Source organism: Pseudomonas sp. UME65 (assembly GCF_014170225.1).
In the GTDB taxonomy this organism is placed as follows: Bacteria; Pseudomonadota; Gammaproteobacteria; order Pseudomonadales; family Pseudomonadaceae; genus Aquipseudomonas; species Aquipseudomonas protegens.
Window position 1 is genome coordinate 1 of record NZ_LZZQ01000004.1, and the last position, 111,428, is coordinate 111,428.

General features: G+C 62.7%; 108 protein-coding genes, 6 tRNA genes and 3 pseudogenes (1 of these 117 running past the window's edge). 91 read left to right on the forward strand and 26 right to left on the reverse strand.

Going from position 1 to position 111,428, the window contains the following annotated elements; genetic code table 11:
- Positions 1-139: 139 nt before the first annotated feature.
- The gene (gltA, locus tag A9971_RS01015) at positions 140-1,429 is read right to left on the reverse strand and encodes a citrate synthase (RefSeq protein WP_011060047.1); all 1,290 of its coding nucleotides are present in this window, start codon (positions 1,427-1,429) and stop codon (positions 140-142) included.
- A 350-nt stretch (positions 1,430-1,779) separates the two neighbouring features.
- Between gltA and sdhC the strand changes: the two genes are divergently transcribed.
- From sdhC to A9971_RS01075, 12 genes are all read left to right on the forward strand, one after another.
- Positions 1,780-2,166: a succinate dehydrogenase, cytochrome b556 subunit gene (gene sdhC / locus A9971_RS01020; RefSeq protein ID WP_015634665.1), complete on the forward strand. Its 387-nt coding sequence runs from the start codon at positions 1,780-1,782 to the stop codon at positions 2,164-2,166.
- The gene (sdhD, locus tag A9971_RS01025; protein ID WP_011060049.1) at positions 2,160-2,528 is read left to right on the forward strand and encodes a succinate dehydrogenase, hydrophobic membrane anchor protein; all 369 of its coding nucleotides are present in this window, start codon (positions 2,160-2,162) and stop codon (positions 2,526-2,528) included. Before sdhC ends, sdhD begins: the two co-directional genes overlap by 7 nt.
- 3 nt (positions 2,529-2,531) lie before the next feature.
- Positions 2,532-4,304, forward strand: a complete 1,773-nt coding sequence (sdhA, locus tag A9971_RS01030) for a succinate dehydrogenase flavoprotein subunit (protein WP_011060050.1) — start codon at positions 2,532-2,534, stop codon at positions 4,302-4,304.
- A 12-nt stretch (positions 4,305-4,316) separates the two neighbouring features.
- Positions 4,317-5,021, forward strand: coding sequence for a succinate dehydrogenase iron-sulfur subunit (locus A9971_RS01035; protein WP_011060051.1), 705 nt, complete (start codon positions 4,317-4,319; stop codon positions 5,019-5,021).
- 263 nt (positions 5,022-5,284) lie between these two features.
- Positions 5,285-8,116, forward strand: coding sequence for a 2-oxoglutarate dehydrogenase E1 component (locus A9971_RS01040; RefSeq protein ID WP_011060052.1), 2,832 nt, complete (start codon positions 5,285-5,287; stop codon positions 8,114-8,116).
- 42 nt (positions 8,117-8,158) lie between these two features.
- Positions 8,159-9,388 (forward strand): 2-oxoglutarate dehydrogenase complex dihydrolipoyllysine-residue succinyltransferase, encoded by a 1,230-nt coding sequence (gene odhB, locus A9971_RS01045; protein ID WP_015634666.1) that lies wholly within the window; start codon positions 8,159-8,161, stop codon positions 9,386-9,388.
- 100 nt (positions 9,389-9,488) lie between these two features.
- Complete coding sequence (lpdA, locus tag A9971_RS01050) at positions 9,489-10,925, forward strand: dihydrolipoyl dehydrogenase (protein WP_011060054.1); 1,437 nt, start codon at positions 9,489-9,491, stop codon at positions 10,923-10,925.
- A gap of 230 nt (positions 10,926-11,155) precedes the next feature.
- Positions 11,156-12,322: an ADP-forming succinate--CoA ligase subunit beta gene (gene sucC, locus A9971_RS01055; protein ID WP_009047768.1), complete on the forward strand. Its 1,167-nt coding sequence runs from the start codon at positions 11,156-11,158 to the stop codon at positions 12,320-12,322.
- The gene (sucD, locus tag A9971_RS01060) at positions 12,322-13,203 is read left to right on the forward strand and encodes a succinate--CoA ligase subunit alpha (protein WP_003223019.1); all 882 of its coding nucleotides are present in this window, start codon (positions 12,322-12,324) and stop codon (positions 13,201-13,203) included. The genes sucC and sucD overlap by 1 nt, the downstream gene beginning before the upstream one ends.
- 328 nt (positions 13,204-13,531) lie before the next feature.
- Positions 13,532-14,845: a branched-chain amino acid transport system II carrier protein gene (brnQ, locus tag A9971_RS01065; protein ID WP_011060055.1), complete on the forward strand. Its 1,314-nt coding sequence runs from the start codon at positions 13,532-13,534 to the stop codon at positions 14,843-14,845.
- A gap of 176 nt (positions 14,846-15,021) precedes the next feature.
- Positions 15,022-15,759, forward strand: a complete 738-nt coding sequence (locus A9971_RS01070; protein ID WP_011060056.1) for a DUF599 domain-containing protein — start codon at positions 15,022-15,024, stop codon at positions 15,757-15,759.
- A gap of 43 nt (positions 15,760-15,802) precedes the next feature.
- Positions 15,803-16,276 carry a hypothetical protein gene (locus tag A9971_RS01075; protein ID WP_015634668.1) on the forward strand — a complete coding sequence of 158 codons (474 nt, stop codon included), beginning with the start codon at positions 15,803-15,805 and terminating at the stop codon, positions 16,274-16,276.
- Between the two features lie 117 nt (positions 16,277-16,393).
- Here A9971_RS01075 and A9971_RS01080 read toward each other — a convergent pair whose 3' ends face one another.
- Positions 16,394-16,645: a hypothetical protein gene (locus A9971_RS01080; RefSeq protein WP_011060058.1), complete on the reverse strand. Its 252-nt coding sequence runs from the start codon at positions 16,643-16,645 to the stop codon at positions 16,394-16,396.
- Positions 16,646-16,803: 158 nt separating this feature from the next.
- Here A9971_RS01080 and A9971_RS01085 point away from each other — a divergent pair, with 158 nt between their 5' ends.
- The 4 genes from A9971_RS01085 (at position 16,804) to A9971_RS01100 (ending at position 20,524) form a co-directional block, all read left to right on the forward strand.
- Positions 16,804-17,280, forward strand: coding sequence for a PaaI family thioesterase (locus A9971_RS01085; protein WP_183000731.1), 477 nt, complete (start codon positions 16,804-16,806; stop codon positions 17,278-17,280).
- The gene (locus A9971_RS01090; RefSeq protein WP_015634670.1) at positions 17,277-17,729 is read left to right on the forward strand and encodes a PaaI family thioesterase; all 453 of its coding nucleotides are present in this window, start codon (positions 17,277-17,279) and stop codon (positions 17,727-17,729) included. The genes A9971_RS01085 and A9971_RS01090 overlap by 4 nt, the downstream gene beginning before the upstream one ends.
- Positions 17,730-17,819: 90 nt before the next feature.
- Entirely contained in the window at positions 17,820-19,724 is a 1,905-nt protein-coding gene (gene htpG / locus A9971_RS01095; RefSeq protein ID WP_011060059.1) for a molecular chaperone HtpG, read from the forward strand.
- A 71-nt stretch (positions 19,725-19,795) separates the two neighbouring features.
- The gene (locus A9971_RS01100) at positions 19,796-20,524 is read left to right on the forward strand and encodes a dienelactone hydrolase family protein (protein WP_015634672.1); all 729 of its coding nucleotides are present in this window, start codon (positions 19,796-19,798) and stop codon (positions 20,522-20,524) included.
- Between the two features lie 103 nt (positions 20,525-20,627).
- Here A9971_RS01100 and A9971_RS01105 read toward each other — a convergent pair whose 3' ends face one another.
- Positions 20,628-21,500: a pirin family protein gene (locus A9971_RS01105; protein ID WP_183000732.1), complete on the reverse strand. Its 873-nt coding sequence runs from the start codon at positions 21,498-21,500 to the stop codon at positions 20,628-20,630.
- A 62-nt stretch (positions 21,501-21,562) separates the two neighbouring features.
- Positions 21,563-21,979 (reverse strand): OsmC family protein, encoded by a 417-nt coding sequence (locus A9971_RS01110; RefSeq protein ID WP_011060062.1) that lies wholly within the window; start codon positions 21,977-21,979, stop codon positions 21,563-21,565.
- Positions 21,980-22,170: 191 nt separating this feature from the next.
- On the opposite strand from A9971_RS01110, the gene A9971_RS01115 reads away from it, so the two are divergent.
- From A9971_RS01115 to A9971_RS33070, 4 genes and pseudogenes are all read left to right on the forward strand, one after another.
- A complete protein-coding gene (locus A9971_RS01115) occupies positions 22,171-23,145 on the forward strand; it encodes an amidohydrolase family protein (protein ID WP_370059477.1) in 975 nt (324 codons plus the stop codon).
- A 72-nt stretch (positions 23,146-23,217) separates the two neighbouring features.
- A complete protein-coding gene (locus A9971_RS01120) occupies positions 23,218-23,682 on the forward strand; it encodes a DUF3859 domain-containing protein (protein ID WP_183000733.1) in 465 nt (154 codons plus the stop codon).
- A 139-nt stretch (positions 23,683-23,821) separates the two neighbouring features.
- Positions 23,822-24,592 (forward strand): annotated as a pseudogene (locus A9971_RS33065) (MCP four helix bundle domain-containing protein); the annotation flags it as partial.
- Positions 24,584-25,447, forward strand: coding sequence for a methyl-accepting chemotaxis protein (locus A9971_RS33070; protein ID WP_404940410.1), 864 nt, complete (start codon positions 24,584-24,586; stop codon positions 25,445-25,447). The pseudogene A9971_RS33065 and the gene A9971_RS33070, both read left to right, overlap by 9 nt.
- Before the next feature lie 67 nt (positions 25,448-25,514).
- Here A9971_RS33070 and fabB read toward each other — a convergent pair whose 3' ends face one another.
- The 5 genes from fabB to A9971_RS01150 all read right to left on the reverse strand — a co-directional run bounded on the left by fabB (position 25,515) and on the right by A9971_RS01150 (position 32,463).
- A complete protein-coding gene (fabB, locus tag A9971_RS01130; RefSeq protein WP_011060066.1) occupies positions 25,515-26,735 on the reverse strand; it encodes a beta-ketoacyl-ACP synthase I in 1,221 nt (406 codons plus the stop codon).
- A gap of 11 nt (positions 26,736-26,746) precedes the next feature.
- Positions 26,747-27,262 (reverse strand): 3-hydroxyacyl-[acyl-carrier-protein] dehydratase FabA, encoded by a 516-nt coding sequence (gene fabA / locus A9971_RS01135; RefSeq protein ID WP_011060067.1) that lies wholly within the window; start codon positions 27,260-27,262, stop codon positions 26,747-26,749.
- A 248-nt stretch (positions 27,263-27,510) separates the two neighbouring features.
- Entirely contained in the window at positions 27,511-29,412 is a 1,902-nt protein-coding gene (locus A9971_RS01140; RefSeq protein ID WP_015634677.1) for an ATP-binding protein, read from the reverse strand.
- A complete protein-coding gene (locus A9971_RS01145; protein ID WP_183000734.1) occupies positions 29,409-30,338 on the reverse strand; it encodes an ABC transporter substrate-binding protein in 930 nt (309 codons plus the stop codon). Before A9971_RS01145 ends, A9971_RS01140 begins: the two co-directional genes overlap by 4 nt.
- A 1-nt stretch (position 30,339) precedes the next feature.
- Positions 30,340-32,463 (reverse strand): TonB-dependent receptor domain-containing protein, encoded by a 2,124-nt coding sequence (locus tag A9971_RS01150; RefSeq protein WP_183000735.1) that lies wholly within the window; start codon positions 32,461-32,463, stop codon positions 30,340-30,342.
- Between the two features lie 195 nt (positions 32,464-32,658).
- On the opposite strand from A9971_RS01150, the gene A9971_RS01155 reads away from it, so the two are divergent.
- The 10 genes from A9971_RS01155 (at position 32,659) to A9971_RS01200 (ending at position 41,214) form a co-directional block, all read left to right on the forward strand.
- Complete coding sequence (locus A9971_RS01155) at positions 32,659-33,684, forward strand: NAD(P)H-dependent glycerol-3-phosphate dehydrogenase (RefSeq protein ID WP_011060071.1); 1,026 nt, start codon at positions 32,659-32,661, stop codon at positions 33,682-33,684.
- 18 nt (positions 33,685-33,702) lie between these two features.
- Positions 33,703-34,050, forward strand: coding sequence for a DUF4389 domain-containing protein (locus A9971_RS01160; RefSeq protein ID WP_077933603.1), 348 nt, complete (start codon positions 33,703-33,705; stop codon positions 34,048-34,050).
- A complete protein-coding gene (gene sixA / locus A9971_RS01165) occupies positions 34,047-34,496 on the forward strand; it encodes a phosphohistidine phosphatase SixA (protein WP_077933604.1) in 450 nt (149 codons plus the stop codon). The genes A9971_RS01160 and sixA overlap by 4 nt, the downstream gene beginning before the upstream one ends.
- Before the next feature lie 171 nt (positions 34,497-34,667).
- A complete protein-coding gene (locus tag A9971_RS01170; protein WP_183000736.1) occupies positions 34,668-36,335 on the forward strand; it encodes an AMP-binding protein in 1,668 nt (555 codons plus the stop codon).
- A 31-nt stretch (positions 36,336-36,366) separates the two neighbouring features.
- Complete coding sequence (locus tag A9971_RS01175) at positions 36,367-36,810, forward strand: hotdog fold thioesterase (RefSeq protein ID WP_183000737.1); 444 nt, start codon at positions 36,367-36,369, stop codon at positions 36,808-36,810.
- A gap of 114 nt (positions 36,811-36,924) precedes the next feature.
- Entirely contained in the window at positions 36,925-37,719 is a 795-nt protein-coding gene (locus A9971_RS01180; protein ID WP_183000738.1) for an alpha/beta fold hydrolase, read from the forward strand.
- Positions 37,716-38,570 carry an alpha/beta hydrolase gene (locus tag A9971_RS01185; protein ID WP_011060077.1) on the forward strand — a complete coding sequence of 285 codons (855 nt, stop codon included), beginning with the start codon at positions 37,716-37,718 and terminating at the stop codon, positions 38,568-38,570. Before A9971_RS01180 ends, A9971_RS01185 begins: the two co-directional genes overlap by 4 nt.
- A 50-nt stretch (positions 38,571-38,620) precedes the next feature.
- Positions 38,621-39,280: a glutathione S-transferase family protein gene (locus A9971_RS01190; RefSeq protein ID WP_011060078.1), complete on the forward strand. Its 660-nt coding sequence runs from the start codon at positions 38,621-38,623 to the stop codon at positions 39,278-39,280.
- A gap of 8 nt (positions 39,281-39,288) precedes the next feature.
- On the forward strand, positions 39,289-40,092 hold the full coding sequence (locus A9971_RS01195; protein WP_041116760.1) for a DUF4892 domain-containing protein: 804 nt from the start codon (positions 39,289-39,291) through the stop codon (positions 40,090-40,092).
- Between the two features lie 69 nt (positions 40,093-40,161).
- On the forward strand, positions 40,162-41,214 hold the full coding sequence (locus A9971_RS01200) for an AI-2E family transporter (RefSeq protein WP_183000739.1): 1,053 nt from the start codon (positions 40,162-40,164) through the stop codon (positions 41,212-41,214).
- A 39-nt stretch (positions 41,215-41,253) separates the two neighbouring features.
- Here A9971_RS01200 and xopAW read toward each other — a convergent pair whose 3' ends face one another.
- The 3 genes and pseudogenes from xopAW to A9971_RS01215 form a co-directional block, all read right to left on the reverse strand.
- Positions 41,254-41,880: an EF-hand domain-containing protein gene (gene xopAW, locus A9971_RS01205; protein ID WP_041116762.1), complete on the reverse strand. Its 627-nt coding sequence runs from the start codon at positions 41,878-41,880 to the stop codon at positions 41,254-41,256.
- 115 nt (positions 41,881-41,995) lie between these two features.
- Positions 41,996-43,025 (reverse strand): annotated as a pseudogene (locus A9971_RS01210) (sensor histidine kinase).
- Positions 43,025-43,789 carry a response regulator gene (locus A9971_RS01215; protein ID WP_011060083.1) on the reverse strand — a complete coding sequence of 255 codons (765 nt, stop codon included), beginning with the start codon at positions 43,787-43,789 and terminating at the stop codon, positions 43,025-43,027. The pseudogene A9971_RS01210 and the gene A9971_RS01215 overlap by 1 nt, the downstream one beginning before the upstream one ends.
- Positions 43,790-44,106: 317 nt before the next feature.
- Between A9971_RS01215 and pyrF the strand changes: the two genes are divergently transcribed.
- Entirely contained in the window at positions 44,107-44,808 is a 702-nt protein-coding gene (pyrF, locus tag A9971_RS01220; protein WP_011060084.1) for an orotidine-5'-phosphate decarboxylase, read from the forward strand.
- Positions 44,809-44,913: 105 nt separating this feature from the next.
- Here pyrF and A9971_RS01225 read toward each other — a convergent pair whose 3' ends face one another.
- Entirely contained in the window at positions 44,914-45,918 is a 1,005-nt protein-coding gene (locus A9971_RS01225) for an NADP-dependent oxidoreductase (protein WP_019095878.1), read from the reverse strand.
- Between the two features lie 237 nt (positions 45,919-46,155).
- Here A9971_RS01225 and A9971_RS01230 point away from each other — a divergent pair, with 237 nt between their 5' ends.
- From A9971_RS01230 to A9971_RS33080, 3 genes and pseudogenes are all read left to right on the forward strand, one after another.
- Complete coding sequence (locus A9971_RS01230) at positions 46,156-46,917, forward strand: SDR family oxidoreductase (RefSeq protein WP_011060086.1); 762 nt, start codon at positions 46,156-46,158, stop codon at positions 46,915-46,917.
- A 1,060-nt stretch (positions 46,918-47,977) separates the two neighbouring features.
- A pseudogene (locus A9971_RS33075) lies at positions 47,978-48,202 on the forward strand (HAMP domain-containing protein); the annotation flags it as partial.
- Complete coding sequence (locus A9971_RS33080) at positions 48,200-49,063, forward strand: methyl-accepting chemotaxis protein (RefSeq protein ID WP_370059478.1); 864 nt, start codon at positions 48,200-48,202, stop codon at positions 49,061-49,063. The pseudogene A9971_RS33075 and the gene A9971_RS33080, both read left to right, overlap by 3 nt.
- Before the next feature lie 63 nt (positions 49,064-49,126).
- On the opposite strand, the gene A9971_RS01240 is transcribed toward A9971_RS33080, so the two are convergent.
- Positions 49,127-49,885, reverse strand: coding sequence for a hypothetical protein (locus A9971_RS01240; protein WP_015634689.1), 759 nt, complete (start codon positions 49,883-49,885; stop codon positions 49,127-49,129).
- Between the two features lie 379 nt (positions 49,886-50,264).
- Here A9971_RS01240 and A9971_RS01245 point away from each other — a divergent pair.
- The 6 genes from A9971_RS01245 (at position 50,265) to A9971_RS01270 (ending at position 50,937) form a co-directional block, all read left to right on the forward strand.
- Positions 50,265-50,340 (forward strand) — tRNA-Glu (locus A9971_RS01245).
- Between the two features lie 2 nt (positions 50,341-50,342).
- Positions 50,343-50,418 (forward strand) — tRNA-Gly (locus tag A9971_RS01250).
- A gap of 105 nt (positions 50,419-50,523) precedes the next feature.
- Positions 50,524-50,599: transfer RNA gene (locus A9971_RS01255), tRNA-Glu, on the forward strand.
- Between the two features lie 3 nt (positions 50,600-50,602).
- Positions 50,603-50,678: transfer RNA gene (locus tag A9971_RS01260), tRNA-Gly, on the forward strand.
- A 104-nt stretch (positions 50,679-50,782) separates the two neighbouring features.
- Positions 50,783-50,858, forward strand: a tRNA-Glu gene (locus A9971_RS01265).
- 3 nt (positions 50,859-50,861) lie between these two features.
- Positions 50,862-50,937 (forward strand) — tRNA-Gly (locus A9971_RS01270).
- A gap of 121 nt (positions 50,938-51,058) precedes the next feature.
- On the opposite strand, the gene A9971_RS01275 is transcribed toward A9971_RS01270, so the two are convergent.
- Positions 51,059-51,691 (reverse strand): LysE family translocator, encoded by a 633-nt coding sequence (locus tag A9971_RS01275; RefSeq protein ID WP_015634690.1) that lies wholly within the window; start codon positions 51,689-51,691, stop codon positions 51,059-51,061.
- Positions 51,692-51,732: 41 nt separating this feature from the next.
- Entirely contained in the window at positions 51,733-52,359 is a 627-nt protein-coding gene (locus A9971_RS01280) for a hypothetical protein (RefSeq protein ID WP_015634691.1), read from the reverse strand.
- An 89-nt stretch (positions 52,360-52,448) separates the two neighbouring features.
- Here A9971_RS01280 and A9971_RS01285 point away from each other — a divergent pair, with 89 nt between their 5' ends.
- Positions 52,449-53,402, forward strand: coding sequence for a LysR family transcriptional regulator (locus A9971_RS01285; protein WP_011060091.1), 954 nt, complete (start codon positions 52,449-52,451; stop codon positions 53,400-53,402).
- Positions 53,403-53,508: 106 nt separating this feature from the next.
- Here A9971_RS01285 and A9971_RS01290 read toward each other — a convergent pair whose 3' ends face one another.
- Positions 53,509-53,916 (reverse strand): PA2817 family protein, encoded by a 408-nt coding sequence (locus tag A9971_RS01290; protein WP_011060092.1) that lies wholly within the window; start codon positions 53,914-53,916, stop codon positions 53,509-53,511.
- A gap of 86 nt (positions 53,917-54,002) precedes the next feature.
- On the reverse strand, positions 54,003-56,450 hold the full coding sequence (locus A9971_RS01295) for an acyl-CoA dehydrogenase (RefSeq protein WP_183000740.1): 2,448 nt from the start codon (positions 56,448-56,450) through the stop codon (positions 54,003-54,005).
- A 214-nt stretch (positions 56,451-56,664) separates the two neighbouring features.
- On the opposite strand from A9971_RS01295, the gene A9971_RS01300 reads away from it, so the two are divergent.
- From A9971_RS01300 to A9971_RS01315, 4 genes are all read left to right on the forward strand, one after another.
- Positions 56,665-57,324: a transglutaminase family protein gene (locus tag A9971_RS01300; protein WP_011060094.1), complete on the forward strand. Its 660-nt coding sequence runs from the start codon at positions 56,665-56,667 to the stop codon at positions 57,322-57,324.
- Positions 57,325-57,366: 42 nt separating this feature from the next.
- Positions 57,367-57,990 (forward strand): glutathione S-transferase family protein, encoded by a 624-nt coding sequence (locus A9971_RS01305; RefSeq protein ID WP_011060095.1) that lies wholly within the window; start codon positions 57,367-57,369, stop codon positions 57,988-57,990.
- A 132-nt stretch (positions 57,991-58,122) separates the two neighbouring features.
- The gene (locus A9971_RS01310; RefSeq protein WP_011060096.1) at positions 58,123-59,055 is read left to right on the forward strand and encodes an ABC transporter ATP-binding protein; all 933 of its coding nucleotides are present in this window, start codon (positions 58,123-58,125) and stop codon (positions 59,053-59,055) included.
- On the forward strand, positions 59,052-59,831 hold the full coding sequence (locus A9971_RS01315; protein ID WP_011060097.1) for an ABC transporter permease: 780 nt from the start codon (positions 59,052-59,054) through the stop codon (positions 59,829-59,831). Before A9971_RS01310 ends, A9971_RS01315 begins: the two co-directional genes overlap by 4 nt.
- 53 nt (positions 59,832-59,884) lie before the next feature.
- On the opposite strand, the gene A9971_RS01320 is transcribed toward A9971_RS01315, so the two are convergent.
- Positions 59,885-60,400: a DUF2062 domain-containing protein gene (locus tag A9971_RS01320; protein WP_015634695.1), complete on the reverse strand. Its 516-nt coding sequence runs from the start codon at positions 60,398-60,400 to the stop codon at positions 59,885-59,887.
- 139 nt (positions 60,401-60,539) lie between these two features.
- On the opposite strand from A9971_RS01320, the gene A9971_RS01325 reads away from it, so the two are divergent.
- From A9971_RS01325 to A9971_RS01380, 12 genes are all read left to right on the forward strand, one after another.
- Entirely contained in the window at positions 60,540-62,771 is a 2,232-nt protein-coding gene (locus tag A9971_RS01325; protein ID WP_183000741.1) for a DNA internalization-related competence protein ComEC/Rec2, read from the forward strand.
- A gap of 102 nt (positions 62,772-62,873) precedes the next feature.
- Positions 62,874-63,509, forward strand: a complete 636-nt coding sequence (locus A9971_RS01330; RefSeq protein WP_011060100.1) for a MotA/TolQ/ExbB proton channel family protein — start codon at positions 62,874-62,876, stop codon at positions 63,507-63,509.
- The gene (locus A9971_RS01335) at positions 63,506-63,934 is read left to right on the forward strand and encodes a biopolymer transporter ExbD (protein ID WP_011060101.1); all 429 of its coding nucleotides are present in this window, start codon (positions 63,506-63,508) and stop codon (positions 63,932-63,934) included. The genes A9971_RS01330 and A9971_RS01335 overlap by 4 nt, the downstream gene beginning before the upstream one ends.
- Entirely contained in the window at positions 63,934-64,944 is a 1,011-nt protein-coding gene (gene lpxK / locus A9971_RS01340; protein ID WP_015634697.1) for a tetraacyldisaccharide 4'-kinase, read from the forward strand. The genes A9971_RS01335 and lpxK overlap by 1 nt, the downstream gene beginning before the upstream one ends.
- A gap of 24 nt (positions 64,945-64,968) precedes the next feature.
- Entirely contained in the window at positions 64,969-65,154 is a 186-nt protein-coding gene (locus A9971_RS01345) for a Trm112 family protein (protein WP_011060103.1), read from the forward strand.
- Entirely contained in the window at positions 65,151-65,915 is a 765-nt protein-coding gene (gene kdsB / locus A9971_RS01350) for a 3-deoxy-manno-octulosonate cytidylyltransferase (RefSeq protein ID WP_011060104.1), read from the forward strand. Before A9971_RS01345 ends, kdsB begins: the two co-directional genes overlap by 4 nt.
- A complete protein-coding gene (locus A9971_RS01355) occupies positions 65,915-66,379 on the forward strand; it encodes a low molecular weight protein-tyrosine-phosphatase (RefSeq protein WP_183000742.1) in 465 nt (154 codons plus the stop codon). The genes kdsB and A9971_RS01355 overlap by 1 nt, the downstream gene beginning before the upstream one ends.
- Positions 66,376-67,395, forward strand: a complete 1,020-nt coding sequence (murB, locus tag A9971_RS01360; RefSeq protein WP_011060106.1) for a UDP-N-acetylmuramate dehydrogenase — start codon at positions 66,376-66,378, stop codon at positions 67,393-67,395. Before A9971_RS01355 ends, murB begins: the two co-directional genes overlap by 4 nt.
- Positions 67,396-67,637: 242 nt before the next feature.
- Positions 67,638-68,108: a (2Fe-2S)-binding protein gene (locus A9971_RS01365; RefSeq protein ID WP_011060107.1), complete on the forward strand. Its 471-nt coding sequence runs from the start codon at positions 67,638-67,640 to the stop codon at positions 68,106-68,108.
- The gene (locus A9971_RS01370) at positions 68,105-70,420 is read left to right on the forward strand and encodes a xanthine dehydrogenase family protein molybdopterin-binding subunit (RefSeq protein ID WP_183000743.1); all 2,316 of its coding nucleotides are present in this window, start codon (positions 68,105-68,107) and stop codon (positions 70,418-70,420) included. Before A9971_RS01365 ends, A9971_RS01370 begins: the two co-directional genes overlap by 4 nt.
- A complete protein-coding gene (locus A9971_RS01375; RefSeq protein ID WP_019092974.1) occupies positions 70,420-71,415 on the forward strand; it encodes an XdhC family protein in 996 nt (331 codons plus the stop codon). Before A9971_RS01370 ends, A9971_RS01375 begins: the two co-directional genes overlap by 1 nt.
- On the forward strand, positions 71,412-72,023 hold the full coding sequence (locus A9971_RS01380; protein ID WP_125062682.1) for an NTP transferase domain-containing protein: 612 nt from the start codon (positions 71,412-71,414) through the stop codon (positions 72,021-72,023). The genes A9971_RS01375 and A9971_RS01380 overlap by 4 nt, the downstream gene beginning before the upstream one ends.
- 50 nt (positions 72,024-72,073) lie before the next feature.
- Here the strand turns inward: A9971_RS01380 and rne are convergent, their stop codons facing one another.
- Entirely contained in the window at positions 72,074-75,292 is a 3,219-nt protein-coding gene (rne, locus tag A9971_RS01385) for a ribonuclease E (protein ID WP_183000744.1), read from the reverse strand.
- Between the two features lie 714 nt (positions 75,293-76,006).
- Between rne and rluC the strand changes: the two genes are divergently transcribed.
- From rluC to sppA, 3 genes are read left to right on the forward strand one after another with little or no spacing between them, the layout of a single operon-like run.
- Positions 76,007-76,963: a 23S rRNA pseudouridine(955/2504/2580) synthase RluC gene (gene rluC / locus A9971_RS01390; protein ID WP_011060111.1), complete on the forward strand. Its 957-nt coding sequence runs from the start codon at positions 76,007-76,009 to the stop codon at positions 76,961-76,963.
- On the forward strand, positions 76,953-77,615 hold the full coding sequence (locus A9971_RS01395) for an HAD-IA family hydrolase (protein WP_047284721.1): 663 nt from the start codon (positions 76,953-76,955) through the stop codon (positions 77,613-77,615). Before rluC ends, A9971_RS01395 begins: the two co-directional genes overlap by 11 nt.
- A 21-nt stretch (positions 77,616-77,636) precedes the next feature.
- On the forward strand, positions 77,637-78,626 hold the full coding sequence (gene sppA, locus A9971_RS01400; RefSeq protein WP_011060113.1) for a signal peptide peptidase SppA: 990 nt from the start codon (positions 77,637-77,639) through the stop codon (positions 78,624-78,626).
- 53 nt (positions 78,627-78,679) lie between these two features.
- Here the strand turns inward: sppA and A9971_RS01405 are convergent, their stop codons facing one another.
- Positions 78,680-79,258 carry a nucleoside triphosphate pyrophosphatase gene (locus tag A9971_RS01405; protein WP_015634706.1) on the reverse strand — a complete coding sequence of 193 codons (579 nt, stop codon included), beginning with the start codon at positions 79,256-79,258 and terminating at the stop codon, positions 78,680-78,682.
- Between the two features lie 105 nt (positions 79,259-79,363).
- Here A9971_RS01405 and A9971_RS01410 point away from each other — a divergent pair, with 105 nt between their 5' ends.
- The 20 genes from A9971_RS01410 (at position 79,364) to A9971_RS01505 (ending at position 97,371) form a co-directional block, all read left to right on the forward strand.
- A complete protein-coding gene (locus A9971_RS01410; RefSeq protein WP_011060115.1) occupies positions 79,364-79,891 on the forward strand; it encodes a YceD family protein in 528 nt (175 codons plus the stop codon).
- A 13-nt stretch (positions 79,892-79,904) separates the two neighbouring features.
- The gene (gene rpmF, locus A9971_RS01415; protein ID WP_003179396.1) at positions 79,905-80,087 is read left to right on the forward strand and encodes a 50S ribosomal protein L32; all 183 of its coding nucleotides are present in this window, start codon (positions 79,905-79,907) and stop codon (positions 80,085-80,087) included.
- A gap of 3 nt (positions 80,088-80,090) precedes the next feature.
- A complete protein-coding gene (gene plsX, locus A9971_RS01420; protein ID WP_072451636.1) occupies positions 80,091-81,101 on the forward strand; it encodes a phosphate acyltransferase PlsX in 1,011 nt (336 codons plus the stop codon).
- A gap of 126 nt (positions 81,102-81,227) precedes the next feature.
- Entirely contained in the window at positions 81,228-82,166 is a 939-nt protein-coding gene (gene fabD / locus A9971_RS01425) for an ACP S-malonyltransferase (RefSeq protein WP_011060117.1), read from the forward strand.
- 16 nt (positions 82,167-82,182) lie between these two features.
- Positions 82,183-82,923, forward strand: coding sequence for a 3-oxoacyl-ACP reductase FabG (gene fabG / locus A9971_RS01430; protein WP_011060118.1), 741 nt, complete (start codon positions 82,183-82,185; stop codon positions 82,921-82,923).
- 196 nt (positions 82,924-83,119) lie between these two features.
- Positions 83,120-83,356 carry an acyl carrier protein gene (gene acpP, locus A9971_RS01435; RefSeq protein WP_003175607.1) on the forward strand — a complete coding sequence of 79 codons (237 nt, stop codon included), beginning with the start codon at positions 83,120-83,122 and terminating at the stop codon, positions 83,354-83,356.
- A 110-nt stretch (positions 83,357-83,466) separates the two neighbouring features.
- Entirely contained in the window at positions 83,467-84,711 is a 1,245-nt protein-coding gene (fabF, locus tag A9971_RS01440; protein WP_011060119.1) for a beta-ketoacyl-ACP synthase II, read from the forward strand.
- Entirely contained in the window at positions 84,711-85,526 is an 816-nt protein-coding gene (gene pabC / locus A9971_RS01445) for an aminodeoxychorismate lyase (RefSeq protein ID WP_019092971.1), read from the forward strand. The genes fabF and pabC overlap by 1 nt, the downstream gene beginning before the upstream one ends.
- 3 nt (positions 85,527-85,529) lie before the next feature.
- A complete protein-coding gene (gene mltG, locus A9971_RS01450) occupies positions 85,530-86,723 on the forward strand; it encodes an endolytic transglycosylase MltG (RefSeq protein ID WP_183000745.1) in 1,194 nt (397 codons plus the stop codon).
- Between the two features lie 19 nt (positions 86,724-86,742).
- Positions 86,743-87,375, forward strand: coding sequence for a dTMP kinase (gene tmk, locus A9971_RS01455; RefSeq protein WP_011060122.1), 633 nt, complete (start codon positions 86,743-86,745; stop codon positions 87,373-87,375).
- Entirely contained in the window at positions 87,368-88,354 is a 987-nt protein-coding gene (locus tag A9971_RS01460; RefSeq protein ID WP_183000746.1) for a DNA polymerase III subunit delta', read from the forward strand. The genes tmk and A9971_RS01460 overlap by 8 nt, the downstream gene beginning before the upstream one ends.
- Before the next feature lie 84 nt (positions 88,355-88,438).
- A complete protein-coding gene (locus A9971_RS01465; RefSeq protein WP_183000747.1) occupies positions 88,439-89,224 on the forward strand; it encodes a TatD family hydrolase in 786 nt (261 codons plus the stop codon).
- 811 nt (positions 89,225-90,035) lie between these two features.
- Positions 90,036-90,674, forward strand: a complete 639-nt coding sequence (locus A9971_RS01470) for a TetR/AcrR family transcriptional regulator (protein ID WP_011060125.1) — start codon at positions 90,036-90,038, stop codon at positions 90,672-90,674.
- 139 nt (positions 90,675-90,813) lie between these two features.
- Entirely contained in the window at positions 90,814-91,782 is a 969-nt protein-coding gene (locus A9971_RS01475; RefSeq protein ID WP_011060126.1) for a GTP 3',8-cyclase MoaA, read from the forward strand.
- 100 nt (positions 91,783-91,882) lie between these two features.
- Positions 91,883-92,485, forward strand: coding sequence for a DUF4823 domain-containing protein (locus A9971_RS01480; protein ID WP_011060127.1), 603 nt, complete (start codon positions 91,883-91,885; stop codon positions 92,483-92,485).
- A 22-nt stretch (positions 92,486-92,507) separates the two neighbouring features.
- Positions 92,508-93,071 carry a DUF1285 domain-containing protein gene (locus A9971_RS01485; RefSeq protein ID WP_123473759.1) on the forward strand — a complete coding sequence of 188 codons (564 nt, stop codon included), beginning with the start codon at positions 92,508-92,510 and terminating at the stop codon, positions 93,069-93,071.
- A gap of 70 nt (positions 93,072-93,141) precedes the next feature.
- Entirely contained in the window at positions 93,142-93,855 is a 714-nt protein-coding gene (locus A9971_RS01490; RefSeq protein ID WP_011060129.1) for a GntR family transcriptional regulator, read from the forward strand.
- Positions 93,852-94,850, forward strand: coding sequence for an ADP-ribosylglycohydrolase family protein (locus tag A9971_RS01495; protein ID WP_183000748.1), 999 nt, complete (start codon positions 93,852-93,854; stop codon positions 94,848-94,850). Before A9971_RS01490 ends, A9971_RS01495 begins: the two co-directional genes overlap by 4 nt.
- A gap of 141 nt (positions 94,851-94,991) precedes the next feature.
- Positions 94,992-96,458 (forward strand): cytosine permease, encoded by a 1,467-nt coding sequence (locus A9971_RS01500; RefSeq protein WP_019094644.1) that lies wholly within the window; start codon positions 94,992-94,994, stop codon positions 96,456-96,458.
- Positions 96,451-97,371 carry a PfkB family carbohydrate kinase gene (locus A9971_RS01505; protein WP_015634716.1) on the forward strand — a complete coding sequence of 307 codons (921 nt, stop codon included), beginning with the start codon at positions 96,451-96,453 and terminating at the stop codon, positions 97,369-97,371. Before A9971_RS01500 ends, A9971_RS01505 begins: the two co-directional genes overlap by 8 nt.
- Before the next feature lie 26 nt (positions 97,372-97,397).
- On the opposite strand, the gene A9971_RS01510 is transcribed toward A9971_RS01505, so the two are convergent.
- The 3 genes from A9971_RS01510 to A9971_RS01520 form a co-directional block, all read right to left on the reverse strand.
- Positions 97,398-97,778, reverse strand: coding sequence for a Rho termination factor N-terminal domain-containing protein (locus A9971_RS01510; RefSeq protein ID WP_015634717.1), 381 nt, complete (start codon positions 97,776-97,778; stop codon positions 97,398-97,400).
- 53 nt (positions 97,779-97,831) lie between these two features.
- Positions 97,832-98,158 carry a hypothetical protein gene (locus tag A9971_RS01515; RefSeq protein ID WP_011060134.1) on the reverse strand — a complete coding sequence of 109 codons (327 nt, stop codon included), beginning with the start codon at positions 98,156-98,158 and terminating at the stop codon, positions 97,832-97,834.
- A gap of 84 nt (positions 98,159-98,242) precedes the next feature.
- Positions 98,243-99,460, reverse strand: a complete 1,218-nt coding sequence (locus A9971_RS01520) for an MFS transporter (protein ID WP_015634718.1) — start codon at positions 99,458-99,460, stop codon at positions 98,243-98,245.
- Positions 99,461-99,671: 211 nt separating this feature from the next.
- Here A9971_RS01520 and A9971_RS01525 point away from each other — a divergent pair, with 211 nt between their 5' ends.
- On the forward strand, positions 99,672-100,151 hold the full coding sequence (locus A9971_RS01525; RefSeq protein WP_053157030.1) for a GNAT family N-acetyltransferase: 480 nt from the start codon (positions 99,672-99,674) through the stop codon (positions 100,149-100,151).
- A 92-nt stretch (positions 100,152-100,243) separates the two neighbouring features.
- Here A9971_RS01525 and A9971_RS01530 read toward each other — a convergent pair whose 3' ends face one another.
- Positions 100,244-101,296 carry an NAD(P)-dependent alcohol dehydrogenase gene (locus A9971_RS01530; RefSeq protein WP_053157034.1) on the reverse strand — a complete coding sequence of 351 codons (1,053 nt, stop codon included), beginning with the start codon at positions 101,294-101,296 and terminating at the stop codon, positions 100,244-100,246.
- Positions 101,297-101,476: 180 nt separating this feature from the next.
- On the opposite strand from A9971_RS01530, the gene A9971_RS01535 reads away from it, so the two are divergent.
- Complete coding sequence (locus tag A9971_RS01535) at positions 101,477-102,367, forward strand: AraC family transcriptional regulator (RefSeq protein ID WP_011060138.1); 891 nt, start codon at positions 101,477-101,479, stop codon at positions 102,365-102,367.
- Between the two features lie 170 nt (positions 102,368-102,537).
- Here the strand turns inward: A9971_RS01535 and A9971_RS01540 are convergent, their stop codons facing one another.
- Positions 102,538-104,202 (reverse strand): electron transfer flavoprotein-ubiquinone oxidoreductase, encoded by a 1,665-nt coding sequence (locus A9971_RS01540; RefSeq protein WP_011060139.1) that lies wholly within the window; start codon positions 104,200-104,202, stop codon positions 102,538-102,540.
- 549 nt (positions 104,203-104,751) lie between these two features.
- On the opposite strand from A9971_RS01540, the gene A9971_RS01545 reads away from it, so the two are divergent.
- The 9 genes from A9971_RS01545 to A9971_RS01585 all read left to right on the forward strand — a co-directional run.
- On the forward strand, positions 104,752-105,501 hold the full coding sequence (locus A9971_RS01545) for an electron transfer flavoprotein subunit beta/FixA family protein (RefSeq protein ID WP_015634720.1): 750 nt from the start codon (positions 104,752-104,754) through the stop codon (positions 105,499-105,501).
- Positions 105,502-105,503: 2 nt separating this feature from the next.
- Positions 105,504-106,433 carry an electron transfer flavoprotein subunit alpha/FixB family protein gene (locus A9971_RS01550; RefSeq protein ID WP_011060141.1) on the forward strand — a complete coding sequence of 310 codons (930 nt, stop codon included), beginning with the start codon at positions 105,504-105,506 and terminating at the stop codon, positions 106,431-106,433.
- An 81-nt stretch (positions 106,434-106,514) separates the two neighbouring features.
- Positions 106,515-107,339: an ABC transporter substrate-binding protein gene (locus A9971_RS01555; protein WP_011060142.1), complete on the forward strand. Its 825-nt coding sequence runs from the start codon at positions 106,515-106,517 to the stop codon at positions 107,337-107,339.
- Between the two features lie 9 nt (positions 107,340-107,348).
- Positions 107,349-107,705 carry a DUF4398 domain-containing protein gene (locus A9971_RS01560; RefSeq protein ID WP_011060143.1) on the forward strand — a complete coding sequence of 119 codons (357 nt, stop codon included), beginning with the start codon at positions 107,349-107,351 and terminating at the stop codon, positions 107,703-107,705.
- Positions 107,702-108,514 (forward strand): OmpA family protein, encoded by an 813-nt coding sequence (locus A9971_RS01565; RefSeq protein WP_011060144.1) that lies wholly within the window; start codon positions 107,702-107,704, stop codon positions 108,512-108,514. The genes A9971_RS01560 and A9971_RS01565 overlap by 4 nt, the downstream gene beginning before the upstream one ends.
- A gap of 205 nt (positions 108,515-108,719) precedes the next feature.
- Positions 108,720-110,159 carry a PLP-dependent aminotransferase family protein gene (locus tag A9971_RS01570; protein WP_011060145.1) on the forward strand — a complete coding sequence of 480 codons (1,440 nt, stop codon included), beginning with the start codon at positions 108,720-108,722 and terminating at the stop codon, positions 110,157-110,159.
- 77 nt (positions 110,160-110,236) lie between these two features.
- Entirely contained in the window at positions 110,237-110,737 is a 501-nt protein-coding gene (locus tag A9971_RS01575; RefSeq protein WP_183000929.1) for a translation initiation factor 2, read from the forward strand.
- 170 nt (positions 110,738-110,907) lie between these two features.
- Positions 110,908-111,162 (forward strand): YkgJ family cysteine cluster protein, encoded by a 255-nt coding sequence (locus tag A9971_RS01580; RefSeq protein WP_011060147.1) that lies wholly within the window; start codon positions 110,908-110,910, stop codon positions 111,160-111,162.
- 43 nt (positions 111,163-111,205) lie between these two features.
- Positions 111,206-111,428, forward strand: partial view of an START domain-containing protein gene (locus A9971_RS01585; protein WP_011060148.1) — the beginning only. 386 nt of this gene lie beyond the right edge of the window; the window shows 223 of its 609 coding nt (coding positions 1-223); it begins with the start codon at positions 111,206-111,208; the stop codon falls past the right edge of the window.

Consider the following 111,428-nt stretch of genomic DNA (forward strand, 5'->3'; position numbering starts at 1 on the left):
AAAGCGTATGTGAGGAGCAGGGCTCTTCGCCGGCAGGCCGGATCCTGCGGGTTGGGGGGGCGAGGGGAGGGCAGAAACAAATACGACCTCTGTTAGAGGCCGTATCCGGTGCAGCTAAGACGTTTGCGCAAGGCAGGTCTTATTTGCGGTCTTCCAGTTTGGTGATGTCACGCGACTCGTAGCCGGTGTACAACTGGCGTGGACGGCCGATCTTGTACGGGCTGGAGAGCATTTCCTTCCAGTGCGAGATCCAGCCGACGGTCCGCGCCAGGGCGAAGATCACGGTGAACATGCTGGTTGGAATGCCGATCGCCTTGAGGATGATCCCCGAGTAGAAGTCGACGTTCGGGTACAGCGAGCGCTCGATGAAGTATGGGTCGGTCAGGGCGATCTCTTCCAGGCGCATGGCCAGTTCGAGTTGCGGATCGTTGTTGATGCCCAGTTCCTTGAGTACTTCGTCGCAGGTCTGTTTCATCACGGTGGCGCGCGGGTCGCGGTTTTTGTACACGCGGTGACCGAAGCCCATGAGCTTGAACGGATCGTTCTTGTCCTTGGCCTTGGCGATGAACTTGTCGATGTTCGAGACATCGCCAATTTCGTCGAGCATGGTCAGTACCGCTTCGTTGGCACCGCCGTGGGCCGGACCCCAGAGTGCAGCGATACCGGCAGCGATACAGGCGAACGGGTTGGCACCCGAGGAGCCCGCCAGGCGCACGGTGGACGTCGAGGCGTTCTGTTCGTGGTCGGCATGGAGGATGAAGATCCGGTCCATTGCCTTGGCCAGTACCGGGCTGATCGGTTTGATCTCGCACGGGGTGTTGAACATCATGTGCAGGAAGTTTTCCGCGTACGACAGGTCGTTGCGCGGGTACATCATCGGCTGGCCCATGGAGTACTTGTAGACCATCGCTGCCAGGGTCGGCATCTTGGCCACCAGGCGCACGGCGGAGATTTCGCGGTGCTGCGGGTTATTGATGTCCAGGGAGTCGTGGTAGAACGCCGACAGGGCACCGACTACGCCGCACATCACCGCCATCGGGTGGGCGTCGCGACGGAAACCGTTGAAGAAGCTCTTGAGCTGTTCGTGAACCATGGTGTGGTTCTTCACGGTGCTGACGAACTGGGCCTTCTGTTCAGCGGTGGGCAATTCACCGTTGAGCAGCAGGTAGCAGGTTTCCAGGTAGTCGGATTTCTCGGCCAGCTGTTCGATCGGGTAGCCGCGATGCAGCAGAATGCCGTTGTCGCCGTCGATGTAGGTGATTTTCGACTCGCAGGAGGCGGTCGACATGAAACCCGGGTCAAAAGTGAAGCGGCCCGTGGCCGTCAGACCCCGAACATCGATTACATCGGGACCAACGGTGCCGGTTAAAATGGGCAGCTCGACGGGGGCTGCGCCCTCGATGATCAACTGCGCTTTTTTGTCAGCCATGTGGCCTCCTATTTATGCTTGAAATCATCAGACAGACCCCCCACGCAGGGCCCGCACCACTATAGTGAGATAAATCCGAATGTCAATTTGCCTAAAGTCTTGTCCCAGAAGGCTTTGGGAGGGATTTTTTCGCGAAATTCAGCGCCATTTACGCCTTTTATAACGCTAACGCAATCAGCTATTAGGGGAAGGTCTTTGCGTTGTCATTAGTAGCCTAACTGTCTATACTCGGCCACCGACCTCCGTAGGCTTCTGGGCCCGCTTTGCTGGGGGTCGCACTCCCTGGGTAGTGGTTGCCTGACCAGTGCACTCCCCAACAACTTTGCCCTGATTGTTAGGGGCTCTTCAGTGTGAAAAAAGCCGTGAATAGCCAACGACCTGTAAACCTAGACCTAAGGACCATCAAACTCCCCATCACCGGCGTTACGTCGTTTCTCCACCGTGTTTCCGGCATCATCCTCTTCCTGGGCATCGGCATCATGCTTTATGCATTGAGCAAATCCCTGGGCTCCGAGGAAGGCTATGCCGAGGTGAAGGCGTGCTTGACCAGTCCGCTGGCCAAATTCGTTGCATGGGGCCTCCTGTCCGCCTTGCTGTATCACTTGGTGGCCGGTGTACGCCATCTGATTATGGACATGGGCATCGGTGAGACGCTGGAAGGCGGCAAGCTGGGCTCGAAAATCGTTATCGCCGTATCCGTGGTGGTAATCGTTCTGGCGGGAGTTTGGATATGGTAACCAGCGTTACGAACCTGTCGCGTTCGGGCCTTTATGACTGGATGGCACAGCGTGTGTCTGCGGTCGTTCTCGCGGCTTATTTCATTTTCCTGATCGGATACCTCGTAGCGAATCCGGGCATTGACTACACCCAGTGGCATGGCCTGTTCGCAAACAACTGGATGCGTATCTTCAGTCTGCTGGCCATGGTGGCCCTGGGCGCTCACGCCTGGGTCGGCATGTGGACCATCTCGACTGACTACCTGACGCCGATGGCGCTGGGCAAGTCGGCCACAGCAGTACGTTTCCTTTTCCAGGCAGTATGCGGCGTCGCGATGTTCGCTTACTTCGTCTGGGGTGTGCAGATTCTCTGGGGTATCTGATTCATGGCTAACATTCCAACCATTTCTTTCGACGCCATCATCATTGGCGGCGGCGGCGCCGGCATGCGTGCCGCACTGCAGCTGGCCCAGGGCGGCCACAAGACTGCGGTGATCACCAAGGTGTTCCCGACCCGTTCGCACACTGTGTCTGCCCAGGGCGGCATCACTTGCGCGATCGCCTCGGCGGACCCGAACGATGACTGGCGCTGGCACATGTACGATACCGTCAAGGGTTCCGACTACATCGGTGACCAGGACGCTATCGAATACATGTGTCAGGAAGGCCCGGCTGCGGTCTTCGAACTGGACCACATGGGGCTGCCGTTCTCCCGTACCGAAACCGGTCGTATCTACCAGCGTCCTTTCGGCGGTCAGTCCAAGGACTACGGCAAGGGCGGCCAGGCTGCTCGTACCTGCGCAGCGTCCGACCGTACCGGTCACGCACTGCTGCACACCCTATATCAGGGCAACCTGAAAGCCGGCACCACCTTCCTCAACGAGTGGTACGCAGTCGATCTGGTGAAGAACCAGGACGGCGCCTTTGTCGGCGTGATCGCTATCTGCATCGAAACCGGCGAAACCACCTACATTCGCTCCAAGGCCACCGTTCTGGCCACCGGCGGTGCAGGTCGTATCTACGCCTCCACCACCAACGCTCTGATCAACACCGGTGACGGCGTTGGTATGGCGCTGCGTGCTGGCGTTCCGGTGCAAGACATCGAAATGTGGCAGTTCCACCCGACCGGCATTGCCGGCGCCGGTGTACTGGTAACCGAAGGTTGCCGTGGTGAGGGTGGTTACCTGATCAACAAGCATGGCGAGCGTTTCATGGAGCGTTATGCTCCGAACGCTAAAGACCTGGCTGGCCGCGACGTTGTTGCGCGCTCCATGGTCAAGGAAATCATCGCCGGCAACGGCTGTGGCCCGAACGGCGACCACGTGATGCTCAAGCTCGACCACCTGGGCGAGGAAGTGCTGCACAGCCGCCTGCCAGGTATCTGCGAGCTGTCCAAGACGTTTGCGCACGTTGACCCGGTGGTTGCTCCGGTTCCGGTCGTTCCAACCTGCCACTACATGATGGGCGGCGTTGCCACCAACATTCATGGCCAGGCCATCACACAGAACGCCGCTGGCGAAGACACCATCATCCCTGGCCTGTTCGCAGTGGGTGAAGTGGCTTGCGTATCGGTACACGGCGCCAACCGTCTGGGCGGCAACTCGCTGCTGGACCTGGTGGTGTTCGGCCGTGCAGCCGGTCTGCACCTGGAAAAAGCGCTGACCGACGGTATCGAATACCGCGACGCCAGCGACACCGACGTTGATGTTGCCCTGAACCGCCTGGCCAAGCTCAACGAGCGCACCACCGGTGAAGACGTTGCAACCCTGCGTCGCGAGCTGCAGAACTGCATGCAGAACTACTTCGGTGTATTCCGTACCGGCGAATACATGCAGAAGGGTATCGCTCAGCTGGCTGACCTGCGCGAGCGTATCGCCAACGTCAAGATCAACGACAAGTCTCAAGCTTTCAACACTGCGCGTATCGAAGCACTTGAGCTGCAGAACCTGCTGGAAGTGGCCGAAGCCACTGCCATCGCTGCCGAAGTGCGCAAAGAGTCCCGCGGCGCTCACGCCCGTGAAGACTTCGAAGACCGTGACGACGAAAACTGGCTGTGCCACACCCTGTACTTCCCGGGTGAGAAGCGCGTTGCCAAGCGTGCGGTCAACTTCTCGCCGAAGACTGTTCCGACTTTCGAACCAAAAGTCCGGACTTACTAAAGGGTGATCGATATGTTGCAAGTTGAAGTTTATCGTTACAACCCTGACACCGACTCGGCTCCGAAAACCCAGGTTTTCCAGGTAGACACCGGTGGCAAGGACTTGATGGTGCTGGACGTGCTGGCCCTGATCAAAGAGCAGGACGAAGGTTTTTCCTACCGTCGTTCCTGCCGTGAAGGCGTTTGCGGTTCCGATGGCATGAACATCAACGGCAAGAACGGTCTGGCGTGCATCACGCCGCTGTCTGCCGTGGTCAAGAAGAACAAGCTGGTTGTTCGCCCGCTGCCAGGTCTGCCGGTTATCCGTGACCTGGTCGTCGATATGAGCATCTTCTACAAGCAATACGAGAAGGTGAAGCCATTCCTGCAGAACGATACGCCGGCTCCGGCCATCGAACGTCTGCAGTCCCCGGAAGAGCGCGAGAAGCTCGACGGTCTGTACGAGTGCATCCTGTGCGCTTGCTGCTCGACCTCTTGCCCGTCCTTCTGGTGGAACCCGGACAAGTTCCTGGGTCCAGCTGCCCTGCTGCAAGCCTACCGCTTCCTGGCAGACAGCCGTGACACCAAGACGTCCGAGCGTCTGGCTTCCCTGGACGACCCGTTCAGCGTATTCCGCTGCCGGGGCATCATGAACTGCGTCAACGTTTGTCCGAAGGGCCTGAACCCGACTAAGGCCATCGGTCACATTCGTAACATGCTGCTGCAGAGTGGCGTGTGATTCAGCTGTTGTACCCGTAGGACCGCTGTACCCGTAAAAGCCACGGCGCGGGCTTCAACCCGCGTCATGGCTCTAACCTGAGCAGCAGCTCACAAAGTGGCTGCTCTATATTTTGAAGAAATGAGACAAGCAGGGGCATCCGGGCTGGTACCCGGACTATCAGCGTGATCCTAAGTGGCTTGTTTTGGTCGCTGCATTCGGACTTCTGCAAGCTTGCTCGGTGTCGTCGCCGGTGGTGTTCCCCTAACCGAGGGTGACCAAGCATGCAAGAAAGCGTGATGCAGCGCATGTGGAACAGCGCCTACCTATCCGGTAGTAACGCTGCCTATGTGGAAGAGCTCTACGAGCTCTACCTGCACGACCCTAACGCTGTGCCAGAAGAGTGGCGCACTTACTTTCAGAAGTTGCCTACCGACGGCAGCACTGCCATCGATGTTTCGCACTCGACAATCCGCGATCATTTCGTCTTGCTGGCAAAGAACCAGCGCCGCGCCCAACCGGTATCCGCCGGTAGCGTGAGCAGTGAGCACGAGAAGAAGCAAGTTGAAGTGCTGCGATTGATCCAGGCCTATCGGATGCGTGGCCACCAGGCAGCCCAGCTGGACCCGCTGGGGCTGTGGCAGCGTCCTGCACCTGCAGACCTGTCGATCAATCATTACGGCTTGACCAATGCCGATCTTGATACGACCTTCCGTGCCGGCGACCTGTTCATCGGCAAAGAGGAAGCGAGCCTACGCGAAATTCACGAAGCGTTGCAGCAGACATATTGCCGCACCATTGGCGCTGAATTCACGCACATCACCGATTCCGAGCAGCGTCAGTGGTTCCAGCAGCGTCTGGAAAGCGTGCGCGGCCGTCCGACCTATTCCGCCGACATCAAGAGCCACCTGCTCGAGCGCGTCACTGCGGCTGAAGGCCTGGAAAAATACCTGGGTACCAAATACCCGGGCACCAAGCGTTTCGGTCTGGAAGGCGGCGAGAGCCTGATTCCGATGCTCGACGAGCTGATCCAGCGTTCCGGTTCCTACGGCACCAAGGAAGTGGTTATCGGCATGGCCCACCGTGGCCGTCTGAACGTGCTGGTCAACACCTTCGGCAAGAACCCGCGCGAGCTGTTCGACGAGTTCGAAGGCAAGAAGAAGGTCGAGCTGGGTTCCGGTGACGTTAAATACCACCAGGGCTTCTCGTCCAACGTCATGACCACCGGTGGCGAAGTTCACCTGGCGATGGCGTTCAACCCGTCCCACCTGGAAATCGTTTCTCCAGTGGTCGAAGGTTCGGTGCGCGCTCGTCAGGACCGTCGCAACGACCAGACCGGCGACAAGGTTCTGCCGATCTCGATCCACGGTGACGCGGCGTTCGCCGGCCAGGGCGTGGTGATGGAAACCTTCCAGATGTCCCAGACCCGCGGTTTCCGTACCGGCGGCACTGTGCACATCGTGATCAACAACCAGGTCGGTTTCACCATCAGCAACCCGCTGGACTCGCGCTCCACCGAGTACGCCACCGACGTTGCGAAGATGATCCAGGCCCCGATCCTCCATGTGAATGGTGATGATCCGGAAGCCGTGTTGTTCGTGACCCAGCTGGCCATCGACTACCGCATGCAGTACAAGCGCGACGTGGTGATCGACCTGGTCTGCTACCGTCGTCGCGGCCACAACGAGGCCGACGAGCCAAGCGGCACCCAGCCACTGATGTATCAGCAGATCGCCAAGCAGCGCACCACCCGTGAACTGTATGCCGATCGCCTGACCCAGGGCGGTGTGCTCGACGCAGAGCGTGTTCAGGCGAAAGTCGACGAATACCGCAACGCGCTGGACAACGGTCTGCACGTGGTCAAGAGCCTGGTCAAGGAACCGAACAAAGAGTTGTTCGTGGACTGGCGTCCGTACCTGGGCCATACCTGGACCGCGCGTCACGACACCACCTTCGACCTCAAGACTCTTCAGGAACTGTCCGCCAAGCTGCTGGAGCTGCCGGAAGGCTTCGTGGTTCAGCGTCAGGTCGCGAAGATCTACGAAGACCGTCAGAAGATGCAAGCCGGCGGCCTGCCGATCAACTGGGGTTATGCTGAAACCATGGCGTACGCGACCCTGGCGTTCGAAGGTCACCCGATTCGCATGACCGGCCAGGACATCGGCCGCGGCACCTTCTCGCACCGCCATGCGGTGTTGCACAACCAGAAGGACGCCGGCACCTACATCCCGTTGCAGCACCTGTACGAAGGCCAGCCACGTTTCGACCTGTACGATTCGTTCCTGTCCGAAGAAGCCGTACTGGCGTTCGAATACGGCTACTCCACCACCACGCCTAACGCGCTGGTGATCTGGGAAGCCCAGTTCGGCGACTTCGCCAACGGTGCCCAAGTGGTGATCGACCAGTTCATCACCAGCGGCGAGCACAAGTGGGGCCGTCTCTGCGGTCTGACCATGCTGCTGCCACACGGTTATGAAGGTCAGGGTCCCGAGCACTCCTCGGCTCGTCTGGAGCGTTACCTGCAGCTGTGCGCCGAGCACAACATCCAGGTATGCGTACCGACCACGCCGGCTCAGATCTACCACTTGCTGCGTCGCCAGGTGATTCGTCCGCTGCGCAAGCCGCTGGTCGTGCTGACACCGAAATCCCTGCTGCGTCATAAACTGGCCATCTCGACCCTGGAAGATCTGGCGGAAGGTTCGTTCCAGACCGTTATCCCGGAAATCGATGCCCAGGATCCAAAAGACGTGGGTCGCATCATTCTGTGTAGCGGCAAGGTCTACTACGACCTGTTGGAAAAACGCCGTGCCGAAGGTCGTGACGACATCGCCATCGTGCGTATCGAGCAGCTGTACCCATTCCCTGAGGACGACCTGATCGAAGTCCTGGCTCCGTACAAAAACGTCAAACACATCGTTTGGTGTCAGGAAGAGCCGATGAACCAGGGTGCCTGGTACTGCAGCCAGCATCACATGCGTCGCATCATCAGCGGTCACAACAAGTCGCTCGTACTCGAGTACGCGGGCCGTGACGCTTCTGCTGCTCCAGCTTGTGGTTATGCATCGATGCACGCTGAGCAGCAGGAAAAACTGCTGCAAGATGCCTTTACTGTTTAACGCCTTCGCGCACCTGAAACCGAATTTAAGGAACCACAGATAATGGCTATCGAGATCAAAGCCCCCACTTTCCCGGAATCGGTTGCCGATGGCACCGTTGCCACCTGGCACAAGCAACCGGGCGACGCCGTCAAGCGTGACGAGCTGATCGTTGACATCGAGACCGACAAGGTCGTGCTGGAAGTTCTGGCCACCGCTGACGGCGTGCTGGGCGCTATCGTCAAGAACGAAGGCGACACCGTTCTGTCCGACGAAGTCCTGGGCTCCATCGTTGAAGGCGGCGCTGCTGCCGCTGCCGCTGCTCCTGCTGCCGCCGCCGCTCCGGCCGCCGCCGCTGCTGCCCCGGCTGCTGCCGATGGCGAAGACGATCCAATCGCTGCTCCTGCCGCGCGCAAGCTGGCTGAAGAAAACGGTATCAACATCGCTTCCGTTGCCGGTACCGGCAAAGGCGGCCGTGTGACCAAGGAAGACGTGGTCGCTGCTGTTGCCGCGAAGAAAGCCGCTCCGGCTGCCGCGCCTGCCAAGGCTCCGGCTCCTGCCGCTGCTGCTCCGGTCTTCGCTGCCGGTGATCGCGTCGAGAAGCGCGTGCCTATGACCCGCCTGCGTGCCAAGGTTGCCGAGCGTCTGGTTGAAGCCCAGTCGAACATGGCGATGCTGACCACCTTCAACGAAGTCGACATGACTGAAGTCATGGCCCTGCGTTCGAAGTACAAGGATCTGTTCGAGAAGTCCCACAATGGCGTACGCCTGGGCTTCATGTCGTTCTTCGTCAAGGCCGCCACCGAAGCCCTGAAGCGCTTCCCGGCTGTCAACGCCTCGATCGACGGTTCCGACATCGTCTACCACGGCTATGCCGACATCGGTGTTGCGGTCTCCAGCGACCGTGGCCTGGTGGTTCCTGTTCTGCGTAACGCCGAACTGATGAGCCTGGCCGAAATCGAAGGCGGCATCGCCACCTTCGGCAAGAAGGCCCGTGACGGCAAGCTGTCGATGGAAGAGATGACCGGTGGTACTTTCACCATCACCAACGGTGGTACTTTCGGTTCGATGATGTCGACCCCGATCGTCAACCCGCCACAAGCCGCGATCCTGGGCATGCACAACATTCTGCAGCGTCCTATGGCGATCAACGGTCAAGTGGTCATCCGTCCGATGATGTACCTGGCGCTGTCCTACGATCACCGCCTGATCGACGGTAAAGAAGCCGTGACGTTCCTGGTGACCATCAAGAACCTGCTGGAAGACCCGGCTCGTCTGCTCCTGGACATCTAAAAAGCAGCTGCATGCTGCAAGCGGGAAGCTTCGCGCCCCAGGGCAAGAGGCTTCAAGCTTGCGGCTGCAGCTTCTAGCTTGCCGTTAAAAGGAACCTTTTATGACTCAGAAATTCGACGTGGTAGTGATTGGCGCGGGCCCAGGCGGTTATGTCGCCGCAATCAAGGCCGCACAACTCGGTTTCACCACCGCTTGCATCGAGAAGTACACCGATAAAGAGGGCAAGCTGGCCCTCGGTGGTACTTGCCTGAACGTCGGTTGCATTCCTTCCAAGGCGCTGCTGGACAGCTCCTGGAAATTCCACGAAGCCCAGGACGGTTTTGCCATCCACGGTATCAACCACGCTGGCGTGACCATGGACGTACCAGCCATGGTGGGTCGCAAGGCCAATATCGTCAAAGGCCTGACCAGCGGTGTTGCCACCCTGTTCAAGGCCAATGGCGTCACTTCGATCCAGGGCCACGGCAAACTGCTGGCCGGCAAGAAAGTCGAAGTCACCAAGCCTGACGGTTCGGTTGAAGTGATCGAAGCCGAAAACGTGATCCTGGCTCCAGGCTCGCGTCCGATCGACATTCCACCGGCTCCGGTCGACCAGAATGTGATCGTCGATTCCACCGGCGCTCTGGAATTCCAATCCGTACCAAAACGCCTGGGCGTGATCGGCGCTGGCGTCATCGGCCTGGAACTGGGTTCGGTATGGTCGCGCCTGGGTGCGCAAGTGACTGTCCTGGAAGCCCTGGACACCTTCCTGATGGCAGCCGACACCGCTGTTTCCAAGGAAGCGCTGAAAACCCTGACCAAGCAAGGCCTGGACATCAAGCTGGGCGCTCGCGTGACCGGCTCCAAGGTCAACGGCGAAGAAGTCGTGGTCACCTACACCGACGCCAATGGCGAGCAGACCATCACTTTCGACAAGCTGATCGTTGCCGTTGGTCGCCGCCCGGTGACCACCGACCTGCTGGCCGCCGATTGCGGCGTGACCCTCGACGAGCGCGGTTTCGTGCACGTTGACGATCATTGCGCTACCACCGTACCGGGCGTCTACGCCATCGGTGACGTGGTGCGCGGCATGATGCTGGCTCACAAGGCCTCGGAAGAGGGCATCATGGTTGCCGAGCGCATCAAGGGCCACAAAGCCCAGATGAACTATGACCTGATCCCTTCGGTTATCTATACTCACCCGGAAATTGCATGGGTCGGTAAAACCGAGCAGGCCTTGAAAGCTGAAGGCGTTGAAGTTAACGTCGGCACCTTTCCGTTTGCCGCCAGCGGCCGTGCCATGGCAGCCAACGACACCGGTGGTTTCGTCAAAGTCATCGCCGATGCCAAGACTGACCGCGTATTGGGCGTCCACGTGATTGGCCCAAGCGCTGCGGAACTGGTTCAGCAAGGTGCGATCGGCATGGAATTCGGCACCAGCGCCGAAGACCTGGGCATGATGGTTTTCTCCCATCCGACCCTGTCCGAAGCCCTGCACGAAGCAGCTCTGGCTGTGAATGGCACTGCCATCCACATTGCCAACCGCAAGAAACGCTAAGCAATAATAAGAAACCACGGCGGTTGGCCCGTCGTGAGCCTTGTGCGCAAGACTCACCGCGGAATATCCGCTGGACTCGACCTCTCGAGGTAGCGCCACACACTGGACCGGGGCCCAGGCTCCGGGTTCAGGTGTGGCGCTGGTTTTGAGAGTAGCGGTCACAGGTGGTGCGGCACTCAATCTTGAGCGCAGCGCCGAATGCGCAGTACCTAACGAAGACGGTAAAAAGCATGAATCTTCACGAGTATCAGGGTAAGCAGCTGTTCGCTGAATACGGCCTGCCAGTATCCAAAGGCTACGCGGTAGACACCCCGGAAGAAGCAGCAGAAGCTTGCGACAAAATCGGCGGCTCCGAGTGGGTTGTCAAAGCCCAGGTTCACGCCGGTGGTCGCGGTAAAGCGGGCGGCGTTAAGCTGGTTCGCAGCAAAGAAGACGCTAAGGCATTCGCTCAGCAGTGGTTGGGCAAGCGTCTGGTGACCTATCAGACTGACGCCAATGGCCAGCCTGTCACCAAGATCCTGGTTGAATCGTGCACTGATATCGCTAAAGAGCTGTACCTGGGCGCTGTCGTTGACCGTTCGAGCCGTCGCATCGTGTTCATGGCTTCCACCGAAGGTGGCGTGGACATCGAGAAAATCGCTCACGACACTCCAGAAAAAATTCTCAAGGCCACTATCGATCCACTGGTTGGCGCTCAGCCATTCCAGGGTCGCGAGCTGGCTTTCCAACTGGGGCTGGAAGGCAAGCAAGTTGCCCAGTTCGCCAAGATCTTCGTAGGTCTGGCCAAACTGTTCCAGGATCACGATCTGGCCCTGCTGGAAGTGAACCCGCTGGTGATCAAGGCCGACGGCGATCTGCACTGCCTGGACGCGAAGATCAACATCGACGCCAATGCCATGTACCGTCAGCCTAAGCTGAAAACCTTCCACGATCCGTCCCAGGACGATCCGCGCGAAGCCCACGCTGCCAAGTTCGAACTGAACTACGTAGCTCTGGAAGGCAACATCGGCTGCATGGTCAACGGTGCCGGCCTGGCCATGGGTACCATGGACATCGTCAACCTGCACGGCGGCAAGCCAGCCAACTTCCTCGACGTAGGTGGTGGTGCTACCAAAGAGCGCGTGACCGAAGCCTTCAAGATCATCCTGTCCGACACCAACGTCGCTGCAGTACTGGTCAACATCTTCGGCGGCATCGTTCGTTGCGACATGATTGCCGAAGGCATCATCGGCGCCGTGAAAGAAGTCGGCGTGAAAATCCCGGTTGTTGTTCGCCTTGAAGGCAACAACGCTGAACTGGGCGCTAAAGTACTGGCAGAAAGCGGCTTGAACATCATCGCTGCTACCAGCCTGACCGACGCTGCTCAACAAGTTGTCAAAGCTGCGGAGGGCAAATAATGAGCGTCCTGATCAATAAAGACACCAAAGTTATCTGCCAGGGCATTACCGGTTCGCAAGGTAGTTTCCACACCCAGCAAGCCATCGAGTACGGCACCAAGATGGTTGGCGGCGTAACTCCTGGCAAAGGCGGCACCGAGCACCTGGGCCTGCCAGTGTTCAACACCGTGAAAGACGCTGTAGCTGCCACTGGCGCTACCGCCAGCGTGATCTACGTTCCAGCTCCTTTCTGCAAGGACTCGATCCTGGAAGCGGCCTTCGGCGGCATCAAGCTGATCGTCTGCATCACCGAAGGCATTCCTACCCTGGACATGCTGGACGCCAAGGTTAAGTGCGACGAGCTGGGTGTTACCCTGATCGGCCCTAACTGCCCAGGCGTGATCACCCCAGGCGAATGCAAGATCGGCATCATGCCAGGTCACATTCACTTGCCAGGCAAGGTCGGTATCGTTTCCCGTTCCGGCACCCTGACCTACGAAGCTGTTAAGCAGACTACTGACGCCGGTTTCGGTCAGTCCACCTGTGTCGGCATCGGTGGTGACCCGATCCCGGGTTCGAACTTCATCGACATCCTGAAGCTGTTCCAGGAAGACCCGAAGACCGAAGCGATCGTGATGATCGGTGAGATCGGCGGTTCGGCTGAAGAAGAAGCGGCTGCCTACATCAAGGCTCACGTGACCAAGCCGGTTGTTTCCTACATCGCTGGTGTGACTGCTCCTCCGGGCAAGCGCATGGGCCATGCTGGCGCAATCATCTCTGGCGGCAAAGGCACTGCAGACGAGAAATTCGCTGCTCTGCAAGATGCAGGCGTGAAAACCGTGCGTTCGCTGGCAGACATCGGCAAGGCCCTGGCCGAGCTGACCGGTTGGGCTGTCAAGTAAGCCTCGCGCTTAGCTGACGCAAAACCAGCAAAGGCCACCTTCGGGTGGCCTTTGTGCTTTCTGCCGTAGGAGACCTGCATCCTGCACAGAGCCTGGGGGAAATATAATTTCAAAAATGCGACATCATTCTGTCGCATATCGGATAGTTCGCCCTGGAACAGTGCGCTTGTCTTACCGATTCTGTAATCTAGCCGCCTCTTTTTGCGTCTGCTGCCCACAAGGTCGCTGCGCGCTAAACGGGTCAGTCTTATACGGACTGACAGCATTTCCCTCACCCATAAGGGAAATCCCTCTCTAAATTCCGATTCAGTAGTGTGGTATTTCCTTAATGAAAGTGTTGAAAGGCCAGGACATCCTGGCACTCGGCTTTATGACTTTTGCCCTGTTCGTCGGGGCCGGCAACATCATTTTCCCGCCTATCGTCGGCCTGCAGTCCGGACCCCATGTCTGGATGGCGGCGCTGGGCTTCCTGATCACCGCGGTCGGTCTGCCGGTGATCACCGTGGTTGCCCTGGCCAAGGTCGGCGGTGCCATGGACGCGCTGAGCACGCCTATCGGCAAGCTGGCCGGTGGCCTGCTGGCTGCGGTCTGCTACCTGGCGGTAGGCCCGCTGTTCGCCACGCCACGTACCGCTACCGTGTCCTTTGAAGTGGGCCTGGCGCCGTTGACCGGCGAAAGCCCGCTGGCCCTGTTCCTCTACAGTTCGGTGTACTTCCTGCTGGTGTTCTTCATCTCCCTGTACCCGGGCCGGCTGCTGGACACCGTCGGACGCTTCCTGGCGCCGCTGAAGATCATCGCCCTGGCTGTGCTGGGCATTGCGGCCTTTGCCTTGCCCGCCGGCGACATCGGCACCGCCACTCCCGAGTACGTTGCAGCACCGTTCTCCCAGGGCTTCATCAATGGTTACCTGACCATGGATACCTTGGGCGCGCTGGTGTTCGGCATCGTCATCGTCAATGCCATCCGTTCCCGCGGGGTCGAGTCGCCTCGGCTCATTACCCGTTATGCCGTGATCGCCGGCCTGATCGCCGGGGTCGGCCTGGCGCTGGTCTACGTCAGCCTGTTCCGCCTGGGCTCGGGCAGCCATGAAGTGGCCGCCGGTGCCAGCAACGGCGCCGCGGTATTGCACGCTTATGTGCAGCACACCTTCGGTTCCCTGGGCAGCGGTTTCCTCGCGGTGCTGATCTCCCTGGCCTGCCTGGTGACCGCCGTGGGCCTGACCTGCGCCTGCGCCGAGTACTTCAGCCGCGTCCTGCCGCTGTCCTACAAGACGCTGGTGGTGATCCTCGCGGCGTTCTCGCTGCTGGTATCGAACCTGGGCCTGACCAAGCTGATCGCGTTCTCGATCCCGGTGCTGACCGCGATTTACCCGCCGTGCATCGCCCTGGTGGCCCTGAGCTTCTGCAAGGACTTCTGGCAGGACCAGCGCCGTATCGTCGGCCCGGTGATGCTGGTGTCCTTCGTGTTCGGCCTGATCGATGCCCTCAAGGGCGCGGGCCTGGCCGGCTGGATGCCAACCCAGCTGTCGCACTTGCCGCTGAGCGAGCAGGGCCTGGCGTGGCTGGTGCCGTCGGTGATCGTGCTGGTGGTGGCAGTGATCTGCGATCGCCTGCTGGGCAAGCGCAGCGAAGCCCTGGCCTGACCTGAAGTTGATGGCCCGGGGTCGCCACAAGCGGCCCCCGAGCCCCCTAAAAAATGCCCCGCATCGATGGATGCGGGGCATTTTTTATGGGCGTACAGCGGTGTCTTTTTCCCCTGCGGGGCGTCGAAGCAGTGCCCTTTGCTTTTGTCTTCTGCCAACGCCTTACAGGAATTTGCATGTCGTTCGTTCAAGCCAACCTGATCCACCTACTGGCCGCCCTGTGGTTCGTCGTCTGCTGGGGTGGCTATACCCGCTACGCCAGTTGGAAGGGAAGGGACACCGCGTGCCTGGCCAGCGTCCTGCACCTGTATCGCGAGGACTGGATGCGCCGCATGCTGCTGCGGGACAACCGCATCGCCGATGCCAGCGTGATCGGCAACCTGGAGCGCAATGCCTCGTTCTTCGCCTCCAGCACCCTGATCATCCTAGCGGGCATTCTCACCGTGCTGGGCGCCTCGGAGCGTGCAGTGTCGCTGTTGGCGGACATTCCCATGGTCCAGCAGGCATCCCAGGGCATGTCGGAAATCAAGCTGCTGTGCCTGGCGCTGGTGTTCGTCTATGCCTTCTTTACCTTCAGCTGGTGCATGCGCCAGTACAACTTCGCCGCAGTGCTGGTGGGGTCGGCGCCAATGATCGGCGAGCGTCATGTTTCCGAGCAGGAGCGCAAGGCTTTTGCATCGCGAGCGGCTCGGGTAATTTCCATGGCGGCTAACCAGTTCAACTTCGGATTGCGTTCCTATTACTTCGGCATGACCATGCTGGCCTGGTTCGTCAGCCCCTGGTTATTCATGCTGATGAGCGCGGGTGTGGTGTTTGTCCTGTATCGGCGGGAGTTCCACTCCGATGTACTTGAAGTCATGGTCTATACACCGACAGAACAACCTGTGGTCGATAGCCCCAAAGATGCAGCCTGAGCGTTGATGGCTGATCGATTGAACGGTTGAAAGGAGTTGGCCAATGAGCAGTTCGCGTGCCCTGAAGTACCTGTGCCTGGGGTTCTTCCTGTTGTCGGGCTGCAGGGCGCAAACCCTGTATCTGAATGGCGAAGCCCGGGGCAGGGTGGTAGATGCATTGAGCGGCGTGCCGATCGCCGGGGCCAAGGGCGCCTTGTGTGGCGCACAGTTCCTGACGGCCGATGACGGGAGCTTCAAGGTCGAAGCGGCAACTGACTGGGAATGGGTCATGTTGCTGGCCGGGCGTTCGCCGCAGGACATCCCGCACCCTTGCTTCATGAGTATCGCGGCAGCGGATTACCAGTCCCGCCAATGGCTGGCGCCTTTTACCGCCCACTACGACTTTCCCATCAGGTTGCTGCCCATTTCCAGCCCCTTGCACTATGCACTGGAGTCCCCGGGCAATGAGTCGGTGCCAATGCAGCCGTTGCAGGCAGAGCCCCGCCAGGACGAATTGTTCCTGGGGGCAGGCGGCTGATCTTCAACGCTTAGTTGCTTGCCCGGCAACTAAGCACTGTTGTATTGAGCGACTGTTTTACGAGCAAGAAAAAGCCCGCACTTGGCGGGCTTTGTTCTTTGTTGCGCTAAAACCGACTTAGTTGGTTTTAGGAGCTGCTTCCTTGGCGCTTTCTTCAGCAGCAGCCTTGTTGGATTCAGCCTGATCTTTGGCTGCTTCGGCGTTTTCTTTTGCCGCGTCGTTCACTTTATCCTGAGCTTCGTTCATTTTCTGTTGGGCTTGCTCAGCATGTTGATTGGCATCTTGAGCTTTGTCCTCGGATTTTTTGTCGCAGGCAGCCAGACCGAGGGAAGCGGTCAGCATCAGGGCAATAGCTAAAGTCTTACGCATGGGGTGTTTCTCCTTAGTGAAGATATCTACTGGCCTTTCGATCATGGCCTTGTGATTTAAGTTCCTTGAGACTCACAGATATATTAAGTAGTCATTTCATGGAACTTTTGCCTGCTTCATTCAACGCACATTCCCGACAATAAAAAGAGATAAATCCCATGGCGCAAAACCCTATTTCTGAGCGTGCGGCGCGCTTTCTTTCCGCCTTGCGCCACTGTCAGGTGCTGGGCATCCGGGTACATAGCGCCTCTGAAGAGGGCCTGACCCTGACCTTGCCCTACAGTCCGCAGATTGTCGGCGACCCGCAAACCGGGATCATTCACGGCGGTGCCCTGACCACGCTGATGGACAGCGCCTGTGGCATGGCCACGCTTTGCGTGCTGCCGGAGTTCGAGGTGTGTCCGACCCTGGACCTGCGCATAGACTATATGCATCCGGCGGTCCCTCATCATGACGTGCACGGCTTTGCCCAGTGTTACCGGGTCACCACCGATGTGATCTTTACCCGCGGCTTTGCCTATCAGGATGATCCCGAGCGTCCCGTGGCTCATGTATTCGGCACTTTCATGCGCATGGGCCGGGGGCTCAAGGGCAGCCGCGGGCTGGCCAGCTCAATCAAGGGGGAGCGGGCATGAGCACGGACCTTCGAGCACTCCTGGAGCAGGCTCGCCAGCAGGGCGATTACACCGCGTTGCTGGAGCAGATCCCCTACGCGAAGCTGATTGGCATCGAGTGCACGCAACTGGGAGATGAACTGCTGTTTCGCCTGCCGGCCAACAAGGACAATATCGGCAACCCTCTGCTTCCAGCCCTGCACGGTGGAGTGATCGCCGGTTTCATGGAACTGGCGGCCGCCTTGCATTTGCTGATTCTCACCGGCTCGCCCGGGGTGCCGAAAATCATCGACTTTTCCCTCGACTACCTGCGCGCCGGGCAGTTTCGCGACACCTTTGCCCGCTGCCAGGTATGCCGGCAGGGCAGAAGGGTGGCCAATGTCGCCATCACCGCCTGGCAGAGCACTGCCGAGGAGTCGATTGCCACCGCTCGCGCACATTTCAAGATCGAAGAGAGCACCGGCCCTTGAAATCCAGCGAGCGACCCCCACTTTCATGTCATCCCGCCGCCCTCCGCTCCCGGAACGCGGCCAATGCCATCTGATTGGAGTTTGATGACCATGAGTGTGGAAACTCAAAAGGAAACCCTGGGCTTCCAGACCGAGGTGAAGCAACTGCTGCACCTCATGATCCATTCGCTGTATTCCAACAAGGAAATCTTCCTTCGCGAATTGATCTCGAACGCCTCTGACGCCGTCGACAAATTGCGCTTCGAAGCCCTGTCCAAGCCCGAGTTGCTGGAAGGTGGCGCCGAACTGAAAATCCGTGTGAGCTTCGACAAGGACGCGAAAACCGTCACCCTCGAAGACAACGGTATCGGCATGAGCCGAGAAGATGTGATCACCCACCTGGGGACCATCGCCAAATCCGGCACCGCCGATTTCATGAAGAACCTCACTGGCGACCAGAAGAAGGATTCGCACCTGATCGGTCAGTTCGGTGTCGGCTTCTACTCCGCCTTTATCGTGGCCGACCAGGTTGAAGTGTTCAGCCGCCGTGCCGGCCTGCCTGCCAGCGAAGGCGTGCACTGGTCGTCCAAGGGCGAAGGCGAGTTCGAAGTTGCGACCATCGACAAGGCCGAGCGCGGTACCCGCATCGTCCTGCACCTGAAATCCGGTGAAGACGAGTTCGCCGATGGCTGGCGCCTGCGCAACATCATCAAGAAGTACTCCGACCACATCGCGCTGCCGATCGAGCTGCCCAAAGAAGCCGCTGCCGCTGAAGGCGAAGAGAAACCTGCGCTGGAGTGGGAAACCGTCAACCGCGCCAGTGCCCTGTGGACCCGTCCGCGTACCGAGATCAAGGACGAGGAATACCAGGAGTTCTACAAGCACATCGCCCATGACTTCGAAAACCCGCTGAGCTGGAGCCACAACAAGGTCGAAGGCAAGCTGGAGTACAGCTCGCTGCTCTACGTACCGGCTCGCGCGCCGTTCGACCTGTACCAGCGTGAAGCGCCCAAGGGCCTCAAGCTCTACGTGCAGCGCGTGTTCGTCATGGATCAGGCCGAGTCGTTCCTGCCGCTGTACCTGCGTTTCATCAAGGGCGTGGTGGACTCCAACGACCTGTCGCTGAACGTCTCGCGGGAAATCCTGCAGAAAGACCCGATCATCGACTCGATGAAGTCGGCGCTGACCAAGCGTGTCCTCGACATGCTGGAGAAACTGGCGAAGAACGAACCCGAGCAATACAAGGGCTTCTGGAAGAACTTCGGCCAGGTGATGAAGGAAGGCCCGGCCGAGGACTTCGCCAACAAGGAGAAGATCGCCGGCCTGCTGCGCTTCGCCTCCACCCAGGGCGACGACGGCGAGCAGAATGTCTCCTTGGCCGACTACCTGGCTCGCGCCAAGGAAGGCCAGGACAAGATCTACTTCCTCACCGGCGAATCCTACGCCCAGGTGAAGAACAGCCCGCACCTGGAAGTCTTCCGCAAGAAAGGCATCGAAGTGCTGCTGCTCACCGACCGTATCGACGAGTGGCTGATGAGCTACCTCAACGAGTTCGACGGCAAGAGCTTTGTCGACGTGGCGCGCGGCGACCTGGACCTGGGCAACCTCGACTCCGAAGAGGACAAGAAGGCTGCCGAGGAAGTCGCCAAGACCAAGGAAGGCCTGGTTGAGCGGATCAAGACCGCCCTGGGCGAGAGCGTCAGCGAAGTGCGGGTCTCCCACCGCCTGACCGACTCGCCGGCGATCCTGGCCATTGGCGAGCAGGACCTGGGGCTGCAAATGCGTCAGATCCTTGAAGCCAGCGGGCAGAAGGTTCCGGATTCCAAGCCGATCTTCGAGTTCAACCCGACTCACCCGCTGATCGAGAAACTCGACGGCGAGCAGAGCGAAGAGCGCTTTGGCGACCTGTCGCACATTCTCTTCGATCAGGCGGCCCTGGCGGCCGGTGACAGCTTGAAGGATCCGGCGGCCTATGTGCGCCGGCTGAACAAGCTGCTGGTGGAGCTGTCGGTTTAACCACGTTGCAAGAAAAACCCGCTTCGGCGGGTTTTTTCATTCTGGTGTCCCCCTACTGGAGAAGCTGAGTCATGAGTCAAATCACAGTGCGTTCCGTGGTCTATCAGATCGATGGCCAGCCCTATGAAGGCCGCCTGGCCTTCGATGCCGCCCATAAAGCTGCGCGTCCGGGGTTGCTGATGGCGCCGAACTGGATGGGTGTCAGCGCCGGCGCGGAGAAGATCGCCGAGGCGGTGGCGGCCAAGGGTTATGTGGTGCTGATCGCCGATCTGTATGGCCAGTCGCTGCGCCCCGGCGATGCGAGCCAGGCCGGTGCCGCGATGATGCCGCTCAAGGATGATCGGGCGTTGTTGCGCAAGCGCATGCAGGCGGCCTTTGCGGCCTTGCAGAGCCAGGGCGAAGCCGCGGTGGACACCTCCAGGCTGGCCACCTTCGGCTTCTGCTTTGGCGGCTGCTGCGCCCTGGAACTGGCCCGCAGTGGCGCGCCGGTGAAGGCGGCGGTGTCGTTCCACGGCACCCTGGACACCCCCAACCCTGCCGATGCCAACAACATCAAGGGCTCGGTACTGGTACTGCACGGCGCGGCGGACCCGTTCGTGGCCAAGGAGCAACTGCCGGCCTTCGAAGCGGAAATGGACGCCGCGGGAGTGGACTGGCAACTGGTCAGCTACGGTGGCGCGGTGCATTCCTTCACCGACACCCACGCCAACCTGCCGGGCAAGATGATGTACGACGCCAAGACCTCGGCCCGGGCCTTCGCCACCATGCATTACCTGCTGGACGAAGTCTTTAGCGGCTGACCCACCGACCCTGATCCCGTAGGAGCTGGCTTGCCAGCGAAGGCGTCAGTGAGAGCAACGCCAGACTCACGGGCCTGTTCGCCGGCAAACCGGCCCCTACCGATCAGTGGCGGACGGGTGGCAATTCGATGCGCTCGCTTTCTCCCGGCACCTGCGGCCAGTCCCCGGCGGCCCAGCGTCTGCGAGCTTCATCGATCAACAGTGGATCGCTGGCGACGAAGTTCCAGTTGATCCGCCGCGGGCCGTCCAGGGCGGCGCCGCCGATCAGCACCGCATGGCAATCGCTCTCGGCGAACAGCGTGGCGTTCTCCCCCTCTGGCAATACCACCAGCGAGTGCACGGGTAATGGCTCGCCGTCCAGTTGTGCCTCGCCCTCCAGTACATACAGCGCACGCTGTTGATGCTCGGTGGGAATCAGCAGGCTGGTGGCGGTCTGCAGCCGCAGCTCGGCATACAGGGTGGGGGAGAGCACCGGCACCGGCGACTCCAGGCAGAAACCGCTGCCGGCAATCATCCGAATGCTCACCCCCAGGTTGTCGCTCACCGGCAGGCTGTTGGCCGGGTGATGGCTGTAGTGCCCCGGGCCCAGCTCCTGTTCTTTGGGCGAGGCCAGCCAGACCTGCAGGCCGTGCATGGCAAACCCCTGGGCCTGCAAGGGCGCTGGCGTGCGCTCGACATGGGCGATGGCGCTGCCGGCGGTCATCCAGCTGACGTCCCCGGCGCCCACGATCTGGTCGGAGCCCAGGCTGTCCTTGTGCTGGATCTGCCCGGCGAACAGGTAGGTCAGGGTGGAGAGGCCGATATGCGGATGCTGGCGGATATTCATGCCCTTGCCCGGCGGGTAGCGGGTTTCCAGCATGTGGTCGAAGAACACGAAAGGCCCGACACTGCGGCACTGGGCCGAAGGCAGGGGGCGCAGGATGGGTTGGCCTTCAACGTCCTCGGCACGGGGACGGATCACGAGGGGGGAGTTCATGGCGGATTCCAGGCTGATCGGGTTATGCCCGGGAGCATAACCCGCTTGTGCCAGCCTTGCCGCTACTGGCTGAAGGCACCTTCGGAGAGGTGGGTCTCGATGCTGACTTCGCTGGTGGTCATCAGCTTGTGGATCGGGCAACGGTCGGCCACCCGGTGCAGCTCATCACGCTGGGCGTCGGTGAGCACGCCCTTGAGGGTCAGTTTCACATGCAGGGCGTACTTGCCCTTCTGCTCTTCGCTGTTGTCGTGCTTGATCTCCACGGTGACCCCGGTCAGCGGGATGTTCTTCTTCTGCGCGTAGAGCTTGAGGGTCAGGGCCTTGCAGGCGCCCAGGGCGGCATCGAAGTAGTCATGGGGCTCGGGGGCGGTGCCTTCGCCACCGGCGGACTTGGGCAGGTCGGTGAACAACTGGTGGTCGTCGACCTGGATGCTGTGGCGGAAACCTTCGCTGGACTCGGTATTGACGGTGATGGTCATGGCAAACCTCAGGCAGTGATGAATAAGGATCAGGCTGTAAGGGTGCTGAAGTTATAGAGCATATCGAAGCGCGGGCGTTCCCCTTTTTCTGAACCTGCGGCTCGGCGTCGCGGTCTATCCTGCTTCGATCCATGGGAGGCGGCCCGGTGCACTGGAACCCTGTTCAAGCAAGCTGTTTGTGGGCGCTGCTGATGCTGCCGCTGGCGGTGGCCCAGGCGCGTGACTATGTGTACAGCGACGCGCACCTGCATTACGTGGACTTCTTCCAGGAAACCGCGGGCATGGAAGCCTTGCTCAAGGCCATGGATGACAACCGCATCGAGCAGGTGATGATTGCCGGGATTCCGGTGGCCAAGAAATGGCACGAGGATGAGCCCAAGCGCCCGCGCTACTACGCCGGGGACGATGCCGCGGCCTACTGGTACAGCGCCACCGACGTGCTGGTGGCCGCAGCGGTGAAAAAGCTGCCGGCCGAGCAGCGTCGGCGCTTTCATCCGTTCCTTTCGGGGTTCAACCCCAACGACAAGAACTCCGCGGCGCATATCCAGCGCATGCTCGATCTCGACCCGGGGCTGTGGCAGGGCATCGGCGAGGTCTTCACCCGGCACGACGATCTCACCGCGCTGACCGCCGGCGACACGCCGCGGGCCAATAATGAGGCGATGACCAAGGTCTATCACCTGGCGGCCGAGAACGACCTGCCGGTCATGCTGCACTCCAACATCACCTCCAAGCGCGAGCGCAATCCGCTGTACCTGGCGGAAATCGAAGAGCCGCTGCGCAATCACCCCCATACGCGTTTTATCTGGGCCCATGCCGGCACCAGTGCCGAGATCCATCGTCACCAGACCCGGCTGGAGTTCCTGCTGCCGACCCTGACGCGGCTGCTGGAGAGCTACCCCAACCTCTACATCGACCTGTCCTGGAGCCTGCTCACGCCCTATCTGCTGGATAAGCAGGGCAACCCCGACCCGGCCTGGCTGCAGCTGGTGGAGCGCTTCCCGGAGCGCTTCATGCTGGGTTCGGACGTGGTCGGGCGCTTCAACAAACTGGGGAGCGAGCTGCGGGGGTTCGATGGCTTTCTTGACGCCTTGCCGCAGGAGGTGGCACGCAAGGTGGCCCATGACAATTTCCTCGCCATCCTTCCCGCCAACCATCGTCCCTAGCAGGCGCCAGACTGTCATCAGCCTGTCATGCCTGCTTCATAAGCTCGCGCCATCTCAATCAAGGAGCGCGATATGCACCTCACTCGTTTAAGCGCACTGGCGGCGCTGATGATCTTCAGTGGCCTGGCCAGCGCCGAAGTCCGTGTCGAAGGGCCGGTGGAATACGGCGTGTTCGAAGGTCCCAAGGCCGAGCTGCAATCGGGGGAGCGGGTGCTGCGCCGCAGCAACGAGAAGATCCAGCAGACCTCCGTGGTGTCCGCCAGGCTGGGGACCAAGTTCGGCATGCGTTACCAGTTGCTGGGCAAGGTGGCCGAAGATCAGCCCCTGACTCTTCTTTACCTGACGCCGGGCATCCGTACGCCGGACGGGGTACGCCATGACAAGTTCGAAATCACTCAGAAACTGGTGCCCAACGCTCCCCAGGACGTGATGGCCTATGAGTTCACCGAAAGCCATGAGGTGGTCCCGGGCGAGTGGCGTTTCATGGTCTTCCAGGGCGACCGATTGTTGGCAGAACAGCGATTTTCTGTGCGCTGAATCGTTTTACGCCCAAGTATTGGAGTGCTAGGGCGTTTTGATATCACGTTTTTGTCTTACGCAATTTTCCAATGGCCCGATACCGTCTAAGAGCACCCTGCTGCAAGTTCTTGCAGCGCTCTAGGAAGGAGCCAGAGGAATGAGTCTTAGAAGTCTGAACATTGCGTTACGGGCGAGCCTGGGTTTCGGCTTGCTGGCGTTGATGGTGTTTGCCCTGGGGGCATTCGCCTTGATGCAGATGGGCAATATGCGCCAGCAGTCCGATGAAGTGGAAAGCAATTGGCTGCCCAGCGTGATGTCCGTAGGGGAAATGAACCAGGACCTGCTGCGCATTCGCGCCCTGACCCTGCGGCTGTTGATCAATCGCGACCCGCAGGCGATCACCCAGAACGAAAACAAGATCAACGAGATCAAGAGTGTCCTGGGGGTTGCCCAGAGCCGCTACGAATCCTTGATCCTCCTGCCCCAGGAGCGGGTCCTGTTCGATCGTTTCAAGACCATCGAAAAACAGTACCTGCAACGCCAGGAACGGGTCATGCAGCTCTCCAGCCAGAACCAGCTGGAGGAAGCGGTCAAGGTGGTCAATGGCGAAATGAACCAGCTGGCCGATGAGATGGCCGCGACCCTGCACGAGCTGGTGGAGCTGAACAAGCAAAGCGCGACCCATGCCACCGATCTGGCCCAGGCGGTGTTCAGCAAGTCGCGGGTATGGGTGATCGGCATGATTGCCCTGGCGGCGCTGGTTACCATCGGCCTGGCCCTGTTGTTGACCCGCAGTATCGTCCTGCCTCTGGCGCAGTCGTTGAATGTGGCCGAAGTGGTGGCCGGCGGCGATCTGACCGGCACTATCACGGTGACCGGCAGGGACGAGCCGGCGCGGCTGCTGCACGCGCTCAAGGCCATGCAGCACAGCCTGCGGGAAACCATCCGGCGCATCTCCGATTCATCCAGCCAGCTGGCCTCGGCCTCGGAAGAGCTCAGTTGTGTCACCGAGGATGCGACCCGTGGCCTGCATCAGCAGAGCCTGGAGATCGAACAGGCGGCCACGGCGGTAAACCAGATGACCGCAGCGGTGGAGGAGGTGGCCAGTAACGCAGTGGCCACGTCCGAGGCCTCGCGGGAGTCCGACCGCATCGCCCAGCACGGGCGCGAGCAGGTGCACCAGACGGTGCTCTCGATTGAGTCGCTGGCGCAGGACGTGACGGCCAATGCCAGCCAGGTGGAGGATCTGGCGCAGAAGGTCTATGGCATCAGCAAGGTACTGGAGGTGATCCGTTCCATTGCCGAGCAGACCAACCTGCTGGCGTTGAACGCGGCCATCGAGGCGGCACGGGCCGGGGATGCGGGACGCGGGTTCGCAGTGGTGGCCGATGAAGTCCGGGCCCTGGCTCATCGGACCCAGCAGTCGACCCAGGAAATCGAGCAGATGATCGGCGGTATCCAGCAGGGCACCGACCAGGCCGTCAGTTCCATGCAGCAGAGCAACAACCGCGCCCATTCGACCCTGGAGGTGGCCAAGGCGGCAGGACAGGCGCTGGAGGAAATCGCATCGGCCTTCACCCAGATCAATGAGCGCAACATCGTCATTGCCAGCGCCTCGGAGCAGCAGGCGGCAGTGGCGCGGGAGGTGGACCGCAACCTGATGAACATCCGCGACCTGGCCTTGCAGACCTCCGCCGGGGCCAATCAGACCAGTGCGGCCAGCCAGGAGTTGTCGCGCCTGGCGGTGGACCTGAACAGCATGGTGGCGCGTTTCTCGGTCTGAGCCTTCTGGCAGGCGAAAAAAAGCCCCGAACCGGTCGGGGCTTTTTCATTCGGCGAAGCGGTGGGGCTTACTTGCCCTGCCAGCGCTTCAGGACCAGGGTGGCGTTGGTGCCACCGAAGCCGAAGCTGTTGCTCATCACGGTGTTGATGGTGGCGTCTTCGCGGGTCTTGGTCAGGATCGGCATATCGGCCACTTCCGGATCCAGCTCGTCGATGTTGGCCGAACCGGCCATGAAGTTGCCTTCCATCATCAGCATGCAGTAGATCGCTTCGTGAACGCCGGCAGCGCCCAGGGAGTGACCCGACAGGCTCTTGGTGGAGCTGATGGCCGGGGCCTTGTCGCCGAACACTTCACGCACGCCTTTCATTTCCGCGACGTCGCCGACCGGGGTCGAAGTGCCGTGGGTGTTCAGGTAGTCGATAGGGGTGTCGACGGTGGACATGGCCATTTCCATGCAGCGGATTGCACCTTCGCCGCTTGGAGCCACCATGTCGTAGCCATCGGAAGTGGCGCCGTAGCCGACGATTTCCGCGTAGATCTTGGCGCCACGGGCCAGAGCGTGTTCCAGCTCCTCGACCACCACCATGCCGCCACCGCCGGCGATGACGAAACCGTCACGCTTGGCGTCGTAGGCGCGGGAGGCCTTTTCCGGGGTTTCGTTGTACTGGGTGGACAGGGCACCCATGGCGTCGAACAGGAACGACTGGGTCCAATGCTCTTCTTCACCGCCACCGGCGAAGACGATGTCCTGCTTGCCCATCTGGATCTGTTCCATGGCGGTACCGATGCAGTGAGCACTGGTGGCGCAGGCAGAAGCGATGGAGTAGTTCAGGCCCTTGATCTTGAACGGGGTGGCCAGGCAGGCGGAAACGGTGCTGCTCATGGTCCGCGTAACGCGGTATGGGCCAACGCGCTTGACGCCTTTCTCGCGCAGGATGTCCAGCGCTTCCATCTGGTTCAGGGTCGAGGCGCCGCCGGAGCCGGCGATCAGGCCGGTGCGCGGGTTGGACACTTGTTCTTCGCTCAGGCCGGAGTCGGCGATGGCGTCTTTCATGGCCAGGTAGGCGTAAGCCGCCGCGTGGCCGACGAAGCGATAGATCTTGCGGTCGATCAGCTCTTCGAGGTTCAGGTCAATGGAGCCGGAAACCTGGCTACGCAGACCCATTTCGGCATATTCCGGGTTGAAGCGGATGCCAGGGCGACTTGCACGCAGGTTAGCGGAGACGGTCTCTTTGTCATTGCCCAGGCACGAAACAATGCCAAGACCTGTGATAACGACGCGGCGCATGCGGATAACCCTTAGAAGTTGTCAGTTGAAGTAAACACGCCGACCCGGAGGCCTTCGGCGGTATAGATTTCGCGGCCGTCAACGCTGACCGAACCATCGGCGATGGCCATGTTCAGCTTGCCCTTGAGCACGCGCTTGATGTGAATGTTATAGGTGACTTTCTTGGCGGTCGGCAGGACCTGGCCGAAGAATTTCACTTCCCCCGAACCCAGGGCGCGACCGCGGCCCGGCAAGCCCTGCCAGCCGAGGAAGAAGCCCACCAGTTGCCACATGGCATCCAGGCCCAGGCAGCCTGGCATCACCGGGTCGCCTTCGAAGTGGCAAGCGAAGAACCACAGGTCTGGAGTGATATCCAGCTCAGCGACCAACTCACCTTTACCGTACTTGCCACCCTCTTCGCTGATATGGGTGATGCGATCCACCATCAGCATGTTGGGGGCGGGCAGTTGCGCGTTACCTGGGCCGAACAGCTCACCGCGACTGCAGCGCAGCAGGTCTTCCCGAGTAAAGGCGTTTTGTTTGGTCATGCGAGCTCCTCAATAGTCCCGTGCGGCAGGGTTGGGCAAATCTTCCCGGCCGATCGAAGCGTTCATGCCTCGAGCCGGCAGCCTACTCATAGACTATTGCGTTGTAGTGAAAGTCACAGCGCAAAGGGCATGAATGTACACTTGTGCACTGAAATTTTTTTTGAGGGCCTTTTCAGGGCCCCGTCGGGTGCCTAAGACTGCCGCACTTTCGCCCATGACGCCAGTCGTAGCTGTTGGAAAATAGCCGGTTATTGCACCCAACGTTGGAGAATTTGCTGCAGATCCGCGCGCTTGAAAGGCTTGGCCAGGTAGTCGTTCATGCCCGCTGCAAGGCAGGCTTCACGGTCGCCCTGCAAGGCGTTGGCGGTCAGGGCGATGATCGGTAAATCGGCACAGCCGGGCAGTTGGCGGATCTGCCGGGTGGCTTCATAGCCGTCGACCAGCGGCAGTCGGCAATCCATCAGAATCGCCTCGAAGATCAGGCTTTCGGCACTGCGTACCGCCTGGGCGCCGTCGGTGACGATGCTCACGGTGAACCCCAGGCTACGCAGCATGGCCTGGATCACGGTCTGGTTCACCGGGTTGTCTTCCACCAGCAGCACGTTGCGGCCTTCACCGGAGTGCTGATTGCTGCTCACCCGCGGGGCCAGTACCGGCAGGCTCTGCTGGAACAGCGCCAGGGGGATTTCCAGGGTGAACACCGAGCCTCGGCCTTCCTCGCTCTGGGCCCGCAGGGTGCCACCCATGCGCTCGGCCAGGGTGCGGGCGATGGGCAGGCCCAGGCCGGTGCCGCCATAGCGACGGGAAATCGAACTGTCGGCCTGCTGGAAGGCGTCGAACATCAGCTCCAGGCTGGCCGGGCTGATGCCGATACCGCTGTCGCGCACTGCGCAGGTGAACCACAGCAGTTCGTGATCCAGGGCCTGCCACTGGGGCTCGATGGTGATGCTGCCCTGCTCGGTGAATTTCAGGGCGTTGCCGATCAGGTTGACCAGGATCTGCCGGATTCGCGTCGGGTCGCCCTTGACCTGCAGCGACTCCATGCCCGGCGGCAGCCGCAGTTGCAAGTCCAGGCCGCGTTGCAGGGCGCTGTGCTGGAAGGCCTGGGCCGAGCTGGTGATCAGTTCGGCAAGGTTGAACGGGATGTGCTCCAGTTCCAGGGCCGAGCGTTCGATGCGGGAGAAGTCGAGGATGTCGTTGATCACCTTCAGCAGGTGTTCGGTGGATTCCGACGCCAGCGCCGCGTACTCGCTCTGTTCCTGGGTCATCTGGGTGGTTTCCAGCAGTTGCAGCATGCCCAGTACACCGTTCATCGGTGTGCGCAGCTCGTGGCTCATCATCGCCAGGAAATCCGACTTGGCCTTGTTCGCCCGTTCCGCCTCTTCCCGGGTCTGGATCAACTGGGACATGGCCTGGTGCTGCTCGCGGCTGGCCAGTTCCAGGCCGGCGGCGAGGTTGTTGATGTGCCGGGCCAGGTTGCCCAGCTCGCCATCGTCGACGATCGGCAGCGGGGTCTTGAAATCCCCCTCCTGGATTGCCTTCACCGCATCGCCCATGGCGCGGATCGGCTGTGCCAGGCCGGCCGCCAGGCGCCGGGCCAGGAGGAAGGTGAAGAGCAGGGCGAACAGCGCGAGGATGGCGGCCTTGAGGAGGATTTCCTGCTGGCGCTGGCTGAAGGCGTCGTTGGACATGCCGACGATCACCCGGCCCAGGTAACCATCGCCCTGGGCGGCCACGCTGGCCGGGTCGTTCTGCAGAAAGTCGTTGTGCACCTGGATGCGCTGCAGGCGTACCGGGGCCTGGAATACCTTGATTTGCTGCGCGTGGTTGTGGCTGGCCGAGGGCTGTTCCACGTACACCAGGATGTTGTTGGCGCTGTCCTGCACTTCCAGGAAGTGCACATGAGGTGTGGCCAGGGTTGCCTGCAGCAGGCTCTCCAGGCCCTCGTTGTTGCCGGAGATCACCCCGTACTCGGTGGCTGGCGCCAGTTGATTGGCGATCAGTTGCCCGGTGTGGTTGAGCTCCTGGCGCAAGTCCTGGATACGCACGAAGGTAAAAAAGCTGATCAGCAGCAGGGTCAGGAGCAGGGCCGGGCCCAGGCTGATGAGCTGAGTGCGGGTCTGGATATCCCATCGGCGACGCAATGTCATGGGTGCTTCTCTCCTTCACTCAACTGGCGCGCAACGGCCTGCGGGTCGATTTCCTCGATGCCCAGCGAGCGTGCCACCTGTGGGTTGCTCAGTACTTTGAAAGCCGTCGGGTATAGCGCGCGGGGCCAGCGAGCCGGCGGTTGGTCGAGCAGGCTGTCCAGGGTCTGCAGCCAGTCCTGCTGGTCGCTGTAGGTGCTGGCCAGGCTGCCGGCCCGGACGAAGCCGGCATTGGGGCCGATCAGCGCCTGTTGCCGGGCGTAGCTGCTCAGTAGCAGGTTCTTCACGGTTTTCGGGTTGTACAGCTTCGGATCATCCAGGCCCAGCAGCACTTCGCTGTTGCGCAGCAGGTTCTGCAGCGGGCGGCTGTCGCTGGTGCTGTCCCAGGGTTCGGCGATGATTTCCATGTTCAGGGTTTGCGCGGCCAGGTGCAGTTCCTTGAGCAGGAACTGACTGTCGGCGCTGTACAGCACCCCCACCCGGCGCACCTGCGGCAGAACACTGCGGATCAGGCGTAACTGGCGCTCCAGGGGCGGATCGCTCCACAGCAGGCTCAACCGTGGATGAGGGCTTTGCGCCAGGCGCTGTTGGGCCTGCAGGCGGCTGATGCGCAGGACCAGGGTCGGCGGGCCCAAGGGATCTTGCAGGCGCCAGTCGAGGCTTTGCGGGTCCAGCAGGATCAGGCGCGTGCTGCCGGGCAACTGGCCCGGCGGCGGCAGTTGGGCCAGGGGGACGAAGCGCACCTGGTCCCGGGGGCGCTGGGCGGCCAGTTCTTCGGTGAAGGTGCGCACGCTGCTGTTGTCGTCGCTGGCGGTGAGCAGCACATCGGCCGCCCACAACGGGCTGCCCAGCAGCATGCCCAGTACCAGCAGGCACAGGCACAGGCGACGATGTATGCGCAGGGCCTTCCAGGGCCGACAGTGGCCCATGTCAGAACTCGAGCTCCGCGCTGAAGTAGACCACGTGGCGCGAGTCGTAGAGATTGTCGGCGAAGGTGGTGGGCTGGTGGTCGAGCCGTTGCTGCAGGGTGCCGGCCAGTTCCAGGCTGGCCTTGCTGCCCAGGGCCAGGCGCTTGGCGATGCGGGTGTCGACCCGTTCGAATCGGTAGCCGTTGAGGGCGCTGTCGCCATAGTAGAAGAGCGCGCTGGACCAGCCCTGGCCCCAATTGCGCAGCCAGCCGGCGGAGCCGCTGTTGCTGGCGGTCAGGCGCTGGTCCAGGCGGTTGCTGGCCTGGGCATGGACGTAGGCGTAGGTCAGGCGCAGGCGGTCGGCGCGGCTCAGTTGCCAGTCCAGCTGGCTCTCGGTACCGGCAAAGCGCGAGGCGTTGCTGTTGCTGGCGATGTACTGGTTGTTGCGCAGCGGCTCGCTGATCATCCCGGTGATTTCGTCATAGAACAGCTTGATGTCGAGGTTCAGCGCCTGGTCGACGAAGTAACCGTTGTAGCCCAGTTCCCGGGAACGCATGTGCTCCTGGTCGAGGTTGCCGGGGCCACGGGTCTTGACGAAGTACTGGGCGCTGTTCTGGCCGTAGACCGGGGTACTCAGGCCGGTGACCCGGTAGCTCCAGTTGACGTTGTTCTCGAACATGTCCGGGGAGCGGATGGCTTCCGAATACACCGCCCGCAAGCCGTGGCGCGGGTTGATCAGGTAGTTGACCGCGATCCTCGGGGTCAGGGAGTTGCCGGTCAGCTGGGTGTCTTCGTACATAGCCCCGCCCTGGATCAGCCAATGTTCGCTGGCCCGCCACTCCAGCTGGCCGAATAGGCGCCAGGTGGTGTCGTCGAGGGTGCCGTTGAAGTAGGTTTCGGAGTCGGCCCGGTCGTAACGATAGTTCATGCCGCTGACCAGCCGCAGGTTGTCGCTGAGGCTCAGGGTGTCCTGCAGCTCCAGGTCGTAGCGGGTTTCCCGAGAGCTCTGGTCGATGTTGCCGCAGACGGGATTTTGGCCACCGGCGTTCCATTGATCGATGATTTGGCTTGCCAGTGCCCGTTCCGCTGCTGTTCCCGACGGCGCGCCGCTCAAGTTACTTGGCATGTTCCTCGCCAGGCGCTCGGCGTAATACGGGTTGAGTTGCCACAGACGTGTCAGTTCAGGGCTGAAGGAAACTGCGGCGTCACAGGCCCTCCACGTCTGCTGGCGGTCCCAGTGTTGGGCCGAGCCCTGTATATAAAGGCTGTGTTGTGGATTGATATCCAGATTCCAGCGCAGAGATCCTGCGTAGTCCTTGGCAACAACGTCAGAGTTATAGCCCTTCTCGGCATAGTCTTTAAATACTGGCTGATAGGTATAGGGCCGCTGGTTGGCACCTTCCTTGGCATTCAACTGCCAGTCGATGCTCTGCTGTTCATTGAGCATCTGGCTCACGGACAGACTGAAGCGGTTCAAGCGCTTGCTGTCGCGGTAGTCGGCCCCCAGGCGATTCTTGTCGAAGCCATCATCTTCCTGCCCCGACAGCGACAGGCGCAGGTCGCCGGTTTCCCAGCCGGTACCCTGGCTGGCGTACCAGTCGCTGATGCCGCGCTGGCCCCGGGTCAGCTTGACCCGCGTGCCATGGCTGTTGGCCGGGGCGCGGGTGATGATGTTGACCACCGCCATCAGCGCGTTGGCGCCGTAGCTGACGGTATTGGGGCCGCGAAACACCTCGATGCGCTCGATGTCTTCCATGGCCACCGGGATATCGCTCCAGTCCACTGTCGCCAGGCCGGCGCGATACACCGAACGCCCGTCGATCAGTACTTGCATGCGCCGGGCTTCGCTGGCGTTGGTGCCGTGGTAGTTGACTGTGGCCTGGTTGCCGCTGATGGCGCCGACCATCATCCCCGGCACCAGGCGCAGCAGTTCGCTGATGTCCCGGGCGCCGCTGGCCTTGATCAACTCGTTGTCGAGCACCGTCATGCTGCCGGGAACCGCGGCAGGTGACTGTTTCAGGCGGGTGGCGGTGAGGACCTCGGGCAGGGCGGTGCCGTCCAGGAACAGATCGTCGGCCAGCACCGAGTGGCCGAACAGCATGCCCAGCAGCAGCGATAGACGAAGAGGTGAGGGGCCAGCGGACACGACACAGCCTTGAATCTTGATGGAAGGCGCGCATGTTAACCGAGATAGTCGAGTTTTCCAGTCGATAAGCCCGACATTCCCCGAATGACTCCACGTGTTCCCGACAGGTTGCCTGAATGGCCCCTGGGGCTGGTGGTGAGAAAACCGCCCCGTATAATGCCGCCATCGCCACTGCTATGGATTAACGGATTGCATATGACACAACAGCGCCCTATTGCGGTCCTGGGAGGCGGAAGTTTTGGTACCGCCGTGGCCAATCTGCTGGCCGAGAACGGTCACCGGGTGCGGCAGTGGATGCGCGACCCCGAGCAGGCCGAGGCCATTCGGGTCAACCGCGAGAATCCGCGCTATCTCAAGGGCATCAAGATTCATCCGGCGGTGGAGCCGGTCACCGACCTGCTGGCCACCCTCAATGACAGTGACCTGTGCTTTGTCGCCTTGCCCTCCAGCGCCCTGCGCTCGGTGCTGGCGCCCCACGCCGAGCTGCTCCGCGGCAAGCTGCTGGTCAGCCTGACCAAGGGCATCGAGGCCCAGACCTTCAAGCTGATGAGCGAGATCCTCCAGGACATCGCCCCGCAAGCGCGCATCGGCGTACTTTCCGGCCCCAACCTGGCTCGGGAAGTGGCCGAGCACGCCCTGACCGCCACCGTGGTCGCCAGTGAAGACGAAGAGCTCTGTCAGCGGGTCCAGGCCGCGCTGCATGGCCGCACCTTCCGTGTGTATGCCAGTGCCGACCGCTTCGGTGTGGAACTGGGCGGGGCGCTGAAGAACGTCTACGCGATCATCGCCGGCATGGCGGTGGCCCTGGGCATGGGGGAAAACACCAAGAGCATGCTGATTACCCGGGCGCTGGCGGAAATGACCCGCTTTGCCGTGAGCCAGGGCGCCAACCCCATGACCTTCCTCGGCCTGGCCGGGGTCGGCGACCTGATCGTCACCTGTTCCTCGCCCAAGAGCCGCAACTACCAGGTGGGCTTTGCCCTGGGCCAGGGCCTGAGCCTGGAAGAGGCGGTGACCCGCCTGGGTGAGGTGGCGGAGGGCGTCAACACCCTCAAGGTGCTCAAGGTCAAGGCTCAGGAGCTGGGGGTCTACATGCCGCTGGTGGCCGGCCTGCACGCGATCCTGTTCGAAGGGCGTACGCTGAACCAGGTAATCGAGCTCTTGATGCGCGGCGAGCCGAAAACCGACGTCGACTTTATCTCCACCAGCGGATTCAACTGAGCAGCACAGGAGCCAGACATGAACGATACGAATTCCGAAGCCAAATACGAGTCCATCCTCCTGCGGGTGCTGTGGATGCTGATATTCGTGCTGGTGTGGCAGGTGGCGCAGTTTCTCCTGGGCGCGCTGGTGCTGGTGCAGTTGATCTATCGCCTGATCTACGGCGCGCCGAATGCCGGCCTGATGAACTTCGGCGATAGCCTGAGCCAGTTCCTGGCGCAGATCGGCCGTTTCGGCAGCTTCCATACCGAACAGAAACCCTGGCCGTTCACCGATTGGCCCGCTCCCCGGGCGCCTGAAGGCGAAGCTCCCCATAGCGTGCCGCCAGCGCCTCACCCGGTGCGTGACGAGGAGCCCAAGCTGTGAAGCTGTGGGTGCTGCGTCACGGCCAGGCCGAGTCCCATGCGCCGACCGATGCCCAGCGCAACCTCACGGCCCACGGTCGCGAGGAAGTGCTGGGCAGTGCCGCGCACCTGATCGGCCAGTCCATCGCCGCGATCCTCGCCAGCCCTTATGTACGTGCCCAGCAGACTGCACAGCTGGTGCGCGAGGCCCTGGGGTTCGAAGGCGAGATCCGCACCGTGCCCTGGCTCACCCCCGAGGCCAACCCGCTGCAGGTGCTGGAGCAACTGGACAGTGCCGACAACCTGCTGCTGGTCAGCCATCAACCCCTGGTGGGCAACCTGATCGGCCTGTTGCAGCACGGCCACCTGCGTGATCCGCAGCCGATGAACACCGCCAGCCTGGCGGAGCTCGAAGGCGACTGGCCCCTGGCAGGGCTGATGACCTTGAATGCCGTGACACACTCTTGATGGACGCGGCGGCAGGGCATGCCCGGGCCGCCGTTGTTGTCTCGAACCCACCGATCCCCGGTTGCGATCCGCTACATTTCTTAACTTGCAGCGCTCCTTTGTGCGTGGAATAGTCCACCAAGCAAGTGCTTGGTTGGTGTCACGAACAGAATAAGAACAAAGGAGCGAGTCATGTCTGCTGCTTTTCGTTTGCCCCTGCAAGTGTTCTACGAGCGCGAGGCTCGTCATCCCCAGCAGCGCTTTCTGGTCCAGCCCAGTGCCGGCGGGCAGGTGCAGGAGCTGAACTGGTTCGAGGTGGGCCAGCAGGCCCGGCGTGCCGCCCAATGGCTGCGCGAGCGCCAGCTGCCTTCCGGCAGCCACATTGCAATCATTGGCAAGAACTCCGCGCACTGGGTCATTGCCGACCTGGCGATCTGGATCGCCGGGCATGTCTCGGTGCCGTTGTATCCCAATCTCACGGCCGAGTCGGTAGCCCAGGTGCTGGAGCATTCCGAGTCGGCCCTGGCCTTTATCGGCAAGCTCGACGACTGGCCGCAAATGGCGCTCGGGATCAAGGCCGGGCTGCCCACCATCCGCTTGCCCCTGGCCCCCGAAGGCCCTTTCGATTTCAGTTGGGAAGACCTGCAGCGCTGTCCGCCGCTCGAGGATAGCCCGAGCCCTGCGGCCGACCAGCTGGCCACCATCATCTATACCTCCGGCACCACCGGGCTGCCCAAGGGCGTGATGCACAGTTTCGGCAACCTGGGCTTTGCCGCCAGCCATGGTGTGCAGATGTTCGGCCTGGGCCCCCAGGACCGGCTGCTGTCCTACCTGCCCCTGTGCCACGTGGCCGAGCGCATGTTTGTCGAGATGGCGGCGATCTATACCGGGCAGACGGTGTTCTTTGCCGAAAGCCTGGACACCTTCCTCGCCGACCTGCGGCGAGCCCGGCCCACCGCGCTGTTTGGCGTGCCGCGGATCTGGACCAAGTTCCAGATGGGGGTCTACAGCAAGGTGCCGGCCAAGCGCCTGGATTTTCTCCTGGGCCTGCCCTTTATCGGCAAGCGTGTCGGCCACAAGGTGCTGAGCGGGCTCGGGCTGGACGCGTTGCGGGTGGCGCTGTCGGGAGCGGCACCGGTGCCCCAGACCCTGTTGCACTGGTATCAACGCCTCGGGCTGGACGTGCTGGAGGTGTACGGCATGACCGAGAGCTGCGGCTACTCCCATATCGGCCGCTCCGGTGAGCATATGCCCGGCTGGATTGGCCGGCCCTGCCCGGAAGTCGAGGTGCGCATCGACGAGGCGGGGGAGGTCCAGGTACGCAGCGGAGCCACTATGCAGGGCTATTTCAAGGACCCGCAGAAGACCGCCGAAACCGTTACCGAGGATGGTTTCCTGCGCACCGGCGACAAGGGGGAGCAGGATGCCGCCGGCAACCTGCGCCTGACCGGCCGGCTCAAGGAGATCTTCAAGACCAGCAAGGGTAAGTACGTGGCCCCGGCGCCCATCGAGAACCGCCTGGCGGTGCATGCCCATATCGAGCAGGTGTGCGTGGTGGGCGACGGGCTGATTGCCCCCCTGGGCCTGTGCGTGCTTTCGGCTGCGGGCGTGCAGGCCGCCGCCGGCAGTGCACGGGAAGGCTTGCACAGCAGCCTGGAAAGCCTGCTGGCCCAGGTCAATGGCAGCCTGGACAAGCACGAGCGGCTGCATCGGCTGGTGGTGGTCAAGGACAGTTGGGCGGTGGAAAACGGCTTTCTCACTCCAACCCTGAAGATCAAGCGCAATGTGATCGAAGCCACCTATGGCGGCAGTTTTCAAGCCTGGAGCGAGCGCAGCGAAGCCGTGCTGTGGCAGGATTGACCGACAATAACCACCCATAAGGGAAGCGGCGATGAGTCTATGGCGTACCACTCCGAACATCGAGCAACTGAACGCGATCCAGAAGAACACCATCGGCGAAGTGCTGGATATTCGCTTCGAGTCCTATGACGAGCAGTCACTGACCGCGAGCATGGTCATCGACCATCGCACCCACCAGCCCTACGGGCTGCTGCACGGCGGGGCCTCGGTGGTGCTGGCGGAAACCGTCGGCTCCATGGCCAGCTACCTGTGCATCGACGCCAGCAAGTTCTACTGCGTGGGGCTGGAGATCAATGCCAATCACCTGCGGGGCTTGCGCACCGGGCGGGTCACGGCGGTGGCCAAGGCCATTCATATCGGGCGCACCACCCATGTCTGGGACATCCGCCTGAGCAGTGATGAAGGCAAGGCCAGTTGCATCTCGCGCCTGACCATGGCGGTGGTGCCCCTCGGGCAGAACCCGCCGGCGCAATGAGGCAACGCGTCATAGGCTGAGCCTGGGTGTCAGCATTCCTGTCCGTTACGGTCATTGCCCTGGTGCCAGGGCCTGCGGACAATCGGTGTTCGTTTGGTGGATGGATAGGTCGGTATGTCGCAACAGGTGTTTTTCGCTCACGCCAATGGGTTTCCCTCCGGCACGTACGGCAAGTTGTTTGCTGCCCTGGCGCCGGAATTCGAGGTGGCTCATCTGCAGCAGCATGCCCACGACCCGCGCTTTCCGGTGGACGACAACTGGCGCAGCCTGGTGGATGAACTGATCCATCACCTGCAACAGCAGGCCCAGCCGGTCTGGGGCGTGGGGCATTCGCTGGGTGGTGTGCTGCATCTGCACGCGGCCCTGCGCTGCCCGGAGCTGTATCGGGGGGTGGTGATGCTCGATTCGCCGGTGCTGACCCGGGCCGACCAATGGGTGATCCGCGCCGCCAAGCGCCTGGGCTTCATCGACCGGCTGACTCCGGCCGGGCGCACCCTGGGGCGCCGCGAAGAGTTTGCCGACATCGAGGCCGCCCGCAGTTACTTCTCCCGCAAGACGCTGTTCCGGGCCTTCGATCCCGATTGCCTGGATGCTTACCTGCAGCACGGCCTGCAGCAGGTGGGGGATCGCTTGCGCCTGCGTTTTGACCCGGCCACGGAAATCAGCATCTACCGCGGCGTGCCTCATACCAGCCCGGGCAGTGCGCGCCAGCTCAAGGTACCGTTGGCGGTGGTGCGCGGACAGCAGAGCCGGGTGGTGATGCGCCATCACACCAGTGCGGTCGGGCGCATGCCGCTGGGCGAGTCGCTGACCATGCCCGGTGGCCACATGTTTCCCCTTGAGCGCCCCCATGACACCGCGGCGCTGCTCAAGGAGCTGTTCACACGCTGGCAACGGAGCCCTGCATGAGCCACGCCGTCGAAGAAGTCCGCCTGAACCTGCCGCACATCGAACTGGCGGCCCATCTGTTCGGGCCCGAGGACGGTCTGCCGGTCATCGCCCTGCATGGCTGGCTGGATAACGCCAACAGCTTCGCCCGGCTGGCGCCCAAGCTCGCCGGCCTGCGCATCGTTGCCCTGGACCTGGCCGGCCACGGTCATTCCGGGCATCGCCCGGCGGGGGCCGGCTATGCCCTGTGGGACTACGTCTATGACGTGCTGCAAGCCGCCGAGCAACTGGGCTGGAAGCGCTTTGCCCTGATCGGTCATTCCCTGGGGGCGATCGTCTCGCTGGTGCTGTCGGCGGCGATGCCGGAGCGGGTCAGCCACCTGGCCCTGATCGATGGGGTGATCCCACCGACGGCCAATGGCGAGGACGCCGCCGAGCGCCTGGGCATGGCGTTGCAGGCACAGCTGAATCTGCAGAACAAGAGCAAGCCGGTGTACGCCACCCTGGAGCGGGCCATCGAGGCGCGCATGAAGGGCCTGGTGGCGGTTAGCCGCGAGGCGGCCGAACTGCTGGCCCAGCGCGGCCTGATGCCGGTGCCCGGGGGCTATACCTGGCGCAGCGACAGCCGCCTGACCCTGGCTTCGCCGCTGCGCCTGACAGAGGAGCAGGCCATGTCCTTTGTTCAGCGGGTCGCCTGCCCGACGCAACTGGTGGTGGCCGCCGATGGCATGCTGGCCAAGCACCAGGCCTTGTTGCAGCGTCTACCCTTCAGCGTTGAGCAGTTGCCCGGCGGGCATCACCTGCACCTCAACGACGAGGCGGGTGCCAGCTTTGTCGCAGACTGTTTCAATCGGTTTTTCGCCGTTCCTTGACTTGACGGGATCAACTGTCGAGGCTGGGCGGGTTGAAATGGGAGACAACCATGATAGATCTGTACACCGCTGCGACCCCCAATGGTCACAAGGTTTCCATCCTGCTTGAGGAGCTCGGCCTGCCCTATGAGGTGCACGCCTTGAGTTTCGACAAGAAGGAGCAAAAGGCCCCAGCGTTCCTGAAGATCAATCCCAATGGGCGTATTCCGGCCATCGTCGATCGCGACAATGGTGATTTTCCGGTGTTCGAGTCCGGCGCGATCCTGGTGTACCTGGCCGAACGCACTGGCCAGTTGTTGCCGGCCGATCCCAAGGGCCGTTCGCTGGTCATGCAATGGCTGATGTTCCAGATGGGCGGGGTCGGGCCCATGCAGGGCCAGGCCAATGTGTTCTTCCGCTATTTCCCGGAGAAGCTGCAGGGCGCCATCGACCGTTATCAGCACGAGACCCGGCGCCTGTACGAAGTGCTCGACAGCCGCCTGCAACAGGCCGAGTACCTGGCCGGCGACTACAGCATTGCCGACATCGCCACCTTCCCCTGGGTGCGCGGCCATGAATGGTCCGGGGTTTCGGTGCAGGGCCTGCCGGCGTTGCAACGCTGGATGGCGGCCCTGGAGGCCCGTCCTGCGGTGCAGCGAGGCTTGCAGGTTCCACAACGCAGCGACGATGCCAGCGTCGTCAAGGGCGCCCAGGCCATGCTTATCCGATGAGAGTTTCCATGCGTTCAATCAGTGTTCTGGGCCTGTCCCTGGCAAGTACCCTGGTGCTTGCCGCCGATCTGCCGGGCAGCCACGACCTGCCCCTGGTCCCCCGTCTGACCGATGCACAGATCGTCGACTACCGCCCCGAAGTGGAGCAGGAGCGCGTCTACCCCCTGGGTTCGATCCGCCGTATCAGCGGCCAGTTGCGTTTCGATGGCCAGGTCAATGCCCGCGGCAAGCTCACCGCCATCACTTACCAGTTGCCCGCCGAGCGCACATCCAACGAAGCCTTCACCCTGGCCAGGGAGGCGCTGCAAAAGCAGGGCGCCGAGCTGCTGTTCTGGTGCCAGGCCCGCGATTGCGGTGAAAGCAGCCTGTGGGCCAACGAAGTATTCGGCAACGCCAAGCTGTTTGGCGCCGATGAACAGCAGGCCTACCTGCTGCTGCGGCTGGCGGCGCCCCAGGACAACTCCCTGGTAGCCCTGTACAGCATCACCCGGGGTAACCGCCGGGCCTACCTGCATGTGGAGCAGTTCGACGCCAGCGCGCCGCTGGGGGACCTGCTACCCACTTCGGCCACCCTGCTGCGCCAGCTCAAGGACACCGGCAAGCTGGACCTGCCGAAACTCGCTGAGCCCCAGCCCATCTGGCTCAACCTGCTGTCCCGCGGGCTGAACCTGGACACCACCCTGCGCATCAGCCTGTCCGGCAAGCAGGCCGAAGCCTGGCGCCAGGCGCTGATTGGCCAGGGCGTGCTGGCCTCGCGGATGGAAACCGGTAACACCGACGCAGCAGGCCTGCATTTCGAACTACTGCGTTAAGCTGTTTCAGGCAGCCCGCGCTCGCGGGTTCGCCTACTCTTCACTGGTTCTTCTTGCGCGAGACATTTCATGCCCAATAACGATCGCCTGCTGGTGCAGATCCTGCTCCTGGTGTTGTTCGGTGCCAGCTTCTGGGTCATGGCGCCTTTCTGGTCAGCGCTGTTCTGGGGCGCCGTGCTGGCGTTTGCCAGCTGGCCGCTGATGCGCCTGCTGACCCGCTGGCTCAATGGCCGAGAATCCCTGGCAGCGGCCCTGCTGACCCTGGGCTGGATGGTGCTGGTGGCCGCGCCGCTGGTCTGGCTCGGCCTCAACCTGGCGGACCATGTGCGCGATGCCACGGCCTTCATCAAGGACGTGCAGGTCGACGGCCTGCCCGCCGCTCCAGAGTGGCTCGGCAACCTGCCATTGGTGGGCGAGCGCCTGGTGGGCTTGTGGAACAGCATCGACCAGCAGGGCGCGGCCCTGATGCTGGCGGTCAAACCCTATCTGGGGCAGGTGGGCAACTGGCTGCTGGCTCGCAGCGCGCAGATCGGCGGCGGCATTCTGGAACTGACCCTGAGCATCGTCTTCGTGTTTTTCTTCTACCGCGATGGCCCGCGCCTGGCGCTGTTCGTGCACAAGTTGCTGGAGCGCCTGATCGGCGAGCGCGCCGGCTACTACATCGACCTGGTGGCTGGCACCGTGCAACGGGTAGTCAACGGGGTGATCGGCACCGCGGCGGCCCAGGGCCTGCTGGCGCTGATCGGCTTCCTGATTGCCGGAGTGCCCGTGGCGCTGGTTCTGGGGATCGTCACCTTCCTGCTCAGCCTGATTCCCATGGGCCCGCCCCTGGTATGGATCCCGGCTACCGCCTGGCTGGCCTGGAAAGGCGAATATGGCATGGCGGTGTTCCTGGGGATCTGGGGCACTTTCATCATCAGCGGCGTGGACAACGTGCTCAAACCGTACCTGATCAGCCGCGGCGGCAACCTGCCGCTGGTGATCGTGCTGCTGGGAGTGTTCGGTGGCCTGATCGCCTTCGGCTTTATCGGCCTGTTCATCGGCCCGACGCTGCTGGCGGTGGCCTACAGCCTGTTGCTGGACTGGAGCGCCAGCCAGGCCCGGGCCCAGGAGCCGCGTTGAACCACCGATTGCCGCTCCCCCCGGGAGCGGCAATGGACGTCAGGCAGCGACGTTGACGCTGCCGCCGAGGCTGCTGCTGGTGTCCAACTGATACTGCTTGCTCAAGCTGGCGATCATCTTGCCCAGAGCTTCGGCGAGGTTGGCCTGCGGGTCCTGGGGGGCGCTGTCCTGGTTGCTTCCGGCCTGCAACGCGGCCTTGAGCTCATCGCTACTGATGCCGCCACTGCTGTCGCTGTCGAGAATCTTCAGCAGAGCCGAGCTGGTGTCGCTGCTGGTGGAGCTGTTGCCCGAGGCTTGCAGGGCAGTGCTCAGTTCGTCACTGCTGATGACTCCGTCGCCATCGCTGTCCAGGGCGCCGAGCAGGGCATCCGCCAGTTGGGTATCGGGGGCGCGGTCCTTGGGCGGAGGAGGGGCCATGGCGGCCATTTCATCGCTGCTCAAGCTACCGCTGCCGTCACTGTCCAGGTCGTTGAAATTCTTGCTCAGGCTGACCAGGATGCCGTTGTCGCTTTTCTGCGACAGGGCGTTTTTCAGCTCGTCCTGATCCACCGCGCCATCACCGTTGCTGTCGAGCTTGGCGAACAGCTCCTTGTGCAATTGCTGGCCACGGCTGGTGCTGCTGGAGCTGTAATAGCTCGAATAGTTGCTGCTGAGGCTATCGATCATGGGGCTCACTCCCTGCGGATGAATTGAACCGGTGGGGGGGGCACCGGCCCAAGCAGCCTCAGGGGGGGAGTTGTCCTGGGTATTGGCGGTTTGTACCTGCCGCCACACAAGGCGCTCAAGGCCTGGGTAGACGCAATACCGCGGTCAGGCCGCCGCCGGGGGTTTCTTCGAGGATCAGTTGGCCGCCCAGGCGCTCCGCCGCTTCACGGGCGATGGTCATGCCCAGGCCGACGCCGCCGGAGTTGCGGTTGCGCGAGCCTTCCAGGCGAAAGAATGGCTCGAACACCGCTTCACGCTTGTCGGCGGCAATCCCCGGGCCGTGGTCGATGACCCGGATCAGCAGTTGCCCGCGGTCGTCCTCCAGGGCCAGGGTTGCCTGGCCGGCGTAGCGCAGGGCGTTGTCCAGCAGGTTGTTGAGGCATGACTGCAACGCCATGGGTTGCACCAGCAGCGGCGCGCAATGGCCCTGGGCCTGAGCGTCGGCGCCCTGGTCCTGGGCGTTCTCGCACAGCGACTCCACCAGGGCCTGCACGTCCATCCATTGCTCGGCCTCGCTGGTGCGTTGTTCGTGCAGGTAGCTGAGGGTGGCGTCGAGCATCTTGATCATGTCGTCCAGGTCCTGGCGCATCTGCCCTTGCAGCTTGCTGTCCTCGATCTGCTCCAGGCGCAGTTTCAGCCTTGATAACGGGGTGCGCAGGTCGTGGGAGACGGCACCGAGCATGCGCCCGCGTTGCTGCACCTGCTCGCGGATGCGCTTCTGCATCTGGTTGAAGGTGCTGGCTGCTTGCCGGGCTTCCCTTGGGCCCACCTCTTCCAGGGGCGGGCTGTCGAGGTCTTCGCTCAAACGCTCGGCGGCGGCGCTCAGGCGCTGGATCGGCCGCGACAACAGCTTGGCGCCGTACCAGGCAGCGATGATCAGGGAGATGAACTGGAACGTCAGGGGCACCAGCGGGCCGCCGAACCAGGGCCGTGGCGGGCGCCTTGGATAAGGGGGCGGCGGCTGGCCATTGATCAACTGCGCCGAATCGGGAGGCGTCCGGCGGGGGCTGGAAGTGCTGTTCGAAGGCCAGCAGGTGGGCGAGGACGATCGCGATCAGCAAGACGCCGAACAGGCGGCCGAACAGCGTATCGAACCGCCCGCGCATCAGCCGATGTCCCGGGCGTCGAACAGGTAGCCTTCACCGCGCACGGTCTTGATCAGTTGCGGCGACTTCGGATCGTCGCCGAGCTTTTGCCGCAGGCGCGAGACCAGCAGGTCGATGCTGCGATCAAAGGCCTCGATGGATCGGCCGCGGGCGGCGTCCAGCAATTGTTCGCGGCTCAGTACCCGGCGCGGGCGCTCGATGAACACCCAGAGCAGGCGGAACTCGGCGTTGGACAGCGGCACCACCAGGCCATCGGCGGAAATCAGTTGGCGCAGCACGCTGTTCAGGCGCCAGTTGTCGAAGCGGATATTGGCCCGCTGCTCGCTGCGATCGTCGCGCACCCGGCGCAGGATGGTCTGGATCCGGGCCACCAGTTCCCGTGGCTCGAAAGGCTTGGCCATGTAGTCGTCGGCCCCCAGCTCCAGGCCGATGATGCGATCGGTGGGCTCGCAGCGGGCGGTGAGCATGAGGATCGGGATGTCCGATTCGGTACGCAGCCAGCGGCACAGGGACAGGCCGTCTTCGCCGGGCAGCATCAGGTCCAGTACCACTACGTCGAAGTGCTCGGCCTGCAGGGCCTGGCGCATCGCCGCGCCGTCGGTGACGCCGCTGGCGTGAATGTTGAAACGCGCCAGGTAGTCGATCAGCAACTCGCGGATCGGCACGTCGTCGTCGACGATCAGGGCCCGGGTGTTCCAGCGTTTGTCGTCGCCACTGACCAATGCTTTGGCGTCTTCGTTGAGAGGGGCTGAAGTGTTCTGCATGGGTGCGGTCGTCTGCCAGGTAGGCTGCCGGCGCCTGAGGGCGGCGGCGGGGTTGTGGCTTCAGCATAGGCGTCCGGCCCGGGGGCTGGAAGTGCTGTTCGAAGGTGTTGCGGCTGGCGAGGGTAGCGCCGGGGATTGTTGCCGACGTGTCGTCAGTGTATCGAGGTTGATACAAATGCCGTGGCGTGGGGGAGCGATTGCCGGGGCAATCGGCCTTCTTGCGCACCGTTGAGGAGGATTTACCTCTGATCGGGTCCCGGAGCGGCGCGGCTTGCGCTACAATCCGCGCCGATTTCGACTTGCCTGAGAGCCCCTTCATGTCCGCCTGCCAGACTCCTATCATCGTCGCCCTGGATTTCCCCACCCGTGACGCCGCACTGAAACTGGCCGATCAACTGGACCCCAAACTGTGCCGGGTCAAGGTCGGCAAGGAGCTGTTCACCAGCTGCGCCGCCGAGATTGTCGGGACCCTGCGGGACAAGGGTTTCGAAGTGTTCCTGGACCTGAAGTTCCACGATATTCCCAACACCACCGCCATGGCGGTCAAGGCCGCCGCGGAAATGGGCGTGTGGATGGTCAATGTGCACTGCTCCGGCGGCCTGCGCATGATGGCTGCCTGCCGCGAAGTGCTGGACCAGCGCAGCGGCCCCAAGCCGTTGCTGATCGGCGTCACCGTGCTTACCAGCATGGAGCGTGAAGACCTGGCCGGTATCGGCCTGGACATCGAGCCCCAGGAGCAGGTGCTGCGCCTGGCTGCCCTGGCGCAGAAAGCCGGCATGGACGGCCTGGTGTGCTCGGCCCTGGAAGCCCAGGCCCTGAAGAGCGCCCATCCGTCCCTGCAACTGGTGACCCCGGGGATTCGACCGGCGGGCAGCGCCCAGGACGACCAGCGGCGGATCCTCACCCCGCGCCAGGCCCTGGATGCCGGCTCCGATTACCTGGTGATCGGTCGCCCCATCAGCCAGGCGGCAGATCCGGCCAAGGCCCTGGCCGACGTCGTGGCCGAACTGGCCCTGTAACACGCTTCTTCTTGTAGGAGCCGGCTTGCCGGCGATAGCGGTTTTGCGGTTGGCGGCCCTTTCCGGCCGCCGTTGCGGATCGCCGACAAGCTGGCTCCTACGGATTCAGACTTTCAGTATCAGCTTGCCGAAGTTCTCGCCGCTGAACAGCTTGCCCAGGGTTTCCGGGAAGGTTTCCAGGCCCTCGACAATATCCTCCTTGCTCTTGAGCTGCCCCTTGGCCATCCAGCCGGCCATTTCCTGCCCGGCTTCGGCGAACTGCGCGGCATAGTCCATCACCACGAACCCCTCCATGCGCGCCCGGTTGACCAGCAGCGACAGGTAGTTGGCCGGCCCCTTGACCGCCTCCTTGTTGTTGTACTGGCTGATGGCGCCGCAGATCACCACCCGCGCCTTGACGTTCAGGCGGCTGAGCACGGCATCGAGGATGTCGCCGCCGACGTTGTCGAAATACACATCGACGCCTTTGGGGCACTCGCGCTTGAGGCCGGCGTGGACGTCTTCGTTCTTGTAGTCGATGGCGCCGTCAAAACCCAGCTCGTCGATGAGGAACCGGCACTTGTCCTGGCCGCCGGCAATCCCCACCACGCGGCAGCCCTTGATCCTGGCGATCTGCCCGGCAATGCTGCCCACCGCGCCGGCGGCCCCGGACAGCACCACGGTGTCGCCGGCCTTGGGCGCGCCCACGTCCAGCAGGGCGAAGTAGGCGGTCATGCCGGTCATGCCCAGGGCTGACAGGTAGAGCGGCAGCGGGGCCAGCTTGGGGTCGACCTTGTAGAAGCCCCGGGGCTCGCCGAGGAAGTAGTCCTGCACGCCGAGTGCACCATTGACGTAGTCGCCCACCGCGAAACCGGGGTGGCTGGAGGCGATTACCTGGCCCACGCCCAGGGCGCGCATGACCTCGCCGATGGCCACCGGGGCAATGTAGGACTTGCCCTCGTTCATCCAGCCGCGCATGGCCGGGTCCAGGGACAGGTATTGGTTCTGCACCAGGATCTGCCCGGCGGCGGGCTCGCCCACTGCCACTTGCTGGTAGGTGAAGGTATCGCGGGTGGCCGGTCCGATGGGGCGTTTGGCGAGCAGGAACTGGCGATTGGTCAGGGCGGTCATGGCAGGCACTCGTGGGATGAATGAACCCCTAGTTGATAGCCCCTTGGCCTCGGTGCCGCAAGGTTTGCCGCTGCAGCGAATGGAGGCCAATCGATCGCCCTGATAAAGCCCCCGGCAGATTCATCACCAGAATGCATGAGCATCCAACCGGGCTTTTGATAGTGCTGACGCCACCAGCCCCGGCTGTGGCTAGATTGGGCCGGGTAGCTGACCCGCATTCGATCGAGGATTCCTGCAATGAGCATGACGTTTTCCGGCCAGGTGGCCCTAGTGACCGGCGCAGCCAATGGTATCGGCCGCGCCACCGCCCAGGCATTTGCCGCACAAGGCTTGAAGGTGGTGGTGGCGGACCTGGACACGGCGGGGGGCGAGGGCACCGTGGCGCTGATCCGCGAGGCCGGTGGCGAGGCATTGTTCGTGCCGTGCAACGTTACCCTGGAGGCGGATGTGCAAAGCCTCATGGCCCGCACCATCGAAGCCTATGGGCGCCTGGATTACGCCTTCAACAATGCCGGTATCGAGATCGAAAAGGGCCGCCTTGCGGAGGGCTCCATGGATGAGTTCGACGCCATCATGGGGGTTAACGTCAAAGGGGTCTGGCTGTGCATGAAGTACCAGTTGCCGCTGCTGCTGGCCCAGGGCGGTGGGGCGATCGTCAACACCGCCTCGGTGGCGGGCCTGGGCGCGGCGCCGAAGATGAGCATCTATGCGGCCTCCAAGCATGCGGTGATCGGCCTGACCAAGTCGGCGGCCATCGAATATGCGAAGAAGAAAATCCGCGTGAACGCGGTATGCCCGGCGGTGATCGACACCGACATGTTCCGCCGTGCCTACGAGGCGGACCCGAAGAAGGCCGAGTTCGCCGCGGCCATGCACCCGGTGGGGCGCATCGGCAAGGTCGAGGAGATCGCCAGTGCGGTGCTCTACCTGTGCAGCGATGGCGCGGCCTTTACCACCGGCCATGCACTGGCGGTCGACGGCGGGGCCACCGCGATCTGATGCCGATGGCCGGGGCCCGATGGAATCGACCTCCAGTGTCCTGAAAACGACCTCGGCGTAGCTTTTTGCCATTATTCCGATGTCAGAGACTTGTGCGCCGGTGCATGCCGTTGCGACCCTTCGCCAAGACAAGATGGCCCTATTGCCATTGGGGATTGGAAGGGGACTGCGCACCATGACTTCGGCCGCAAGTGGACGTTTTGCCAACCTGGGCATGGCAAAGAAACTGGGCATCGGGTTTGCCCTGGTGTTGCTCCTAACCGCTCTGGTGGCGGGGATCGGTGTCTGGTCCCTGCAGACCATCAGCCAGCGCTTCGATGGCCTCAAGCAGATGTCCCAGCTCAATAGCGGCGTGCTCAAGGTGCGGCTGCAGGAGCAGGACTACGCTCTGCATGGCGACAGCAAGACCGTGGACAGCCTGCATGAAAGCCTGGAAGGCCTGCAGGCCCTGGCCCAGCAGCTCAAGGTGCGGTCGGCGGCCAACCAGACCGCGATGGGCGATGTGGAGCTGGCGCTGGCGGACTATCGCAAGGCCTTCGACGAGTTCGTCGAGCTGACCCAGGCCAAGGACCTGGCCCTGGAAATGGCCAGTTGGTCGGTGTCCAGCGTGGCCAATAACCTGGACGTGCTGCAGGCGGGGCTGGCGGATGACGGTGCCTATACGCTCAAGGAATCCCAGGGCAAGGACGGTGCCGAATTCATCGAGCAGGCCAATCAGATCAGCCAGGTTTCACGCCTGATGCTGCAGGCCATGAATGAGGCCCGGTTGCGCCTGGATCAGAACCGCAAGGGCGGCGACCAGGAGCCCGCCGAGCAGGGCAAGATCGAGCAGGCCGATCAGGCCCTGGCCCAGGCCGAGCAGTTGAAGGCCACGGTCAAGGATGCGGGCTATCAGACGGTGCTCAACGAAGTCTCGGGGCACATCGGCAACTTCAGCGAGAAGCTCAACGAGTACACCGGGTTGCTGGCCCAGGAGAAGCAGGTCTATCAGCAGTTGCATGAGCGCGCCGCCCAGGTGATGGCGCGGGTTGATCAGGCGTACGGGGCGCAAGAGCATTCGATGCTGGGGGAACTGGACAAGAACTCCCTGCTGATCATCGGCTCCTCGGCCCTGGCGCTGTTGGTGGGGCTGTTGGCGGCCTTGAGCGTCACCCGCCTGATCGTGCGCCCGTTGCGCAGTGTGATGCACGTGGCTCAGCAGATTGCCGCCGGTGATCTGACCGCGACCGTGGAGGTGACCCGACGTGACGAGATCGGTCAGTTGATGCAGGCCATGCAGCAGATGGGTAGCGGCCTGAGCGGCATTGTCAGTGGCCTGCAGGCGGGGATCGAGCAACTGGCCAGTTCGGCTCAGTCGCTGTCCACGGTGACCGAGCAGACCAACCTGGAAGTCAGCACCCAGAAGGAAGAAACCGAGCAAGTGGCCACGGCCATGAATCAGATGACCGCCACGGTGCACGATGTGGCGCGCAATGCCGAGGAGGCCGCCCAAGCCGCCCAGGCGGCGGACGACAAGGTCGAAAGTGGCCAGCAAGTGGTGCGCCAGAGCATGCAGCGCATCGAGCAACTGGCGGATTCCGCCAGCCGTGCCAGCAGTGGTATCGAGAGCCTGAGCGCGGAAATCGACAACATCGGTAGCGTGCTGGATGTGATCAAGAGCGTGGCCGAGCAGACCAACCTGCTGGCCCTCAACGCCGCTATCGAAGCCGCCAGGGCCGGGGAGCAGGGCCGGGGGTTTGCGGTGGTGGCCGATGAAGTGCGGGCCCTGGCGAAACGCACGCAGCAGTCCACCGAAGAGATCGCCCGGTTGGTGACGGCTCTGCACGCGGCGGCCGACTCCTCGGTGCAGCAGATCCAGAGCAGTGGCGAGCTGGTGAAGCTGGCGGTCAGCGATGCCCTGCAGACCGAAAGCGCCCTGGGTAGCATTGCCGCGGCGGTGTCATTGATCCAGCAGATGAACCAGCAGATCGCCGCTGCGGCCGAGCAGCAGAGTTCGGTGGCCGAAGAGATCAACCGCAGTGTCACCAGCATTCGCGCCAGTGCCGATCAGTCGTCCCTGGCGATGCAGGGCAACGCCGCGTCGAGCATCGAGCTGGCGCAGTTGGGCGTGGAACTGAAGGGGATGGTGGGGCATTTCCGCTTGTAGCGGCGGGGAGGGCGCAGCGTTCTAAAACCCTTGCCCGGGTGTTCCGGGCAAGGGTTTTTTCTGTCAGTCGTAGATGGCTTTCTTTTTCCAGTCGGCGTCGGCTTCCACGGTCTTGAGGCCCTGGGTCAGCTGGTTGTCTTCGTCCGGGGCAGGTTCCAGGGTCGACAGCACCATGGCATTGGCCCGGGCCAGGAGTTTGTCCAGGTATTCCAGTTGCTCCTTGTAGACCGCCGGGTCCGGCTGCTTGCGCAGGTACTGCACGCCACGCTCGAAGGCCAGCCGGGCCTGGCCCGGCTGGTTCTGCTGCAGGGCGTACTGGCCCAGGTTGTTGAAGAACTCGATATGCAGCAGCACCAGGATGTGGCGGATCTCCTTGATCCAGCGCTTGGCTTCGTTGGGCTGCAGGAAACCGTCGTGGGCGGCGCGAGTGACCTGGCCGTGCATGGCCTCCAGCAGGAAGCGCACGTCCTTGGCCTTGGCTTCGGTCTGGATCGGTGCCGGTGGGTTGTTCACCGGGATCGACTCGCCCTGGCCCACCAGGGTATTGAGCTCAGCCAGGCGAGCCTTGAGGGCGCTGTCGGTTTTATCGAGGTTGAGCATGCGCTGAACGACGTTCAGCTCCAGGCGCGTCAGCAGCAGCTTGAGGGCCGGTGACATGAACTGGCCGGGGAAGGTTTCGGTGATCTCGCCGCAACGACGCAGGCGATCATTGAGTTCGACCTTGGTGCGGGCTTTTTCCAGTTTGTTGTTTTCCACCACATGGTTCATGTAGCCAATGGCGATCAATAGTGCGATCCCGGCTATTACCAGCAGGGTGATCATGAGTGGTGTCACCGTTAAAACCTCGTTATGGGATTCGCGTGCGAGTGTAGTGGCTTGGCATTTAGACGCATAGCGCCGCTCGACGAGCCGGGCATGGATTGTGCTGCTTATATAGGTGGCATTTGCCTCGGGGGATCCAAGGGTTCAAATTGCCATCACCGGCTGTGGAGGACTATAACGCCTTGTCGAGTGCCAGAATATAGGCGTCAAAGCGCGGACGGCAGAAAACCCTGAAGCGGGCCTAAAACAGCTCCGAAGTCATTGATTTAAATAAAATTATATCTGGGGGTTGACGGCCTCCCAAAGCATCCATAGAATGCGCGCCACTTTCAACGGAAAGCAAATAGCAAAACGTTGAAGGAAGTGAATGCTGTAGCGTGTCCCCTTCGTCTAGTGGCCTAGGACACCGCCCTTTCACGGCGGTAACAGGGGTTCGAGTCCCCTAGGGGACGCCATTGCGGGAATAGCTCAGTTGGTAGAGCACGACCTTGCCAAGGTCGGGGTCGCGAGTTCGAGTCTCGTTTCCCGCTCCAATTTTAAACAGTCTGGCTTTCGGGCGAGGCTGAGTGAAACCAGAACCCAAGTCTTCGGATGCGGCTCTGGACACCGAAACACACACCATGTGTTCCGGGTAGCGTGTCCCCTTCGTCTAGTGGCCTAGGACACCGCCCTTTCACGGCGGTAACAGGGGTTCGAGTCCCCTAGGGGACGCCATTTGCGGGAATAGCTCAGTTGGTAGAGCACGACCTTGCCAAGGTCGGGGTCGCGAGTTCGAGTCTCGTTTCCCGCTCCAATTTAAGCAGCACTGCCTTCGGGCGGGGCTGAGTGAAACCAGAACCCGAGTCTTCGGACGCGGCTCTGGGCGCCGAAACACACACCATGTGTTGCGGTTAGCGTGTCCCCTTCGTCTAGTGGCCTAGGACACCGCCCTTTCACGGCGGTAACAGGGGTTCGAGTCCCCTAGGGGACGCCATTTGCGGGAATAGCTCAGTTGGTAGAGCACGACCTTGCCAAGGTCGGGGTCGCGAGTTCGAGTCTCGTTTCCCGCTCCAAATTCACAAGAACGCCGCTCATTGAGCGGCGTTTTTGTTTGCCTGCGATTCAACGCTGCAGCCAGTGCCCAGAAAAAAGGCCCGCCAGTACACCTGCGCGGGCCTTTGTCGTTTGCCTTGCCTACAGCGACAGCAGCAACCGCCCGGCGAACAGCAGCAGGATCAGCCCCATGCAGCGCTCGAACCAGTGCCCCAGGCGCATGAACAGCAAGCGCACCCGAGAGCTGGAGAAGAACAGCGCGACGATCACGAACCACAGCGCATTTACCAGGCACATCCAGGCGCCATATAGGGCCTGGATGCTCAGTGGGGTGGTGGCGCTGACCAGGGTGGTGAAGATCGCCAGGAAAAACAGGGTCGCCTTGGGGTTGGTGGCATTGGTCAGAAACCCCGTGGTAAAGGCTCGCAGCAAGGTCTGTTGGGGCTCATCGGTGGGCGCCTCGCCGGGAAGGCTGGTCTTGGCCTTGCTGCGCAGCAGGCTGATACCCAAGTACAGGATGTAGGCGCCGCCCAGTAGCTTGGCCGCGCTCAGCAACCAGGGCGTAGCGTGCATCAGGGCGCCCACCCCCAGCAGGGTGTAGAGCACGTGCACCGAGATGCCGGCGCCGATGCCCAGGGCGGTACAGACCCCGGTCATGCGGCCAAAGCGCACGCTCTGGCGGATGGTCACGGCAAAATCCGGCCCGGGAGCGACCACCGCGAGAAAGTGAACCAGGGCCAGGGCGAGGAACTCGCCAAGATAGTTGGAGAGCATGCGGACTCCGCAAAGCAGGGTGATTGAGTGGCAGGCCGTTTTCAGTCGAGGCTGTAGCTGACCGAAAGGGTGCCTTTCTTGAGTGAGACCGCGGTGATGAGCACCGCGCCCAGCTGCTGCAGGTGGCTGACGTGGGTGCCGCCGCAACCATAGGCCGGCAGTTGGCCAAAGCTGATCTGGCGCGAACCGTCCGCCATTGTGCTATGCCGTTCCAGGTCGGCCTCTATCCACTGCGCAATCGCGTCCTGCACGCTGGCGCCGTCGATCTCCCGGGGCTGCTCTGCCGGTTTGAACGACACCCGGCCTTCACCTGGCCAGTGATGGGCCTTGATCGGTATCCAGCCCTGGCTTTGCACGAAGTGGCCGATCAGGTGCCCGGCGGAGTGCATGCGGCTGTTGAACAGGCGCGCGGCCTCATCGACCCGGGCCTCGAAAATGCCCGGCTCCAGCGGCTGGTCCAGGTAATGCACGATCTGCTCGCCTTCCTGGGCCACCCGCAGAACGGCGGCCTGGCCGATCCAGCCGGTATCGCTGGGCTGGCCGCCACCCTGGGGGTGGAAGGGCGTGGCGTTGAGGGTGACCGCGAATTGCTGTTCGTGGGGGATGCAGCTCAGGACCTCGACGGAGGTCAGTAACTGGTCATTGTCGTAATACAGGCGCCGCGTCATTTCTCTAACCCTGGAATTCAGTGTTTTTTTATTATGCGCCCTGGGCAATTGCGTGATAATCCGTTCGAAACTCAATGGACTATTGCGTCATGAGCATAAATCTACCCCTGCCTTTGCTGGCAGAAATGGCCATTTTCGTCAGGGTCGTGGAGACCGGCAGCTTCTCCGAGGCGGCACGCCAGCTGGGCTCCTCGCCTTCGGCGGTCAGCCGCAGCATCTCGCGCCTGGAAAAGGCCCTGGCCACCCGGTTGTTGCAGCGCACCACACGCAAGTTGCGCTTGAGCGACGGTGGCGAAGAGGTGTTCAAGCGTTGCAGTGAAATGGTCAGTGCGGCCCGTTCGGTGATGGAGGTCAGCGGCCAGTTCACCCACGAAGCCGAAGGCGTGGTGCGGGTCAGCGTGCCCAAGGCGGTGGGGCGTTTCGTGGTGCACCCGCACATGCCGGAGTTTCTGCGGCGCTATCCCCAGGTCGATGTGGAACTGCTGCATGAGGACCGCGATGTCGACCTGATCGACGACAACGTCGACCTGGCGATCCGCATCACCGATCGCCCGCCGCCCGGGTTGATCGGCCGCCAGCTGTTGCGCATCGATCACCTGCTCTGCGCCACCCCGCAGTACCTGGCCGAGCACGGCACGCCGGCCCATCCCCAGGACCTGCGCCAGCACAGTTGCATCTACCTGGGCGAGACCCCCAGCGATGCGCGCTGGAAATTCACCCAGGGCAGCAAGGCGGTCACGGTGGGGGTGCGCGGGCGCTATGCGGCCAACCACACCGGGGTGCGCCTGGATGCGGTGCTGCAACACCTGGGGATCGGCAGCCTGCCGTACTTCACCGCGCGCCATGCCCTGGAGCAGGGGCTGATCGTCCAGGTGCTGCCGGAGTGGACCTTCCTGGCCTCATACCACGGCGGTGCCTGGCTGCTGCATTCACCGACCCGTTACCTGCCGCCCAAGTTGCGGGTTTTCATCGACTACCTGGTGGAGTGCCTGGCCAAGGAGCCGACCCTCAACCGCCCGGGCAAAGCGGAACGCCCGCTGTAGGAGCTGGCTTGCCAGCGAATTCTCTGACAAGCCGGCGCTAAAAGGCGCCCATGAAAAAGGCCCGCCGGGCGAACCGTGCGGGCCTTGGTTGCGCCGGGCGCAGTGATCAGTGCTTGCTGTCCTGGGCAGAAAGCGCCAGCAGCTGCTTTTCCTGGTTCCAGTCGAAGGGCTCGTCGTTCTGCTCGGCTTCGAAACGGCGCTCTTCCAGGGCCTGGTACAGGTCGATTTCTTCATCGGGCATGTAGTGCAGGCAGTCACCGGCGAAGAACCACAGCAGGTCACGAGGCACCAGGTGGGCGATCTGCGGGTAGCGCTGCATGATCTGGCACAGCAGGTCCTGGCCCAGGTATTGGCTTTCGATCGGGTCGATCGGCAGCGAGGCGCGCAGTTCGTCGAAGCGCTCCAGGAACAGCGCATGGCTTTCCTCGGGCACCTGTTCGGCTTCACCTACGGCGACCAGGATGCTGCGCAGGTGGTCCAGCAGGACGAGATGATCGGCGACGATGTTGGACATGACAGGGTCCTCAAGAGCAAAACGGGCGCGGGAGTATATAGCTCCCGCGCCCGGTTTCATAATCGACCTGCCCCGAAGGCGGCCGTCTAGCGGGTCTTGCCTTCGCTTAGGGTCAGCTCCTCCTTGGCAAAATCATCCACATCGATGACCTTGCGCCGCGCCGCCTCGGCCTCGTGCAGGCTCTGGGCCTCGGCGGCCTGCAGCACGCCGGCTTCCAGCGCCGCGTCGATGGCCGATTCGCCGGCAGCCGGTTTGACCTGGCCGCTTTTCAGCGCTTCGTGGAGCTTCTTGTGCAACGGGTGCACGGCGCTCAGCAGGTTGCTGGCATGTTGCAGGGCGCCCACCGGGTCGTCCTTGGATTGCGGGCGGTAGCAGCCGGCAAGCACCGCTTCCAGGGCCGGATCGCCCTGGGCGCGACCGATGATCGCCGCCACTTCGGCATCCAGCTGGTCCGATGGCCCGGTATGGCGACGGCCGAAGGGGAACACCAGCACCCGCAGCAGGCAACCGAACACCCGGTTGGGGAAGTTGCTGAGCAGCTCGTCCAGGGCCCGTTCGGAATGCCCGAGGCTCTCTTCCATGGCCCAGGCCAGCAGGGGGCGCAGGTATTCCGGGGAGTCCAGGTCGTGGTAGCGCTTGAGCGCTGCCGACGCCAGGTACAGGTGGCTGAGCACATCCCCCAGGCGGGCGGAAAGGCGCTCGCGGCGTTTGAGTTCGCCCCCCAGCAGCATCATCGAGAAGTCCGCCAGCAGGGCGAAGGCCGCGGCCTGGCGGTTCAGGGCACGGAAGTAGCCCTGGCTGACCTTGTCTCCCGGAACGTGTTCGAAGTGGCCCAGGCCGAGGTTCAGCACCAGGGTGCTGGCGGCGTTGCTCACGGCGAAACCTATGTGCTTGAGCAGCAGGGCGTCGAACTCCTGCAGCGCCTGGTCGTGGTCTTCGCGACCGGCCAGGGCCATTTCCTTGAGCACGAATGGATGGCAGCGGATTGCCCCCTGGCCGAAGATCATCAGGTTGCGCGAAAGGATGTTGGCGCCTTCCACGGTGATGAAGATCGGCGCTCCTTGCCAGCTGCGGCCCAGGTAGTTGTTGGGGCCCATGATGATGCCCTTGCCGCCGTGCACGTCCATGGCGTGGCTGATGCACTCGCGGCCGCGCTCGGTGAGGTGGTACTTGAGGATCGCCGACAGCACCGAGGGTTTTTCCCCCAGGTCCACGGCGTTGGCAGTGAGCATGCGTGCACTGTCCATCAGCCAGGCATTGCCGCCGAGGCGGGCCAGAGCCTCCTGGATGCCCTCGAAGGCGGCGAGGGGCACGTTGAACTGCTCCCGCACCTGGGCGTACTGGCCGGTCACCAGGCTGGTGAATTTGGCGGCGCCGGTGCCCACCGCGGGCAGGGAGATCGAACGGCCCACGGACAGGCAATTCATCAGCATCATCCAGCCCTTGCCGAGCATTTCCTGGCCGCCGATGAGGAAGTCCAGGGGAATGAACACGTCCTTGCCGGAGTTCGGGCCGTTCATGAAGGCCGCGCCCAGGGGCAGGTGGCGGCGGCCGATATCCACCCCGGGGGTGTCGGTGGGGATCAGTGCCAGGCTGATGCCCAGGTCTTCCTGGTCGCCCAGCAGGTGGTCCGGGTCATGGGCCTTGAAGGCCAGGCCGAGCAGGGTGGCCACCGGGCCCAGGGTGATGTAGCGCTTTTCCCAGTTCAGGCGCAGGCCCAGGGTTTCTTCACCCTGCCATTGGCCTTTGCAGATGATCCCGGTGTCGGGCATGGCCCCTGCATCGGAGCCGGCCAGGGGGCCGGTGAGGGCGAAGCAGGGAATGTCGTCGCCCCGGGCCAGCCGCGGCAGGTAGTGATTGCGCTGTTCGTCGGTGCCGTAGTGCAGCAGCAGTTCGGCCGGGCCCAGGGAGTTGGGCACCATCACGGTGGAGGCCAGGTCGCCGCTGCGGGTGGCCAGCTTCATGGCCACCTGGGAGTGGGCGTAGGCCGAGAAGCCCTTGCCGCCGAACTCCTTGGGAATGATCAGGGCAAAGAAACCGTGCTCCTTGATGTGGGCCCAGGCTTCGGCCGGCAGGTCCATGTGCTGGCCGATCTGCCAGTCGCTGACCATGGCGCACAGCTCCTCGGTCGGGCCGTCGATGAACGCCTGCTCTTCTTCGGTCAACTGGGCCTTGGGGTAGGCCAGCAAGGTATTCCAGTCGGGGCGGCCACTGAACAGCTCGCCGTCCCACCAGACGGTGCCGGCATCGATGGCATCGCGCTCGGTCTGGGACATCGGCGGCAGAACCTTCTGGAACCAGCTGAACAGCGGCGCACTGAAATACTTGCGCCGCAGATCGGGCAGCAGCAGAGGGACGGCGACCGCTGCCAGCAGCACCCAGAAAATCAGCAGCAGCCAGCCGGGGGCACGGCTAAAGGCGCCCATGGCCAAGAGGTAGATGGCGACCACGCCGAGGGCGGGCAGGGGGGCGGTACGGCGATGGGCCAGGTAGGCCACTGCGAGCACCAGAACCAGTATCCACAACAACAGCATATTCAATCCTCCGTGAAACCAGGGGTGAAATCACCCTCAGAGCGTAGTCGGCCTTCGACAGCGCGGGTGAGCAGGGCAGTGCGGGTGCAATGCAAGTCTGTATCTTGCGGGCCAGGCCCGGTTGATCGTGGGGGCCATGATCTTTGGCCGATACGTCGTTATCACTGGGGCGGACGCCTCGATAGACTCAGGCTTCCTCTCGGAGGTCATGCCCATGCACGAGTACCTGCGTCCCAGCCGCTTCATCGATAGTGACCACCCGGCGGTGGTGGAGTTCGCCGAAACTCATCGCGGTGCCAGCCGCGATCCCCGACAGCAAGCCGTCAGCCTCTATTACGCGGTGCGCGAGGCCGTACGCTACAATTTCTACAGTTTCAGCCGTGATCCCCAGACCTTGCGCGGCAGCCATGCCCTGGCCACCGGCGAGAGCTATTGCGTGCCCAAGGCCACCTTGCTCGCCGGTTGTGCCCGGCATTGCGGGATACCGGCGCGCATCGGCCTGGCCGATGTGCGCAATCACCTGTCCACACCCAGGCTGCTGGAGCTGCTGCGCAGCGATGTGTTCGCCATGCACGGCTACACCGAGTTCTATCTGCAGGGTCGTTGGGTCAAGGCCACGCCGGCGTTCAACCGGCAATTGTGTGAAATGTTCGATGTGGCGCCGCTGGATTTCGACGGCCTGGAGGACAGCGTTTTCCAGCCTTTCAATCGCCAGGGCGAACAGTCGATGGAGTACCTGGTGGACCACGGGCAGTTTGCCGACGTGCCGCAGGAGCTGTTTTTCGGCCACCTGGAAAAATGCTACCCGCACCTGTTCGACGCGCAGCAGCCGCAAGTGCTGGCAGACCTGCGCGGCGATTTGAGTCGCGGCTGATCAGGCGTAGACTGCCCCGGCATTCATTACTGAGGGATGGTCATGCTGAAGATCTGGGGTCGCAAGAACTCGTCGAATGTCAGGAAGGCACTCTGGTGCGCGCAGGAACTGGGGCTCGCCTATGAGTCCCTGGACGCCGGCGGCGCCTTTGGGGTGGTGGACACCCCGGCGTACCGGGCGCTGAACCCCAATGGCCGGATTCCACTGATTGAAGACGGCGACTTCGTGCTCTGGGAGTCCAATACCATCGTGCGCTACCTGGCTGCGCGCTACGCCGCCGATAGCCACTGGTACCCGGCCGACGTGCAACTGCGGGCCAGCGCCGAGAAGTGGATGGACTGGACCACCTCGACCTTCGCTGAACCCTTCCGGCATCTGTTCTGGGGCGTATTGCGCACCCCGGCCGAGCAGCAGGACTGGGCGCAGATCAACGCCGCCAAGGCCACGTGTGCCGAGCTGCTGGCGCGAGTCGATCAGGCCCTGGGCGAGCAGCCTTACCTGTCCGGGCAGGAGATCGGCGTGGGCGACATTCCCCTCGGCAGTTTCATCTACGCTTGGTTCGAGATGCCCATCGAGCGTCCTTCCATGCCCCATCTGCAAGCCTGGTATGAGCGCTTGAAACAGCGCCCGGCCTATCGCCAGGCCGTGATGACCGCGTTGACTTAATACCCACTATCGATACGGGTGACTGTACTTGCACGACGCAGGCACGCAACATGGCGGGCGTCCGGCGTCGTTGCAATCGGCTCGGGCCGCCCTTACTTATAAAATTCCCCCTTCTTGGTGCATGAATCCGATATGAGTTCCGCTCTGTCCATCCGGCAGCTAACCAAAACCTACGGCAACGGTTTCCAGGCCCTGAGTGGTATCGATCTGGATGTTGCCGAAGGTGACTTTTTCGCCCTGCTCGGCCCTAACGGGGCCGGCAAATCCACCACAATCGGCATTCTCTCGACCCTGGTGAACAAGACCAGCGGTACGGTGAGCGTCTTCGGCCACGACCTGGATCGTGAGCCGGCGGCGCTCAAGCGTTGCATCGGCGTGGTGCCGCAGGAATTCAACTTCAACCAGTTCGAGAAAACCTTCGACATCGTCGTGACCCAGGCCGGCTACTACGGCATTCCGGCGAAGATCGCCAAGCAGCGCGCCGAGCAGTACCTGACCCAGCTCGGCCTGTGGGACAAGCGCGATGTGCCTTCGCGTTCCCTGTCCGGTGGCATGAAGCGGCGCCTGATGATCGCCCGCGCGCTGGTGCATGAACCGCGCCTGTTGATCCTTGACGAACCTACCGCCGGGGTCGATATCGAGCTGCGCCGTTCCATGTGGAGCTTTCTCACCGAGCTCAACCAGAAAGGCATCACCATCATCCTCACCACCCACTACCTGGAAGAGGCTGAGCAGCTGTGCCGCAACATCGGCATCATCGACCACGGCACCATCGTCGAGAACACCAGCATGCGCCAGTTGCTCAGCCAGCTGCATGTGGAGACTTTCCTCCTCGACCTGAAGAACGACCTGAGCGTGGCGCCGCAACTGGCCGGCTATCCGACCCGGCTGGTGGACAGCCATACCCTGGAGGTCCAGGTGGACAAGGCCGTGGGCATCACCGCGCTGTTCGGCCAACTGGCCCTGCAGAACATCGAGGTGCTGAGCCTGCGTAACAAAACCAACCGTCTTGAGGAGTTGTTCGTGTCCCTGGTGGAGAAGAATCTGTCGAAGGTGGCGGTATGAGTTCGGAGTTCAAACCCAACCTGGTGGCGCTCAACACCATTGTCTATCGCGAAGTCCGGCGCTTCACCCGGATCTGGCCGCAGACCCTGCTGCCCCCGGCCATCACCATGGTCCTGTACTTCGTCATCTTCGGTAACCTGATCGGCCGGCAGATCGGCGACATGGGTGGTTTCACCTACATGGAGTACATCGTCCCGGGGCTGATCATGATGTCGGTGATCACCAACTCCTACGGCAACGTGGTATCGAGCTTCTTCGGCAGCAAGTTCCAGCGCTCCATCGAGGAGTTGATGGTCTCGCCGTTGTCGCCCCATACCATTCTCATCGGCTACACCTTGGGCGGGGTGCTGCGGGGGCTGATGGTGGGGGTCATCGTGACGCTGCTGTCGCTGTTCTTCACCACGCTGCAGGTGCACCACCTGGGCATCACGGTGCTGGTGGTAGTGCTGACCGCGACCATCTTCTCGCTGCTGGGCTTCATCAACGCAGTCTTTGCACGCAACTTCGACGATATCTCGATCATCCCGACCTTCGTGCTGACGCCCCTGACCTACCTGGGCGGGGTGTTCTACTCGATCAACCTGCTGCCGCCGTTCTGGCAGACGGTGTCCCTGGCCAACCCGGTGCTGCACATGGTCAACGCCTTCCGTTTCGGCATCCTCGGGGTGTCGGACATCAAGATCAGCATCGCCATTACCTTCATGCTGGTGGCCACCCTGGTGCTGTATATCGGTTGCGCACGGCTGCTGGTGAGCGGGCGCGGCATGCGTCAGTAAATGCCTTTAGTGCGTCATGCAAACGGCCTCCCTCGGGAGGCCGTTTTCGTTGGTCACTGCCGTTGCTGCTTGCGCCTGGACCATTGGCGCGCGACCCACCAGCGCCAATAGAGCATGGTCAGGCAATAGGCAGTGGCCCCCAGCACCAGCCCGGCCACCACCGAGCCGAGGAGGAAGGGTTGCCACAGGGTTGCCAGCTGGCTGCTGATCCACTCCCAGGTCAGCTCGTCGGGCAGGGTGCGCGGCGGCACGTTCATCAGCCAGGCCCCCAGTTGGTAGGTGCAGAAGAACACCGGCGGCATGGTGATGGGGTTGGTCAACCAGACCAGGCTGACACTGATGGGCATATTGCCGCGCAGCCAGATGGCCAGTACCGCAGCCAGCAACATCTGCATCGGAATGGGAATAAAGGCGGCGAACAGGCCCACGGCCATGGCCCGGGCCACCGAGTGTCGATTGAGGTGCCAGAGGTTGGCGTCATGCAGCAGGGTGCCGAGAAAGCGTAAGGACTTGTGTTCCCGGATGCTGGTCGGATCTGGCATGTAACGTTTGAATAAGCGCCGGGGCATAAGGCTTCTCGGTCGGGTCAGGCGACGATTATGACCGGATTCTAGTCGGCGAAAATTCAGACATTGTGACAAATGATAAAGCCGCGCTGCTCATCCTCGACTAAGCCAAGAGTATGAACTCCCAAGGAGGGGCGGGCGGATGCGTAGCGCAATGCTGGCGCTGGCTGCAGGGCTGCTGGCGCTGGGTTTCATGCCGGCCTTGCCCCCAGGCTGGCTGCTGCTGTGTATGGCGATACTGGCCTTGATGCTGTTGCCGTTTCGTACACATCCGGTGGCATTTTTCCTGTTCGGTTTCACCTGGGCCTGTGTCTCCGCGCAGTCGGCCCTGGATGATCGCCTGGCGCCGCGCCTGGAGGCACAGACCCGCTGGCTGGAGGGGCGGGTGAGCGGCCTGCCGGAGCAGGCGGGCGGCGTGGTGCGTTTCGAGCTGGGAGATGCCCAGGCCCGCCGTGAGCGGCTGCCCCGGCGCATGCGGCTGGCCTGGCATGAGGGCCCGGCGCTCAAGAGTGGCGAGCGCTGGCGGCTGGCGGTCAAGCTTCGCCAGCCGATGGGTTTGTTGAATCCCCAGGGCTTCGATTACCAGGCCTGGCTGCTGGCGCGCCGTATCGGCGCCACCGGCACGGTCAAGGCCGGGCAGTTGCTGGCACCGGCCCCGCAGGCCTGGCGGCAAGGCTTGCGCCAGCGCTTGCTAGAGGTCGAGGCACAGGGGCGCGGTGCGGGGCTGGCGGCGCTGGTGATGGGCGACGGTTCCGGCCTGACGCGGCAAGACTGGCAGCTGTTGCAGGACACCGGCACCGTCCACCTGATGGTGATTTCCGGGCAGCACATCAGCCTGCTGGCTGGGGTGATCTATTTCGCGGTGGCCGGGCTGGCCCGCCATGGTCTCTGGCCCGAGCGCTTGCCGTGGTTGCCCTGGGCCTGTGCCCTGGCCTGGCTCGGCGCCCTGGGCTACGGCCTGCTGGCGGGGTTCGATGTGCCAGTGCAGCGCGCCTGTGTGATGGTCGCCCTGGTACTGCTCTGGCGCATGCGCTTTCGCCATCTGCGGGCCGGCTGGCCCCTGCTGCTGGCGTTGAATGCGGTGTTGCTGGCCGAGCCGCTGGCCAGCTTGCAGGCGGGGTTCTGGCTGTCCTTTGCCGCAGTGGCAATCCTGATCTTGATCTTTGCCGGGCGCCTGGGGGCGTGGAGCTGGTGGCAGGGCTGGACCCGGGCCCAATGGTTGATCGCCATTGGCCTGCTGCCGCCGTTGCTGGCTCTGGGGCTGCCTATCAGCCTCAGCGGGCCGCTGGCCAATTTGCTGGCGGTGCCCTGGATCAGCTTTCTGGTGTTGCCGCCGGCTTTGCTCGGCAGCCTGCTGCTGCCGGTGCCTTATGTGGGTGAGGGCCTGTTGTGGCTGGCCGGTGGATTGCTGGACGGGTTGTTCCGCTTGCTCGGATTGATTGCCGGTGGGTGGCCGGCCTGGGTGCCGCCGCAGATCCCTCTGTGGCTATGGGGCATGAATGCTCTGGGCTGCCTGTTGCTGCTGTTGCCCAGGGGCTTGCCCATGCGGGTTCTGGGTTGGCCGCTGTTGCTGCTGGCGGTCTGGCCACCCCTGGCGCGCGTGCCCGAAGGCGAGGTGGAGGTCTGGCAGCTGGATGTGGGGCAGGGCCTGTCATTCATCCTGCGTACCCGTGATCACGCCCTGCTGTATGACGCTGGCGCGCGGGTCGCCGAGTTCGACCTGGGAGAGCGAGTGGTAGTGCCGACCCTGCAAAGGCTCGGCATCCGGCGGCTGGACCTGATGCTGCTCAGCCATGCCGACAACGACCATGCCGGTGGCGCCCAGGCGGTGCAGCGCGCAATGCCCGTGGGCGAGGTCCGCGGTGGCCAGCCCGACGCCTTGCCCGCGGGCCTGCAGGCAAGGCCTTGCGACAGTGGGCTGAGCTGGGTGTGGAATGGCGTGCGCTTTCGCCAGTGGCAATGGGCAGCGGCGACCGACGGCAATCAGGCTTCGTGCGTGCTCCAGGTCGAGGCTGCCGGCGAGCGCCTGCTGCTCACCGGGGACATCGACGCCCGTGCCGAACGAGCCTTGCTCGACAGCCCGCTGGCGGTGCGGACCCACTGGCTGCAGGCACCTCATCACGGCAGCCGCACCTCTTCATCCATGGCCTTGCTGCAACGGCTGGCCCCCGACGCGGTGCTGATTTCCCGTGGGCGGGGCAATGCCTTCGGCCACCCCCATCCTCAAGTGCTGGCACGCTATCGGCGCCTGGACATGGCAATTTATGACAGCGCCGAACAGGGCGCTCTGAGGCTGCAACTGGGGGCTTTCGGGGCGGCGCATGGCCTTCGCGAGCAACGGCGATTCTGGCGTGAGCCGCCCGCAATGCCTTAAATAACCGTGGGTTATTAAAGCCTGTGAGCATGCGACATCACGGTCTTCGGTGCGTCCGGCCCCTATGTTAGAGTGGCGCACTTTTTCGAGGGGGCTGTCACTGTGTGGGAATTGGTCAAATCCGGCGGCTGGATGATGTTGCCGATCATTCTGAGTTCCATTGCTGCCGTGGGCATCATTGCCGAGCGTCTGTGGACCCTGCGGGCCAGCCGTGTCACCCCGCCCCACCTGCTGGGGCAGGTCTGGCGCTGGATCAAGGACAAGCAGCTGAACAAGGAAAAGCTCAAGGAACTGCGCGCCGATTCGCCCCTGGGCGAGATTCTGGCGGCGGGCCTGGCCAACTCCAAGCATGGCCGCGAGATCATGAAGGAATGCATCGAAGAGGCTGCCGCCCGGGTCATCCATGAGCTGGAACGCTACCTCAACGCCCTCGGCACCATTGCCGCCATGGCACCGCTGCTGGGGCTGCTGGGCACCGTGCTGGGCATGATCGACATCTTCAGTTCGTTCATGGGCTCGGGCATGACCACTAACGCGCACATCCTCGCAGGCGGTATTTCCAAAGCCCTGATCACCACCGCCGCCGGCCTGATGGTGGGCATTCCCTCGGTGTTCTTCCACCGCTTCCTGCAACGCCGGGTCGATGAACTGGTGGTGGGCATGGAGCAGGAGGCGATCAAGCTGGTGGAAGTGATCCAGGGCGACCGCGATGTCGATCTGGCCGAGGGCAAAGCGTGAAATTCCGTCGCAAGCCCCGGGAAACCGTGGACATCAACCTGGCGTCGTTGATCGACGTGGTGTTCATCCTGCTGCTGTTCTTTGTTGTCACCACCACCTTCACCCGGGAAACCGAGCTGCGGGTCGACCTGCCGGAAGCGGTCAGCGGCTCGCCGGCCGAAGACCAGCAGGTCAAGCAACTGGATATCGCCATCAGCGCCGACGGCGTGTTTTCGGTGAACAACCAGGTCCTGCCCAAAAATGACCTGGAGACCTTGATCGAGGCCCTGCAGAAGGAGTCGGCGGGCGACACCAACCTGCCGCTGTCCATCAGCGCCGATGGCAAGACCCAGCATCAAGCGGTGATCACTGCCATGGATGCAGCCGGCAAGCTCGGTTTCAGCCACCTGCGCATGACCACCGTCGAGGCGGACCCGGCACCCTGATGGCACTTTCCGATCGCCTGCTCAATGCCTGGTACAACGGCCACCCCGCGCTGAAACTGCTGCGCCCCCTGGAATGTCTGTATCGCCGAGTGGTGACGGGCAAGCGCCAGCGCTTTCTTGCCGGTGAGGGGGCGATCTATCAACCACCTGTGCCGCTGATCGTGGTGGGCAACATCACCGTCGGCGGCACCGGCAAGACGCCGTTGATCCTGTGGCTGGTGGAGCACTGCCAGCGCCTCGGGTTGCGGGTCGGGGTGGTCAGCCGCGGCTACGGGGCCAAGCCGGCGCAACTGCCCTGGCGCGTCAGCGCCGAAGATTGCGCCGCGGTGGCCGGTGATGAGCCGCTGCTGATCGTCCAGCGCTGCGGCGTGCCGCTGATGATCGACCCGGATCGCGGCCGCGCCGTACAGGCCCTGCTGGCCGCCGAGCCGCTGGACCTGATCCTCTCCGACGACGGCCTGCAGCACTACCGCCTGGCCCGTGACCTGGAGCTGGTACTGATCGATGCCGCCCGCGGCCTGGGCAACCGCCGCTGCCTGCCTGCCGGGCCGCTGCGCGAGCCGGCGGAGCGTTTGCAGAGCGTCGACGCGGTGCTCTACAACGGCGCAGTTGATGACCGTGACGAGGGGTTCGCCTTTCATCTCAAGCCCTCGGTGCTGGTCAACCTGCGCAGTGGCGAGCGCCGTGCGTTGGAGCATTTCGCCCCCGGCCAGGCGCTGCATGCGGTGGCGGGCATCGGCAATCCCCAGCGTTTCTTCAACACCCTTGAAACGCTACACTGGCGGCCTGTTCCCCATGCATTTGCCGATCACGCTCAATACAGTGCGCAGGCCTTGACCTTCACCCCGTCATTGCCGCTGGTCATGACCGAGAAAGATGCGGTCAAGTGCCGGGCTTTCGCGGCAGACGACTGGTGGTACCTGGCGGTCGATGCCCAGCCTTCGCCGGCCTTCGTCGCCTGGTTCGACACCCAGTTGATGCGCCTGCTGCCTGATCGTCTGCTGCCTTAATTCGCTTTTATCCAGGGAATCCTCATGGACACCAAACTGCTCGACATCCTCGCCTGCCCGATCTGCAAAGGCCCCCTCAAACTCAGCGCCGACAAGACCGAGCTGATCAGCAAGGGCGCGGGCCTTGCCTATCCGATTCGCGATGGCATCCCGGTGATGCTGGAAAGCGAGGCGCGCACCCTGACCACCGAAGAGCGCCTGGACAAATGAGCAGCGCCTTTACCGTTGTCATTCCGGCGCGCTACGCCTCCACTCGCCTGCCAGGCAAGCCGCTGCAACTGATCGCCGGCAAGCCGATGATCCAGTGGGTCTGGGAACAGGCGCGCAAGAGCAGCGCCGAGCGGGTCGTGGTGGCCACCGATGATCAGCGCATCGTCGAGGCCTGCCAGGGCTTTGGCGCCGAGGCGCTGCTGACTCGGGAAGATCACAACTCCGGCACCGACCGGCTGGCGGAAGTCGCCGCCCAGCTGGGCCTGGCCGCGGATGCGATCGTGGTCAACGTACAAGGCGACGAGCCGTTGATCCCGCCGTCGGTGATCGATCAGGTAGCGGCCAACCTGGCAGCCCACACCGAAGCGCGCATGGCCACCCTGGCCGAGCCGATCGAGGACGTGCAGACCCTGTTCAACCCCAATGTGGTCAAGGTGGTCAGCGACCTCAACGGCCTGGCCCTGACCTTCAGCCGCGCCACCTTGCCCTGGGCCCGGGATGCCTTTGCCCAGAGTCGTGAGCAACTGCCCGAAGGCGTGCCTTATCGCCGTCACATCGGCATCTATGCCTACCGCGCCGGCTTTCTTCACGACTTCGTCAGTTGGGGCCCGTGCTGGCTGGAAAACACCGAATCCCTGGAGCAACTGCGTGCCCTGTGGCATGGCGTGCGGATCCACGTGGCCGACGCCCTGGAAGCACCGCCTACCGGCGTCGATACCGCCGAAGACCTTGAGCGCGTTCGGCGCCTGCTGGAGGCCTGATGCGGGTTCTGTTCGTCTGCCTGGGCAATATCTGCCGCTCGCCCACCGCCGAAGGCGTGCTGCGCCGCAAGTTGCACAAGGCCGGCCTGGGTGACCAGGTGCAGGTCGCCTCTGCGGGCACCAGCGACTGGCACATCGGCAAGGCCCCGGACAAGCGCAGCCAGCAGGCTGCCTTGCGGCGCGGCTACGACCTGTCAGCGCAACGGGCGCAGCAGGTCGGCAGCGCCGATTTCGCTGCCTATGACCTGATCTTCGCCATGGACCAGAGCAACCTGCGCAACCTCAAGGCCCTGCAACCGGCCCGGGGCAAGGCCGAGCTGGACCTGTTCCTGCGTCGCTACGAGGGGGCACTGGATGAAGTGCCGGATCCGTACTACGACGGCGAGCAGGGTTTCGAGCAGGTGCTGGACCTGATCGAGGATGCCTGCGACCGACTAGTGGTCGAATTGAAGGGGCGGCTATGACCCTGGACATTCAGGCCGATGTGTCCCTCAAGCCGTTCAACAGCTTCGGGGTCGAGGTCAAGGCGAAGTGGTTTGCCCAGGCCCATAGCGACGACGAGGTACGCGAGGCCCTGGCCTATTGCGCTACCCACCAGTTGCCGCTGCTGGTGATCGGCGGCGGCAGCAACCTGCTGCTGACGGCGGATATCCAGGCCCTGGTGCTGCGCATGGCCACTCGTGGCATTCGCCTGCTCAGCGATGACGGGCAGCGGGTGGTGGTCGAGGCCGAGGCCGGGGAAACCTGGCATCCCTTTGTCCAGTGGACCCTGGAGCAGGGCCTGTCCGGGCTGGAGAACCTGAGCCTGATTCCCGGCACCGTCGGCGCCGCACCGATGCAGAACATCGGCGCCTATGGGGTGGAGATCAAGGACGTGTTCGCCGGCCTGACCGCCCTCGATCGGCAGACCGGCGAGCTGCGGGAATTCGACCTGGCGCAGTGTCAGTTCGCGTACCGCGACAGCCTGTTCAAGCATCAGGCCGGTCGCTGGTTGATCCTGCGGGTGCGCTTTGCCCTGAACCGTGTCGATCACCTGCACCTGGAATACGGTCCGGTGCGCCAGCGCCTGAGCGAGCAGGGCATCGAACAGCCGACGGCCAGCGATGTCAGCCGGGCGATCTGCAGCATCCGCAGCGAGAAGCTCCCGGACCCTGCCGTGCTGGGCAATGCCGGCAGCTTCTTCAAGAACCCGGTGGTGCCGGCGGCACTGGCGGCGCAGATCAAGCAGTCGCATCCGGGGCTGGTGGGTTACCCCCAGGCCGATGGGCAGGTGAAGCTGGCGGCCGGTTGGCTGATCGAACAGGCGGGCTGGAAGGGCTTTCGCGAGGCGGATGCCGGGGTCCATCGCTTGCAATCGCTGGTGCTGGTCAACTATGGCGGCGCCAGCGGCCTGCAGTTGCTGGAACTGGCGCGGCGGATCCAGCGCGATATCGCCGAGCGTTTCAGTGTCGAGCTGGAGATGGAGCCCAACCTCTATTAACGAGAGCCGGCTTGCGGTGGATAGCAAAAAGCCTTGCCTGGCTGACGTTCGGGCAAGGCTTTTTTGTTAATTGCGGCTTAACTTAGCAGGCTAAGAATCAGCTTTCTGCTGTTCCCAAAGGCCCGGTGAAGCCTGTCTTCACAAGAGAGCCCGATTAGCCTGAGCCGATCTGCGTGCACCGCAGCCGCGGTACTGCACGGCGGATGACTCGACCCCATCACTCAGAAAATGCGGGCGTGCCCATGATTACCCTGAAGCTCAACGGTCAAGATCATCAACTGGACGTCACCGAGGACATGCCGCTGCTGTGGGCTATCCGCGACGTGGCGGGCTACAACGGCACCAAGTTTGGCTGCGGCATGGGCCTGTGCGGCGCCTGTACGATTCATATCGACGGCGACCCGGCGCGCAGTTGCATCACGCCGATAGGCTCGGTGCAGGGCAAGAACGTCAGCACCATCGACAACCTGCATACCGACCCGGTAGGGCAGGTGGTGCAGCAGGCCTGGCTGGATACGGCGGTGGCCCAGTGCGGTTACTGCCAGGGCGGGCAGATCATGTCGGCCACCGCCTTGCTCAAGGTCCACCCCAACCCCAGCGACGAGCAGATCGAAGAGGCGATGCTTGGCAATATCTGCCGCTGCGGTACTTACAACCGGATCAAGACCGCGATCCGCCAGGCTTCCAGTCATCTGCAGGAGGCCAAGGCATGAACCGTCTACCGCAGGATTTTGCCCTGAGCAACCTCAGCCGCCGGGGCTTTCTCAAAGGTGTGGGGGCCACCGGGGCCCTGGTGCTGGCTGCGAGCTGGGGCTGGCAGGAGGCCTTTGCCGAGGACAAGAAATTCGGTGCCGACGGCATGCCCCACGGCTGGGTCGATGACCCCAAGGTCTACGTGAGCATTGCCAGCGACGGCAGCGTCACGGTGATCTGCAATCGCTCGGAGATGGGCCAGGGCGTGCGCACCAGCCTGAGTATGGTGGTGGCCGATGAACTGGACGCCGACTGGGAGCAGGTCAAGGTCCGCCAGGCACCGGGTGACGAGGTGCGTTTCGGCAACCAGGACACCGACGGCTCGCGCAGCATGCGTCATTGGTACGAGCCCATGCGCCGCTGTGGCGCGGCTGCGCGGGCCATGCTGGAACAGGCCGCCGCTGCGCAGTGGCAGGTGCCATTGGCGCAGTGTCGGGCGCAGTTGCACAAGGTGGTTCACCAGCCCACCGGGCGTGAGCTGGGCTATGGCGCCCTGGCCGCTGCGGCAGGCGCCCTGGCGGTGCCTGCCCGGGATAGCCTGCGCCTGAAGCAGCCCGGGGAGTTCCGCTACATCGGCAAGGAGGCCACCCGGGCCATCGATGGCCAGGACATCGTCAACGGCCGTGCGGTGTACGGCGCCGATGTGCATTTCGACGGCATGCTGTTCGCGGCGGTGGCGCGGCCCCGGGTGTATGGCGGCAAGGTCAAGTCGGTGGATGACAGCGCAGCCTTGAAGGTACCGGGGGTGATCAAGGTCATGCCCATCGACAGCCGCCCCTTGCCTTCGGAGTTCCAGCCCCTGGGCGGCGTGGCTGTGGTGGCGAGCAACACCTGGGCGGCGATCAAGGGCCGCGATGCCTTGAGGATCGAGTGGGAGGATGGCGCCAACGCTGGCTACGACTCCATCGAATATCGCAAGCAACTGGAGGCAGCGGCGCGGCAGCCGGGCAAGGTGGTGCGCAGTACCGGCAACCTGGATGAGGCCCTGAAGGACGCCGAGAGCAGCCTGGAAGCCAGCTATTACCTGCCGCACCTGGCCCAGGCGCCGATGGAGCCGATGGTAGCCGTGGCGCGATTCCAGGACGGTCGCTGCGAGGCGTGGGCACCGAGCCAGGCGCCACAGGTGACCCGCGAGCGAATCGCCGAACGCCTGGGGATCGGCTTCGAGCAGGTCACGGTGAACGTCACGCTGCTGGGCGGCGGCTTCGGGCGCAAGTCCAAGCCCGACTTCATCCTGGAGGCGGCGATCCTGGCCAAGGCCTTTCCCGGCAAGGCGGTGCGGGTGCAGTGGACCCGCGAGGACGATATCCACAACTCCTACTTCCATACCGTGTCGGCGGAATACCTCAAGGCCGGGCTGAACAAGGACGGCCTGCCGGCGGCCTGGCTGCACCGCACCGTGGCGCCGAGCATCACCGCGCTGTTCGCCCCGGGGATGAATCACGAAGGCGCCTTCGAGCTGGGCATGGGCTTTACCAACATGGCCTACGCGATTCCCAATGTGCGCCTGGAAAACCCCGAGGCCGCGGCCCATACCCGGGTCGGCTGGTACCGTTCGGTGTCGAACATTCCCCATGGCTTCGCGATCCAGAGTTTTGTCGACGAACTGGCCCACAAGGCCGGCCAGGATCCGCTGCAGTACCAGCTCAAGCTGCTGGGGCCGGATCGTCTGATCGACCCCCGAACCCTGAGCGAAGAGTGGAACTACGGCGAATCCCCCGAGCGTTACCCCATTGATACCGGGCGTCTGCGCACGGTGCTGGAAACCGCAGCCAAGGCGGCCGGCTGGGGGCGCTCGCTGCCCAAGGGGCGCGGTCTGGGGCTGGCCGTGCACTACAGCTTCGTGACCTATGTGGCGGCGGTGATCGAGGTGGAGGTGAAGGACGATGGCACGCTGATCGTGCATCAGGCCGATATCGCCGTGGATTGCGGCCCGCAGATCAACCCCGAGCGTATCCGCTCGCAATTCGAAGGGGCCTGCGTTATGGGCCTGGGCAATGCGGTGCTGGGGGAGATCAGCTTCAAGGAGGGCAAGGTCCAGCAGGACAATTTCCATATGTACGAAGTGGCGCGCATGTCCCTGGCGCCGAAACAGGTGCAGGTGCACCTGGTGACGCCGCCGGGGGACGTGCCCCTGGGCGGGGTGGGAGAGCCCGGTGTACCACCGATTGCGCCGGCCCTGTGCAACGCGATCTTCGCCGCCACCGGCAAGCGCATACGCAACCTGCCGGTGCGCTACCAGTTGCAGGGCTGGCAGCAGGCGAGCGCCTGATGGACAGCGTCGACCTGAATGTCCTGCGCAGTGTCCTGGAATGGCGGCGCGCCGGGCGCGGCGTGCTGCTGTACAGCGTGGTGCAGACCTGGGGCAGCGCGCCGCGGCCACCCGGCGCCATGCTGGCCTTGCGCGACGACGGAGTGGTGATCGGCTCGGTGTCCGGAGGCTGTATCGAGGATGACCTGATCAGCCGCCAGGGCGATGGGCGCCTGTCTCGCCACGGGCCGCCGGTGCAACTGGTGACCTACGGCGTGACCCTGGAGGAAGCGGCGCGATTCGGCCTGCCCTGTGGCGGCACCTTGCGCCTCACCGAAGAGCGGGTTGGCGACCCGGCCTGGGTCGCCGAATTGCTCCAGCGCTGCGAGGCACACCAGATCGTGGCCCGGGAGCTGAACCTGGGCACCGGCCAGGTGCTGCTCAAGACGGCGAACCGCGGCGATGAATTGGCGTTTGACGGGGTCACCCTGCGGGCGATCTACGGACCGCGCTGGCGCTTGCTGCTGATCGGCGCCGGGCAGTTGTCGCGCTATGTGGCGCAGATGGCCCGCTTGCTGGATTTCGAGGTGCTGATCTGCGATCCGCGCCAGGAGTTCGTGCATGGCTGGGAGGGGCAGGATGGACGTTTTGTCGCCGGGATGCCCGACGATGCGGTGCTGAGCATCGAGCCCGACGAGCGCACGGCGGTGGTGGCCCTGACCCATGATCCGCGCCTGGATGACATGGCGCTGCTGACGGCGCTCGACTCCCGGGCATTTTACGTCGGCGCCCTGGGTTCCCGGGCCAACAGCCAGAAACGCCGGGACAATCTGGCGCTGCTGGGTCTTTCGGCGCAGGCCATCGAGCGCTTGCACGGGCCGGTCGGATTGCCCATCGGCAGCCATACGCCGGCGGAGATTGCCTTGTCGTTGCTGGCGGAAATCGTCGCGCTGAAAAATGGCGTCGAACCGCTGCAGAAGAAGCTGCCGGTGCGAGTGGCGGAGACGGTGAGGTGAGCCGCAAGCCTTGCGCGATCATCCTGGCGGCGGGGCAGGGCAGGCGTTTTCGCCAGGTGGCCGGGGCCGGGCAGGACAAGCTGTTGGCGCCCTGCCGCGGGCGTGACGGGGTTCAGCGGCCGGTGCTGGAGCAGGTGCTGGTGAGCCTGCCGGTGGACGTTGCCCGGCGAGTGCTGGTGACCACGGCGGATCGACCCCAGGTGGCGGATCTGGCGCGAGCCTACGGTTGTCAAGTACTGGTGCTGGAGTCCGTGGGCATGGGGCACAGCCTGGCCGCGGCGGTGGCTGCCTGCGCCGATGCCCATGGTTGGATGGTCTGGCTGGGGGACATGCCCTTTATCCTGCCCGCCACCGCCAGTCGGGTGATGGAGGCAATGACCGAGGAGGGCATCAGCGTGCCGCGGCTGGGGGATGAGTTGGGTCATCCGGTGGGCTTTGGCCGGTCTTATGGCGCAGCGTTGCAGGGCCTGTCTGGTGATCGGGGCGCCCGGCCGCTGTTCGCTTCGGGGCGGGTGGTGGAAGTTCCGGTGACGGATCCGGGGGTGACCTGGGATGTGGACGTTCCGCAGGCATTGCTGTTTCCGGATTGTCAGGTGCTCCAGGTATAAAAAAGCCCCGCCCGGTTACCCGGGCGGGGCTTTTTCATGGGCTGCTGGAATCAGACGAGAGGTTTAGGCTCGTGCTGTTCTTCCTCGGCATGCGCAGCGTGCTCGACAGCGCGCGGTGCTTGCTCGGCCACAGGGGCCGCTTCTTCCACTGCAGGTTCGGCCACTGGTGCCGGTGCAGTCTCTTCGGCTGGCGCAGGGGCGGCCTCGACCACCTCTGGGGCTTCTACCGGAGCAGGCTCGGCGGTCACCACGGCTTCAGCCGGAGCAGCAGCGGCAGCCAGCTCGGCTTCCTTCTGCAGGCGCTCGGCTTCACGCTTGCGGCGACGCACTTCGCGTGGGTCGTTCGGTGCACGGCCATTGCTGGTCAGGGTGCTGACCGGCGCGGCTTCAGCTTCGACAGCGGGTGCGGGCTCTTCGGCCACCACCGGTGCTGCAACCGGAGCCGGCTCTTCAACCTGGGCAGGCTGCTGGGCCGCTACAGGCTCTTCAACCACCACTGCTGGCTCGGCAACCGGGGCTGGCGCTGGGGCTTCCTGAACCGGCTCGATGGCCTTTTCTTCAACCACTGGCGCCTGGGCTACAGGTTCTGCTGCCGGTTGTTCGGCAACCACAGGCTGGGCTTCGACAACCACGGCCGGTTCGGCAGCCACTTCAACCTGAGCCTGCTCTTCAGCCACTGGAGCCACTTCCACTGCAGGAACCACTGGGGCTTCTACCGGCGTGGTGGCTTCAACCACTGGTGCTTCCGGAGCCTTGTCTTCTACAGCGGCAGTCGCACGTTCGGCTTGCTGGTGAGCTTCGGCTTCAGCGTTGGCGCTGATGGCGGTGCTGGCAACCGCGGCAGTGACAGCAAGGCCGGCAGCCAGATCGGCGCTGCTTGGCTCTTCGGCGTTTTCTTCCGAGCCTTCGATCACATTGCCGTTGGCATCACGTTGACGCTCGCGACGGTTGCTGCGACGACGCTGGCCGCGGGAGCGACGACGTGGACGTTCGCCTTCGGCGTTGTCCTGGCCGTCTTCCTGCAGTTGCTCTTCGTTCGGCAGCGCTTCTTCTTCGCTGGCGGCAGCGGCTTGAGCCTGTTCGGCACGTGGTTGGCGCTCTTCACGTGGCGCACGTGGCTGGCGCTCTTCGCGAGGCTGGCGCGCCGGACGTTCTTCGGCAACAACGGCGGCGGTAGCAGCGGCTGCAGCTGGAGCGGCGTCCAGAGGCTCGCGCAGTTCACGCACGCGTTCTTCACGCTCGCCACGTGGCTTGCGCTCTTCACGCGGGGCGCGTGGCTGGCGTTCTTCGCGCGGTGCACGGGGTGCGCGTTCTTCGCGGGCTACCGCTTGAACTTCTTCACGGGCTTCGCGAACTTCGCGTGGCTGACGCTCTTCCCGTGGTGCGCGTTCTTCACGCGGAGCACGTTCTTCGCGCGGCTTGCGCTCTTCATCGCGGCGACCGTTACGGTTGCGGCTCTGCTGGCGGCCATTGCGACGCTGTTCTTCGTTGCTGCGAGCAGGGCGCTCGGTCACTGGCTTCTCGACCACGACCGGTGCGGCTGGCTCTTCCTTGGTAGCGAACAGGCTGACCAGGGACTTCACCAGGCCTTTGAACAGGCTTGGTTCGGCCACTGGAGCCGGTGCAGCTACAGGGGCAGCGACGACTTCGGTCGGAACCGGAGCGTTGGCGCGGGCCGGGGCAGTCTTCACTGCCGCTTCCTGGCGAACCAGGGTGCGGGTGGCGGCGGTCGGCTGGACTTCTTCGGCTTCGGCGGCGGCCGCTGCGATTTCGTAGCTGGACTGGTTGGTGTTGGCTTCCGGGCTGTCATCACGCAGGCGCTGAACTTCGAAGTGTGGCGTTTCGAGGTGATCGTTCGGCAGGATGACGATGCGGGCGCGGGTGCGCAGTTCGATCTTGGTGATCGAGTTGCGTTTTTCGTTGAGCAGGAAAGCAGCGACCGGAATCGGCACTTGGGCGCGCACTTCGGCGGTGCGGTCTTTCAGGGCTTCTTCTTCGATCAGGCGCAGGATCGCCAGGGACAGCGACTCGACGTCACGGATGATGCCGGTGCCGTTGCAGCGCGGGCAGACGATGCCGCTGCTTTCGCCCAGGGATGGACGCAGGCGCTGACGGGACATTTCCAGCAGGCCGAAGCGCGAGATGCGGCCGATCTGCACGCGGGCGCGGTCGGCTTCCAGGCATTCGCGGACTTTTTCTTCCACGGCGCGCTGGTTCTTGGCCGGGGTCATGTCGATGAAGTCGATGACGATCAGGCCGCCGATGTCACGCAGGCGCAGTTGGCGAGCTATTTCTTCCGCTGCTTCCAGGTTGGTCTGCAGGGCGGTTTCTTCGATGTCGCTGCCTTTGGTGGCGCGGGCCGAGTTGATGTCGATGGACACCAGGGCTTCGGTCGGATCGATGACGATGGAGCCGCCGGAAGGCAGTTCGACCACGCGCTGGAAAGCGGTCTCGATCTGGCTTTCGATCTGGAAACGGTTGAACAGCGGCACGCTGTCTTCGTACAGCTTGATCTTGCTGGCGTACTGCGGCATCACCTGGCGGATGAAGGTCAGGGCTTCGTCCTGGGCTTCAACACTGTCGATCAGCACTTCGCCGATGTCCTGGCGCAGGTAGTCGCGGATCGCGCGGATGATCACGTTGCTTTCCTGGTAGATCAGGAATGGCGCGGAACGATCCAGGGACGCTTCCTTGATGGCGGTCCAGAGTTGCAGCAGGTAGTCGAGGTCCCACTGCATCTCTTCGCTGCTGCGGCCCAGGCCGGCAGTGCGCACGATCAGGCCCATGTCGGCGGGTGCCACCAGGCCGTTCAGCGCTTCACGCAGTTCGTTGCGCTCTTCGCCTTCGATGCGGCGGGAGATACCGCCGGCACGCGGGTTGTTCGGCATCAGTACCAGGTAACGGCCGGCGAGGCTGATGAAGGTGGTCAGGGCGGCGCCCTTGTTGCCACGCTCTTCTTTCTCGACCTGGACGATGACTTCCTGGCCTTCGCTCAGGACGTCCTTGATGTTGACGCGGCCTTCGGGGGCTTTCTTGAAGTATTCGCGGGAGATTTCTTTGAGGGGCAGGAAGCCGTGGCGCTCAGAGCCGAAATCGACAAAGGCAGCCTCGAGGCTTGGTTCGATGCGAGTGATGCGGCCTTTATAGATGTTGGCCTTTTTCTGCTCGCGGGCTCCGGACTCGATGTCCAGGTCGTAGAGGCGCTGGCCGTCTACCAGAGCAACACGCAACTCTTCGGGTTGAGTTGCGTTAATCAGCATTCTTTTCATGTAGTACCGTCGGTTTCCGGGCTGCCGGAAACGGCGTTCGGCACACACGACTTCTCACGGTCGGTGTCAGGTGCGTCAGGAGTGGTTGACCACTCGAGTGTCTAGCGAGGTTCGTCCGGGTAACTAAGAACGAAGTCGCGACTTACGCGTCCTGCTTGCTGTGGTGACTAAGGCACCGCTTAAGCAAAAGTCTGTCAGGAGGAGGAATCAACCGGCGACTGTGGACGAGATGAAGCGTCTTGATAAAGCCTAATGCTACACAGTCCGACGGTTGTGCATCTCCACCCTACACGTATCCCTGATAATTCGGGTGCTGCCGCGCGCAGAATCCGCAGCGGGTTGGCATTTACCGTGAACTCCGAAAGGGGAGGTCACGCATCATGGCTAAAGGCGTTGTTTCCGCAACTTTCGCTCGGGATCGTTTGTCGCTGACTGCACTTTGTGAACTGGCCGTTAATCGCTGCGTAAAAGGCGAGTAGTCACTCTGCTTTCTACGGGTTTCAGGCCTCATGTCACCTGCGCTTGTTACAACGCCGAACTCTTCCGTTAGATAGTGAAAACTGCGTAGGACGGCCTTGCGTCCTTATGAATTGCGTTGGTCAGGGCCGGCTGTTTGCCGCTGTTCCTCTGCCCAGCCGCTTTTGGCGGCGTTCGCGACTATAGCAGCAATCATTAAGTGCTTCAAATCCATAAAAAATTGTTATCATTCGCGCCATGACGACTACTGCCCCCTCGACTCCAGGCGTTCAATTGCTTGAGGTCTCGCCGGAATATGCCGGCCAACGTATTGATAACTTCCTTCTCGCCCGGCTCAAAGGCGTGCCCAAGACCTTGATTTACCGCATTTTGCGTAAAGGCGAAGTGCGAGTGAACAAGGGGCGGATCAAGCCCGAGTACAAGCTGCAAGCGGGTGATGTGGTGCGCGTGCCTCCCGTGCGTGTGCCCGAGCGCGATGAGCCGGTGCCGCTGGCTCAAGGGTTGCTGCAGCGCCTGGAAGCCTCGATCGTCTTCGAAGACAAGGCCCTGATTGTGATCAACAAGCCTGCCGGGATTGCCGTGCATGGCGGCAGCGGCTTGAATTTCGGGGTGATCGAAGCCTTTCGTCAGTTGCGCCCGGACGCCAAGGAGCTGGAGCTGGTGCATCGCCTCGATCGGGACACCTCCGGCCTGCTGATGATCGCGAAAAAACGCAGCATGCTGCGTCATCTGCATGCCGCGCTGCGGGGCGATGGCGTGGACAAGCGCTACATGGCGCTGGTCCGTGGCCATTGGGCCACGGCGGTGAAGCAGGTGCGTGCGCCGCTGCTCAAGAGCAACCTGCGCTCCGGCGAGCGCATGGTGGAGGTCAACGAAGAGGGCAAGGAGGCCTTGACCGTGTTCAAGGTGCTGCGCCGCTTCGGTGATTTCGCCACCATGGTCGAGGCCAAGCCGGTGACCGGGCGTACTCACCAGATTCGTGTGCACACCCTGCATGCCGGGCACTGCATTGCCGGTGACAGCAAGTACGGTGATGACGATTTCACTCGCGAGATCCGTGAGCTGGGCGGCAAGCGCCTGTTTCTCCATGCCTATATGTTGACGGTGCCGCTGCCCGATGGCGGCGAGCTGAAATTGCAGGCCCCGGTGGATGAGATGTGGGCCAAGACCGTGGAGCGCCTGAGTGCACCCTGATTACAAGCTGCTGATCTTCGACTGGGACGGCACTCTGGCCGATTCCATTGGTCGGATTGTCGAGTCGATGCACGCATCTGCTGATCGTTCCGGCTTTCCTCGCCGCGATGACTACGCCGTCAAGGGCATTATCGGTCTGGGATTGCCAGAGGCGATTCGCACACTGTATCCGGAAATAGATGATGGGCAGTTGGTAGCCTTTCGTCAGCATTATGCGGATCACTACATTGCTCTCGAGGCCGAGCCTTCGCCTCTGTTTGCTGGTGTGGTGCAGTCTCTCGACGCCTTTCGGGATGAGGGATATCAGCTGGCTGTCGCCACCGGCAAGGCCCGGCGAGGGCTGGATCGAGTGTTGAAGGCCCATGGTTGGGAAGGGTATTTCGATATCACCCGGGCGGCCGACGAAACCGCCAGCAAGCCTCATCCGTTGATGCTGGAGGAAATCCTTGCTCATTGCGGGGTTGGGCCGCGGCAGGCTTTGATGGTTGGCGATTCGTCCTTTGATCTGTTGATGGCGCGCAATGCCGGAATGGATTCGGTGGCCGTGAGCTACGGTGCTCAGTCCATCGAGGCCTTGCAGGCATTCGAGCCGCGCTTGTCCATCGACCGTTTTCCTCAATTGCACGCTTGGCTGAGCCAGGGTGCCGATTAAGTTTTTGCTGGGGTAGCAGGCATGACCGACGAATGGAAGGCGCCGAGCAAGGCGGGCGCTGAAGGTGGTGATGATAAAAGCTGGAAACTGCTGGAGAAGACGCTGTTGGCCAGTGTCCAGGAGCAGCGTCGCTCGCGGCGCTGGGGCATTTTCTTCAAGCTGTTGACCTTTGTTTACCTGTTCGCGGCGCTGGCGTTGTTCACGCCGCTGATGACCATGGAAAAGAATGCCACTCGTGGCGGTAGCTACACCGCGGTGATCGATGTCACGGGGGTGATTGCCGACAAGGAATCGGCCAGTGCTGACAATATTGTCGGCAGCCTGCGTACTGCGTTCGATGATCCCAAGGTCAAGGGCATTGTGCTGCGTATCAACAGCCCTGGCGGCAGCCCGGTGCAGTCCGGCTACGTCTATGACGAGATCCGTCGTCTGCGGGCTTTGCACAAGGACACCAAGGTCTACGCGGTGATCTCGGATCTCGGGGCGTCGGGTGCTTACTACATCGCCAGCGCTGCTGACGAGATCTATGCCGACAAGGCGAGCCTGGTGGGTTCCATTGGTGTGACGGCGGCCGGCTACGGCTTTGTCGGCACCATGGAGAAGCTGGGGGTTGAGCGTCGCACCTATACCTCGGGCGAGCACAAGTCGTTCCTGGATCCGTTCCAGCCGCAAAAGCCTGAAGAGACCCAGTTCTGGCAGGGCGTGCTGGACACCACTCATCGCCAGTTCATTGCCAGCGTCAAGCAGGGCCGTGGCGATCGCCTGAAGGACAAGGAGCATCCGGAGCTGTTCTCCGGCCTGGTGTGGTCGGGCGAGCAGGCACTGCAATTGGGGTTGATCGATGGCCTGGGCAATACCAGTTCGGTGGCGCGGGATGTGATTGGCGAGAAAGAGGTGGTGGACTTTACCGTCCAGGAATCGCCATTTGATCGCTTCTCGAAGAAGCTCGGTGCCAGCGTGGCAGAGCAGATCGCCATGTGGATGGGCTTTCAGGGCCCAACCTTGCGCTGATCGGGTGTTGCTCAATAAAAAGCCGGCTTGAGTGCCGGCTTTTTTATGGCGGCTCAGGGCGTCTCTACGCCCTCGGCCAGCAGCATGTCCACGAGGCGGATCAGTGGCAGGCCTATAAGGCTGGTGGCGTCGCTGCCGGCGGTGCTCTGGAACAGGCTGACCCCCAGGCCTTCGGCCTTGAAGCTGCCGGCGCAATCATAGGGCTGTTCGGCGTGCAGGTAGCGTTCGATGCGGGTGCTGTCCAGGAGGCGCATGTTGACCGTGAACGGGACGCAGTCGACTTGGCAGTGGCCGGTCTGGCTGTTGAGCAGGGCCAGGCCGGTGAGGAAGGTCACGCTGGCGCCGCTGGCGTCCAGCAGTTGCTGGCGGGCTTTTTCGAAGGTATGGGGTTTGCCGATGATGCGCTCGCCGAGCACCGCGACCTGGTCGGAACCGATGATCAGGTGTGCTGGATGGCTGCTTGCCAGGGCGCGGGCCTTTTCCTCGGCCAGGCGTTTCACCAGGGCCGTGGCAGACTCTCCGGGACGATGGCTTTCGTCGATGTCAGGAGAGCTGCAGGTGAAGGGCAGGCGCAGGCGGGACAGCAATTCCCGGCGGTAGGCCGAGCTTGAGGCGAGTAATAAAGGCAGCATGTGCGTCTCCTGAGGCAGGCCGGGAATTCTAGCGAGGCTTGCAAGTGACGGACAGGGCTGAATTTCCTTTGACATGGCCTGGGGCATCCCTATAATGCTGCGCCTATGTTGAATGACCCGATTCCACCTCACGTTGACCCGCGCAAATTGGCTGACCGTGGCACCACCCTTCAAGGTGAACTGCTGCTGGCCGATTTGGAGAGACTCTGCGACCCGCTTTCCGACAATGTCGGTACGGTGCAGGCTAAATTCGTTTTCGAGCGTGACGAGCGTAAAGCTGTAGTTATCCACAGCTCCATCGACGTCGAAGTCAAAATGGTTTGCCAGCGTTGTCTTGAGCTGGTCACCCTGCCGATCCACAGTGAGTGCAGTTACGCTGTGGTGAAGGAGGGTGCGAATACCCAGTCGTTGCCGAAAGGTTATGACGTGCTGGAACTGGGCGAAGATCCTTTGGATCTGCAGGCGTTGGTCGAGGAAGAGCTTTTGCTTGCCTTGCCAATCGTGCCTGCTCATCATCCGGAAGAATGCCAGCAGCCGGCGGGGCTCGATGAGCCCGAACCGAGCGAGGACGAGGTAACGCGGTCCAACCCGTTCAGTGTATTGGCGCAGTTAAAGCGTGACCCAAACGTTTAGGAGTTAATCAATTATGGCTGTTCAGCAGAACAAAAAATCCCGCTCTGCCCGTGACATGCGTCGTTCCCACGATGCTCTCGAGGCTAGCACCCTGTCCGTAGAAAAGACCACCGGTGAAGTTCACCTGCGTCACCACGTATCGCCAGAAGGCGTATACCGTGGTCGTAAAGTGATCGACAAGGGCGCTGACGAGTAATCCTTGTCTGCTCAAGTCATCGCGATTGACGCAATGGGCGGGGACTTCGGTCCCCGCAGCATTGTTCAGGCGAGTATTGCTTGTCTGTCTGCTACCCCCTCGCTGCATCTGACCCTGGTTGGTCAACCCTCCCTTCTTGAAGAACTGATTTCCGGTCAAACGGCTGTGGATCGCGCGCGCCTGACGATTACCCCCGCAAGCGAGGTGATCACCATGGACGAAAAGCCTTCCCAGGCCCTGCGGGGCAAGCCGGACTCTTCGATGCGGGTGGCCCTTGAGCTGTTGCGCGATGAGAAGGTCCAGGCCTGCGTCAGTGCCGGTAATACCGGTGCGCTGATGGCGCTGTCGCGTTATGTGCTGAAAACCCTGCCTGGAATCGATCGGCCGGCGATGGTGGCTGCCATCCCGACTCAGCGTGGCTATTGCCAATTGCTGGATCTGGGAGCCAACGTCGATTGCAGTGCCGAGCACCTGTTGCAGTTCGCCATCATGGGCTCGGTTGCGGCGGAAACCCTGGGCATCGTGCGGCCGCGGGTGGCCTTGCTGAATATCGGCACCGAGGACATCAAGGGCAACCAGCAGGTCAAGCTGGCGGCGAGCTTGCTGCAGCAGGCCCGCGGCCTCAACTACATCGGTTTCGTCGAGGGCGATGGGTTGTATCGGGGCGAGGCGGACGTGGTGGTATGCGACGGTTTTGTCGGCAACATCCTGCTCAAGTCCAGCGAGGGGCTGGCGACCATGATCGCCGCTCGTATAGAAGCCTTGTTCAGGCAGAATCTGCTGTCCCGGGCTGTTGGGGCGCTGGCCTTGCCGCTGATGCGCAGGCTGCAGGCGGATCTGGCGCCGGCGCGGCACAATGGTGCGAGTTTCCTCGGCTTGCAGGGGATCGTGGTGAAAAGCCATGGTTCTGCAGGCGTTCAAGGTTTCCAGAGTGCCATTCAGCGGGCGTTGATCGAGATCCAGGAAGACCTGCCGCGCCGCTTGCATGGGCGTCTTGAAGACTTGTTGCTTTAGGCGTTTTCCCTGTGGAGTGCTTAAATGTGACCGCTCAGTTCAATTGGCCATCCAACTGTCAGTTTCTTGCGTCCACCACGGTGTGACGTCAATTCTCCGACGACAAGATCATTAGGGGCTTGTTACATGTCTGCATCCCTCGCATTCGTCTTTCCAGGACAGGGCTCGCAGTCCCTCGGCATGTTGGCCGAGCTGGGCGCGCAGTACCCACTGATCCTCGATACGTTCAAAGAAGCCTCCGATGCTCTGGGCTACGACCTCTGGGCTCTGACCCAGGAAGGTCCTGCAGAGCTGCTCAATCAAACCGACAAGACCCAGCCGGCCATCCTCACCGCGTCCATCGCCCTGTGGCGTGTATGGCTGGCCGAAGGTGGCGCGCGCCCGGCTTTCGTCGCCGGTCACAGCCTGGGTGAATACAGTGCCCTGGTCGCCGCTGGCAGCCTGACCCTGGGTGAAGCGGCCAAGCTGGTCGAGCGTCGTGGCCAGTTGATGCAGGAAGCCGTGCCGGCAGGGCAGGGCGGCATGGCTGCAATTCTCGGCCTGGAAGATGCCGATGTGGTCGCCGCCTGTGCTGAAGCCGCGCAGGGTGAGGTGGTCAGCGCCGTGAACTACAACTCCCCTGGCCAGGTGGTGATCGCCGGAGCCAAGGCGGCTGTGGATCGCGCCATTGAGGGCTGCAAGGCGCGGGGCGCCAAGCGCGCCATGCCGCTGCCGGTCAGCGTGCCTTCCCACTGTGAGCTGATGCGCCCGGCCGCCGAGCGTTTTGCCGAGTCGATCGCTGCGATCAACTGGCAGGCACCGCAGATTCCATTGGTACAGAACGTCAGTGCCGCTGTGGCCGCCGACCTGGACACCCTCAAGCGCGACCTGCTGGAGCAGTTGTACAAGCCGGTGCGTTGGGTCGAGTCGGTCCAGACTCTGGCAGCCAATGGCGCCACTGAGCTGGTCGAGTGCGGCCCGGGCAAGGTCCTGGCCGGCCTCAACAAGCGCTGCGCCGAAGGCGTGTCGACCTCTAACCTGAACACCCCAGATGCTTTCGCTGCCGCCCGTGCAGCGTTGGCCTGAACTAGGAGAAGCTTGCATGAGTCTGCAAGGTAAAGTTGCACTGGTGACCGGCGCCAGCCGTGGTATCGGCCAGGCCATCGCGCTTGAGCTGGGGCGTATGGGCGCCACCGTGGTGGGTACCGCCACGTCCGCTTCGGGTGCCGAGCGCATTGCTGCCACCCTCAAGGAAAATGGCATCCAGGGCACCGGCCTTGAGCTGAACGTTACCAGTGACGAGTCCGTGGCTGCAGTCCTGGCCAGCATCACCGAGCAGTTCGGTGCGCCGGCGATCCTGGTGAACAACGCCGGCATCACTCGCGACAACCTGATGATGCGCATGAAAGATGACGAATGGTACGACGTGGTCGATACCAACCTGAACAGCCTGTATCGCCTGTCCAAGGGCGTTCTGCGTGGCATGACCAAGGCTCGTTGGGGTCGAATTATCAGTATTGGCTCGGTTGTGGGTGCCATGGGCAACGCAGGCCAAGTAAACTACGCGGCCGCCAAGGCCGGTCTCGAAGGTTTCAGCCGTGCCCTGGCCCGTGAAGTGGGTTCGCGGTCGATCACGGTGAACTCGGTTGCTCCGGGTTTTATCGACACCGATATGACCCGCGAACTGCCGGAAGCGCAGCGTGAAGCGCTGCTGACGCAAATTCCGCTGGGTCGTCTGGGCCAGGCTCAAGAGATCGCGCAAGTGGTCGCTTTTCTGGCATCCGACGGTGCGGCATACGTTACTGGGGCTACAATCCCGGTCAACGGCGGGATGTATATGTGAGTCAAATGTGACGGATTGCTTCAAAAAAATGTCATACGAGCTGTCTAAAATCCGTTATAAAGCTGCAATCAATTTATAGGCAGATGGCCAAAGGGTTTGAGGGACAAAGCTTTCAGTTGAAAAGCTGAAAAGCCTTTCTATACACTTACCCACTGGCCAGCTGCCTGAATTTGTCCATTAGGAGTGAAAACAAGGTATGAGCACCATCGAAGAGCGCGTCAAGAAAATCGTTGCTGAGCAACTGGGCGTTAAAGAAGAAGAAGTTGTTAACACCGCTTCCTTCGTTGAAGACCTGGGTGCCGACTCCCTTGACACCGTTGAGCTGGTGATGGCTCTGGAAGAGGAATTCGAGACCGAAATCCCTGACGAAGAAGCTGAAAAGATCACTACCGTTCAAGCAGCTATCGACTACGTTACCAGCCACCAGGCTTAATCGTTTGTAGTCGTCTTTTGCTGTCATGGAAAAACCGCACTGCCGTTACGGCGTGCGGTTTTTTCTTTAGGCCTGATACAAAGTGTCGTCATTAGAAAAAGGAGAGTGCTGTGTCGCGTAGACGCGTCGTAGTCACCGGTATGGGTATGTTGTCGCCACTGGGTACGGATGTGCCAAGCAGCTGGCAGGGCATTCTGGCTGGCCAAAGTGGCATCGGTCTGATCGAACACACCGACCTTTCTGCCTATTCCACCCGTTTTGGCGGCTCGGTAAAGGGCTTCAATGTCGAGGAATACCTGTCGGTCAAAGAGGCCCGCAAACTCGACCTGTTCATTCAATACGGCCTGGCAGCCGGTTTCCAGGCGGTACGCAACGCCGGTCTGGAAGTCACCGATGCCAACCGTGAACGCATCGGCGTGGCCATGGGCTCGGGTATTGGCGGTTTGACCAATATCGAGGAAACCAGCCGCATCCTGCACGATTCCGGCCCACGACGGATTTCTCCGTTCTTCGTGCCTGGCTCGATCATCAACATGATTTCCGGTTTCCTGTCCATCCACTTGGGCGCCCAGGGGCCGAACTACGCCATTTCCACTGCGTGCACCACCGGTACCCACTGCATCGGCATGGCTGCGCGCAACATCGCCTACGGCGAAGCCGACGTGATGATCGCCGGCGGTGCTGAAATGGCTGCCTGTGGCCTGGGCATGGGCGGCTTCGGCGCGTCCCGTGCACTGTCGACCCGCAACGACGAGCCGACCCGCGCCAGCCGTCCCTGGGACAAGGGGCGTGATGGCTTCGTCCTGTCCGACGGCGCCGGCGCCCTGGTTCTGGAAGAGCTGGAGCACGCCAAGGCTCGTGGGGCCACCATCTATGCTGAGCTGATCGGCTTCGGCATGAGCGGTGACGCCTATCACATGACGTCGCCTCCCGCCGATGGTGCCGGTGCTGCGCGCTGCATCGCCAATGCCCTGCGCGACGCCAAGCTCAACGTGGACCAGGTGCAGTACATCAACGCCCATGGCACTTCGACCCCGGCCGGCGACCTGGCCGAGGCCGAAGCGATCAAGAGCGTGTTCGGCGATCACGCCTACAAGCTGGCGGTCAGTTCCACCAAGTCCATGACGGGTCACCTGCTGGGTGCCGCGGGGGCGATCGAGGCGATCTTCAGTGTGCTGGCAATCAACAGCCAGGCCGCGCCGCCCACCATCAACCTGGATGAGCCGGATGAAGGCTGTGACCTCGATTTCGTGCCTCACACCGCGCGCAGCATGGACATCGACGTAGTGCTGTCCAACTCCTTCGGTTTTGGTGGCACCAACGGCTCCCTGGTGTTCCGCCGGTTCTCCGAGTGATGCACAGCTGGGTCGACGGTCAGCCGGCTGACGCACTGTCGCTCAAGGACCGCGGCCTGGCTTACGGTGATGGTCTGTTCGAGACCATTGCCGTCAAATCCGGGCGCCCGCAGCTGCTGGAGCGGCACCTGCAGCGTCTGGCCGAAGGATGCCGGCGCCTGGCGCTGACGGCGGATCAAGCCCTGATCCGCAGTGAGCTGCAGGCTTATGCGGCGGCTTTGGGGGAGGGTGTGCTCAAGCTGATCCTGACCCGGGGCGACAGCCAGCGCGGCTATGCCGCCGATCCTGCAACCGCTGCACGGCGGATTCTCCAGGGCTCCGCATTGCCGGTGTATCCCCTGGCCCATGCCGAGCAAGGCATTCGTCTGTTTCCCTGTACCACGCGCCTGGCCGAGCAGCCGCTGCTGGCCGGTCTCAAGCACCTCAATCGTCTGGAGCAGGTTCTGGCTCGTGCCGAGTGGCGTGATGCCGAGCATGCCGAAGGCTTGATGCGAGATACCTCTGGGCGAGTTATCGAAGGCGTGTTCAGCAACCTGTTCCTGGTCAGCCAGGGGCGGCTGCTGACGGCTGACCTGGGTCGCTGCGGCGTGGCCGGGGTGATGCGCGCTGAAATATTGTTTCAGGCCGAGTCATTGGGCATCCCCGCGCAAGTCGGGGATATCAGTCTCGATCAACTGCAACAGGCTGATGAAGTCTTTGTCTGCAACAGTGTCTATGGCGTCTGGCCAGTGCTTGGCTGTGCCGGGATGAGCTGGTCGGCGGGTGCGCTCACCCGTAAACTGCAGGGCATTACCCGCGCACTACTGGATGCTTGATTCGTGAGACGTAAATTACTGCTCCTGCTGGAAACCGGACTGGTCCTGGCAGGACTGCTGTTGGGTGCGAGTGCCTGGAAACTGCACTCGGCCCTGGAACAACCGCTTAACCTGAGCCAGGAACAGTTGCTCGATGTTCCCGCCGGCTCGACGCCCACCGGCACCTTCAATCGTCTGCAAGCCGAGGGTGTGCTCGATGATGCCTTCTGGCTGCGCCTGTACTGGCGCTTCAATATGGCGGGCCAGCCTCTGCACAGCGGCGAGTACCGCATGACCCCAGGCATGACCGCCGAAGGCCTGATCGGCCTCTGGCAGCGCGGTGAGGTGGTGCAGTACAGCCTGACCCTGGTGGAAGGCTGGAATTTCCGCCAGGTACGCAGCGCCCTGGCCAAGAGCGAAAAATTGCAGCAGACCCTGACGGGGCTCAGCGACAGCCAGGTGATGGAAAAGCTCGGGCATCCCGGGGTTTTCCCTGAAGGGCGTTTCTTCCCTGACACCTATCGTTTCGTTCGGGGCATGACCGACGCCGAGCTCCTGGAAAAAGCCTACGACCGCCTGGACGATGTGCTGGCCAAGGAGTGGAGCAAGCGTGCCGACGATGCGCCTTACAGCGATCCTTATCAGGCGCTGATCATGGCCTCGCTGGTGGAGAAGGAAACCGGCGTACCCCAGGAGCGTGGGCAGATCGCAGGCGTGTTCGTGCGTCGCATGCAGATTGGCATGCTGCTGCAGACCGATCCTACGGTGATCTACGGCCTCGGTGAGCGTTACACCGGCAAGTTGACCCGGGCTCATCTCAAGGAAGCCACGCCCTATAACACCTACGTGATTGCCGGCCTGCCGCCGACGCCGATCGCCATGGTCGGACGCGAGGCGATCCACGCCGCCCTCAACCCGGTGCCCGGCAAGAGCCTGTATTTTGTCGCGCGGGGCGACGGCAGCCATGTGTTCTCCGATGACCTGGATGCCCACAACAGCGCGGTGCGCGAGTTTCAGCTCAAGCGTCGCGCCGACTACCGTTCCAGCCCGGCCCCAGCCGCCACGCCAGCGGTTCCCGAAGCGGCAGGTCCGGCACCGGAGACGCCTGCATCCCCTGGCCCGGAGACGGCTCCGGCAAGCGCCCCGCAAGCTGCGCCCGAGCCGGCTGCGACTCCGGCTCCTGCCGAGCCTGTGCCCGCGGCGAAAAGCCCGCAATGACATTGATTAAGGACTGCCCGTGACTGGCTTGTTTATTACCCTGGAAGGCCCGGAAGGCGCGGGCAAAAGCACCAATCGCGAGTACCTCGCCGAGCGCCTGCGCGCTGCGGGGATCGAGGTGCTGTTGACCCGTGAACCTGGTGGCACGCCGCTGGCCGAGCGGATTCGCGATGTACTGCTGACCCCGGTGGAAGAGGTCATGAATGCCGATACCGAGCTGTTGCTGGTGTTCGCCGCGCGTGCCCAGCACCTGGCAACGGTGATTCGCCCGGCCCTGGAGCGCGGTGCGGTGGTGCTGTGCGACCGTTTCACCGACTCCACCTACGCCTACCAGGGCGCGGGCCGCGGCCTGAGCCTTGCGCGCATTGCTGCGCTGGAGGATTTCGTCCAGGGCGAGTTGCGCCCCGACCTGACCCTGGTCTTCGACCTGCCGGTGGATGTCGGCCTGGCGCGAGCCAGTGCTCGTGGCCGGCTGGATCGCTTCGAGCAGGAAGGCCAGGCCTTCTTCCAGAAGGTTCGCGAAGCCTTCCTGGCCCGCGCCGCAGCGGCGCCGCAGCGTTATGTGCTGGTGGATGCGGCGCAGCCCCTGGCCCAGGTCCAGCAGTCCCTGGACAGCTTGTTGCCGCAATTGCTGGAGCGCGCCCGTGGCTGAAGTCTTCCCCTGGCAGGACAGCCTCTGGCAGCAATTGGCGGGGCGTACCCAGCATGCCCATGCCTACCTGTTGCATGGCCCAGCGGGTATCGGCAAGCGGGCCCTGGCCGAGCGGCTGATGGCGCGCTTGCTGTGCCAGCGCCCGGAAGGCCTGGGCGCCTGTGGTCAATGCAAGTCCTGCCTGTTGCTGCTGGCCGGCAGCCACCCGGACAACTACGTGCTGGAGCCGGAGGAAGCGGACAAGGCGATCAAGGTCGACCAGGTCCGCGAACTGGTGAGCTTCGTGGTCCAGACCGCCCAGTTGGGGGGGCGCAAGGTGGTGCTGATCGAGCCGGTAGAGTCGATGAATATCAACGCCGCCAACGCCCTGCTCAAGAGTCTCGAGGAGCCTTCCGGCAACACTGTGCTGTTGCTGGTAAGCCACCAGCCCAGCCGGTTGTTGCCCACGATCAAGAGCCGTTGCGTGCAGCAGGCCTGCCCGCTGCCCAGCGAGGCCATGAGCCTTGAGTGGCTGGCCCAGGCCCTGCCTGATTGCTCCGAGGAGGAGCGGGTGGAGCTCTTGACCCTGGCTGCCGGTTCGCCGCTGGCAGCGGTCAGCCTGCAGGCCCAGGGTGTTCGCGAGCAGCGGGCGCAAGTGGTGGAAGGGGTGAAGAAGCTGCTGAAACAGCAGCAGTCGCCCACGCAACTGGCCGAATCCTGGAGTGCCATTCCCTTGTTGCTGCTGTTCGACTGGTTCTGCGACTGGTCGAACCTGGTCCTGCGCTATCAACTGACCCAGGATGAGCAGGGACTGGGCCTGCAAGACATGCGCAAGGTGCTGCAATACCTGGCGCAGAAGTCCGCCCAGGCCAAGGTGCTGAACATCCAGGACTGGATCCTGGCCCAGCGCCAGAAGGTCCTGAGCAAGGCCAACCTCAACCGCGTGCTGTTGCTGGAAGCCTTGCTGGTGCAGTGGGCGGCCTTGCCTACCCAGAATTGACCCGCAGCGCCTAGACTCAGCGTTGTTTCCGCCCGGGCGCCACAACCCGGGCCTTTCATTGATCGGATGTAGTTGTAGCCTCCTATGCTCGTAGATTCCCATTGCCACCTTGACCGCCTCGATCTCGCCGCTCATGGCGGCTCCCTGGATGCTGCGCTGGCTGCCGCCCGCCAGCGGGGGGTAGGGCACTTCCTGTGCATCGGTGTCAGCGCCGACAACGCGGCGGACGTCAAGGCCCTGGCCGATCGTTATGACGATGTCGACTGCTCGGTGGGCGTGCATCCGCTGGATGTGCAGCCCGGCGCAGCGCCGGCCCTGGACTGGCTGCTGGATGAACTGAATCACCCCCGGGTAGTGGCCATTGGCGAGACTGGCCTGGACTATCACTACGAGCCGGAAGCCGCCGAGCTGCAGCAGGAATCCTTCCGCCTGCACCTGCAGGCCGCCCAGCAGACCGGCAAACCGGTGGTGGTGCACACCCGCGGCGCCCGCGCCGACACCCTGGCACTGCTGCGCGAGGCGGCATTGCCCAATGCCGGTGTGCTGCATTGCTTCACCGAAGACTGGGAAATGGCCAAGGCGGCCCTGGACCTGGGTTTCTATATTTCCCTCTCGGGGATTGTCACCTTCCGCAATGCCGATGCCCTGCGGGACGTGGCCCGACAGGTGCCGGCCGACCGCCTGCTGGTGGAGACCGATTCGCCTTACCTGGCGCCGATCCCCCATCGTGGCAAGCCCAACCTGCCGCAGTACGTGCGCGAGGTGGCGGAGTTCCTGGCGATGCTGCGGGGCGAAAGCTATGAAGCCTTTGCCCAGCAGACCACGGCCAACTTCAAGCGGCTGTTCCCCTTGGCGCGGGTCAAGGGCTGAGCCTGGGTCGCACGGTGCACTGGCGCTGAATTGCGGGCAAAAAAAACCCGGGTTCTGGGGGGTGAATCCGGGTTAAGACCATTAGGAGTAAAACTAAGGCACGCGGTCCTTCGGTACCTTGATCGGCGTTTCACTTGGGGGAGATGTCCCGCCGACAGTTGAAGTATTGATCACTATTGCATTCAGTCCAGTTGCCCCTGCTCGTTTTTTAAACAAATTTGGAATACGCGCGCTTCGCTTGAGTTCTCATTTGGGTTGCCTGTATCGCAGTTTTCGACTCGATCGCTGAATATCACCTGATTTTTAGCCGATAAGACTAAAAATAGCCGAACTTTCCTGAAAGTTGCCTACATAATCTGTTGCAGTTTGCTGTACCTGCCCGGCTGGCAGTTATCAACGCCATCGATACTTTCGGATTATTCTTCCGCTCTTCTAGGGCTTCTCTGATGCTGTGGGACGGCAGTTGCATTGGCCCCCGCTGAGCGACGAATCAGCCGGGCAATGATGGAATTGCGACTTATCGAGGCCTTTGCGTCGCACGCAGGGCGTGGGGCAATCCAGGGTGCTGGGTGCGGGAAAAACCAGACTTCGCGGTCTGATCCGGAGCTTGGCGGCTGTGGAAGTTTGCTATTTGAACCCTGGCCCGGCCCCGTATTCACGGGATTTCCCTGGCTTTTGGCGCCTGTCTGGAAGGTTCTGACGGGGCGGCTTTTGCGCCAGAAACACCAGCAACGATGGATGATCCGTGCATTTTGGCGCAAGTTAGGCATAATACGCGGCTTCGATTTTGACCCCGAACAGACCTTTTCTTATGCAGAAAGAACCTCGTAAGGTCCGTGAGTTTCGTCGCCGCGAGCAAGAAATTCTCGATACCGCGCTCAAGCTGTTCCTCGAACAAGGTGAAGACAGTGTCACCGTCGAGATGATTGCGGATGCCGTGGGTATCGGCAAAGGGACCATCTATAAGCATTTCAAGTCCAAGGCGGAGATCTACCTGCGCCTGATGCTCGACTACGAGCGCGACCTGAACGAGCTGCTGCACTCGGCCGACGTCGACAAGGACAAGGAAGCCCTGTCCCGGGCCTACTTCGAATTCCGCATGCGTGACCCGCAGCGCTATCGGTTGTTCGACCGCCTGGAAGAGAAGGTGGTCAAGGGCAACCAGGTGCCGGAGATGGTCGAGGAACTGCACAAGATCCGCGCGTCCAACTTCGAGCGCCTGACCCTGCTGATCAAGGGTCGCATCAGTGAAGGCAAGCTTGAAGACGTGCCGCCATACTTCCACTACTGTGCCTCGTGGGCGCTGGTGCATGGTGCGGTTGCGCTGTACCACTCGCCGTTCTGGAGCAATGTGCTGGAAGATCAGGAAGGCTTCTTCCAGTTCCTGATGGACATCGGTGTGCGCATGGGCAACAAGCGCAAGCGCGACCCCGACACCTCGAACAGCTAAGGCATTCAGCCGCTGTATTGCGCCATCGACAAACTGTATGGCGCAGTGTCCGAGGAATATACTCAGGCATGGGACTTGCCAAAACCTGATTTTTGGGTCAGGTTTTGCCCGGTTCTCCCTTCCTACGCCGGAGTCATCCATGATCGTTGATCGTCAAGGCAGGCGCTTTCGCAACTTGCGGATCAGTCTGACGTCTGCCTGCAACTACGCCTGTACCTACTGCGTGCCCAACGGCAAGCGGCTGGTGGCTGCCCAGGACGAGTTGTCGGCCGAGGCAATGGCTCGCGGCGTGGCGTACCTGATGGAAGCGGCGGGCATCGAGCGCTTGCGCATCACCGGTGGCGAACCCCTGGTCAGTCCCAAGCTGGAAGCCTTCATGGGCGCGGTGGGGCGCATGGGGCTGGACGACATCAGCCTGACCACCAATGGCCAATTGCTTGCGCGCAAGCTGCCGTTGCTGGTGGAGGCCGGTATCCGCCGGATCAACGTTTCCCTCGATACCCTGGATGCGACGGCTTTTCGCAGCATTGCCCGTGGCGGCGACCTGGCCACGGTGCTCGATGGCATGCAGCAAGCCCGCAGTGCCGGTTTGAAGATCAAGGTCAACATGGTGCCGTTGCGCGGGCAGAACCTGGATCAGGTGATGCCGTTGCTGGATTACTGCCTGGAACGGGGTTACGAGCTGCGTTTCATCGAGCTGATGCGCATGGGCCACCTGGCCAATGATGGCAACGCTTTCCTGCAGCAGTTTGTCAGCCTGCAACAGTTGCTGGACCTGATCGGCCAGCGCTACGAATACCTTCAGGCCGATGCGCCGGTGGATGCTACCGCGGTGCGCTACGCCATTCCCGGGCACGGTCATTTCGGCGTGATCGCCAACGAAAGCGTGCCGTTCTGCCGCACCTGCTCGCGTTTGCGGCTGTCCTCCACGGGCTGGCTGCACGGCTGCCTTTCTTCGAGCAATCGTCACTATGTCGGCGACCTGCTGGACAAGCCGCGCCATCAGGCTCTGCCGGCCTTGCAGCGGCTGCTGGTCAAGGCCTTGGGGGACAAGCAGGAGCTGGCCTTTTCCGGTGGTGCCACGGTGATGAAGATCATTGGCGGCTGAGGCGCTTTGCCGACGAATTCCCTTCCTTGGCGGAGCTGGCGCGGAAGCTGCATCCCGTGGCCATTCGCCGGTTTTCCGTCACCGGATTTTGGAGGGTAGGATGCGTAGCCTGGTTTTGCTGCTGGCCTTTTTGGCACTCGGCGGCTGCATGAATGTCAGTGATATGGGCGAAGGGGTGCGCTATCACCTGAGTGATGCGGGGGTGCTCGATCACAGTGATACACGCCGCACCAGCTCGTTCCGCATTCAGCCGGATTCGTTCATTTTCATTGCCCAGGGGCATTTCGTACCGCCGGGTGGCGCTTATCCGCGGCCCAACGTGGTAGCCGAGGAAGCCTTCAACGGCTTTGTCGAGTATTTCCCCATGGTGCGTCGGGCCAAGGCGCCCGAGGGCCTGAATGAAGCCATGGCCGAAGCCCGGGAAGCGGGGGCGCACTATCTGCTCTACGCCCGTTTCGCCAAGGCCGATGACCGTATCGGTAACTCTGACGAGTGGCTGGATCAGGAAGCCGTGGACCGCCTGGGGGTGGATACCAGTACCATCCAGATCATGTTGATCGAAACCAGTACCCAGTACCTGATCGATTCCGCGCGGATTCGCAGCCGTGGCGGTTTACTGACGTTCCACGACAACAAGCCACAGGATCTGCTTGGTCCGCCGTTGCAGCAATACGCGCGCGGCCTGCTGGGCCTGAGCGACTGATTGATTGAGGGAGGAGAGCGGTATGAGTGGTCCAGGCAAGGCCAACGACCTGTTGGCGCAGATTCCCAAGGCTGAAAAAGGCCTGCCGCCGGTCCACCTGTGGAACCCCGACTTCTGCGGCGATATCGACATGCGCATCGCCCGCGACGGCACCTGGTATTACCTGGGTACGCCGATCGGCCGCAAACCCATGGTCAAGCTGTTCTCCACCATCATTCGCCGCGATGGCGATGACTATTTCCTCATCACTCCGGTGGAGAAGGTCGGCATCAAGGTCGATGACGCACCCTTCGTCGCCGTGACCCTGGAGGTCGAAGGGCAGGGCGAGGCTCAGGTGCTGCGCTTTTCTACCAACGTCGAGGAGCAGGTGGTCGCCAATGACGAGCACCCGCTGCGGGTGGTGATCGACTCCCTGACCCAGGAACCGGCGCCTTACATCCTGGTTCGACACAATCTTGAAGCGCTGATCCATCGCAACGTCTTCTACCAACTGGTGGAGCTGGCGCAGACCCGCCAGATCGACGGCCAGAATTGGCTGGGGGTGTGGAGTTGCGGGGTGTTCTTTCCCATTGGTCTTGAACCCTGACGGGCGTTTCAGACGGCTGTAAGAAGATATTTCTTGCTCTGGCTCGGGCCTTTCATGTATCAAGCCGGACATGATCAAACATGTCCGATTCGATAAGAAAACAAGGGTGGTCGACGAGTTGATCCGGCGTATTGAAAGCGGCCTGTTGGAGGACGGCTTTCAACTGCCGGGCGAGCATCAGTTGGCCGAAGAATTCGGTGTCAGCCGTGGCACCTTGCGCGAGGCCCTGGCCGAGCTCAAGCGGCGCAACTACATCGCCACGCAAAGCGGCGTAGGCTCCATCGTCACCTTCGACGGTGTTGCCCTGGATCAGCATCATGGCTGGGCCCAGGCCCTGGCCGACAGCGGTGCGCTGGTCAACACCGAGGTGCTGCGCCTGGAGGCGATCCAGCGCCCGGACCTCAAGCATCGCCTGGGCACCGACCAGTTCATCGCCCTCGATCGCCGGCGCCGCAGCACCGATGGCCGGGTGCTGTCCTTGGAGCGCTCTCTGATCCCGGCTTCCGGCGAGCTGGAAGGCCTGCCTCGGGTCGGCCTGATCGATGATTCCCTGACCATTACCCTGGCCGCCTACGGCTATATCGGTGAGCGCGGCGATCAGTGGATCGGCGCCGAGCCCTTGAATGCTGAAGATGCCCAATTGCTCGGACGTGCTCCGGGCGAAGTCTTCCTCAAGGCCCTGCGTACCACCTACGACCGCCAGGGGCGCTTTATGGAGCAGGTCGAAAGCCTGCTGGACCCGCAGCATTTTCGCATGCACCTGCAGTTCGGAGAGCCGCGGTGAATGCATTGCAGCGCGCCCTGGGCGCCTTCTACGGGCTAGCCCTGGGCGATGCGCTGGGCATGCCGACCCAATCCTTGAGCCGGGAACAGATCCAGCAGCGCTTCGGCGTCATCCGCGCCCTGGAGGACGCCGGCCCGGACCAGCCGATTGCCGCGAACATGCCCCGGGGCTCCGTTACCGACGATACTGAGCAGGCGATCCTGGTGGCTCGCCTGTTGGTCCGGGGGCAAGGCCGGATCGCTCCGGCGGCCCTGGCCCAGAGCCTGATCGAGTGGGAGGCGCAGATGCAGGCCAAGGGTTCCCAGGATCTGCTGGGACCTTCCACCAAACGCGCCATTGAAATGATCCTCGCCGGGGAGTCCGTGGAGGAGGCGGGCCGCTATGGCACCACCAATGGCGCTGCCATGCGCATCACGCCGGTGGGCATCGCCGCCGATGTGGCTCGGCCCGAGACCTTTCTGCAGGCAGTGGTCGAGGCCTGCCAGGTGACGCACAACACCAGCCTGGGGATTGCCAGCGCGGCGGCGGTGGCGGCGGTGGTGTCCGCCGGAATCAACGGCCTGCCTCTGGCCGAAGCCTTGGCACTTGGTGTGCAGGTCGCCCGCCAGGCCCAGGCCCAGGGGCACTGGGTAGCGGGTGCCACCATCGGTGCTTGCTTGGACTGGACCAGCACCCTGCGTGTCGACGGCGACCGGGAAGGTTTTGCGCGGATGCTCTACGAGCTGATCGGCACCTCGGTGGCTTCCCAGGAGTCGGTGGTGGTGAGTTTCGCCCTGGCCCGACAAGTGGCCCTGGGGCAATTGCCGGCCTTCGAGGCACTGTGCATGGCCGCGGGCCTTGGGGGCGACACCGACACTATCGCGGCGATTCTCGGTGCCATGCTCGGCGCTTGCCTGGGGATGGAGATCTGGCCTGGCGAACTGATCGAGCAGGTGCGAAAGGTCAATGAGCTGGACCTGCAGCCTCTGGTGGAACAGCTGCTGGCGCTGCGTTGAGCCGCCTTTAAGGTACAGGCCGCGGTGTGCGGCCATGTTGCCGATCGCTATGGAAAGCTATGACACGGCCAGGAATGCCGGGATGTTCTGTGACTTCCGAAATTGCCCAATACCCCTAACAACGGCAACAGGAGTTTTATCATGAGTTCATCCACGGCCGGATCAGGCGCCGGGCAACTGGAGACCCGCGGTATCGAGCCGGTTCCCGAGGCAGAGTGCGACGGGCACCCGCTGCAGCTGTTCTGGGTCTGGTTCGCGGCCAACATCAGTATTCTCGGCCTGCCCCTGGGGGCGACTCTGGTGGCGTTTCGCGGTTTGTCGATCTGGCAGGTGCTGCTGGTGGCCATCCTGGGGTCGGTGGGGTCTTTCGCCGTGGTCGGCCTGATCTCGGTAGCCGGCCGGCGCGGGCGGGCGCCGAGCCTGACCCTGTCCCGGGCAATCTTCGGGGTGCGGGGCAATATCGGCCCGACCCTGGTGTCGATGCTGTCACGGGTTGGCTGGGAGACGGTCAATACCACCACGGCGGCCTTTGTCCTGCTGTCCCTGAGCTCGATCCTGTTCCAGACCCCGGCCTCGGCTAAGGATGCGCCGCTGCTGACCCTGCTGTTCATCGGCATCTTCGTGCTGATGACCCTGAGCGTCTCCGGCCTGGGCCACGCCACCTTGCTGGTCATCCAGAAGTGGGCCACCTACGGCTTTGGTGCCCTGAACGTGCTGGTGGGCGGTTTCCTCTGCGCCACCATCGACTGGGCGGCGGTCTTCAATGCCGCGCCGGCCCCCATGAGCGCGATGATCATCGGCGTCGGCACCATGGCCGCCGGGACCGGGATTGGCTGGGCCAGTTCCGGGGCCGATATGTCGCGTTATCAGCACCGTTCGGTAACGGCCGGGCGCCTGGTGGCTTCGGCGGCGTTTGGCGCCGGCATTCCGCTGGTGTTGCTGATTACCCTGGGCGGGTTGCTGTCGGTGGGCAACGACCACCTGGCCTCGGCAGTGGACCCGATCATCGCGATCCGCGACATGCTGCCGACCTGGATGGCGGTGCCCTACCTGGTCGCGGCCTTTGGCGGCCTGCTGCTGTCCAACAACCTCTCTGTGTATTCCGCCGGCCTCACCGCGCTGACCCTGGGCCTCAAGGTCAAGCGGGTCTATGCGGTGCTGGTGGATATCGTGGCGATCTTCCTCGGCTCGATCTATTTCATGCTGATTGCCGACAGCTTCTATGGCCCTTTCATCAGCTTCATCTCCCTGCTGGCGGTGCCGATCACCGCCTGGGTAGGAATCTTCGTGGTGGACCTGATCCATCGTCATCACTACAGCGCCGATGATCTGCTCAACGTCGGCCCGAGCAGCGCCTACTGGTACCGGGGCGGCATCGAATGGCGAGCCTTTGGCGCCTGGGTGCTGGCGATTGTGCTGGGCTTCGGTTTCACCACCATCGGCACCACTGCCGAAGACGTCTGGTTCACCGGGCCCCTGGCAGATTCCTGGCTGGGGCATAACGGCCTGGGCTGGATCGTCACCTTCCTGGTGGCCGGCGGCGGTTACGCTCTACTGGGCGGTGCCCGGGACCGGCGCGCGGCCTTTGTCGAGAACGCCAATGCCTAGGTTGCTGCACACCGGCCAGGTGATAGTCGACCTGGTGATGGCGGTAGAGCGCCTGCCGGCCTCCGGAGGCGATGTGCTCGCGCAATCTGCGGGCTTCGAGGCCGGTGGCGGCTTCAACGTGATGGCCGCCGCGGCGCGCAACGGGTTGCCGGTGGTCTACCTCGGGCGCCACGGGCAGGGGCGCTTTGGCGACCTGGCGCGGGCGGCGATGCAGGGCGAAGGCATACAGATGAGCCTGGAGCCCGGCAGGGGGGCTGATACCGGTCTGTGCGTGGCCCTGACCGAAGCCTCTGCTGAACGCACCTTCATTTCCCATATCGGCGCCGAGGGCGAATTGTCGGCCGAGGATCTGGCCCGGGTCCGGGTGGAGGCGGGGGATTACCTCTATGTCAGCGGCTACAGCCTGTTGCAGGAGTGCAAGGCACGGGCCCTGTTGGACTGGTTGCTGGCGCTGCCTCGTTCGATCCCATTGATGTTCGACCCGGGGCCGTTGGCCGGTTCGGCAGATTCACCCTTGATGGCGGCGCTGTTGCCGCGGATCGACATCTGGAGCAGCAACCGCGCCGAGGCATTGCAATTGACCGGTACTTCGCAGATTGCCCAGGCGCTGGCGCAGCTCGAAAGCTGGTTGTCACCTGCGGCGTTGCTGGTGCTGCGTGATGGCCCCCGCGGCTGTTGGGTCAGCCGCCAGGGGCAGGCGGTGCAGGTGCCGGGGTTCAAGGTGGAGGCGGTGGACAGCAACGGTGCCGGTGATGCCCACGCCGGGGTCTTGGTCGCCGGGCTCGCAGCGGGCCTTGAGCCGCTGATGGCGGCTCGTAGGGCCAACGCCGCGGCGGCGATTGCCGTCACCCGGCGTGGCCCGGCCACCGCTCCGGGCAGTGCCGAAGTGGATGCCTTGCTGGCGCGCGGCTGAGTCAGCGGCGAGCAACTGGCCGCCGGTCAGCCGGCCTTGCTCAGGGCTTCGATCAGCTCCTGCTTGCGCATGCGCGAGCGTCCCGGAATCTTCTTCGCCCGAGCTTCGCGCATCAGGCTGACCTTGCTCTGGGTGCCCAGGGACGCCGCGCTGTTGCGGGCATGCCCGTGGCGCGTAGCCACCGCGCGTCGGGCCGACTCGCTGCGGGCCCGGGCCTTGTCTGCCGGGCTTTTGTCCCGACCGGAGCCGCCCGCCCGTTCACCGCCGCCGGACTGCTTGTTCACCGTGGCCCAGGCCCGTGCTTCGGCCTGCTCCGGCGAGAGCCCGCGTTCTTCGTAGCTGGCTTCGATGGCCGCGGCCTTGCGGCGCTGGGCCAGGGTGTATTTGGCTTTGCTTCCTCGAGTCATGACATCTCTCCTCAAGGCCCTGGCGCACAGGGCCTGCTGGATTGAACCGGCGGTTACTGGCTGCTGCCTTCAGAACCTGAGCCGCCGGTGGTGGTTTTCGAGCCGGTACCGGTCTTGCCACTGTCGGGTGTGCTGGAGTCCATGGTGCCGACACCGCCCTGGCGGCCGTTGTCGTTGCCCTGAATGCGCGGGTCGGTCCCGGTCGCCGGTGGCAATGAGCCTTCGTCCATGGCCGGTGGGTTGATGTTGATCTTCGGCGTGCCCTGGGTGGCCGGGGATTTCGGGCCTTCAACCGGGTTGGTCGGGCCGGTGGCGCCGGCCAGGGCAGCAGTGGACAGCAGTCCGGCCAGGGCCAGGGCGCAGAGTTGGACCTTGATCATGGTGTCGCCTCCATTCGTTAGAGTCGTTACCTGATATTGGTCCGCTGCCGGGGCCGGTTGGTGCCTGATGATCGACGAACGGTGTTATGCACCGGCTGCCATACGCCAGTGGCCCAGGCGCCGCCAGCCCAGGCGGCCAAGGCTGATCAGCCAGTTCAGCAACGCCACGCCGAGCACCGTGAACAGCAGCGCCTGGATGCCGGCTTCGACGATGATCCGCCCGGCCAGCCAGGGAAAACCGAAGACTCCGATGAAGTACGACAGGCTGAACAGCAGCAACGCCTGGGAGGTGCAGCCGGCTGGTGCTTCGTTGGCCGCCAGGCCATTGATCACCGAGTAGGTCAGGCCATAGCCCACCCCCAGGGTCACGGCAGCCAGCAGGTAGCTGGCGCTGCTGTCGACAGCAAATAAAAAGAGCAGGATCGACACCAGCATCAGCCCCGAGAGGAGGCAGGCAGCACGATAGGGATCGCGCTTGACCACGATCCCGGCGATCAGCAGGCGGCTGGCGATGGCGGCGCTCATGAAGCCGAGGAAGAACAGCGAGTAGTCGACGCCGCGGGAGGGGCCGTAGCTGGTCTGGAAGCTCGACAGGCCGCCGAATACGCAACCTCCCAGGCCCACCATGAGAATCGGCCAGACGGCGCGGGAGGACAGCACCTGCGCGGTGCCAGCCCAGGTGATGCTAGCCGCCGCGGTGCCCAGGTGGTTGGCCTGCTGGCGCAGCCGGCCGCCCAGCCGCCAGAAGATCAGCACACCCAGCAGGCTGGCACCGGCGGCGATCAGAAAGGCGCTGGTCAGTGGGTAGCCCAGGGCACTGGCCAGGCGCCCCAGCAAGGGGCCGGAGCCGATGCCGGTCATCATGCTGCCCGACAGCAATGCGAAGTAGCGGGCCCGTTGCGCAGGCTCCACCAGCATCGCCACGATGATCGGCCCCAGGGTATAGAACACCCCCCAGCCCAGGCCCAGGGTCAGGCCGAAGAACAGCAGGCCGGGGCCGACCCCCGGGGTCAGGGCAAAGCCCAGGCTGGCCACCGCCAGTAGGCAGCCGAACACTGCCACCGAGCGCGCGGCGCCGAGGCGGTCCGAGAGGTGCCCGGAGCCGATCACCGCAACAAAGGTGCTGAGCATGGCTGTGGAAATCACCGTGCCGGCATCGTGTTCATTGCCGCCACGGCTGCCGATCAGCAGCGACAGGAGAAAGGTCGAGCCGTAGGACAGCGACAGCAGGTAGCTGCCCAGGCAGAACAGGCCGAATAACGGGGCCGAGACCCGGGACTGCTGCGGGGTGCACGCCGACATGAAAGTGCCTCTTTATGCTTGAAGTCATGTCGGGCTTTCTAACATGGCGCCTCCTGGTGTTTGTTGTGTTCCTGCAGGCCTCAGGGTTAGTCGGCAGCGGAGTAAGTGCCGTGCGCAAGGAGCTGGGCCGGGGGGCTTGGCATAAATGGTCGTGCATGTATTTCTGCTGCCGTTCTAATATGGCCGCCTGATTCCAACAAGAGAGCCGTCGATGACCGTAGAAATCCGTCCTGCACTGCCCAGCGATGCCCCGCAGATTCTTGCGTTCATCACCGAACTTGCCGATTACGAGCGGGCCCGCCATGAAGTGATCGCCGGCGTCGCCGATATCGAACGCAGCCTGTTCAGCGAGGGGGCCACGGCCCATGGCCTGATCTGCCTGCGCGAAGGCGTGCCGATCGGCTTTGCGGTGTTCTTCTTCAGTTATTCCACTTGGCTGGGCAGCAACTGCCTGTACCTGGAGGACCTTTACATCACTCCGGAACAACGGGGCGGCGGGGCGGGCAAGCAACTGCTGCGGCATCTGGCGCAGATCGCCTGTGACAATGATTGCGGGCGCTTCGAATGGAGCGTGCTGGAGTGGAACGAGCCGGCGATCCAGTTCTACAAGTCCCTGGGCGCCCAGCCTCAGGAGGAATGGGTCAAGTACCGCATGGATGGCGAAGTGCTGCGCGCCTTTGCTCGCGGCTGACCTCCGCTGGCTCGTGGAGGAGCCGGCGTGCCGGCGAAGGCGCACGCCATCGGCGCCCCCGGCGACCAGCCATGCTTTGACGGTGTCGAGAATCAGCCTTTCAAGGTCGCCATGTCGATCACGAAGCGGTACTTCACATCACCCTTGATCATGCGCTCGTAGGCTTGATTGATCTGGCGGATGTCGAGCATTTCGATATCGCAGGTGATGCCGTGCTCGGCGCAGAAGTCCAGCACTTCCTGGGTCTCGGCAATGCCGCCGATCAGCGAGCCGGCCAGCACCCGGCGGCTCATCACCAGCTTGCCGGCGTGCAGCGCCGGGTCCACCGGTTCGATCAGGCCCACCAGGATATGCACGCCATCGAAGCGCAGGGTGTCGAGGTAGGGGTTGAGGTCGTGGGGCACCGGGATGGTGTCCAGGAGAAAGTCGAAGTGCCCGGCCACCGACTGCATCTGCGCCGCGTCGGTGGATACGATCACATGGTCGGCACCCTGGCGGCGGGCTTCTTCGGCCTTGCTCGCGGAGCGGGTGAACAGGGTCACTTCGGCGCCCAGGGCCTTGGCGAACTTGATGCCCATGTGGCCCAGGCCGCCCATGCCGAGAATCCCTACCTTGTCACCGGGCTTGACCCCGTAATGCTTGAGTGGCGAGTAGGTGGTAATGCCGGCGCAGAGGATTGGCGCGGCGCTGGCCAAGTCGAGTTTCTCCGGAATGCGCACCACAAAGTGCTCGCTGACCACGATGCTGTCGGAGTAGCCGCCCATGGTGTTGCTGCCATCGACCCGGTCCGGGGTGGCGTAGGTCATGGTCGGGCCTTGCAGGCAGTATTGCTCCAGGTCGGCGGCGCAGGCCTCGCAGTGGCGGCAGGAATCCACCATGCAACCGACGCCCACCAGGTCGCCGACCTTGTGCTTGCTGACGTTGGCGCCGACGGCTGTGACCTTGCCGACGATCTCGTGGCCCGGCATCAGCGGGTACACGGCGATGCCCCACTCGTTGCGGGCCTGGTGGATATCGGAGTGGCAGACGCCGCAGTAGAGGATCTCGATGGCGACGTCGTCCGCACGCGGACTGCGGCGCTCGAAGCTCATGGGGGCGAGGGGAGTGGTGGCCGATTGGGCGGCATAACCGATGGCGGTGTACATGGTGGACCTCGCAAAAGCATTGACAATTGAGGCGTGGCATTCTCGGCGTCGGGCCCTGGGCCAACCATGGCGATTCCTCGGCATGTCATGCCTATTCCTCCGGCATTGGCGGTTTTCACGCGGCATTGGCGTACAGACCTGCGATGATGTTTTCGTCCCTTTTTCCGTGAAGTTTTCCCCATGCTGCTGACCCGCCATCTGGACGCCAACGCCACCCTGGTCTCGCTGATCCAGCCCCTTGCCAGCCGTGACGGTTTCGTTGCCACCGCCTTGCCCGGGGTCCAGGTGCTGCGGGCCAGTTGCGACGTGGCGCGGGGCCCACAGATCTATGAGCCGAGCCTGATGATCATTGCCCAGGGCAGCAAGCTGGCCTACCTGGGCACGCGAACCCTGGAATACGGTGCCGGGCATTACCTGATCCAGGCCCTGTCGGTGCCCTTCGAGTGCGAAACCTTCGCCTTGCCCGATGCGCCGCTGCTGGGGGTTTCCATCGCCATCGACCGGGCGGTATTGAGCGAGCTGGTGCTGGCCATGGGCGTCACCGAAGGCCGGGCGGCTTCGGCGCAGACCCTGGAGTCGATGACCTCGGCTGTGCTCGACGACGCCATGCGTGGTTGCGTGGAACGCCTGTTGCGCTGCCTGCACGATCCTCTGGAGTGCAAGGTCATGGGCCCTTCACGGGTGCGCGAGTTGCTCTTTGCCGCTTTACGCGGGCCTCAGGCCGATGCGCTGCGGGCGCTGGTGGAGCAGCAGGGGCAGTTCGCCCGGGTTGCGGCTTCGCTCAATCACCTGCACGAGCACTACACCGAGCCGTTGAACGTCGAGACCCTGGCCCGCTGCGCCAACATGAGCACCTCGACCTTCCACGAGCATTTCAAGCGCAGCACCCTGCTGTCGCCGGTGCAGTACCTCAAGCGCCTGCGCCTGCTCAAGGCCCAGCAGTTGCTGCTGGGAGAGGGGCTGGGCGTGGCCCAGGTGGCTCATCGGGTGGGGTATCAAAGCACTTCGCAGTTCAGCCGCGAGTACAAGCGCTACTTCGAACGCAACCCGGGCGAAGAACGCGCCGCTTGAAAACATCGCCCCCCTTGTAGGAGCTGGCTTGCCAGCGAATGCGCCCTTGGGTCGGAGCAAGGCTTGGGGGGGCTCTTCGCCGGCAAGCCGGCTCCTACAGATGGCGGTGTCGCTGAATCCCGGGCATGAAAAAGGCCCCCATAAAGGGGGCCTTCTTTTATCGCACCGGCTTACATGTTCGGGTAAGTCGGGCCGCCGGCGCCTTCCGGAGTGACCCAGGTAATGTTCTGGGCCGGGTCCTTGATGTCGCAAGTCTTGCAGTGCACGCAGTTCTGCGCGTTGATCTGGAAGCGCTTCTCGCCATCTTCCTGGGTGATCACCTCATACACGCCGGCCGGGCAGTAACGCTGGGCAGGTTCGTCGTACAGCGGCAGGTTGCGGCTCAGCGGGATGCTCGGGTCGGTCAGCTTCAGGTGGCAAGGCTGTTCTTCTTCATGGTTGGTGCCGGAGATGAACACCGAGCTCAACTTGTCGAAGCTGAGTTTGCCGTCGGGTTTCGGATAGTCGATCTTCACGCAGTCCTTGGCCAGCTTCAGGCAGGCGTAGTCCGGCTTGGTGTCGTGCAGGGTGAACGGCAGTTTGCCGCCGAAGATATTCTGGTCCATCCAGTTGAAGCCCGCGCCGATGATCGGGCCGAACTTGTGCATGGCCGGGCCGAAGTTGCGGCTGGCGAACAGCTCTTCATACAGCCAGCTGGCCTTGAACGAATCGACGTAGCTCTTGAGTTCGTCGGCTCCTTCGGAGCCGGCGAACAGCGAGTCGGCTACCGCATCGGCGGCCAGCATGCCGGACTTCATGGCGGTGTGGCTGCCCTTGATCTTGGCGAAGTTCAGGGTGCCCAGGTCGCAGCCGATCAGCGCGCCACCCTTGAACACCATCTTCGGCAGCGAGTTCAGGCCGCCCTTGCAGATGGCGCGAGCGCCGTAGCTGACGCGCTTGCCGCCTTCCAGGTACTGCTTGAGCACCGGGTGATGCTTGAGGCGCTGGAACTCGTCGAACGGCGACAGGTAAGTGTTGGCGTAGGACAGGTCGACGATCAGGCCCACTACTACCTGGTTGTTTTCCAGGTGATAGAGGAAGGAGCCGCCAGTGTTCTCGTTGCTCATGATATCCAGCGGCCAGCCGGCGGTGTGCACCACCAGGCCAGGCTGGTGCTTGGCCGGGTCGATTTCCCAGATTTCCTTGAGGCCGATGCCGTAGTGCTGGGCGTCGGCGTCGCTGTCCAGGTTGAACTGCTTGATCAGTTGCTTGCCGATATGGCCACGGCAGCCTTCGGCGAACAGGGTGTATTTGCCGCGCAGTTCCATGCCGGGGGTGTACATGCCCTCTTTCGGCTGGCCTTCACGGTCGACACCCATGTCGCCGGTAAGAATCCCGCGGACTACGCCGTTTTCGTCGATCAGGGCTTCCTGGGCGGCAAAGCCCGGGTAGATTTCCACGCCCAGGTTCTCGGCCTGCTGGGCCAGCCAGCGGCACAGATTGCCCAGGGAAATGATGTAGTTGCCTTCGTTGTGCATGGTCTTGGGCACAAAGAAGTCTGGAACCTTGGTGGAGGTTTCGCCGCTGCGCAGGACATAGATGTCGTCGCGGGTGACCGGGGTATTGAGCGGGGCGCCCAGTTCCTTCCAGTCCGGGAACAATTCATTCAGGGCCCGTGGTTCGAACACGGCACCGGAAAGGATGTGAGCACCGACTTCGGAGCCTTTTTCAACCACGCAGACGCTGATTTCCTTCCCGGCTTCAGCGGCCTTCTGCTTAAGGCGGCAAGCGGCGGACAAGCCTGCGGGGCCGGCACCGACGATGACCACGTCGAATTCCATGTATTCGCGTTCCACTAGGCTATCTCCTACTAAAGGCTCAACGGTTTTTTCTAATTGGAGGTTTGGCGTTGCATCCCCGCTTTCTCCCATCGCGCATGGGGGGGAGAAGGGGAGGACGGCCGACCTTTCTCTCTGGGCGGCGCATTATATCTACACCACTCTCAGCGTCCAATACAAACGTTTGTTTGAATTTGCCGCAGCCCAGATAAATCAAAGAAGCGCGGCTTATAAACGGCTATTTTGCCGTATTGACCGGAAAAGGCGTTCCGGTCAAGATACGGTCGGTTTTGCGCTCGCCGTAGGCTGACTGTTGGTTTCAAGAGCACCTCTAAAGACAGGGCAAAGGCAGTAAAGGTGACGCGCGCGCAACTTGAAAGTGCGCAGTCTACACGCCGCGATAATGAATGACTCGTCGGTCACCACTGACGAACGGTCATCACCCCGTGAGCAAGGTCAACCTTTTTGTGCGCCAGCGTTTTTGGAGGTGCCCTTGTGCCGATGAGCATCAACCGCCAGGTTCTCGCCTAGGCGACTTTCTTTTCACCGGAGAGTAACGAGGAATCCATGAAGGTTCTTGTAGCTGTCAAACGAGTGGTCGACTATAACGTCAAGGTTCGCGTCAAAGCGGACAACTCCGGCGTCGACCTCGCCAACGTCAAGATGTCGATGAACCCTTTCTGCGAAATCGCAGTGGAAGAAGCCGTACGCCTGAAAGAGAAAGGTGTAGCGACTGAAATCGTCGTCGTCTCCATCGGTCCTGCTACTGCTCAAGAGCAACTGCGTACCGCCCTGGCACTGGGTGCCGATCGCGCGATCCTCGTCGAGTCCGCTGAAGAGTTGAACTCCCTGGCCGTGGCCAAGCTGCTCAAGGCCGTGGTCGACAAGGAACAGCCACAGCTGGTGATCCTCGGCAAACAGGCCATCGATAGCGACAACAACCAGACCGGCCAGATGCTGGCAGCCCTGAGCGGCTACGCTCAAGGCACCTTCGCCTCCAAGGTCGAAGTGTCCGGCGACAAGGTCAACGTCACCCGTGAAATCGACGGCGGCCTGCAGACCGTTGCGCTGAACCTGCCAGCCATCGTCACCACCGACCTGCGTTTGAACGAGCCGCGCTACGCGTCTCTGCCAAACATCATGAAAGCCAAGAAGAAGCCGCTTGAAACGCTGACTCCTGATGCTTTGGGCGTTTCCACCGCCTCCACCAACAAGACCCTGAAAGTCGAAGCGCCGGCTGCACGCAGCGCGGGCATCAAGGTCAAGTCGGTGGCTGAACTGGTCGAGAAACTGAAAAACGAAGCGAAGGTAATCTGATCATGACTATCTTGGTAATCGCCGAACACGATAACAAGGCGCTGGCTCCGGCCACCCTGAACACCGTTGCCGCCGCCGCCAAAATCGGTGGTGACGTGCATGTACTGGTAGCCGGCCAGGGCGTTGGCGCCGTGGCTGAAGCCGCGGCCAAGATCGCTGGCGTGGCCAAAGTGCTGGTGGCCGACAACGCCGCCTACGCTCACCAACTGCCGGAAAACGTTGCGCCGCTGGTGGCCGAACTGGGCGCTGGCTACAGCCACATCCTGGCAGCCGCTACTTCCAACGGCAAAAACATCCTGCCGCGGGTTGCCGCTCAGCTGGACGTAGACCAGATCTCCGAAATCATCTCGGTAGAAAGCGCTGATACCTTCAAGCGTCCGATCTATGCCGGTAACGCCATCGCTACCGTGCAGTCCTCGGCTGCCGTAAAAGTCATCACCGTGCGTGCCACCGGCTTCGACGCCGTTGCCGCTGAAGGTGGTTCGGCTGCAGTCGAAACCGTGGGCGCCGCTCACGATGCCGGCAAGTCGAGCTTCGTTGGCGAAGAACTGGCCAAGTCCGATCGCCCTGAACTGACCGCAGCCAAGATCGTCGTTTCCGGCGGCCGCGGCATGCAGAACGGCGACAACTTCAAGCACCTGTATGCCCTGGCCGACAAGCTGGGCGCTGCTGTCGGCGCGTCCCGCGCTGCGGTGGACGCAGGTTTTGTGCCCAACGACATGCAGGTCGGCCAGACCGGCAAGATCGTTGCGCCACAGCTGTACATCGCCGTCGGTATCTCCGGCGCGATCCAGCACCTGGCGGGCATGAAGGACTCCAAAGTGATCGTCGCGATCAACAAGGACGAAGAAGCGCCAATCTTCCAGGTAGCCGACTACGGCCTGGTCGCGGACTTGTTCGAAGCCGTACCTGAGTTGGAGAAGCTGGTCTAATCCGGCGTCTTCACTTATAAAGAGCCCGGCCTTTTGGCCGGGTTTTTTTATGTGTGTTTTTTGCCGGGGGAGGGTTTCGCCATGGATCTGCGCCGCATGAGTGGCTGGCCAGTGCTGTTGGGCCTGACGTTGTTGCCATCGTTGTCGATGGCGGCGGGCAAGTGCGAGCGTCTGGTGGTCACTGGCAGCCCCGATGCACCGCCTTACCTGTGGCGTGACCCTCAGGACCCCAAGCACCTGATGGGTGCCAGCGCCGACCTGCTGCAGCAGGTGGCCGGGGAACTGGGGCTGAAGGTCGAGGTGCTGTATGCCGGCAAGCGCTCCGAGGCGCTGGACGAGGTACGCACCGGGCGCATGGACCTGCTCGCCGATGCACCGCTGACCCTCAATGAGCTGGAATCGCTGGACTACATCCACCCGGCGCTGGTGCAGAACGACTATCTGGTCTGGACCCGCAAGGATTCGACCCTCAGCTACACCCAGCCGGGAGACCTGGCAGGCCATCCGGGCGCCGTGTCGGAAAAGGCCCGACTGACTCAGCCCTTTGTCGCCATGGCCAAGGAGCATCTGCAACTCAAGCGCCTGCCGAATCTGACCCAGGTCTTCCAGACCTTGCTCCTGGGGGAGGTGGACTATGTGCTGGCGCCTCGCTACGCAGGCATGGCCATGGCCCAGACCCTGGGCATGACGGCGGATCTGGCGGCGTTTCCCCAGCCCATCGACAAACCGGGGCTGTTCCTTGCGCTGTCCCATAACTCCGCCTGCAATGACCCATGGTTGCGCGGACAGTTGGCCAAAAAGATGACAGAATTGCCCGCGTCCGGTCTGACGGAGACCTTGCTGCAGCGCAATCTGGAGCGCTGGAAGGCCCAGTTGCAGCAACCCGTCAGCAGCCCAAAACAGTAGGAATCTTGTGTGACTATTCGACCTCTTTTCGCCGCCATGGCTGTTCTCGCCCTGGCGGGTTGTGCAACCGATCCGGCGCCCATCGAGCAGATGCGCCTCACCGCGCAGACGCTGGAGCAGGCCAAGGCCGTGGGGGCTTCTGCCGAGGACATGCCCGAGTTGAAACTGGCCGAAGACAAGTTCTCCCGGGCGCAGGGCAACATGCAGGATGAGTCCTACAAGAAAGCGCGGATGCGCGCCGAACAGGCCGAACTGGATGCGCGCCTGGCCGAAGCCAAGGTCCTGACCCGCAAGAGCCAGGAACAGGTGAATGCACTCAATACCCGCATCACTCGCCTGCGCAAGCAACTGGGAGATGCCCAATGAATCTGTCTACCCGGATCATCGGCAGTGCAGTGCTCCTGGCATGCGCCGGTCTCTATGGCTGCGCTGGCCAGCACAGCGAAGAAGCCCTGCAGCAGGCCAGTAACGACTTCCAGAAGGTCAAGGAAGACTCCAACGTGCTGCGTATCGCGCCCAAGGACGTGATCCGTGCCGGGGAGTCCCTGGCACGTGCCGATCGCCTCTCCACCTATTGGGGCAGCGGTGGCGATGTGGAGCATTACGCCTACCTGAGTCGGCGCTACAGCGAAATCGCCCGTGAGCATACCGAACAGGCACTCAACAACGAGCGTGCGGCCAAGCTCGAGCTGGAGCGCCAGCGCCTGCAACTGGCCCTGCGTGAAGCCAAGTTGCTCAGCGTGCAGCAGCAGGGCAAATGGCTGGAAGAACAGATCATCAGCCTGGCCACCACCCAGACCGATCGCGGTCTGGTGATGACTCTGGGGGATGTGCTGTTCGATACCGGCGAAGCGGAACTGAAGAACTCGGCGAACCGCACTGTGCTCAAGGTGGTGCAGTTCCTCCAGTTGAACCCCAAGCGCGTGGTGCGCATCGAGGGTTACACCGACAACACCGGCGAGCGCCAGAGCAATCTGCAGTTGTCCAAGGACCGCGCCCAAGCCGTGGCGGATGTGCTGGTGGACCTGGGCATCGATGAAAAACGCATCCAGGTCGAAGGCTATGGCGACGACTATCCGGTGGAGGCCAATGCTTCTGAGCGGGGAAGGGCGCAGAACCGTCGGGTAGAGATCGTGTTCTCCGACGAAAAAGGCCAGTTGGGCGCTTCTCGCTGAAGCTGCGCCAGTGCCACGGAAAAACCCGACGCCTGGCCCGCGTCGGGTTTTTTTATGCCTGCCAAGAGGTTCACAAAAACCCTACAGTTATGCTTTTCACTGCCCCGTGTCCTCGACTATTGTAGAAACTGTCCCAGTACACTTCTAAACTGTGCCGGTATTGTTTCACACAAGAATAAAACGCCGTGAAATCGAGTGCTGCGCCATGACCAATCTCTTGCTCTATCAACGTATCGCTCAGCAACTGGCTGAGGATATTCGCCGTGGTGTCTACCAGCCGGGGGAGCGCGTACCGTCGGTACGCAAGATGAGCTCGCAACTCAATGTCAGCCACGCCACGGTACTCCAGGCCTATGCCAACCTCGAAGACCAGGGGCTGATTCGCGCGCGCCCGCAGTCGGGCTACTACGTGCACCAGACGCCGGCGCTGACCGCGCCCACGCCGGATATCGCCCGGGTCGAGCGCCCGGGGCTGGTGACCCGCAGCAGCATCATTCAGCAGGTGCTGGTGGAGTCCCGTCGCGAAGGTGTGTTTCCGTTGGGGGCCGCAGTGCCCAGCGTTGACTATCTGCCAGTGCGGGCACTGCACCAGCAGTTGGCCAAGGTCACCCGGTTTCACAGCCCCCGGGCATTCAGTTACATGTTCAGCCCGGGCTTCGAGCCACTGCGGCGTCAGGTGGCCATTCGCATGCGCGATGCCGGGGTGGTGGTCGACCCGTCGGAAGTGGTGATCACCCACGGCTGCGTCGATGCCCTGCAGATGTCATTGCGGGTACTGACCCGGCCCGGGGACCTGATTGCTGCGGAGTCGCCGACCTACTACGGCCTGCTGCAACTGGCGGACTTGCTGGGGCTCAAGGTCATCGAGATTCCCAGTGATCCGTCCACCGGCATGAGCCTGGAAGCCCTGCAACTGGCGGCCAACCAATGGTCGATCAAGGCCCTGGTGCTGACCACACGCCTGAGCAATCCCCTGGGCGGCACCATGCCTGAGGAGCGGCAGAAGCAGTTGCTGCGCCTGGCATCGGATTTCGATATCCAGGTGGTCGAGGATGATATCTATGGCGAGTTGATGTTCGAGGTGGGGCGTACCAAGGCCCTCAAGGCCTATGACCGCCTGGATCGGGTGATCTACTGTTCGAGCTTCTCCAAGACCCTGTCTCCCGGCGTGCGCATCGGCTGGATGATTGCCGGCAAGTACCAGCAGGAGATCCAGCGCCTGCAGACCTTCAGCACCCATTCTGCGTGCAGCGTCACCCAGATGGGGGTTGCGGCCTACCTGGAAAACGGCGGTTATGACCGGCATTTACGGTACATCCGCCAGGAATACCGGAAGAATCTCAGCGCCTTTCAGCTGGCGGTGCAGCAGTACTTCCCTGAGGGCACGCAGATCACCCGGCCCAACGGGGGCTTCATTCTCTGGGTCAGCCTGCCGGGGCGGGTCAACACCCAGGAGCTTCATGTGCGAGCCTTGCAGCAGGGCATCAGCATCGCCCCGGGGCTGATCTTCAGCAACACCGAGCAGTTCAACCACTGTGTGCGGCTCAACTGCGGTACGCCCTGGAATCGCGAGGCCGAGCGGGCCCTGATGACTTTGGGAATGCTTGCCAGCCAGTTGTGCCAGGAGGCGGCGGGCGGATTTTAATCAGTGTGGCCCTGTGCTTGTCATGGGGCCTGCAACAAGCGAGCATAGAGGACCTTTTGTCGATCTACCTGTCTTTCATGAAAGCCTTTCTACCTGCCCTCTGGTTAAGTGTCTGTCTGTTGGGAACCGCCTTCGTGGCTCCTGTCCAGGCGGCTTCCTCCCAGGACAAGCCGGCTGCCGGGGCGGCCCATGCCACTAAGGCGGCCCCTGCCAAGAAGGCTCCGGCCAACAAGGCCAAGCCTTCGGCCAGTGCCAGCAAGAGCAAGTCCGCGGCCAAGAAGGCGCCCGCCAAGCCCAAGTCCAAATGGGCCTATCAGGACATCAAGACGCCGTTACCCAGTGCCAAGGTGGACTTGAGCCTGCCGCCGGAAATGGTCAAGCACCTGCAGCCGGTGGGCAGTGTGCCGCTACCCAAGCGCGAGCCGCTGCTGCCGCAGATGTTTGGCGAGAAGCCCAAGGAAAGCAGCCCGTTCCAGCTCAACGGCCGCTTGCTCAGCAATGAAATGCAATTGCAGCTGCGCAACGAGGAACGTCGGGATATCGAAGGCGCGGCCCTGGATTTCGAGTTCAAGCAGTAAATTCTTCATCCTCTTCTGTGACGGGTTGGCTCGACACTTTGTCGGAGACTGATCAGTCACGCACGGTTGTGCGTCAAATCCGTTCTTTGAGTAATTTTAAACGGCTGTTTTAGCGGTTACTCTTGGCGGGCGTCATTCAACACTCTGCTTGTCGCAAGGAGCTTTTCCTCATGAACTGCCGTGAAGGTTGTGGCGCCTGCTGCATCGCCCCTTCCATCAGCACCCCGATTCCTGGAATGCCCCAGGGCAAGCCGGCGGGAGAACGTTGCCTGCATCTTTCTGTCGAACACCTGTGCGGGCTGTTCGGCCTGCCGGAGCGGCCGGCGGTGTGTGGGGCGTTCCTGGCGGATCCCGAGGTGTGTGGCGAAAGCCGCGAAGAAGCCATCCGCCTGATTGGCTGGTGGGAACAAGTGACCGCGGCATAGAGTGTTCTCAATGAACGGAACTTCAACAATAAGGAATAAGACAATGGGTTCGCTGCAACGAATGGCTGTGCTCTGTGGTTTAACCGTGCTCTTGTCGGCAACGGCCCACGCCGAAGACTGGCAAACCGCCAAGGATGAAGACGGCATCAAGGTCTCCTTGAGTGAAGTGGCCGGCTCCAAATACAAGGCCTACCGTGGTGTGACCACCATGAAGACCTCCATCGCCAAGCTCCGCGCGCTTCAGGAAGACGTGGCGGGCGCCTGTT

What these genes read in the sequence shown, in the direction of transcription:
- A9971_RS01505 (WP_015634716.1), top strand. Translation starts at nt 96,451, where the DNA reads ATGCCTAGGTTGCTGCACACCGGCCAGGTGATAGTCGACCTGGTGATG.
- A9971_RS01280 (WP_015634691.1), bottom strand. Translation starts at nt 52,359, where the DNA reads ATGACGCGGCGCCTGTATTACGACAATGACCAGTTACTGACCTCCGTC.
- A9971_RS01215 (WP_011060083.1), bottom strand. Translation starts at nt 43,789, where the DNA reads ATGCAGAACACTTCAGCCCCTCTCAACGAAGACGCCAAAGCATTGGTC.
- A9971_RS01110 (WP_011060062.1), bottom strand. Translation starts at nt 21,979, where the DNA reads ATGACCATCACCGTCAATACCGAGTCCAGCGAAGGTTTCCGCCACAGC.
- htpG (WP_011060059.1), top strand. Translation starts at nt 17,820, where the DNA reads ATGAGTGTGGAAACTCAAAAGGAAACCCTGGGCTTCCAGACCGAGGTG.
- A9971_RS01375 (WP_019092974.1), top strand. Translation starts at nt 70,420, where the DNA reads ATGGACAGCGTCGACCTGAATGTCCTGCGCAGTGTCCTGGAATGGCGG.
- A9971_RS01305 (WP_011060095.1), top strand. Translation starts at nt 57,367, where the DNA reads ATGCTGAAGATCTGGGGTCGCAAGAACTCGTCGAATGTCAGGAAGGCA.
- sucD (WP_003223019.1), top strand. Translation starts at nt 12,322, where the DNA reads ATGAGCGTCCTGATCAATAAAGACACCAAAGTTATCTGCCAGGGCATT.
- A9971_RS01085 (WP_183000731.1), top strand. Translation starts at nt 16,804, where the DNA reads ATGGCGCAAAACCCTATTTCTGAGCGTGCGGCGCGCTTTCTTTCCGCC.
- A9971_RS01510 (WP_015634717.1), bottom strand. Translation starts at nt 97,778, where the DNA reads ATGACTCGAGGAAGCAAAGCCAAATACACCCTGGCCCAGCGCCGCAAG.
- rpmF (WP_003179396.1), top strand. Translation starts at nt 79,905, where the DNA reads ATGGCTGTTCAGCAGAACAAAAAATCCCGCTCTGCCCGTGACATGCGT.
- A9971_RS01555 (WP_011060142.1), top strand. Translation starts at nt 106,515, where the DNA reads ATGGATCTGCGCCGCATGAGTGGCTGGCCAGTGCTGTTGGGCCTGACG.
- A9971_RS01195 (WP_041116760.1), top strand. Translation starts at nt 39,289, where the DNA reads ATGCGTTCAATCAGTGTTCTGGGCCTGTCCCTGGCAAGTACCCTGGTG.
- A9971_RS01345 (WP_011060103.1), top strand. Translation starts at nt 64,969, where the DNA reads ATGGACACCAAACTGCTCGACATCCTCGCCTGCCCGATCTGCAAAGGC.
- A9971_RS01100 (WP_015634672.1), top strand. Translation starts at nt 19,796, where the DNA reads ATGAGTCAAATCACAGTGCGTTCCGTGGTCTATCAGATCGATGGCCAG.
- A9971_RS33070 (WP_404940410.1), top strand. Translation starts at nt 24,584, where the DNA reads ATGCAGCACAGCCTGCGGGAAACCATCCGGCGCATCTCCGATTCATCC.
- odhB (WP_015634666.1), top strand. Translation starts at nt 8,159, where the DNA reads ATGGCTATCGAGATCAAAGCCCCCACTTTCCCGGAATCGGTTGCCGAT.
- A9971_RS01070 (WP_011060056.1), top strand. Translation starts at nt 15,022, where the DNA reads ATGTCGTTCGTTCAAGCCAACCTGATCCACCTACTGGCCGCCCTGTGG.
- gltA (WP_011060047.1), bottom strand. Translation starts at nt 1,429, where the DNA reads ATGGCTGACAAAAAAGCGCAGTTGATCATCGAGGGCGCAGCCCCCGTC.
- A9971_RS01490 (WP_011060129.1), top strand. Translation starts at nt 93,142, where the DNA reads ATGATCAAACATGTCCGATTCGATAAGAAAACAAGGGTGGTCGACGAG.
- sucC (WP_009047768.1), top strand. Translation starts at nt 11,156, where the DNA reads ATGAATCTTCACGAGTATCAGGGTAAGCAGCTGTTCGCTGAATACGGC.
- A9971_RS01175 (WP_183000737.1), top strand. Translation starts at nt 36,367, where the DNA reads ATGAGTCTATGGCGTACCACTCCGAACATCGAGCAACTGAACGCGATC.
- lpxK (WP_015634697.1), top strand. Translation starts at nt 63,934, where the DNA reads ATGGCACTTTCCGATCGCCTGCTCAATGCCTGGTACAACGGCCACCCC.
- A9971_RS01200 (WP_183000739.1), top strand. Translation starts at nt 40,162, where the DNA reads ATGCCCAATAACGATCGCCTGCTGGTGCAGATCCTGCTCCTGGTGTTG.
- A9971_RS01580 (WP_011060147.1), top strand. Translation starts at nt 110,908, where the DNA reads ATGAACTGCCGTGAAGGTTGTGGCGCCTGCTGCATCGCCCCTTCCATC.
- A9971_RS01485 (WP_123473759.1), top strand. Translation starts at nt 92,508, where the DNA reads ATGAGTGGTCCAGGCAAGGCCAACGACCTGTTGGCGCAGATTCCCAAG.
- A9971_RS01520 (WP_015634718.1), bottom strand. Translation starts at nt 99,460, where the DNA reads ATGTCGGCGTGCACCCCGCAGCAGTCCCGGGTCTCGGCCCCGTTATTC.
- fabD (WP_011060117.1), top strand. Translation starts at nt 81,228, where the DNA reads ATGTCTGCATCCCTCGCATTCGTCTTTCCAGGACAGGGCTCGCAGTCC.
- A9971_RS01240 (WP_015634689.1), bottom strand. Translation starts at nt 49,885, where the DNA reads ATGATCACCCTGCTGGTAATAGCCGGGATCGCACTATTGATCGCCATT.
- A9971_RS01545 (WP_015634720.1), top strand. Translation starts at nt 104,752, where the DNA reads ATGAAGGTTCTTGTAGCTGTCAAACGAGTGGTCGACTATAACGTCAAG.
- acpP (WP_003175607.1), top strand. Translation starts at nt 83,120, where the DNA reads ATGAGCACCATCGAAGAGCGCGTCAAGAAAATCGTTGCTGAGCAACTG.
- A9971_RS01550 (WP_011060141.1), top strand. Translation starts at nt 105,504, where the DNA reads ATGACTATCTTGGTAATCGCCGAACACGATAACAAGGCGCTGGCTCCG.
- A9971_RS01080 (WP_011060058.1), bottom strand. Translation starts at nt 16,645, where the DNA reads ATGCGTAAGACTTTAGCTATTGCCCTGATGCTGACCGCTTCCCTCGGT.
- fabA (WP_011060067.1), bottom strand. Translation starts at nt 27,262, where the DNA reads ATGACCAAACAAAACGCCTTTACTCGGGAAGACCTGCTGCGCTGCAGT.
- A9971_RS01475 (WP_011060126.1), top strand. Translation starts at nt 90,814, where the DNA reads ATGATCGTTGATCGTCAAGGCAGGCGCTTTCGCAACTTGCGGATCAGT.
- A9971_RS01320 (WP_015634695.1), bottom strand. Translation starts at nt 60,400, where the DNA reads ATGCCCCGGCGCTTATTCAAACGTTACATGCCAGATCCGACCAGCATC.
- pabC (WP_019092971.1), top strand. Translation starts at nt 84,711, where the DNA reads ATGCACAGCTGGGTCGACGGTCAGCCGGCTGACGCACTGTCGCTCAAG.
- A9971_RS01285 (WP_011060091.1), top strand. Translation starts at nt 52,449, where the DNA reads ATGAGCATAAATCTACCCCTGCCTTTGCTGGCAGAAATGGCCATTTTC.
- A9971_RS01535 (WP_011060138.1), top strand. Translation starts at nt 101,477, where the DNA reads ATGCTGCTGACCCGCCATCTGGACGCCAACGCCACCCTGGTCTCGCTG.
- A9971_RS01315 (WP_011060097.1), top strand. Translation starts at nt 59,052, where the DNA reads ATGAGTTCGGAGTTCAAACCCAACCTGGTGGCGCTCAACACCATTGTC.
- A9971_RS01575 (WP_183000929.1), top strand. Translation starts at nt 110,237, where the DNA reads ATGAAAGCCTTTCTACCTGCCCTCTGGTTAAGTGTCTGTCTGTTGGGA.
- rne (WP_183000744.1), bottom strand. Translation starts at nt 75,292, where the DNA reads ATGAAAAGAATGCTGATTAACGCAACTCAACCCGAAGAGTTGCGTGTT.
- A9971_RS01075 (WP_015634668.1), top strand. Translation starts at nt 15,803, where the DNA reads ATGAGCAGTTCGCGTGCCCTGAAGTACCTGTGCCTGGGGTTCTTCCTG.
- sdhA (WP_011060050.1), top strand. Translation starts at nt 2,532, where the DNA reads ATGGCTAACATTCCAACCATTTCTTTCGACGCCATCATCATTGGCGGC.
- A9971_RS01480 (WP_011060127.1), top strand. Translation starts at nt 91,883, where the DNA reads ATGCGTAGCCTGGTTTTGCTGCTGGCCTTTTTGGCACTCGGCGGCTGC.
- A9971_RS01365 (WP_011060107.1), top strand. Translation starts at nt 67,638, where the DNA reads ATGATTACCCTGAAGCTCAACGGTCAAGATCATCAACTGGACGTCACC.
- A9971_RS01180 (WP_183000738.1), top strand. Translation starts at nt 36,925, where the DNA reads ATGTCGCAACAGGTGTTTTTCGCTCACGCCAATGGGTTTCCCTCCGGC.
- sppA (WP_011060113.1), top strand. Translation starts at nt 77,637, where the DNA reads ATGACCGACGAATGGAAGGCGCCGAGCAAGGCGGGCGCTGAAGGTGGT.
- A9971_RS01090 (WP_015634670.1), top strand. Translation starts at nt 17,277, where the DNA reads ATGAGCACGGACCTTCGAGCACTCCTGGAGCAGGCTCGCCAGCAGGGC.
- fabG (WP_011060118.1), top strand. Translation starts at nt 82,183, where the DNA reads ATGAGTCTGCAAGGTAAAGTTGCACTGGTGACCGGCGCCAGCCGTGGT.
- A9971_RS01290 (WP_011060092.1), bottom strand. Translation starts at nt 53,916, where the DNA reads ATGTCCAACATCGTCGCCGATCATCTCGTCCTGCTGGACCACCTGCGC.
- A9971_RS01040 (WP_011060052.1), top strand. Translation starts at nt 5,285, where the DNA reads ATGCAAGAAAGCGTGATGCAGCGCATGTGGAACAGCGCCTACCTATCC.
- A9971_RS01115 (WP_370059477.1), top strand. Translation starts at nt 22,171, where the DNA reads ATGCTGCCGCTGGCGGTGGCCCAGGCGCGTGACTATGTGTACAGCGAC.
- A9971_RS01370 (WP_183000743.1), top strand. Translation starts at nt 68,105, where the DNA reads ATGAACCGTCTACCGCAGGATTTTGCCCTGAGCAACCTCAGCCGCCGG.
- A9971_RS01160 (WP_077933603.1), top strand. Translation starts at nt 33,703, where the DNA reads ATGAACGATACGAATTCCGAAGCCAAATACGAGTCCATCCTCCTGCGG.
- A9971_RS01120 (WP_183000733.1), top strand. Translation starts at nt 23,218, where the DNA reads ATGCACCTCACTCGTTTAAGCGCACTGGCGGCGCTGATGATCTTCAGT.
- A9971_RS01155 (WP_011060071.1), top strand. Translation starts at nt 32,659, where the DNA reads ATGACACAACAGCGCCCTATTGCGGTCCTGGGAGGCGGAAGTTTTGGT.
- xopAW (WP_041116762.1), bottom strand. Translation starts at nt 41,880, where the DNA reads ATGATCGATAGCCTCAGCAGCAACTATTCGAGCTATTACAGCTCCAGC.
- A9971_RS01035 (WP_011060051.1), top strand. Translation starts at nt 4,317, where the DNA reads ATGTTGCAAGTTGAAGTTTATCGTTACAACCCTGACACCGACTCGGCT.
- A9971_RS01300 (WP_011060094.1), top strand. Translation starts at nt 56,665, where the DNA reads ATGCACGAGTACCTGCGTCCCAGCCGCTTCATCGATAGTGACCACCCG.
- murB (WP_011060106.1), top strand. Translation starts at nt 66,376, where the DNA reads ATGACCCTGGACATTCAGGCCGATGTGTCCCTCAAGCCGTTCAACAGC.
- A9971_RS01310 (WP_011060096.1), top strand. Translation starts at nt 58,123, where the DNA reads ATGAGTTCCGCTCTGTCCATCCGGCAGCTAACCAAAACCTACGGCAAC.
- pyrF (WP_011060084.1), top strand. Translation starts at nt 44,107, where the DNA reads ATGTCCGCCTGCCAGACTCCTATCATCGTCGCCCTGGATTTCCCCACC.
- A9971_RS01185 (WP_011060077.1), top strand. Translation starts at nt 37,716, where the DNA reads ATGAGCCACGCCGTCGAAGAAGTCCGCCTGAACCTGCCGCACATCGAA.
- sdhD (WP_011060049.1), top strand. Translation starts at nt 2,160, where the DNA reads ATGGTAACCAGCGTTACGAACCTGTCGCGTTCGGGCCTTTATGACTGG.
- A9971_RS01190 (WP_011060078.1), top strand. Translation starts at nt 38,621, where the DNA reads ATGATAGATCTGTACACCGCTGCGACCCCCAATGGTCACAAGGTTTCC.
- A9971_RS01525 (WP_053157030.1), top strand. Translation starts at nt 99,672, where the DNA reads ATGACCGTAGAAATCCGTCCTGCACTGCCCAGCGATGCCCCGCAGATT.
- A9971_RS01500 (WP_019094644.1), top strand. Translation starts at nt 94,992, where the DNA reads ATGAGTTCATCCACGGCCGGATCAGGCGCCGGGCAACTGGAGACCCGC.
- A9971_RS01275 (WP_015634690.1), bottom strand. Translation starts at nt 51,691, where the DNA reads ATGCTCTCCAACTATCTTGGCGAGTTCCTCGCCCTGGCCCTGGTTCAC.
- rluC (WP_011060111.1), top strand. Translation starts at nt 76,007, where the DNA reads ATGACGACTACTGCCCCCTCGACTCCAGGCGTTCAATTGCTTGAGGTC.
- A9971_RS01105 (WP_183000732.1), bottom strand. Translation starts at nt 21,500, where the DNA reads ATGAACTCCCCCCTCGTGATCCGTCCCCGTGCCGAGGACGTTGAAGGC.
- lpdA (WP_011060054.1), top strand. Translation starts at nt 9,489, where the DNA reads ATGACTCAGAAATTCGACGTGGTAGTGATTGGCGCGGGCCCAGGCGGT.
- brnQ (WP_011060055.1), top strand. Translation starts at nt 13,532, where the DNA reads ATGAAAGTGTTGAAAGGCCAGGACATCCTGGCACTCGGCTTTATGACT.
- A9971_RS01140 (WP_015634677.1), bottom strand. Translation starts at nt 29,412, where the DNA reads ATGACATTGCGTCGCCGATGGGATATCCAGACCCGCACTCAGCTCATC.
- A9971_RS01410 (WP_011060115.1), top strand. Translation starts at nt 79,364, where the DNA reads ATGTTGAATGACCCGATTCCACCTCACGTTGACCCGCGCAAATTGGCT.
- A9971_RS01470 (WP_011060125.1), top strand. Translation starts at nt 90,036, where the DNA reads ATGCAGAAAGAACCTCGTAAGGTCCGTGAGTTTCGTCGCCGCGAGCAA.
- A9971_RS01465 (WP_183000747.1), top strand. Translation starts at nt 88,439, where the DNA reads ATGCTCGTAGATTCCCATTGCCACCTTGACCGCCTCGATCTCGCCGCT.
- A9971_RS01530 (WP_053157034.1), bottom strand. Translation starts at nt 101,296, where the DNA reads ATGTACACCGCCATCGGTTATGCCGCCCAATCGGCCACCACTCCCCTC.
- A9971_RS01325 (WP_183000741.1), top strand. Translation starts at nt 60,540, where the DNA reads ATGCGTAGCGCAATGCTGGCGCTGGCTGCAGGGCTGCTGGCGCTGGGT.
- A9971_RS33080 (WP_370059478.1), top strand. Translation starts at nt 48,200, where the DNA reads ATGGGTAGCGGCCTGAGCGGCATTGTCAGTGGCCTGCAGGCGGGGATC.
- A9971_RS01355 (WP_183000742.1), top strand. Translation starts at nt 65,915, where the DNA reads ATGCGGGTTCTGTTCGTCTGCCTGGGCAATATCTGCCGCTCGCCCACC.
- A9971_RS01230 (WP_011060086.1), top strand. Translation starts at nt 46,156, where the DNA reads ATGAGCATGACGTTTTCCGGCCAGGTGGCCCTAGTGACCGGCGCAGCC.
- fabB (WP_011060066.1), bottom strand. Translation starts at nt 26,735, where the DNA reads ATGCGCCGCGTCGTTATCACAGGTCTTGGCATTGTTTCGTGCCTGGGC.
- A9971_RS01170 (WP_183000736.1), top strand. Translation starts at nt 34,668, where the DNA reads ATGTCTGCTGCTTTTCGTTTGCCCCTGCAAGTGTTCTACGAGCGCGAG.
- A9971_RS01405 (WP_015634706.1), bottom strand. Translation starts at nt 79,258, where the DNA reads ATGCTGCCTTTATTACTCGCCTCAAGCTCGGCCTACCGCCGGGAATTG.
- A9971_RS01295 (WP_183000740.1), bottom strand. Translation starts at nt 56,450, where the DNA reads ATGCTGTTGTTGTGGATACTGGTTCTGGTGCTCGCAGTGGCCTACCTG.
- A9971_RS01515 (WP_011060134.1), bottom strand. Translation starts at nt 98,158, where the DNA reads ATGATCAAGGTCCAACTCTGCGCCCTGGCCCTGGCCGGACTGCTGTCC.
- A9971_RS01225 (WP_019095878.1), bottom strand. Translation starts at nt 45,918, where the DNA reads ATGACCGCCCTGACCAATCGCCAGTTCCTGCTCGCCAAACGCCCCATC.
- A9971_RS01145 (WP_183000734.1), bottom strand. Translation starts at nt 30,338, where the DNA reads ATGGGCCACTGTCGGCCCTGGAAGGCCCTGCGCATACATCGTCGCCTG.
- A9971_RS01565 (WP_011060144.1), top strand. Translation starts at nt 107,702, where the DNA reads ATGAATCTGTCTACCCGGATCATCGGCAGTGCAGTGCTCCTGGCATGC.
- kdsB (WP_011060104.1), top strand. Translation starts at nt 65,151, where the DNA reads ATGAGCAGCGCCTTTACCGTTGTCATTCCGGCGCGCTACGCCTCCACT.
- A9971_RS01570 (WP_011060145.1), top strand. Translation starts at nt 108,720, where the DNA reads ATGACCAATCTCTTGCTCTATCAACGTATCGCTCAGCAACTGGCTGAG.